This window comes from Haloprofundus halophilus, from assembly GCF_003439925.1.
Classification (GTDB): Archaea; Halobacteriota; Halobacteria; order Halobacteriales; family Haloferacaceae; genus Haloprofundus; species Haloprofundus halophilus.
Map to the genome: position 1 here is coordinate 335,640 of NZ_QQRR01000002.1, position 109,027 is coordinate 444,666.

Below are 109,027 nucleotides of genomic sequence, written 5' to 3' on the forward strand. Positions count from 1 at the left end.
CCACGGCGAGGAGAAGCCGACTGGGCGGACGGGCCACTCCGCGCCGGGGTTCGTCTGCTCGCGCGGGTAGACGTAGTCGGCCAGAAAATGTAGACCCATCCCGAGCGCGAGGAAGTGAATCGTCGTCGCCAGCGCGGGAAGCACAGACAGAAGGTCGAGGCGGAGCGCCGCCTGATACAGCAGCGTCGGGAACAGAAACGTGTGCACGAGCCACGAGCGATGCGTCTCCTCGCGGAGCGCGTCCAGTTCGGGCAGCAACACCCCGACGACCAGCGGCAGCGCGACGGCAGGGTGGTGGCCGACGGCGACGGCGAGAAACGCCACCGGGACGACGCTCACGAGGTGGAGTTCTCGGCTGGTCACACGAGTTCACCCCGGTACGCGAGGACGATTCGTTCGGCCCCCTCGCCCGTCGTCTCCTCGAAGGCGACGACCTCCAACAGCGCCAGCCACCCCGGTAACAGCAACACGACGGCGATGCCGAGCGAGACGCAGAGCCCCAACAGGAGCGCGGCGAAACAGGACTGCAGGACGCTGAACGAGGGCGTCTCCAGCAGGTGGTACGCCGCGTCGCGGAGTGCGGTGGTCGTAGACAGCTCCGTGCGAGGTTCTTCGGGCGCGCGAGCCACCAGCGAGGCGGCCCGAAAGAGGACGACGACGACGATGACGACGGCGTACAAGCCAGCGAGCGCGCCGAGGAGGAACGCGGGCTGGCGGACGGTGAGCGCGATAGTCGAGTAGGCGTAGGTCGTCGCGACGACGGCGATTGCGAGCAGACTGAGCGGGAGGCCACGTCGGAGATTCCGCCGAAACGACTCACGGAAGGCGGCGAGTCGCGCCCGTTCGCTCACCCTCCGTCCGGCGGCCTCGCCCTCGACGACATCGGTCATCGTCTCGACGAGCGCGAGAAGCGCCGCTCCGAGCGTGACGAGCGGGAGCGACGCGAGCGACGCGGCGACACTCAGCGCGACGACGGTTACGAGATCGGAGTACGTCGCCCGGCCGAACGCCGAGACGGCGGCTATCGGGTCGAGGCGTTGGGTCTCGTCGGTCGTCGCGCGCATCGCTCGTGTTGCCGCACGCCGGACGCAAAAGCACACCGGTAGCACACTACCGGAGTAGTGTCGTTTCGGCGACTGGATTATCCCACTCGCCGTCGAACGATACTCCGAGGGGTTCCATTGCACCATCTCGAATACATCTACACCGTCGGTATGGACCGAGCGGAGGTCGAAGCGACGCTCGAACAGCGGACCGACGGCGTGCTGTCGCTCGCGCGAGACAGCGAGGCGTACGCGATTCCGGTCGCGTACTACTTCGACGGCGACGCGCTGTACTTCCGTCTCGGCAGACACGACGAGAGCGACAAACTGGCGTTCGCGGACGAGACGGCCGAGGCGTGTTTCGTGCTGTACGACGCCCCGTCGCCGGACGAGTCGTGGAGCGTCATCGTCCGCGGGCCGTTCACCAGACTCTCGCGGGACGACCGACCCGACGACGCCGAAATCAACGAGGCGTACACCTCGCTGCGCGTCTTCGGCGAGACGGTCGAGGATATCGACCCGGTGTTCTACCGGCTGGACATCGAATCGGTCACCGGCCGTCGAACGTCGTAGGTCGAGTTTGGGAGGTCGCGCGGTAACTCACAGGAGAGCGTCGACACAGAACCGGGCTCCGCTCGAAGGAATTGTTCAATCAGAATTTGAGACGCACCTCATTACGTATCCAACAATTCTACCGGAGGGATTTTGGTGAAGGAGTCGAATGTAGGGACTATGAGTTCCGATATTTTCGGCACAGTAATCGTCCCAATCGCCGGTCCAGACGACGCAGCGAACACCGCCCGAATCGTCTACCACTATGCTCGTGAGGATTCACAGGTCATCGTCGTTCACGTCATCGAGAAGGGCGAAGGGGTACCCGACAAGGCATCCGTCGAACAGCGTCAAGCGTTCGCCGAAAAGGCGTATCAATCCTTTTTGGATGTGTTTCCCGACGACGGACCGACGCTTGAGTTCCGCACCTTATACGGGCGAAACGTCGGAGAAACGATTCGGGACGCCGCCGAAGAGGAAAACGCGACCTCGATTGCGTTCGTCCCGCGAGTTGGAAGCCGTTGGATCAAATTCCTCAGCGGAGATGTCACGACTGAGCTCTTCAAACGGAGTAAAATACCAGTGATTGCACTCCCGAAGGAACAGAAGAGGATAGTTTTCACCCACGATGCGTGACGAGACAGTACCCGAGTTACCCATCAGGACCAACTATGAAATGTGAGCGATGTGGGGACGATACGAGTGTGCAGGGATACGATGTAGATGGATTCACAGGATTTCTCTGTGAGAACTGTGTGGAAGAGTGGGACAGAATCCAAGAACAAAAATGACTCCACGATGGAAACAATGAACAGTCTCCTCGAAGCGCAACCGAACCGAAACGCCCACCCGTTCGTCGTTCGACCACCATAGATATTCGATGGCCCGCACACCGAGCGTCTATGTCGATTACAGAGTAAGCGTGGCCCTCGTCGGGACAGTTCTCAAATACATCGGCATTACGCCGCTGTTCCCGCTCGTCCTGGCGTTCTATTACGGTGAAAACCCGGTCCCATTCGTCGCCACTAGCGTGCTCATGGTTGGCGGTGGATTCCTCTTAGAGCGAGTCAACAACGATGGCGAACTCAGACAGCGAGAGGTGTTCCTCTTAGTAAGTCTTGCGTGGCTGGTCGTGCCGTTAGTGGGAACGGTTCCGTATCTCGTCGCCGGAACAGGCACTGTTGCCAGTCCAGTCAACGCTCTGTTCGAGAGCATGAGTGGATTCACGACGACCGGTGCGACTGTTCTCGGGGAGATCTCGGTTGAGCGCCATGGGTACGCGATGCTGATGTGGCGCCAGCTCACCCAATGGCTCGGTGGTATGGGCATTCTCGTGTTGATGGTCGCCATCCTGCCAGAGCTCTCGGTTGGTGGTGCCCAGATCATGAAGCAGGAAGCACCGGGAATATCGCTGGAGAAGATGACGCCGCGCCTTCAGCAGACTGCGCGTGGGCTATGGGGAATCTACGCCGGGTTCACCGTTCTCGCGATTGTCGTCTATTACGGGTTGCATCTGAGCGGATTAGCGCCGAACATGACCCTCTACAATGCGGTTGCGCACGCACTCACGACACTGCCTACCGGTGGATTCTCTCCGGAGGCACGGAGCGTGGAGGCGTTCACGCCTGCGGTCCAGTGGGCGGTAATGCCGTTCATGGTTGTCGCAGGGACGAACTTCGCTCTGTTCTGGTACGTCTTTCGGGGAGAGCCTCGCCGGTTAACCAACAATACAGAGTTCCGTGCGTATCTACTTGCCATCCTCGCTTTCGGGACAGTAATCTCGACAGTGCTCTTTCTCGGCGTTGGAATCGCCGAACCGCCGGCGAACCTCGACATCATTCCCGGAAATCTCGAAAATTCGCTCCGGCAGGGACTCTTTCAGGTGATCGCTATCGTGACGACGACTGGGTACGCGAGTATGGATTTCAACACCTGGGATGCCTCTGCACAGACGATACTGTTGTTTGCGTATTTTCTGGGCGGCTCTGCGGGGTCGGCAGCCGGTTCGATCAAGATTGTCCGGTGGGTTCTCGTCAAAAAGGCTATCTTCCGAACACTGTTCACGTCGGTCCATCCCGAGGCCGTTAAACCGCTACGACTCGACCGGAAAGTCGTCGACGAGCAGACTATTCGAGATGTACTCGTGTTCATACTGCTCTTTTTGGCGATATTCACCCTCTCGACGGTGCTTCTGTACCTCGATACTCTCCGAACGGCTGGCGTATCGTTGTCTGGTCTCGAGGCGATGAGCGTCGCCATTGCCACGCTGGGGAACATTGGTCCGGGCTTCGGTGTTGTTGGTCCGATGAACAGTTTCCTGCCGTTCTCGGATGCCGCAAAACTCTACATGGTCTTTCTGATGTGGATTGGTCGTTTGGAGGTGCTCTCGGTGCTGGTCATCCTCACACCGACGTTTTGGCGGCAGTGACGACCCTTAGTAGATGCACCGTTCTCAGAACATCCTTCCTTGTATACTCCCCCGTATCTCGCACGCTATTCCTATCCCGCTCCGGTGGGTTTCGACAGAGCCAGTGACGCCGTGCGACCGGGAGCCACCACCGGCAAGAACCCCCCACTCGCGTGGCTCTTTGAGGCCGATTTGCCAAGGGGTGGTATGGACGCCAGTGACCTCGACAGTTTCACCTCACGCCGGTCGACCGTGTACGGTCGTCGCGGCGTGGTCTCCACGAGCCAACCGCTCGCCGCGCAGGCGGGAATCACCACCCTCCAGGAGGGCGGCAACGCCTTCGACGCGGCCGTCGCCACCGCGGCGGCGCTGAACGTCGTCGAACCCACGTCGACGGGCCTCGGCGGCGACGTGTTCGCGCTCTACCGCACCGCCGACGGCGAGGTCGGCGCGATGCGCTCCTGCGGCGGTGCGCCCTCGGGAACGAGCATCGAGAAAGTGCGGGAGGCTATCGAAGACGCCGACGAGGAGACGCGCTCGTCGTGGTATCCGGCCTCTCGCGGCTACGCCGTCGACTCCGCGGAGGAGGCGGGGATGCCCTTCCTCGGTCCGCACGCCGTGACGGTTCCCGGAACCGCCCGCGGGTGGGAGACCACGGTGGAGGAACTCGGTCGGATGACGCTCGCCGAGGTGCTCCAACCGGCCATCGAGTACGCGAACAACGGCTACCCGGTCACCGAAGTCGTCTCCGCGCAGTGGCAGCACGGCGAGGAACTGTTCAAATCCGAGCACGCCCGCGACGCCTACCTCTTCGACGGCGAAGCGCCCGAGACGGGCGATATGGTGTCGCTGCCGAAACTCGGTGCGACGATGGAGCGCATCGCCGAAGAGGGTGCGGACATCGTCTACGAGGGCGACATCGCCGAAGCCATCGCGAGCGAAATCCAGGAACTCGGCGGCTTCATGACCGTCGACGACCTCGCCGACTTCGAACCGGAGTTCGTCGACCCGGTGTCGACGACGTACAACGGCGCCGAAATCTACGAACTGCCGCCGAACAATCAGGGACTCATCGCGCTCGAAGCGCTCAACATCGCAGAAGAACTCGGCGCGGCCGACCACCCCCTCGATTCGGCCGAGCGCGTCCACTACTTCGCGGAGGCGATGAAACTCGCGTTCCACGACGGCCACCGCTACATCACCGACCCCGAGTACGAGGAGATTCCGCCGCTGGCGTCGAAGGAGTGGGCGAGAAAGCGCGCCGAGGGAGTCGGCGAGACGGCCGACCACGACGTGAGCTTCGGGGTTCCGGACGCGCAGGCCGAAGACGCCGACACCGTGCTGCTCTGCGTCGCCGACGACGAGGGCAACGTCGTCTCCTACATCAACTCCCGATTCGCCGGCTTCGGCTCGGGCGTCGTTGCGGGCGATACGGGCATCGCGCTGCAGAACCGCGGCGCGTCGTTCTCGCTGGACCCCGACCACCCGAACCGCCTCGAAGCGGGTAAGCGACCGTTCCACACCCTCGTGCCCGCCGTCGCCAAACTCGGCGAGGACGACTGGGCGGCGTTCGGCGTGATGGGCGGGTACATGCAGCCGCAGGGCCACGCGCAGGTCATCTCGAACGTCGTCGACTACGATCTCTCGATTCAAGCCGCGTTGGACCGCCCGCGCTGGCGCTACCGCGAGGACGGACAGCTCGCGGTCGAGGAGTTCTCGGACTCCGGCGTGCCGACGGCGCTCACCCGGATGGGCCACGAGGTGCAGATTCTCGCGCCGCTGATGTTCGGCGGCGCGCAGTTCGTCCGCAACGAAGACGGCGTCCTCTCGGCGGCGACGGAACCCCGAAAAGACGGCAACGCGTTGGGGTACTGAGGCTCGCACTCGGCACTTCACAGTACCGATAACTCAGCCGCGCTGATTGCTATTTCTCACCCGGTGCAACCACCGTCGCGCGACGTTGCATCGCTCGTCGGAAACCGAGAACATATTTTCTTCCAGAGCCTGAATGAGGAGTCGTGACCTCTCTCCGCCCTCTTTACCCCCTCGTGTGTCGAACGAGTGGTGATACCTCGTGACACAGCCGATGGGTGATACCGACGACTCGAACGTCGTCTCCGAACTTCGGCAGTTCCGCCCGAGCGCCGTCGCGGGGCTGTTCTCCCGCGCGGACGCCCGCTACGTCTCGCCCGTACTCCTGGCGGGTGTCGCCGTCTACGCTCTGTATCTGACGGTCAACGCCTACCCGGGTTACGGTGCCGGCCTCTACAACCTGATGGGCGAACAGATCGCCGCTAACGGCTATCTCCCGCCCGAATCCATACCGTACTACACGGTCGACGGCGTCCCCTTCGCGTACCCGCCGCTGATGTTCTACGTCATCGCCGCGATACGCGACGTGACGGGCGTCGGGCCGTTCGCACTCGCGCGCTTCTTCCCCGGGCTCGTCACCATCGCGTATCTCGCGCCGACGTATCTGCTCGCGCGCGACGTGCTCGCCTCCCGTCCGGCGGCGTCGGCCGTCGGACTCCTCGTCGCGCTCAACCCGAAGGTGCTCCAGTGGCACATCACCGCCGGCGGGTTAGTCCGCGCACCCGCGTTCCTGTTCGCCGTCTGCGGCATCTACGCCGGGTACAGACTGTACACCGCCGTCGAGACGACGGGCTACGAACGCCGGTGGCTCGCCGTCTCCGCGCTCTGCTTCGGGCTGACGCTCCTGACGCACCCGACGTACACGCTGTTTTTCGTCGGCAGTTTCGTCATCCTGTGGCTCTCGCTCGACCGGTCGCTCGCGGGCTTTCTCCGCGGGGGCGTCGTCGCCGCCGGCGGGTTCGCGCTGGCGACGCCGTGGCTGCTCTGGAACGTCTCCACGCACGGTATCGAGGTGTTCACCGAGGCCTCCGGAACGCACGGCGGCATCGGCGGCGGACTCGGCGTCACCCCGTGGCTCGCGATACCGCTCCTGCTCGCAGCGGCGCTGTTTCTCGTCCGGCGACCGTTCCTCGGCGTCTGGACCGTCGCGGCGGCGCTGTTGTTCCAGCAGGCGCGATTCGTCGCGTTCGTCGGCACGTTCGCCGTCGTCGCGCTGGCGTTCGCGCCGGTCCGAACCGCGGTCGCCGAGCGAGTTCCCCGACCGAAGCGACGGACGCTCGCCGCCGTCGCCGTCGCCGTGACGCTGATCTGCGGTCTCGGCGTCGTCGGCTACTCGATGACCGTCGCCGAACCCTCCATCGCGCCCGCCTTCGTCGACGACGACGACGTGGCCGCGATGGAGTGGGCCGGCGACGAGACCCCCGATGACGCGACGTTCGTCGTCGTCGGCGACGCCGCCGAGTGGTTCCCCGACGTCAGCAAGCGGACAATGGTGGTCGGCCTGTGGGGCGTCGAATGGGAAGGGGCGGAGACGTACGCCGAGCAGAAAGAGCTGTACCGGACGGTGTCGACCTGTGACTCCGCCGACTGCATCTCCGAGACGTTGAACGCGGCGGACGTGACGCCCGACTACCTCTACGTCCCGAAGGGGACGTACATCGTCCGTGGGAAGCGAACTACCGGCGGCGGCGAACTCGCGGCGTCGTTGATGGCCGCCGAGGGTTACGAGGCGGCGTACGAGAACGACGGCGTCGTCGTCTTCCGCGTGGTGTCGACGGAGTCGTAGTTCGTTCCAGCTCTCTTTTCGGATCGTTCGGTGCCACGTCGACGGGAACCCTAAGTACGTGTACACGTAGACGTATACGTATGGGGACGAAGAGTCTCACAATCACCGACGAAGCGTACGAGCGTCTGAAGGCACACAAAAAAGAAGGGGAGAGTTTCACGGATACAATTCTCCGTCTCACGGGGAGTGAGCGGGATATCATGAAAGGATTCGGCTCGTGGAAGGGGACCGGCCTTCGCGAGGCCGTCGAAGAAACGGAAGACGAGTTCGACGACGACCTCGAGGAGCGTCGAAATGAACTGTTTTGACACGAGTGCGCTCATCGACTATCTCGAAGGCTCCGAGGAACTAAAGCAGGTACTCGAAACGCGCGAAAATCAGCCGTTTTTCGCCCCGACAGTAGTGCTGCACGAAGTATTCGTCGGCGCTGCTCGTCTTCGCGGGGAGGAGGGTGTCCGCGAAGTCCGTGAGGATCTAAACTGGATCGAGCCACTCGAACTGACCGTTGACGATGCGGCAGAGGCAGCGTACGTGAGCGCTGAGCTGTCCGATGCCGGAACTCCGATTGGGTCGATGGATACGCTCATCGCGGGTATCTGTCGCTCGTCGGGTTCGACGCTAATCACACGAGATGGCCACTTCGACCGCGTGGACGGTCTCGAGACGCTCACGTACTGACCTACTGTTGGAGACTGACAGTTCCCGTTTAATCGTTCGCACCCTCGCGCACCAGACGCGCGACGGCCGCCTCGTCGAGTCGGTCGAACTCGCCCGCCTGCACGCCCCACAGCGTCGCGTACAGCCCGCCGAGCGAGACGAGTTCGTCGTGCGTCCCGCGTTCGACGACGCGCCCGCCTTCGAGGACGAGAATCTGGTCGGCCCGCCGAATCGTCGAGAGGCGGTGTGCGATGACGAGCGTCGTTCGATTCTCGGTCAGCCGCGTCAGTGCCCGCTGGATGAGCAACTCGGTTTCGGTGTCGACGGCGGAGGTGGCCTCGTCCAACACGAGCACGTCCGGGTCCTGTAACATCGCGCGGGCGATGGAGAGCCGCTGGCGCTGCCCGCCCGAGAGTTTGATCCCCCGCTCGCCGATTCGAGTGTCGTACCCCTCGGGGAGTTCCGAGACGAACTCGTGGGCCTCGGCAGCCCTCGCGGCGGCGACCATCTCCGCCTCCGTCGCGTCGAACGCGCCGTAGACGAGGTTCTCTCTGACCGTGCCGTCGAACAGGTAGACGTCCTGGCTGACGTAGCCGACGGCGCGGCGGAGGCTGTCGAGCGTCGCGTCGCGCACGTCGACGCCGTCGAGGCGGACCGACCCGTCGGTTACGTCATAAAGGCGAAGCAGCAGTTTCGCGGCCGTCGACTTCCCCGCGCCCGTGGGACCGACGAGCGCGACGGTCTCGCCCGGTTCGGCGACGAAGCCCACCTCCGAGAGGACGGGACGGCCCTCCTCGTAGGCAAACGAAACAGAGTCGTACTCGATTCGACCCTCGACGCGGCCGAGGTCGACAGCGTTCTCGTCGTCGACGACGGCAACCGGGAGGTCGGTCAGCCCGAAGATGCGCTCACCGGAGGCGCGGGCGTTCTCGTAGGAGTTGACGATGCGGCCCGCGCCCGCCAGCGGGTCGACGAACCGCTGGGTCATGAACAGGAACGTGACGAACTCGCCGACCTGCAACCCCGGACCGCCCAGCGGACCGGTCGACCCGCTGACCAGCCAGTAGCCGCCGATGGCGAACGTCGCCGCGAACGCGACGTTGGCGGCGAGTTCCATCCCCGGTTGGTAGAAGTACTCCAGTTTGGCGACCGCCCACGTCTTCAGGTAGTAGTCCCACGAGGCGTCCTCGATGCGGCCGTCCTCGTACGTCTCGGTGTTGGAGGTCTTGATGACCTCGATGCCCGAGAGGTTGTTCTCCAGTCGGGTGTTGAGCGCGCCGACGCTCGCGCGAAGCGCGCGGTAGCGCGGTCGAATCGTCCGCATGAACGCGACGGTGAACACGACCAGAACGGGCATGGCGACGAGCGTAATCGCCGCCAACTGCGCGTTGAGCCAGAACAGCACCGCGCCGATACCGAGCGCGGAGACGACGAGTTGGACCGCGCCGCTGAGCGTCGTCCCGAGAAACTCCCGGAGGTTTCGGACGTCGCTGTTGAGGATGCTCATCACCTCGCCGGTCTGCTTGTCGTCGAAGAAGGCCGCGTCGAGGCGCTGCATCGTCGCGTACGTGTCGGTCCGGATGGCGTGCTGGACGCGATTCGAGTACAGCGACAGCGAGACGCCCTGCGTCCACGAGAGTCCGACCGAGAGAAGCGACGCGCCGACGATGAGGCCGAGTGAGAGCCACAGTTGGGCTTCGGGCGTCGACGGCAGCGACCCGTCGGGGACGACGGGGAGGCGGTACGCCGTCTCGGTGCCGGGGGTGAACAGCGCGTCGATGGCGATACCGAGCACCAGCGGGGGAACGAGCGCGACGAGTCGACTGAACAGGCTCGCGACGAGACCGACGACGAACAGCCAGCGGTCTTTCTGGCCGTAGTCCGAAAAGAGCCGAACCATCGGGTCCGTCTGTCGTCCGCGGCCGGCGCCGTTCGGATTCGTCTCACCTGTGGCTGGGGGAACTGCGTGTGACATGCGATGGCCGACGCCCGAAGACGCCCTTACCGAAGGTAACGGTGCCAACGGGCATGAACTGTGCGTCGGCGGGCGGAGTCGGACGCCACCGGCCGCGGTGCCTCGTCAGTACGTTTTTGGTGGGGGTGTCTGTAGCAGACGTTACGATGAGCGAGAGAGTAAATTTTGGCAACTGGTCACGGAGACAACTGGTCGGCGGGTTCGGTGCCGCCGCCGTCGGCGGGAGCGCGGTGGGCCTACTGGCCTTTCGGGAAGACCAGCGTGAACGGCCGGTCGAGACGATGGAACCCAACGGCGACGGTACGTCGTCCGCGGGCGAACTGCGCTGGTTGCTCGCGGACGCCGGTATCGACGTCCGAGAGATGGTCCGCCGCGGCGACGACCTCGTCGTCCGCTACACGTCGGGAGCGTCGTCGATAGACGAGCACAACCAGGAACTCGTCGAGGTGACGAGCCAGTTCGTGAGCCACGTCGACAACGGCGGGGGCGGCGCGCGCCTCGTCGCCGAGGTGGACGAGCGCTTCGACGACGTGGAGACGCAGTACCACGCCACCGCCAAGTGGGTCGACGCCTACCTGAACGAGGAGATGAGTTCGATGGAACTGGTCAACACCGTCGCGCGGACCGAACGGGAGCGGTAGGGGGGCGACTGTTCGATGGTCGCTTCCGAACTCAGTCTCACGCTCGTCTCTGCGGTCGGTGTCGTCAGCGCCGTCGCCGCGGTGCTCGTGCGGCGCGTCGGCTACCCGCCGGAGTACGAAACGAAGGCGAAGGAAGTACAAGCCGGGCGGCTCTCAGGCGGGTCGGCCGAACTCCGCCCGCTGACCGAACTCTCCTCGTTCGTCGCGCGACGGGGAACCGAACCGGACCGAAACACCGCCCGCGCCGCCGACGCGGGCGTCTCGCTCGCTCGCGCGCTCGAAGACCCCGACCGGTTGGATGGCCTCTCCTCGGAGCTCTCGTTTCTCCACGAACCCACGGAGGCACACGAACGCTGCGTCGCGAACCGGAAGAAGGCGGTGTTGCTGTTTCTCGCGGCGGTGATGGGCAACGCGGGCGTCGCCTACGGGCTCGTCTACGCCGAACAGACGATGTTCCTGGCGCTCGCCGAGACCGCGCTGTTCAGCGTGAGCGTCCTCGCGTTCGGCGGCGCGCTCTGGCGGACCGCGCAGTTGCTCGCCGGACGACGCGAACTCGACCGGATGGCGTAGCGTCGTCGGAAATCCCGGCGACAACGACCCGATACGGCGTTGACTCTCCTCGGTGTCGATTCCGTTGACGAGGACGACGACCGCACGCGGGTCACGTCGAGTCCCGAGCGAGACCTGAGCGAGGCCCGAGAGGCGGCCCGAGACGCGACGGCGTCGCTCGGCGGGAGAGTGTCGGAGTTCCTTCGAGAAGCGATGGAGTCGCGGCGGGTCGACCGCCGCCCGTTACTCCTCTCGCGTCGTTCGTTCTACCAGTTCTCGAAGCGTCGCGTCCGGGAGCGTCGCGTCGTCGTGGTTCGTAAACCACGTCGCCAACGACGCGAGCAGTTCCTCGGCGTCGTCGGCGACGAAACGCCGGTGGGAGACGCGGCCGTCGACCGATGCCGCGAGTTCGACCTCGAACTGCGGGCCGTCCTCGTCGGTGACGGACGTCTCGGTCCGGTTCGTTCCGTCGTCGCTTCTGACGACGAACGAGTGTTCGCCGCGCTTTCGGACGTGGTCATCCGCTTCGATGTCGAGGTCCGCGGGTTCGAGGACGCCGCGCGAGAGCGGCTCGCTTCGCCGCGAGTCCGACCGGCGTCGGTCGTCGTCTTCGGAGTCCACGGACCGTCGACTGTCGTCGGAGGGAAACATCGTTACGATTCGCTCCGGGAACTGGTCGCGGACGTGGAGACGTTCGCCTCGGCCGCGATGTGCAGTGCCAGTTCGTACAGCATCACTCCGGCGAACAGCGTCGCCGCGCCGAACACGACGGCGGCCGCGCCGACGTACAGGTCGCGGACGACGCTGCTGAACACGCCGAATGATGCCCCGATACTCGTGACGACGACCATGCGCCAGCCTTGCGAGAGGTTCGCGTAGCCGACGATGAGCGTCGGTTCGATACCGACCAGTCGACACCATACGACGTACAGTGCCGTGTCGAACTCGAACGCGAGGACTGAGAGTCCTACGAGTACCAGAAACGTCGAGTCAATCATTGCGATTCGGTGTGAGAAGTGTGTTCGCGGTTCGGGAGGTGTGTCGGTCCCGAACGCGAGAATCGAGGGGTGTGTCAGTCCTCGATGGTTGGTCGGCTTAGACTTCGACCGAAGCGCCAGTCGAACTGCTGAGCGATTCCGGCACGTTCACGATGTACGTGTACTGGCTGCCGGACTGCGTGACGAAGCGGACCGTCGCGGACTCGCCGCCTTCGAGGGCGCGAAGTTCGTTGGTCACCGTGTCGACATCATCACCAGAGGCGGGTTCCTCGAGAGCGATCTGGACTTCCATTCGGTCGTCCTTCGCGTTGAGAACCGGAATTGAGCTGTCTTCGTCCTTAAGCGCGCTCGTGCCGAATTCACCAGCGGTGGCGTCTGCCGTTCCGTCGGCATCGTGAGTAAGCGTCTTCTTGCCGTTCGGGCCGATGTACTCGATGGTCGCGTCGTTCATGTCGATCTCACCGGCACCCGGCGACTGCATGGTGGTGAACTTCAGCGTGTTAACCAGTTCGTCATCGCTGACTTCACCAACCGCGCTGGCCACGAGGACCTGGTTGGACACCTGCTCGGTGGAATCGTCACTGGTTGCGGATGCTTTGTTCTGCAGGAAGCCGGCGGTGTTGATGAGAACACCGGCGGCGACTGCCGCCACGAGAATCATGGCGATGAAGATGATCAGGGTCTCGATACCGACCTGACCTCGGTCGTTGTCTTTGTTGAACGGTAACATGGTTAGGTTAGGTTCTTGCTAACCGCGCCTTCGACGCGGCTTATTCACCCCGAGAATGTGATGTAACATAAACCTTTGCTCTCGAAAGACAGTCTAGTGCAAAATAATGTACGATTAGAATTAAATAATTTCAGACACATAACGCCGGATTAGGCGAGGCACAAGACCGCCAAGAACAGGCTCAGGGAGTGTTAGAAGGTGGCTAATATGGGCTCTAATGGGCGAAAACGCCGGTATGGGTGGTTCGGGTGGGAGGCGTCGAATCGGTGCATCTGACGTACCCTGAGCCGCTCGAAATACAAATTATCTGAACACTAATACCTATGGAAAGGTTTTATACGTACTAATTTTCAAGAACAGACATAGTATGGATATCGGAAACGTTCTGCGCTCGCTCGGACTCGAGGCGCTCGCTCCCGAGGCACGCGAGGGGCGAGCGGGCACCGACCGCCCCGACGACGACTCCGACGACCCCGACGAGTCCGCAGAATTAGAGGAGGAGGGAGGACCCCGCGAGGGTGACGCCGGCGACGCCGCCGCGACGGATGGTGACGCCATCGAGGACCTGCGCCACGAACTCGACCAGGTCGCCGCCGACCTGGAGACGACGCAGTCGAAACTGCGGGCCGTTCAGAGCGAACGCGACGAGATGGTCGAGCGACTGGACGGACTCGAAGACGACACCGCCCGGCTGCTCGGCGTGTACGACCGGCTGACCGCGGAGGTCAACCCGTTCGACGAGCAGTGGAGACAGTCCGCGGAGGGCCGAACCGGCGGCGACTCGCGGTACGGCGTCGTCTCCGTCGGCGAGGAGTCGTCGAACGGCTCGGTCGTCGAGACGAACGGACACGCGGACTCGCGCGCACGTGATGACGAACCGACCGAGGAGACGTTCGAGGCGACGCCGCCCGCGCCGCCCGTCGACGCGGAGTCGCTACCGCGGACACAGGGGTCTTCGGACGTGTACCTCCGGACGCTCGCCCCGTCGTTCGCCACCGAGGTGCTGTTGATGGAGTGGATGACGATGCTCATCGACAGCGCCGGTCCCGGCGGCGCGATGAAAGCCGTCGACTACTACGAGCGCATCAACTGGATCGACGAGTCGGTCAAAGACCACCTCGAAGACCTGCTCGGCGGCGTCGAGACCGCGCCGCTGACCGCCGACGGCGTCGTCGACGACCTCACGAGCGAGGAACACAGCCAGAGCTTCGCGTACATCATGAAGCTCGACGGCCTCCGAGCGACGAACGCGGCCTGACAGATGGGGTTCAGCACGAGCGCCGCCGCAACCATCATCTTCATCGGCGTTCTGCTGAGCTTCGGCTTTCTCTACCCGGTCGTCGAACAGAACCTCGAGGCCCACACCGAGGCGTTCGACGACCGGGACGACCGCTCGCTCACCCAGCGAAACACGGATATCGCCTTCGACAGCGCGACGTACTACCCAGACACGGAGACGCTCGTCGTCAGCGTGAACAACACCGGGACGACGACGCTCCGGGTCGACGAGACCGATCTCCTCGTGGACGGCGAAATCCGGACCGGGTACGACACCGAAGTCGACGACGGGCCCGACAGAACGCTGTGGGTCCCCGGCGAGACGCTCACGATGACCGTCGACGACGTCGCCGAACGACCGGACCGAGTCAACGTCGTCACCGGGTTGGGCGTCCGCATCTCGACGTCGGTCGAGGAGGGGACGGCCTGAATGTCCAGCGACGGCATCACCCAGCTCGTGCTGTTCATCGCGGCGCTGACCGTCGCCGCGGGCGTCGCAACCACGCTGACGACGAACGTCAGCGACATCAGCAGTTCGCTCGACACCCGCGGCGACAGTATCGTCGAGGGAATCGACACCGACGTCGAGATAATCAGCGATCCGGGAAGCCCCGACTCGATCTACGACAGCACCAACCAAGAGGTCACCCTGCTCGTCAAGAACACCGGCGAGCGGACGCTCTCGACGGACAGAGGTATCGACGTCCTCGTCGACGGGCAGTTCGTCGCCGTCTCGAACGTCGAAATCGTCAGCGGTGCTTCGGCGTGGCGTCCCGGCCAGACCGTGAGCATCACCGTGTCGAAGTCGCTCGCGGCCGGCGAACACCGCGCGGTCGTTCGCGTCGACGGCGACTCCGCGGAGTTGCTGTTCTACATCTGACAACCCACCAACGAACCATGAACGGATACTACTCACTCGGATTGACGGACCGCGACCGAATCGACGCCTCCTTCGGCGGCGGGTTGCCACGGGGCAGTCTCGTCCTCATCGAGGGGGGTCACGGCGCGGGCAAGAGCGCGCTCACACAACGGTTCTGTTTCGGGTTCTGCGAGACCGGTCACTCGGTGACGTACGTCTCGACGGAACTGGAAGCGGCCGGATTCGTCTCGCAGATGCGCTCGCTGTCGTACAGCGTCGTCAGCCACATGCTCGCAGAACAGATGCTGTTTCTGCACGCGGACGTGGACACCCGCGACCGAATGGACGGGCAGGAGGCGAGCCTCGACGGCCGCGAGATGCTGACGCGGCTGATGAACGCCGAGACGATGTGGCGAAGCGACGTCGTCATCGTCGACGGTTTCGACTCTATCTTGCTTCACGACCCGCGCTTCGAGGCCATCAGCGACGAGAACGACGAGGACGACCTGATGCAGAACCTCATCACGTTCTTCAGACAGGTCGTCACCGACGGAACGACCGTCGTGTTCACCGTCAACCCCGAGTCGCTCAGTCCGAACACGCTCCGCCCGCTGCGGACGGTCTCGGACGTCTACCTCGACATCCAGACCAAGAGCGTCGGCAGCGAGATACGCCGCAACGCGCTCGTCCGGAAGTTCGGCGGCATGGGCGAGCAGGTCGACGACAGTATCGGTTTCACCGTGCAGTCGGGCCGCGGCATCAGCATCGTGAGTCGGACGGTGGCCTAGGATGTCGGACCTCGGAACCACGAAGCTCTCCGGGGAACTGCGCACGCTCGCACAGCAGCACCCGCATCTGGACGAACACCTCCAGCGCTTCCGCGCCGAGTACAACGAGTTCCCGGTGTACACCGAGGAACTCGAGTCCGAACACGAGGTGCGTCGCCCGAACGTCGTCTACCCGACGGTGAAGAACGACCACCCCGTCTTCTGCCACGTCTTCGGCGACACCGGCGTGCCGACGAAGTACTACGCGGTCGAACCCTCGCTCGACGAATCCGACTCGGCGACCTACCGACGCATCCGACAGCGCATCCTCGACGAGAGCGTCTCTCGACCCGCGCCCGGCGACATCGAGCAGTTTCAGGCCCACCTCGACGAACTGCTGAACGAAGTCGTCAACGTCGGCACGCCGAGGACTCGTCTCGGGTCGCTACTCAGCGGGCGTATCACCGTCCGCGAGGAGACGTTCGACACGATTCGCTATCTCCTCCAGCGCGACATCGTCGGTCTCGGGCCGCTCGCGCCGCTGATGGGCGACCCCGAGAACGAGGACATCCACGTCATCGGCCCGCACGAGTGTTTCACCGACCACGGCACCTACGGGATGCTCCCGACGAGCATCGACTTCGGGTCGCCCGACGAGTTCGAAAACTGGCTCCGAAACCTCGGCGAACGGATGGACACGCCCATCAGCGACTCGAACCCCGTCATCGACTCGACGCTCCCGGACGGGTCGCGTATCAACATCATCTACTCCGACGACGTGAGTATCAAGGGCCCGTCGCTGACGATCCGACAGTTCAACGAGGTTCCGCTCTCCATCCTCCAGATCACGAAGTGGGGGACGCTCAGCCCCGAGATGTCGGCGTATCTGTGGCTCTGCTTGGAGAACGACCAGACCGTCTTCGTCGCCGGCGAGACGGCGTCGGGGAAGACGACGACGCTCAACGCCATCCTCTCGTTCATCCCGCGAGACGCCAAAATCTACACCGCGGAGGACACCGCGGAGGTGATGCCCCCGCACAGCACGTGGCAGCAACTGCTCACCCGCGAAGGACAGGGTAGCGACGACAGCACCGACGTGGACATGTTCGACCTCGTCGCGGCCGCGCTCCGGTCGCGTCCCGACTACATCATCGTCGGGGAGGTCCGCGGCGCGGAGGGGCGGATGGCCTTCCAGGCCGCCCAGACCGGTCACCCCGTGATGTTGACGTTCCACGCCAGCGACATCGTCTCGCTCATCCAGCGCTTCACCGGCGACCCCATCGCCGTCCCGGAGACGTTCATGGGTAACTGCGACCTCTGCGTGTTCCAGAACCGGGTCAAACTCGGCGACGACATGGTTCGGCGCGTCACCAGCATCCAGGAGATAGAGGGCTACTCGAAGCAGGAAGGCGGCGTCGTCACCCGGCAGGTGTTCACGTGGGACCCCATCGATGACGACATCATCTTCACCGGGATGAACAACTCCTACGTGTTAGAGGACCGCATCGCGCCGCTTCTCGGCTTCGAGGACTCACGCGCTATCTATGACGAACTGCTGCGTCGCGCCGAGATAATTCGACGGCTCATCGACTCGGACGTCCTCGAATACGCCGAAGTCAACCGAGCCATCGAGACGTTCCAGAACGACGGCGTCGAGGCGCTGTCGATAGATATCGCGGGACTCACCGAGGCCGGCGGGCGGTAACCCGTGGCGACGATGGACGGCGGTTCGGGCGGGAACGTCGGGCGCGAGGAGTCCGACGGCCAGTTCGATCTCCAGCAGATGCTGGAGTCGCTCGAACGCGGCTACTACACGATGGACATGCCGTACGAGCGGTATCTGTTCCTCGTGCTGTTGCCCGCGCTGCTGTTCGGGCAAGCGACGTTCATCGCCGTCCTCGCGTTAGAGCCGATGCTCGCCGTCAGCGCGCCGCTCGTCCTGCTGTCGTTTTTCGTGCCGGGCGTCGCGCTCGTCTACCCGCAGCTCGTCCACGACAGAAAGCGGAAGGACACCAGAGAGAAGTTCTACCTGTTCATCACCCACATCACCGTCCTCTCGACGACGAACATCGACCGCGTCGAAATTTTCCGGACACTCGCCCGCGAGGAGGAGTACGGCGCCATCGCCGAGGAGATGGGCCGCATCGTCGCGCTCGTCGACACGTGGAACCAGAGCCTCGACGACGCCTGTCGGATGCGCGCGAAGTTCGTCGCCAGTCCGTTGATGGAGGACTTCCTCGAACGACTGGCGTACTCTGTCGGCGCGGGCCAACACATCAGCGAGTTCCTCCTCAACGAGCAGGACTCAATCATCCAGAGTTACACGACCCGCTACGGCAGCCAACTCGACCGCCTCGGACTGGTCAAGGACGTCTACATGTCGGTGAACCTCTCCGTGACGTTCGGGTTGGTGTTCGCGATCGTTATCCCGTTTCTCATCGGTATCAACCCGACGATGGCGCTCGTCGCGGTCATCCTTGGGTCCATCTTCGTCCAGGTGATGTTCCTCTACGCGATGAACAGCATCGCACCGAAAGACCCCGTCTGGTTCCAAAGCGAGATGGCGCTCGACAGGAACGTCCGCATCCGAACGAGCCTCGTCGCCGGCGCGGGGTTGTCGCTGGCGCTCACCGCCGCCTGCTACGCCGCGCTCCGGGGGATGTTACCCATCGACGCCGGGAAGATTCCCCTCCCGCTGTACGTGGCGATACCGTTTACGCCGCTACTTCTCCCGGGCGTCGTGACGCAGCGAGAGGAGAAACGGGTGAAGAACCGCGACGAGGGGTTTCCCTCCTTCATCCGCGCGCTCGGGGCCGTCGAGAGCGTCAAACAGAGCTCGACCTCGTCGGTTCTGGCGAGCCTCAAAAAGAAGGACTTCGGCGCGCTCACCGCGAACATCTCGAACCTCTATCGGCGGTTGAACATGCGAATCGACTCGCAGCTCTCGTGGACGTACTTCTCCGCGGAGACGGGGTCGTACCTCATCCAGAAGTTCAGCGACATGTACGTCAAGGGACGGCGGATGGGCGGGGAGCCGAGACAGCTCGGGACGCTCATCAGCCGCAACATGACCGCCGTGTTGAACCTCCGTCGGAAGCGCTCACAGGAGGTCGGGACGGTGCTCGGGGTGCTCTACGGCGTCGTCCTCTCCAGTACGTTCGCCTACTACGTCGCCTTAGAGGTCGTCCGGGTGCTCAAGGAAATCTCGACGGAGATGGACGTCGACTCGAACATCGTCGGCTCGCTTCTGAACCCCTCGGTGTACACCATGCCCGAGATCGAGTTTCTGCTGCTCGTCGCGATCGTCGTCAACTCGTTTTTCGCGTCGATGATCATCCGCGTCATCGGCCGCGGCCACTCGATGACGTCGCTGCCGCACTTCGCGCTGCTCGTCTGGTCGAGTTCCATCGTCGCCGTCATCACGAGCGAGGTCGTCAGCACCCTCGTCGCGTTCTGACGTTGTTTTTCGGCTCCGAACGTTCGTTTCATCAACAACGTATCTTCGTCTACGAAACGTATTTAACGGGCCGCTCCAATCACTCGCGGGAGGACACTGACATGCCAAGAGACCGTTCGGCCGGCAGCGAGCAGACGAAACCGTATCTCGGCACCGTTCCCCGCGACGCCGCCGAGAACGTCACCGCGATGGAGTGGGCACGGTATCTCGGCCGCGAGTTCGGGCCGACGGGCGCGATAAACGCCTTGGCGTACTACCGGGACGTCGACTGGATAAGCGAGCGAGCGCGCCGGATGATGATTCGGCACGTCCGCGGCCTCTCGCTCGAGGAACTCGACAGAGTCAGCGACGACCCCGTCGAGATCGACAGCGCACTCGGGTCGCTCGAAGAGTCGCCGTTCGAGCGACACGCGAAATCCCTGGAGTACATCGCAAAGATGGCCGGAACGGACGTCGAGACGGATCTCGTCTCGCTTCGCCACCCCGACGAACACACGGTTCAGTAAACTTCGGCTACCACCCTTCGGACGACCACGAGCGCGGAGCGACTGCGCTCGGCGGCGGTAGAACGGAGTCGACCGGAGGCGGTATCTCGACGGATTAGTCCGGTTTCGAACGTTTCGCGTCAGAGGATGGCGAAGCGGTAGATGACGCTCAGGAACGCTCCGCAGGCGATGGCGAGACTGACGAACAGCGCGGCGAACAGCGGATGTCGGACGGCGTCGAGAACCGTTCCGTCGTCTTCCATCTCGGCGCTGATGATCATCGCGCGGACGACCGCGAACACGACGGCGGCGAACACGACGAGTCCGAGCGCGGCGACGCCGATGATGACGTCGTTGCGGTCGAACTGGAACGCGTACCCCATCACGCCGAGAAGAACGCCCGCGAGCAGGCCGCTCGCGGTGATAGCCGCTGCTTTCTGGTTCGCGCTGAGACCGTTCGAGACGCTGAGCGCTTTGGCTTGGAGGGAAGGACTGTCTTTCGTCGACATTGTTCTGTGACTGAATGTATGCTGAGAGTGATAGATGATAACTTCTCTGGTTGTCGGGTTGCCGCGGGTCGTCACCGCCGCGGCAGCGGGGAGAAGAGGACGCTGACCAGACGGCGCAGCGAGTAGAGCATCGCGACGAGCGTCGGTGCGCAGAGCGCGAGGTAGCCGACGACCCAGCCGTCTATCCGGAACTGGCCGACCGCCGAGAGACCGAACGTCTCTCCCGAGAGCGCCAGCGTCGTCCCCGACACGAGCATCCAGGCGAACACCACCGCGGGGAACGTCCAGAGGTAGTGCCAACTGCTCGGCGAGATGCGGTATCGTCGCCGGTACCGGTCGGCCGCCGTGAGCTCTCCCAGATAGTAGACCAAGAGGAGGTAACACGCCGGAACGGTGATGAGGGCGACGGCCGCCGAGAGTATCGTCATGTGGTCGGAGACGTAGACGCTCGCGAACGGAAACAGCGCCGCCGCCGGCACCAGACCGACGAACGAAAAGGAGGCGACGGTGACGAGTGCGCCGGCGGACCCGGAGTCTCGAACCCAGAGCTCGCCGGAGTCGGTGAGGTAGTCGCGTCGCCACTGGTAGAGCCGGAACGCCAGAAACCGCGCACAGAGGAGCGTCGCCAGCACGACGACCGGGTCGGACGCGGCGCTTGCGAGCGTCGTGCGAATCGAGACGCCGTACACGACGACGCCGATGAACGCCATCTCGGCGGAGAGCACGACCGAGAACGCGCCCGTAACGGCCCACAACCACGGCGACGCGACCCACGCGAGCGTCGGGCGGGCCGCTCGGCGCGGTCGGGGCGTGTCGCCTGCGCGTCCGGAGACGATCCGCTTTGAGCGCTCGTCGCTGAGCACCACGCTACAGACTGACCTCGGCGATGACGGTGAGGACGACGAGAATGAGCCCGAACAACAGCAACGGCGCGACGTTGAGCGGAACCTCTGCCCGGTCTGTCCGTCGTGTATCCGCGCGTGGTGTCGACGAGAGCAGCGCGCGGAGAGAACTGTCGTTCATGGGTCGAACAATTCCGGTCACGATATTAAACGCTTCTTTAACCGACGCCCGTTACAGAGTTAAACACACTCACGAACACTTATACGAGCGTTGCGAGTACGGTCGGACGAATCGAACGATGCAGCTACTCACCGGTCTGTTCGTCGGTCTGGGTCTCGTGACGGTCGGTCTCTCGTTTCTCCGACTCGTCCGGACGAACAGGACCGACGCGACGTATCTCCGCGTCATCGAGGGTTGTTTCGCCGCCGTCCTGGTCGTCTCGGGCTTCGGGCTGATGTTCGTCGCACTGTTGAGCTGAGCGACGCGATCGAGTGACGCGATCGAGCGACGCGAGCGCGAGTCGACAGAGCCATCTGCGCGACGCTCGATACGAACCGCTATGCCAGGGAAAGCGTCCGCCTCGTCGGACCGCGAGAGTCGGTACGGCTTCGACGAGGGCGGCAGGTCGCTCGCCGAGCGACTCGGCCAGTTCGTCCCGCAACCGTTGGCCCGGCGCGGGTTGACGATTCGGCTCGCCGTCGAGCGAACCCGCTACGAACGCGGCGAACCGGTCGACCTGACGATCACGATACGGAACCGACTCCCGGTTCCGGTGACGGTGACGACGCCGCAGCGACGGCTCTGGGGGTGGACCGTCGACGGACTGCTGGAGGGAAGCGACGAGTCGCGGTATCTGAGCGACAGTCCGGGGTCGTTCGCCTTCCGGGCCAAGGAGACGAAAGTCATCGAACGGACGTGGAGCGGTCGCCTCAAGCGAGTCGCCGACCGGACGACCTGGGAGCTCCCCGACCCGGGCGTTCACGAACTCGGCGCGTTCGTCGCGACCGGCGACGGTCGCCTGCACGACTCTGTAGAAATCGAACTCGGATAAACCGATTCGCCCCCGAGCGAGGCCGAAACGGAGTCGAATCAGAAGGAGAACGGACGACGGGCCAACGTTTCGTCTCAGTCGGCGTTGGCGGTGTTGTCGATTCCCTCGCGGTGGAGGTGACACGCCGCGTGGTGGACGCCCGTGCCGTACTCCGTCTCGACGGCGTAGTCGGGTTTCTCCTGCGCACAGATGCTCGGGTCGGCGAAGGACTCTTCGAGAAGCTCGTCGGCTTGCTCCCACTCGTCGCTGAGCAACAAGTCGATGGCCGTCTCGACGATGTCGCCGGCCTCGCCGCTGGGAACGCCCTGTTCGAAGAACTCGTCTCGCAACTGAGCCTCGTTCTCCACCTCGAACGTCCGTCGGGAGACCGCCCGCATGAAGCGGCGAGCGCCCGCCCACTCGGACTCGGTCATCTCGTACTGTTCGGGCGCGATGAGCTTCGGACAGCGCGTACGGAACCGACAGCCCGACGGCGGCTCGATGGGCGACGGAACGTCGCCTTCGAGGAGGCCGCGGCGGCCCTCCGCTCGGGGGTCCGGAACCGGAATCGACCCGAGCAGCGCCTGGGTGTACGGGTGTTGGGGGTTCTCGTACAGTTCCTCGGTCTCGGCGAGTTCGACCATCTGACCGAGGTACATCACGGCGACCCGGTCGGAGATGTGCCGGATGACCGAGAGGTCGTGCGCGATGAACAGGTACGTGAGGCCGAACTCGTCCTGCAGTTCCTGCATCGTGTTCAGCACCTGCGCCTGAATCGACACGTCGAGCGCCGACACCGGTTCGTCGCAGACGATGAAGTCGGGGTTGACCGCCAGCGCCCGCGCGAGGTTCACCCGTTGGCGCTGTCCGCCGGAGAACTGGTGCGGGTAGCGGTTGTAGTGCTGCGGGTCCAAGCCCACCTTCTCCAAGAGTTCGCGTGCGCGCTCCTCGCGCTCTCCTTCGTAGAGGTCGTGGGCGCGCATCGGTTCCTCGACGATGGTCCCGATCTTCATCCGGGGGTCGAGGCTGGACTGGGGGTCCTGGAAGATCATCTGCATGTCCTCGCGCTGCTGGCGCAGCTGTTCGCCCGAGAGGTCGGCGATGTTGCGCCCGTTGAAGTAGACGGCTCCGTCGGTCGGCTCGACGAGGTTGAGCACCGTCCGCGCGAGCGTCGACTTCCCGCAGCCGGACTCGCCGACGAGACCGAGCGTCTCGCCGCGTTCGATCTCGAAGGAGACGTCGTCGACGGCTTTCACCTTCGGTTTCGGCCAGATACTGCTGAACAGTCCCGACCCCTGCGAGTAGTGTTTCGTCAGTCCCTCGATGCGGAGTATCGTCTCCTGTTTCTCCCGCTCTTCGGACTTCGTCGTCGTGCTACTCATTGCTCTCACCTCGGGTCTCGACGAGCTCGCCGCCGAACGCGGCGGTCGCCTCCGTCTCCAGCGGTTCGGAGTCCTCGTAGCCGACGTCCTCGTACTTCACACAGGAGACGCGGTGGGTGTACCCCTCCGGCCCGCCGACGTCCTGGTAGACGGGTCGCGTCCGGCGACACACCTCGCGGGCGTCCGGACAGCGGGTGTGGAACCGACAGCCCGGCGGCGGGTTGATCGCCTCCGGCATCACGCCCTTTATCGGGTCGAGCTCTTCGACCGTCTCGTCGGGACGTGGCATCGAGTCGAGCAGCGCCTCCGTGTAGGGGTGTTTCGTCTCGTAGAACAGGTCGTCGACCTCCGCCTGCTCGATGATCTCGCCGAGATACATCACGTTGACGCGGTCGCAGATCTCGGCGACGACGCCCATGTCGTGGGTGACCCAGAGGAAACTCGTGCCGTATTTGTCCTGCAGTTCGTCGACGAGGTCGAGAATCTGGCCCTCGACGGTGACGTCGAGCGCCGTCGTCGGCTCGTCGGCGATGATGAGGCTCGGTTCGCACGACAGCGCCATGGCGATGAGGACGCGCTGGCGCATCCCGCCGGAGAACTGGTGCGGATAGCTGTCGTAGCGCTCTTCGGGTTCGGGGATGCCGACCTCGCGGAGCATGTCGACGGCTATCTCTTTGGCCTCCGTTCCGGAGACGTCTCGGTTGATCTCGATGAACTCCTTCAGTTGGCTGCCGATGGTGAAGACGGGGTTGAGCGCCTCCATCGGGTCCTGGAAGATGATGGCGATCTCGCTACCGCGAATCTCGTCGCGCATCTGCTTGTTCGACAGCATCTCGTCGGACGGGCGGCGCTCGCCGTCCGGACCTTCCTCGAAGTCGAGGATGACCTTGTCGCGGTACTTGACGGTACCGCCGACGACCTCGCCGGGTTCCTCGACGAGTCGCATGATGGAGCTCGTGGCGACGGATTTACCCGCGCCGGACTCGCCGACGAGGCCGACGAGCTCTCCTTCTTCCACCGTGAAGCTGATGCCGTCCACCGCGCGGACGACACCTTCCTCGGTGAAGAACTGTGTCTGCAAGTTTTCGACGGTGAGTAGTGGTTCTGCCATCAGTTGTTGATCCGTGGGTCGAGTGCGTCTCTCAGACCGTCACCGACGAGGTTGAAACCGACCACCGTGATGAGGATGGCGATGCCGGGCCAGATGCTGAACCACGGGTCCGGCAGCAGATACTGCCGAGAGGCCGAGAGCATCTGTCCCCACGAGGCCGTCGGGGGCTGTGCGCCGTAGCCGAGGAACGAGAGGCCGGCGATGATGAGGATGTTGATGCCGACCTGCAGCGTCGCCTGCACGAGCACCGGCGCGAAACTGTTCGGAACGATGTGTCTGAGGATGATGTTTCTGTCGCGTACCCCGGCGGCTCTCGCCGCCTCGATGTAATCTTCCTCGCGGACGCTCAGCACCCGCGAGCGGATGAGTCGCGCGAACGTCGGAATCGTCGCGATGCCGACGCCGACCATCGCGAACGTGAGGTTGCGCCCGAAGGCGGCCATGAACGCGATGACGAGCACGAGGAACGGGATGGCGAACAGCGTCTCGGCGGCGCGCATCAGCGCGTCGTCGATCCAGCCGCCGTAGTAGCCGGCGACCGCGCCGACGAGCGTCCCCAGCACCAGCGCGATGCCGGTGGAGACGATCCCGACCGTGATGGCGATTCGAGTGCCGTAGAACAGCCGGACGGCGATGTCACGGCCGCGGTGGTCGGTGCCGAGCGGGTGTTCGAGCGTCCCGGGCGTCATCGGGTAGATTTCGTTGGTCAGCCCGTACGGCGGGAGGAGAATCTCCGCCTGCGAGGGGTCGCGGTTAGGGTGATACCAGAACGTCTCCGCGAACCAGAAGTCGAGGAAGACGCCGTCGACGTACGCGAACAGCGCGATGGCGGTCATGACCGCGACGATTCCCAAGCCGGCTAACGCCGTCGGGTCGCGTTTGATCTGCGAGACGGTGTACCAGATGCCGACGCGGGCCTCGAACTCGTCGTCCTGCGGTTCGCCGGCCGCGCCGCCGTTCGGTCCGTCGGTGTTCTGGGGGGTAGATGTGTCGGGTGCCATTGTCAGTCACCTCCCTCGAAGGAGACTCTCGGGTCGACGTACGCGTACGACAGGTCGGTGATGATGACACCGACGACGAAGACGACACCGAACATCAGCGTCGTCCCCATCACCAAGAGGAAGTCCTGGTTCTGAATCGCCGTAATGACGAGCCGCCCCATTCCGTTGATGGAGAAGACGGTCTCGGTCAGGACGGCACCGCCCAGCGCCGTCGTCAACTGGAGGCCGACGATGGTGATGAGCGGGAGCTGTGCGTTGCGGAAGGCGTGCTTGCGGAGGATCTTCCCCTCGCTGACGCCGTACGCGCGGGCGAGTTTGACGTACTCCTCACCCAGCACTTCGAGCATCGACGAGCGCTCGATGCGGGTGAACGCCGCCATCTGGAGCGTGCCGAGCGTGATGGTCGGCAGTATCAGATGTTGGATGGCGGTGATGACGACGTCTATCTGGTTCGACGCGCCGCCGACCGTCGTGGGGTCGGCCCACGGCATCACGAGACTCGTCGCCGGAAGCACGTTGAAGTTGTACGAGAAGATGATGATGAGCATCAGGCCGATCCAGAACGACGGCGTGCTGACGCCCAGGAGGGCGACGACGCGCGAGATGTGGTCGGCGGGCTTGTTGCGACGTTTCGCCGAGATGATGCCCAGCGGCACCGCGGTAGCGAGCGCGAACGAGAAGCTCGACACCATCAGCAGCATCGTCACGGGAAGCCGCTCCATGATCTTCTGCGTCACCGGCACCCCGTAGTAGAGGCTCTCGCCGAGGTCGAGGCGGATAACGTCGAAGAGGTAGTTGAAGTAGCGAACGTACAGTGGTTGGTCGAGGCCGAACTTCGCACGGATGGCTTCGGCCTGCTGTGCACTCGGCGAGGGGCCGAGCATGATGCTCACCGGGTCGCCCGGAATCGCATCGGTCAGAAGGAACGTGATGGTCACGACTCCGAGCAGTACGGGTATCGCCTGCAGGAGTCGACCGATCGCATATCGGAGTCTACTCATTGCTGTCTGTCATCCCTGATTGCAGCCTACGGCAGTACGGTTGTGAATGTTTTCCACGGTAAGTATCGAAATACTGAACGGATAGACTCGGGCTGTGACGAGTCTACTTGTCGACCGAGACGTTGTTGTGGTTCGACGCGAGGTGGAAGCTGTCCACCGGGTGCTCCGCGAAGTCGTTCACGTAGTTCTTCACGCCGAAGCTGTTCTTGAGGTTGTACGCGGGCAGGTGTGCGCGGTCTTCGAGCACCGTCGTGATGCCCTCGGTGTAGAGCTGCTTGCGCTGCTCCTGGTCGTTGATCTCGCGAGCCTGGACGAACTTCTCGGTCGCGGTCTTCGCGCGTTCGCTGGAGTCGTGGTAGAACGTTCCGTCGGTGACGCCGAGAGTGTCCTCGGTCGCGCCGAACATGTAGTAGGTGAACGCGTCGGGGTCGGGCGAACCGGACCAACCGAGCGTGTACATGTTGTAGTCGTCCTCGCTACCGGAGACGTACTGTTCGAGGAACGCACCCCAGTCGAGCCGCTGGACTTCGACGTTGTTGAAGCCGGCTTCCTGCAGCCCGTTCGACACCGTCACGCCGATCTGTTCGCGCTTGTCGTCCGGCGGGACGATGATGCGCCACGAGTAGTCTTTGCTGACGCCGGCCTCGTCGAACAGTTTGTTCGCCTGTTCGATGTTTTTGCCGTGGGGAATCTCCTGCCACTGCTGGGCGTTGAAGCCCCAGTCGTCGATGATGGACTGCGGCAGCGGGCTGTACTGGCGGACACCGGTCGGCTCGACGTAGTTCTGGACCGCCTGGTCCATGTCGAAGCAGTAGTCGACCGCTTCGCGGACTTTGGGGTCCGTCGTCGGGCCTTCCGCGCAGTTGAACGCCATGTAGAAGTACCCGATACCGGGCACTTCCTGGATACCGGCGTCCTGAATCTGTTCGACCGAGGAGTAGAGCTTCGGCGGAATCTCCTCGATGACGTCGTTCTCGCCGTTGCGCAGCGTCGTCACGCGGGTCGTCGACTCCTCGACGGGGACGAACTCGACCGACTGGAGGTTCGGCGTCAGGTCGCCCCAGTAGTCGTCGTAGCGGCTGATGCGGGCGAACTGCCCTTCCTGCCACTCGTCGAACTGGAACGGACCGGAGCCGACCGGCTTGCTGTTGTTGAACGCGTCTTTGTCCTCCTCGCGGACGGATTTCGGGACGATGCTCCACGCGAGCGTCGTCTCGCCGAACGCGCCGTACGGGTACGAGAGGTTGAACCGGACCGTCTTCTCCTCCGGCGTGTCGATGGACTCGACCATGTTCACTTCGGAGGCGTTCTCGGTCTCCTCTTTGACCGGTGCCTCGAAGGAGTACTTCACGTCCTCGGAGGTGACGGGGTCGCCGTTCTGGAACGTCGCGTCCTCGGCGATCTGGACGGTGTACACGGTGCCGTCGTCGTTGACCTCCGGTTCGCCCTCTGCGAGCGCGGGAACGAGTCCGGTCGACTCGTCGTACTCGTAGAGGCCCTCGAAGATGTTCTGAGAGACCTGCTGGGACGGTACGTCGTTGAGGACGATGGGGTCGAACTCGAGGGGACTCTTGACGAGACCTATCTTGAGCTGACCGCCCTGGGAGGACTGTCCGTCACCGGAGCCGTCACCGCTCTGGTTGCCGCCACCGGAGCCGTTGCCGCTCTGGTTGTCGGTGTCGTCACCGCCACCGCCACCGCTCGAACAACCAGCTACGCTTGCGATACCTGCGACGCCGAGGCCCTGGAGCATTCGACGCCGATTGATCAGTTGGGAGTTGTTATCTTTCGTCATGCGCTGTCACATCACTCGCGAAGGATACCATTTCGTCTTTGCCGATTATATAAATACCTAACGCTCTTCAGACGTATCTCTCAACAGAATTTAACAATAAGGTCCAGTTTTGGACGACTGTGGAATATTGGAGACGTTGGTTGCCGGTTCATATTCTAAATGGTTCTACAGTTTGTCTATTTTCGACTCTCGTTCGGGTGTTTATCCGAGTTACCGGTATTGTAACCGTTGATTGAACCAGAGCAAGGCCAGATTCCGACCGAACGTAACTACACATCGGGTTGTGGTCTGGAAAATTCAACCACAGTTTTTTGTGCACCCATCGGTGCGAGCGGCCGAGCGAGAAAACGCCGACGATTTTCGCGCCGGGACCGGCGCGCGGCGAGTAGACAGACCCAAGGCGACTCCGCCGTCACCTCCGGTATGCGTCAGTTCGTCATCATCGGCCACGACGCCCCCACGACTTCGGCGTTCTCGCTGGACGACATCGCCGGCGGCGCGGGCCGCCTCGACGTGCTCTGTCGATGCGTCAACTCCGCGTTCTTTCTCTCGCACGCGATTCGTGAGGACGTGCGGACCCACCTCGTCCTCGGCGACGAGTACACGGTCCGATTCGAAGGGTCGGAGCTCCGGCGGCTGAACCCCGACGAGCGGAGTACCGCGGCGCTGATTCGGAAGGCGCTCGACGCGCGCGAGGAGGCCATCGGCCACATGCCCGCCGAGAGCAGTCCGGGGGTTTCGCTCTACCGCATGGGGTTCGAGGCGACGCTCGACGCCGTCGCCGCCGAGTCGACGGTGATGCAGCTCCACGAGGACGGTACCCCCGTCGTCGACGTCGACCCCCCCGAAAATCCGGCGTTCGTCCTCTCGGATCACCGCGACTTCTCCGACGAGGAGGCATCGCGTCTCGACGCCGTGGCCGACGAACGCGTGCGTCTCGGCTCCGAGACGCTGCACGCCGACCACGCTATCACCGTCGCGCACAACTACCTCGACACCGACGCCTACACTCGATACTGATGGCTCCGGAACGCGACGATGCCGAAGGACTCGGCTTCGACGCTCGATTCGACGTTCCCCTCCGCGGCGTCGGCGTCGACGCCGACACTCGGTGCGAGCACTACGACACCGAGCGGGACGTGATCGCGATCAAGTTCCCCTGCTGCGGCGTCTATTTCCCGTGTTTCGAGTGCCACGAGGCACTCGCCGACCACGAAGCGCAGCGGTGGCCCGCCGACCGGTTCGACGACCCGGCGGTGTTGTGCGGCGTCTGCGGTGAACGGCTCTCGGTCGCGGCGTACCTCGACTCGGACCACACCTGCCCGTCCTGCGGGGCGGCGTTCAATCCTGGGTGCGCCTCGCATGCGCACCGCTACTTCGACACGACGTGACGCAGTACCCCGCCTTTCGCAACCCTTAAACATCGTCCCGGGCAACTCAGTCGTGCGGGCCGGTGGGGTAGCTTGGTATCCTTCGGCCTTCGGGTGGCCGTAACCGCAGTTCGAATCTGCGCCGGCCCACTTCTCCCGCACTTTGCAACGACGAGCGCAGCAGGTCGCCCGTAGCGGTGTGAAAGGTTCGCCACGCGGATTCGGGCAGACCAGTCGCGCGCAGCGAAGCGAGCACGTCTGGGCGAGTTCGAATCTGCGCCGGCCCACTTCTCCCGCACTTCGCAACGACGAGCGCAGCGAGTCGCCCGTAGCGGCGCAGGCATCCGGTGCCCGGGAGTCGGTGACGCCGCGAAGCTGGCACCCGTCTCGGTCGTCCTAACGGACCGTTTTCTCCCGCCTCGAAGGGGCGAACACCTCCTAAATGGACAATAGACGGACACGAACGCGTCCCCGGCGGCGTCCCTCCAGTAGGACGCCCATACGTATCGAATGGGGTGCCTGTCGTCGGTGTGTCGATGGATTACGGGCGAAAAACGGTGGGTTACGAGCGAAAAACTCCGAATCTCGGGCGAATATCGGTGGGATCCAGGCGTTTGATGGATACCTGAGTTCGATTCTGAAAGACCGGAACAAAGCAGGCGTTTACGATCCAATAACTGCGTAACGTGGGGCGTAACGGGCTAAACTCAGCAGTGCATTAATGTCTTTCGAAATAGAATTGGTAAGTATGGCTAAAAACTGTGGGACGAGGGAATCGGTGTTGATTCCCACCGGACTCGGGCCGTCTCGGACGTACCCGACGATACGGTCGCTCGGACGGCGCGGAATCAACACCGTCGTCGCGTCGGAACACGACAACCCACCGGTGTTCGCCTCCCGGTACTGCGGGGAACGTCTCTCGGTGCCGGCCCCCGATGTCGACCTCGTCGGCTACAAGAACGCTCTCCTCGGCTTGGCGTCGCGTCCGGACGTTCGGACCGTCATCCCCGCGCGCGAAGAGGACGCGTACGTCTTCTCGCGCTACAGAGACGAGTTCGACGAAGTCGTCGACCTGGTCGCCCCGTCGTTCGAGGTGCTCCGGCGCTCGCAGGACAGGCTTCAGTTGGCCGCCGCCGCGGAGAAAGCGGGCGTTCCGGTGCCGGAGACGCGACTGCTCAGCGAAGTGGACGACTGGGAACCGGAACTCATCATCAAATCCCGGTACAACCTCCTCGCGGACGGGTACGTCGACGGCTACGCGCCCGGACAGTCCTCGAAAGTCAAGAGCGTCAAGCATCTCTCGCCGGGCGAACACCCCGACGTCGACGCCATCTTAGACGAGATGAAACACGACCCCATCGTTCAGGAGTACGTGGCGAGCTCCGACGAGTACATGTTTGCCGGACTGTACGACCACGGGGAACCGCTGGCGACGTTCCAGCACCGTCAGATTCGGGGCGACTCCTACGTCGGCGGCGGCGGCGTCTACCGGAAGTCCGTCTACATCGAGGAGCTCGAACAGGTAGCGAACGACCTGTTGAGCGAACTCGACTGGCACGGCCTCGCGTGCGTAGAGTACATGTGCGACGCCGAGACCGGCGAGTTCAAACTCACCGAGATAAACCCCCGGATGTGGCAGTCGCTCCCGGCGACCGTTCACGCGGGTGCGGACTTCCCGTACTACTACTGGCAGGCGGCGACCGATCAGATAGACCGCATCGACCCAAGGTACGAGATCGACAGCGGGAGCCACTCGCTCCGCGGCGAACTCGGTTACGTGCTCAGCCTCTTTCGAGACGAGTCCCCGCACGTCGAGCGACCGTCGCTCGGCGCGACGGCGAGAGAGCTACTCTCGTCGTTCTGCGAGGACCCCTACCTCGACTACACGCACGTCGACGACCTCGGGCTGTTCGTCAGCGGCGCGAACCGAATGCTCCGAAACCGGCTCCACGGCTCCAGTTGAGCGCGGGACTCGCTGAGAGACCGTGACGCCGACGTCTGCGAGGGACGCGGACTCTAACGCCGCTGCCCGAACGTTCATCGTGGTTCCCGCGACAGTTATCCGTACTTCGATGGTTTCGAAACGCACGAGTGCCGCCCTCGTTCTCGCGGGCGTCGCGCTTTTCGTCGGTATGGTCGTCGTCAGCGCCGCCACCGCGCCGACTATCGGCGCGACCCAGAGCCACGACCCCGACTCGAACGAGACGATGCGGACGCTCGTCGGCTCGCAGGGCGGCGGACCGGGACTCCACGACTACGGGAGCGTTTACCTGCTCGAAAACGACGAGGTCGCCTGGCAACTCGCCGACGCCGACAGCTACTTCGACGTGACGATGCTCGACAACGGGAGCGTCATGGCGGGCTTCATGGACAGCGGGTACACCGACTGCGGCCCCTACGAGTCGCCGTGTACCCACACCGGGTTCCGCGTCATCGAGCCCGGCGAGAACCCGGAGGTCGTCTCGGAGTTCAGTTTTACCGTGCGCACGCGCGCGAACAGCGAAGTGCACGACGTGGAACGACTCCCTTCCGGCGAGTTCCTCGTCAGCGACATGGAGCACGAGCGCATCATGACCGTCCGGGGCGGCGAGATAACGTGGCAGTGGAACGCCAGTAGCATCTACACGGACGGCCCCGACGACCCGACACGCGAGGACTGGCTCCACATCAACGACGTCGACCACCTCGGCGACGACCGCTACCTCGTCTCGGTTCGCAACGCCAACCAGTTGGTCATCGTCGAACGCGGCGAGGGCGTCGTCGAGATAATCAACGAGGACCCGAACCCCGAGGACGGACGCGTCGGCGACCCCTCGGTGCTGAACCGCCAGCACAACCCGCAGTGGCTCAACGAGGACACGATACTCGTCGCCGACTCCGAGAACGGTCGCGTCGTCGAACTCCAGCGGGGCGACGAAGGCAACTGGACCGTCGGATGGGAGCTCTCCGAAGCCGAGGGCGTCGCCTTCGCGTGGCCGCGAGACGCCGACCGCTTGCCCAACGGCAACACGCTCATCACCGACTCGGCGAACCAGCGTATCGTCGAGGTCAACGAATCCGGCGAGACCGTCTGGAGCGTCCGGACGCGTCACATCCCGTACGAAGCCGAACGTCTCCCCGAGGGCGAAACGGTCGGCGGACAGCCGCACAGCGACGGCGCGAGCAGGTTCACCGGTACCGCCTCCGGCGACGTCCCCGGTATCTCGTTCCTCCTACAGGTGCTCCGCACGAGCGTGCCGCTGCCGTTCTGGGTTGCCGAGATTCACCTCGTCGTCACGCTCGTCTCGCTGGGGCTCGTCTTCGCCGGCCTCGGGACGGCGGCCCGTTCGGCGTTCGCGGCGCGGCGACGCGGCTGAGCGTCCGCCCGTCGACCGGACGATTTTTCGACTCGCCGCCGAACCACGAGACGTGAACGACGACGCCGACGCCGACGCCGACGGCGGGACCGCCAACGACGGGAGCCGCCTCGACTGGGAGACGACGGACTCGCGAATCGACTACTCCTGTCCGGGGTTCGACGTCCGCATGGACGACGTCCGCCTGCCCGACGGCACGGAGACGGATTTCCACTACGTCGACGAGCCACCTGCCGTCGTGATTCTGCCGTTCACCCCCGACGGCGACGTGGTGCTCGTAGAGGAGTGGCGACAGGCCGTCGGCCACGTCAACCGCGGTCTTCCAGCGGGCGGCACCGAACCGGACGACGACGACTTCGCTGCCGCCGCTCACCGCGAACTCGCCGAGGAGACAGGGTACGAAGCCGAGTCGATGGAGAAGTTCTACGTCGCCGAACCCGCCAACGGCATCGCCAACTCGGTCCACCACTACTTCGTCGCCCGCGGCTGTGAGTCGACCGCCGAGCAGGAACTCGACTTCAACGAGAGCATCCGTCCGACGACGACGAGCTACGAGGACCTGTTGGCGTCCGTCGTCGACAACGAGATTCTGGATGGAAGGACGTCGCTCGGCGTGTTGCAGTACGAACTCGCGCGGCCGTAACTCGATTCCTCTGTTCAGTTCCCCGCACCACCGGAACGCAACCCTTACCGACGCGCCGCCGAAACGCGGCGGTGTATGCGCGACTGTTTCGAGCAGCGGCAGGGTGACACGGCCGGACGCATCGGCCAACTCACCGTGCCGCGCGCCGGGGTGACCGTCGAGACGCCGGCGCTTCTGCCCGTCGTCAACCCCAACGTCCAGACGATTTCGCCCGCCCGACTCCAGTCGGAGTTCGGCGCGGAGATTCTCATCACCAACTCCTACATCATCCGCAAGACCGCGGAACTCCGCGAACGGGCGCTCGACGTGGGTCTCCACGAGATGCTCGACTTCTCGGGCGCGATCATGACCGACTCGGGGTCGTTCCAGCTGGCCGAGTACGGCGACATCGACGTAACGACGACCGAGATTCTGCAGTTCCAGAGGGATATCGGCTCCGACATCGGCACCCCCGTCGACATCCCGACGCCGCCTGATGTCCCCCGCGAGCAGGCGGAAGAGGAACTCGAGATTACCGAGCGGGCGCTCGCCGACGCCGAAGCGTTCGACGCCGGCGAGATGCTCGTCAACGCCCCCGTGCAGGGATCTACGTACCCCGACCTCCGGGAACGCGCCGCCGGTCACGCCGACGCGACGAGCCTCGACGTGTTCCCCGTCGGGGCGGTCGTCCCCCTGATGAACGCCTACCGCTACGACGACATGGTCGACGCCGTCGCCGCCGCAAAGCGCGGCCTCGGCGCCGACTGTCCGGTCCACCTCTTCGGCGCGGGTCACCCGATGATGTTCGCGCTCGCCGTCGCCATGGGTTGCGACCTCTTCGACTCCGCCGCCTACGCGCTCTACGCCCGCGACGGGCGCTACCTCACCGTCCGCGGAACCGAACACCTCGAAGACCTCGACTACTTCCCGTGTTCCTGTCCGGTCTGTTCGTCGCACACGCCAGACGAGGTCAAAAGCGCCAGCGACGCCGACACCGAGCGCCTGCTGGCCGAGCACAACCTCCACGTGACGTTCGCCGAAATTCGCCGCATCAAGCAGGCCATCCGCGCGGGCAACCTCCTCGAACTCGTCGAGGTCCGCGCCCGCGGTCACCCTGCGATGCTCGACGGCTACCGCGCGCTGCTCGACCACGCCGACCAGCTAGAGGAGTCCGACCCCGCCGCCAAAGGCTCGTTCTTCCACGTCTCCCACGAGAGCGCGCGGCGACCCGAAGTTCGCCGACACCACCGTCGCTTGGCCCGACTGGACCTCGCGGAGTACGACGACGCGCTGCTGACCGAAGGAGGGACGCCCTCCGAGAGCGAGTACGACGCCGTCTGGAAGGTCGTCCCCCCGTTCGGTCCGTTCCCCGGCGCGCTCTCGGACACGTACCCGCTGAACGCGCAGGTTCCGGACCGACTCGACGACGCGGCCCGACGGGCGGCCGCCGAGGGCGTCGCGGCGCTCGTCGCCGACAACCCCGAGGTGTCGTTCACGCTCGCGCACGACGACTGGGGAGACGCGGCGCTCGAAGCGGTCCCCGACTCCGTCGCGCTCGAACCGCTGTCGACCGTCGCGTCCGAGTGACGGCGTCGGTGGACAAAGCAAGATAGTTCACCCTCCGCCGCAGAGAGCGACCATGACCGATTACTTCGAGGTGCACGCCCGCGACGGGGCCGCTCGCCTCGGCGAACTCCGCCTGTCGGAGTCGCGCACCACGCCCGCGCTCGTCGACGACGTCGTCGAGGACGCCGGAAGCCTCTGGGCGGCCGAACGCGACGCTCCCGAGGGCGACGAGAACCGCCTGACCGTCCTCCCGCACCGCGGTTTCCCGGCGGGGACCCGCGAGGAGGTCAAGGAGTCGTTCGCCGTCGACTACCCCGACACGGACTACCCGAGCGCGGCCGTCGTCGCCGCCGACGCCGCTCGCGACGTGGGTGCGGACGCGTACATTCTCTCGGACGCCCACAGCTTCGTCGGACACGCCGCCGCGTTCAAGGACTCAGTAATCGAGGCGCGCGAGTCGCTGCCGGCCGACACCGCGCTGTACCTCTCGGGAGTCGCGACGCCGACGAACGCCGCGACGCTCGCCTACGCCGGAATCGACCTCGTCGACGCCAAGCGCGCCCGGGTGAAAGGGTTCGAGGGGAAGTACCTCACGAGCGACGCCGAGTACTTCCTCGAAGACCTCGACGAACTCCCCTGCGCCTGCTCGGCCTGTCTCGGCGGCGTCGACGAGTTCACCCGCGAGGACTGCGCCGAACACAACGTCAACGCCTTGAAGGCGGAGTTGGCGACCGTCCGCCGCCGCATCCGCGACGGCCGACTCCGCGACTACGTCGAGGGACAAGCCCGTCACGACGTCTGGCTCACGGCGGCGTTCCGCGAGTTCGACCAGCAGTACGGCTACCTGGAGGAGCGAACGCCGGTCATCCGGGACTCGGAGCTCACGGCCGCGACCGAAGATTCGCTGCGCCGCGTCGAGATTCAGCGCTTCGCCGAGCGGGTGACGACCCGCTACCGAAACCGGTTCGACACTCCCCTGGTGCTCGTGCCGTGTTCGGCCCGAAAACCGTACAGCGAGTCGCAGAGCCACGGCCAGTACCACGACGCCGTCCAGTTCCGCGCCCACCAGGTGTCGATGACCTCGCCCATCGGCGTCGTCCCGCAGGAACTCGAACTCACCTACCCCGCCCAGCACTACGACTCCGTCGTGACCGGCCGGTGGTCCGAGGACGAAAAGGAGTTCGTCACCGAGGTGCTGCGGCGCTACCTCCAGCGCAACGAGTACCCGCGCGTCGTCGCGCACGTCCCGCCGGAGGGCTACCGCGACATCGTCGAACGCGTCGAGAGGGAGGTCGAGATGCCGTTCGAGTACACCGTCGAAGACCACCCGACGACGACGGAGTCGCTGGCGAATCTGGCGTCGACGCTGTCGAACGAACCCAAGTATCGAAAACGAGAGCGCGAGCACAACACCGTGAAAGCCATCGCCGACTACCAGTTCGGCGACGGCGCGGGCGACGCCCTGTTCGCGGACGCCGACATCAAGATGACGAGTCGCTACCCCAAACTGCAGGTCCGCGACGGCGACGGCGAGCAGTTGGCGACGATGGTGCCGCAGTACGGCGTGCTCTCCTTCACGCTCGCCGGGGCGCGACTGTGGGACGCCTCCGACGCACCGACGAAACGTATCGAGATAGACCGTTTCGTTCCGCACGGCAGCGTGCTCGCTCCCGGCGTCGTCGACGCCGACGAGGAGATCCGTCCCGGCGACGAGGTGGTCGTCGAGGGGCCGAAGGCGTTCGCCGTCGCCAGAGCGGAGATGTCGGGGCCGGAGATGGCCGAATCGACGCGCGGCGTCGCCGCCGAGGTGCGACACGTCGACGAGAAGTGACGACCGTTCACGACCGTTCACGCCGGAAATCGGGTGGCAAATTCGGAGGATAGAAGCCGCCTACGCGGCCTATTTCGACAGAAGTTGCGAAATGTGAGGTTTCTCGAAAACGGTCACGAACTCGTACCCGTTTTACGCCGACCGCGAATCAGCCCACCACGGCATCTCGACCGGACGAATCGACGCTCGCGGGTGGTTTCATCGGTGCATAAGAACGGCCAACTGTCTATTTATCAAGTGGACGGTTGTAGCTATTTATTCGATGTCGTGTGGTACGACGCTCCGTCGGATCACGGCCACCGGAACCGGGCCTCCGGACCGGGCCGACGCACGAGCCATGTCAAAGATCCAATACCACGGCAGCGATCTCCAAAGGCAGGGTACCGTCCCGGGTCGCCTCGCGGAGGCGACCGCGCCGACCGCACCGGTGCGCACTCACGGGGTGATCGAAGATGGTCGCTACGGCCACTGACATCGTCGTCCCGAACGGCTGGATGTGCGAGACGCTCTCGGACGACGAAGTGAAGTTTGTCCCCGAGCGGTGGCGACTCTCACTGCACGCCGTTCGGCTGCCGAACAGAGAGTGGGAGCTGTACTGTCGTGAGAGCGCGGGCGAGGCGACGAGCGTCACGACCATCGGATTCACGCAGACCCGTTCGTCCGCGGTCGCGGCGTTCGTCGAGGCGATGGAGTGGGTAAACACCGTCGCCGACCCGAAACGACGTGAGCACGAGGTGACCGAGATTCCGGTGCGCATCGCCGCACTGGCCGACCACCTCACCGCCCGCTCCGACGTCCTCGAATGCGAGACGTGGGGGCAGACGCGCGGACAGCCGTTCAACGTCGCGGGGAGCGACGACTCGGGCGGCTCCCGTCGTCACCTACCTCCGGCGGGCGGCGGCTCTCGATGCACCGCCGAAGACATCTGGGAGTCGCTGGCGGACCACCGATTCCGTCGAACTCGGCGCGGCGGCGGTCAGAACGCGCCGAACTCCTCGCTGGGGTGACGTCGCGCGAGCGACGACTTCGGGCACTCCGCCCGTAGCGCCCCGTTCGAGAACTGTTGGGGGGTCTCGGACGGGACGACCGACGAGCCAACTTTTTAGACGCGGCCGCGTGACTCCGAGCCATGGAACACGTTTCACTCGGCGTCCCGCGTCGCATCCTCGACTCACTGCCGGACGACAGCGACGCCGCCGCTCAGGACATGCAACGCGCGGTCGACGGTATCGAGTCGCGCATCAACCGCGCCATCGACCAGGCGGAGGGCGAGGCCGAGGCCGCCGAGTACGTCACGGACGCGCTCGAACGTCTGGAGTCGCAACTCGAACGCTACGACGAGTTCGTCCCCGAACTGCGCGCGTGGGGCCAGTCGCCCATCTACGCCATCGCGTGGCGGAATCTCCACGCCGACTTGATGCTCCAGCTGTACGAAGTCGACTGGCTGACCGAGCAGATCGACCGCGAGCGGAACCACCGCCTCGTCGAGGACGGCATCCGCTTCGGGAAACGGTAGCGGCCGATGCACCTCGCAGACGCACTCGCTGCACGCGAGAGGATGACCTGCGTCGCCGGCGCGGGCGGCAAGAAGACGACGATGTACGCGCTGGCCTCGCGCCTCGACCGGGCCGTCGTCACCGCGTCGGTCCGCATCCCGATTCCGTCGCTCGAAGAGAATGTAGAGACGGTCGTCGTCACCGACGACCCCATCGGTGCGCTCGGAGAAACGACAGCCGACGACTTTCCGCTCGGCCTCGTTCCCGGGAAGGCCGACGAGGTGCGGTATCACGGCTACGAGAACGAACTGCTCGATAGTCTCGCCGCAGCGCACGACGGGCCAGTCGTCGTCAAAGCCGACGGCGCGCGGATGCGCGATTTCAAGGCCCCGAGCGACAGGGAACCGCAGATTCCGAAGACGACCGACACGGTTCTGCCCATCGCCAGCGCGCACGTCGTCGGCGAACCGCTGGACGAGAATCTGGTCCACCGACCCGAGCGAGTAGCCGAAATCGCCGGAATCGGCACCGGAGACACGATTACGACGGAGACGGTCGCGGCCGTCCTCGCCAGCGACGACGGCGGGTTGAAGCGCGTTCCCGAGGGAGCGACGGCGATTCCGGTCGTGAACAAAGTCGACGACGCGGAACTTGCGGACGTAGGCCGCGACATCGCCTCGAAGGTGCTGGAGCGCGCGGGTGACCGCGTAGAGCGTGTGGTGCTCGCGCGGATGAACCGGGAGGATGCGGTAGTCAACGTGGTGGAACGCTGACTGCGTTTTGGCCCTACGACAACTCCGCGGCCGCCTCTTCGAACTCCTCGCGCGTGTTCAGGTTCTCGAACGTCCGCAACTCCCCGTGTTCCGCAATCTCGGTCTCGTCGACGACGACGTAGTCCAGCTCGAACAGCGGGTCGACGACCTTCCGCGCGCCCGCTTCGAGCGCCGCCTCGCAGGCATCGGCCATCGCGGTCGCTCGGTAGACGGCGTGCGTCGTCTGGAACCACTGGTCGTCTAACTGCGGTACAGCGGCGTCGTGACCCTCGGCGCGCTCGAACAGGTACGAGACGACGCCGGGGTCGACGAACGGCATGTCGCAGGCGACGACGACGGCGTACTCGCCCGAGGCGGCGCGGAGGCCGGTTCGAATCCCCGACACCGGCCCCTGGTCGGGCGTCTCGTCCTCGGCGACGGAGACCGGACGCGGGTAGCTCTCGAACGCGTCGAGAATCGCCGCGCGCTGGTCGGCGCGGCAGTTGACGACGAGTTCGTCGACGACGCCCGCCAGTCGGTCGCCGACGCGGCGAATCATCGGCGTTCCGGCGAGGTCGGCGGTCGCTTTGTCGGCGTCGCCGAAGCGGGTCGACCGGCCGCCGGCGACGATGACTCCCGTGCGCATGCGTGGCGGTTCGAGAGCGCGGGACATGCCTCTTGCGCCGGTCGGCGAACGCTCCTCGGACCGCCCTTCGTCGCCCGGACTGCCGCCCCGCCAACGTTTATTGCCGTGAAGAATCATTTATAAACCAGATGGCGACGCCCACGCGCGACGCGGTGCTGCGGGTGGACCTCTCGGCGGAGACCGTCGAGAGAGCGCGCGTCCCCGACGAGTGGCGACGCGGCTACCTCGGCGGGAAGGGGTTGGGCGCGCGTTACCTCTACGCGGAGCTCGCACCCGGCGTCGACCCGCTCGGTCCCGACAACCTCCTCTCGTTCGTGCTCGGCCCGCTATCGGGGTATCTCCCGGGTGAGACGCGCTACGCGGCGGTGACGAAGTCGCCGCTCACCGGCGGTTTTCTCGACTCCTACAGCGGCGGGTCGTTCCCCGAACGCCTCGCCGGGTCGCTCGACGACTGTCTCGGAGTCCTGGTCACCGGACGCGCCAGTCGGCCGGTGGCGCTCGTCGTCGACGGCGGCACGGCGACGATAGAACCCGCCGACGACTTGTGGGGCTGCGACACCGTCGAGACGGACGCGGCGTTTCCCGACGCCGCCGTCGCGTGCATCGGGCCGGCCGGCGAGTCCGAAGTCGCCTACGCGACCATCGCCTCCGACGGCGGCGACCACCACGCCGGACGCGGCGGCGCGGGCGCGGTGATGGGGTCGAAGCGACTGAAGGCCGTCGTCGCCCGCGGCGACGCGCCCGAGATACCGCCAGCGCTCGCGGAACTGCGCGACCGGTACGAACGTCGCTACGAAGACCACGACACGGGACGCTGGCAGGCCGCGGGCGAGACCTTGGAGAGCGTCGACTTCGCCAACGAGGTCGGCGTCCTCGCCACCGAGGGCTGGCAGCGCGGCCAGTTCGACGCGGCCGAGAACATCGGCATCGAGGCGGCGCGCGAGGCGGCGGTCGGCCGCGAACGCGACACGGAGACCGCACCCGGCGGCTTCCGCGTCCGAACCGGAGACGACGAGGGCGAGGGCGAGAGCGTCCCGCGCGGGGCGACGCCGATGACGCTCGGTGCCGGACTCGGCGTCGAGGAGTTCGACGCCGTCGCGTCGCTCGGCGAGACGTGCGACCGCCTCGGCGTCGACGTCATCAGCGCCGGCAACGCCGTCGCGTGGGCTATCCGCGCCGCCGACGCCGGCCTCGTCGAGACCGACGCCCGCTTCGGCGACGACGAGGCGGCCCGCCGACTGCTCGACGCAATCGCCGCACGCGACGGCGAACTGGCCGACGCGCTCGCCGAGGGCGTCGCCGACGCCGCGGCGCGCTACGGCGGCGACGACCTCGTCCCGACGGTCAAGTCGATGGAACTGCCGTCGTACGACCCTCGTGGCGCGATCGGGATGGCGCTGGCGTATGCGACGAGCGACCGAGGGGCCTGCCACCGCCGAGCCAGACCGGTCGAGCGCGAGGTGTTCGAGGCGTGGGACGACGCCGACGTGGTCGAGGCCGTCGCGGGCGCACAGACCGTCCGCTCCGTCCTCTGGAGCCTCGTCGCTGACGACTTCGTCGGCGAGACGATGTGGAACGACCTCGGCGCGGCGTGGCTCGACGCGGTCGGACTACCGCACGACGCCGACGAACTGAGCCGAACCGGCGAACGAATCTGGACGCTCGTCCGCCTGTTCAACGTCCGCGAGGGGTTCGACCGGAGCGACGACGCGCTCCCGGAGGCGCTTCGCCGACCGCTCTCGGAGGGCCCCGCCGCCGGACGCGCCGTCGACCCCGAGGCGTTCGAGCGACTGCTCGACGCCTACTACGCCGCCCGCGGGTGGGGCCCCGACGGTCGCCCGACCCGGGCGACGGTCGAGCGACTCGGCCTCGGCGGCATCGTCGACGAGGCGACGCCGCTGGCCGAGGAGGCGACGACGACGAACGCGGGGCGCGACACGACGACCGTCGCGGACCGCCGACACGACCGACACGACCGACACGACACAGATGACAGATAGCATCGACCTCGACGAACTGGACGTATCGACCGACAGCGACGCGGAGCGGCCCAAACGCGGCGACTGGTTCTGGAAGGGCGAAGGCGACCCCGACGACGAGACGGGGACCGACGGGTCGGGCGACGACGCGGTCGGGTCGTCGGACGCGGTCGGGTCGTCGGACGCGGTCGGGTCGTCGGACGCGGTCGTGTCGCCTAATTCGCCCGACTCACTCGACGGCGACGCCACCCTGACGGACTCGGGGGGCGATACCGGGACGGACCACCGCGCGATTCCGCGCGTGCCGCGAACCAACGACGACAGTCCGGTCGGCATCCCCATCGAGGGCGGGGGCGCGGGAGGCGCGGCGTCGGGGACCGTCGACGCCGACGACGCGGGCGGCGACGACGGCGAAGACGGTGAGGACGACGACGTGGAACCGGAGCCGACGGGACCGCACGGGAGCGGACCCTCCGAGATGACGATGGCGCTGACGTACGAAGCCGTGAAACGGCTGGAGAACCCGGCGGCCGCCTTCGCCGACGCGGAGGGGTGGACCGACTGGGTCGGCATCGTCGGCGACGTAGACGCCCACGTCATCACCAAGTTCCAGCGCGAGTCGGTCGTCGACGTCGACTTCTTCAACGGCACCGGCACCGGTCCGGCGGAACGACTCGCCGGTATCGACGGCCACTCGATGTTCTTCGCCGAGCGGATGGTCGTCGTCGGCGTCGCGGGCGTCGACGAGTACGTCGCCGAGGAGAGCGGGTGGGAGTTCGTCCCGCTGGAGACCGCCGCCGAGAAGGCCGGGTGGCCGCTCGTCGACCGAGACGGCGACGAACGCGAAGAACGCGACGGGGGGCGGTGAGGCCGACGCGGGTGACGAGGGCGACGCGGGTGGCAAGACTGACGCGGGTGGGGAGGCCGACGACGCAGCGAAATCCAGCGATACCTGACGGACGCACGTACATTTTTGTGATATCGACACGCATTAGCACGCAGCATGAGCCTCAGAAACGGTTTCCGCCAGTCGTGGGTGCTCACGTTCGGCATCGTCGCCGCGATGGCGTGGTTGACACTCACCGCGGTACGGGTGTTCTCGCTCGTCGAGTCGCCGCTCACGTGGGCGACGCCGACCGCCGGGACGGGCGCGATGGGCGGTCTCGTCGGTCTCGTCGTGATGGCCGTCTTCGTCGGCGTCCTGTTAGTGCTGTTCAGCGAACTCGGCGAGTCCGACCCCGCGCCGAGCACGTGGCCGCCGGAGAAGTGAGATGACGCAGTTCGAGTGCACCGAGTGCGGTCAACTCGGTCGGTTCGGCCGCTTCGACGAGTCGACGCTGACGATGCGCTGTCCGGTCTGCGAAAAGCAGACGGCCTGGACCGTCGCGTTCGCCGACGAGGGGGGTGTGTCGTTTTGACGCTCGCCGTCCCGCTCTCGGAGCGGTTCCGCGAGGCGGCCGAGGAGTGGGCCGACACGCGCCTCATGGACCCCGAGGACGCCTGCGAAGTGAAAGCCGAACAGGCGCTCTTGGAGGTCGAACACCTCGTCTCCGGCGCGCACGAGGTCGAGTTCGCGGTTGAGGACGGCGAACTTCGCTACGAACCCAGCGACGAACTGGCGGCGCTGCTCTCGTCGCACGCGGAGCGAACGGGCGTCGACGAGGCGACGGTGCTCGGTCTCCACGTCGACCTGTTCGCCCGCGTCTTCCTGGACGACGACGCGAAACGGCCCTCGAACGCCCCGCCGAAGTGAGCCGCGCGTCCCGTCGAACCCTCGACCGAGGCACGCTCCGCCACACGAACTATTAACACGACGCACTGCGAACCGTTCGCACATGGCGAAGAAGGACAGCGGGTGGCGACCGACGGCGGCGATGGACGAGTACAAAGGCCACGCCGTCTGGGAGTACGAGACCGGTCCACAGGAGATCAACCAGGGCGAAGTCGACGGCAAGCCGGTGTTCTCGCGGGAACTGAAATCGAAACTCGGTCTCCTCGACGACGACGTCGAGCCGACGGAGTGAGGCCGGCGGCGGCCGACGACCACTTTTCTGCGACGGCTCAAAGCAGCGGGAACGAGCGGTCGTTCCGCGCGGGGACGTAGAAGTTCGCCCGCGAAGTGACGCGGACGAAGTTGAGGATGCCGTTGTGTTCGCGGTCGGTTATCGCCGGACTGTCGTCGCGGACGTACCAGCCGTTCATCGCCTTGCGCGTCCGCCGGAAGTCGTCGAGTTTCCGCTGGAAGGCGACGAAGTGGACGCCGGGCTTCCCGCCGTCGACGGTGTTGAAGTCGCGCCGGAGCACCAGCGGTTCGTCGGTGTCGTCGCGGCGGACCTGCGCGACTTTCTCGTGGTGGCCGACGACGTCGTGGTCGCGGGCGTGTTCGCGGACCCGGTCGGAGAACGGGACGTCGTCGGTGAGGTTCGCCACGTCGTCTTCGGTGAACTCCGGCGAGAACATCCGCTGGATGCGCTCCCGCTCGGTCAACGCGCCGTACCAGTCGCGGAGGTTCACCGTCAGCCGACTGAGGTGCATCGTCGTCCCGTCGACGAACCGCCCCTCCGGGATGGCGACGCTCTCTTCACTCGGTTGGGTCCGCTTGCGCCCCGAGAAGAAGCCCATGAACATCTGCTCCTCGCCGGTCAGCGCGTCGCCGGGGACGCCCTCGGCGTCGGCGTGTTCGGCCGGGAGCCCCTCGCCGAGGAAGCCGGTCCGGCGGCCGCGGACGCGGAACACGTCGCCGAGGCGGTGGTCGACCGGTTCGCCTCCGATTCGGCTCCGGGAACCGAACAGCGCGTTCTCGGCGGCCGCGAGGTTCGACGGCAGGTCGCTCTCCAAGACGAGCGCGGCGTCGAACGACTGGAGGTTCGGTTCGTCCGTCCGCGACAGCACCTGCGGCGGCGAGACGGGGACGCGCGAGAGTTCGTCGATACGCTCGAAGTAGTTCGTCCCCCACGCCAGCGCGTGGAACAGTCCCTCGTGGTGCCAGTCGTACGCCGCTTCGAGCGTCCGCATCGCACGCTCGACGGTTCGTGCGTCTTCGACCGAGGGGTCTCGACGCAGGTCGAGGAGGAGCACGCGGCGGTACCGAGCCTGCAACTCGTTGCCCGAGTCGTCGGTCGGGAGGTACTCGCCCTGCGCGAACTGGCGGTCCGGGAGGCGGTCGCTCCGCGGGTTGGCGGCGAGTCCCTCGACGCCGGGGCCGGTCGCCGGGTCCAACAGACGGCTACACCCCGCGAAGCCGGCGGCTCCTGTCACGACTGCGAGGCGACTGAGCGCAGTGCGTCGGGAGACCACGGTATCTGTGTACTGCAGTGGCGGCGTTCGCAAAAAACTGTCTGTCGGTTCGGTACACTGTCACGTCTGCCGTTCGAAACTCCCATCGACCGTACATTTATTCGCTCGCTCGCACAACCTCCGTCAACGATGTTTCCGACACTCCTTCACGCCCGGGGCGTGACGGGTATCAACGGGCCGATCTCGCTGGAGGTCGCGCTCGTCTCGCTCGGGTTCGGAGCCGTCGTCCTCGGGTTCGTCGCGTACGACGCCTACCGCGCGTACGGGGAGTACGAGTCGTGAGCGGCGCGTCTCGGTCGTTCGCCGCCGCCGTTCCGAGCGCCGAGCGGACGCTCTACTACCTCCGGGCGACGGTGTACCTCCTCGCGTCGCTGCTGTGCTTTTCGCTGCTCGTCGTCGGAACCGTCGCGGTCATCGCCGAACTGAAAGGGACCTGGCACTGGGCGATACATCTCGAATCGACTATCAGTTACATGGGTCTGTTCGTCGCGGCGTTGATGGTGCCGCTCGTGCCGCTCACGGCGGCACTGTTCGTCTCTCGGTGGTGGTTCGATGCGTAGCCGCTCGGTCGCCGCGCTTCGCCGGTTCGCCGCGGTCTCCGTCGCCGGACTCGTCCTATCTGTGTTGGGTGTCGCCGTCGTCGCCATCGTCGCCGAGTCGTACGCGACCTGGGAGTGGTACTTTCGGATGGAACAGGCGATGAGCTTGCTGATGCCGGTGACGATGGCGTTCCTCGGCCTCTCCCTCGTTTCGGGGTTCGGCGTCGTCTACGCGGCCGACCGGCGCTGAGCGGTCCCGCGCGATGCGGCCGTCCGGCGGACAGTCCCAATCTGTTATGGAATCAGGTTTTCTATAGGTGAAAGCGTACACCGATTCGGTTGTCAGCACGTTCCGCTCTGCGGCCTGATGGGGGGCGGAGTCTCGGCAAGTCGTTCTTGTGCTCGGCTCGCTGGCTGACAATCGGTACTCGACACCCGCGAGCGACAGCCAGCGACGCGAGTCCCTACGAGACCATCTGCGCGACGAGTTCGTCTTCGAACTCGACGAGACCGTCGAAGACGAGCGCCGCCGCCCGGAACAGCGGTTCCTCCGTCTCGTCGAGCACGTCGTCGACGAACGCCTCGTGCCACGCGGACAGATGCTCGTCGAGGAAGACGCGTTCGTAGCCGAACGCCTCCTCGGCCCCGTGGTACTGTCGTTCGACGAGGTAGCGCAGGAACGCGAGTTCGACGGCGATGAAGTCGTTCTCCTCGCCGTACTCCTCGGGGGGTTTCCAACCGGCGGCGCCGTAACTGGCTTCGACTCTCGCGAGCCCCTCGCCGATGAAGTCGGTGTCCGCGCGGTAGTACGTCTCGTGCGCCAGGACGGGCGGACGCGGTCCGACGAACACCCGCGTGTACTCTCGCGCCAGGTCGTCGCGGACCGCCGCCGGGTCGCGGCCCTCGTTGTCGGCGACGAACTGTCGAAGCAGGTCGAACCCCTCGTCCAACGACTCGTTCACCTCCGCGTCCGGCAGCTGGAGGCCGTCGCCGAGCAGGTTCGAGAGGAGCGACTCGTCGGGGACGTCCCAGAACACCTCGACGACGAAGTCCAGCAGTTCGAGGCGGGCGTCGTAGACGGCGGCGTCGTCCATCACCGGCCACCTCCGTGTTCGAACAGCAGCCCGGCGCGACAGTCCCCGCAGTAGTCGAAGACGCTCGCGTCGGCGTTCGGCGCGACGCCTTCGACCACGTCGCCGACTTCGCCTTTCACCTTCTCGATGGAGCCCCGACTGGCGAACGGCTTCCCGCAGCGGACGCACTCGGCCATCTCGCCCTCGTACACCGTCTCCCAGCGCTCGCCGCCGTTGCGCTCGGGGAGTCGAGAGAGGTCCAACCCCGTCTCGATGGTGATGGCCGTCTCCGGACAGCCCTCCTCGCAGAGCCCGCAGTTGACGCAGTCCTCGTGGCTGAACTGTAGGTCGCCGTCGGCCGTCCGCCGGATGGCGTCGGTCGGACAGAGCGTCGAACAGGTCGGCGTGAGGTTGCACGCGTCGCTCACCGCCATCAGTCCGAACGTCTCCAGCCCCCGAATCACGTCCCGGTCGGGGTCGGCGCGGTCGACGATGGCTCGAACGCTCTCCAGCGCCCAGTCGTGGGTGTTGAACGCCGGGTTCGGCTTGTCGTCGCGGACGACGCCCGTCGCGCGGTGTTCGCCCGCCGGAACCGGCGTCTCCGAGAGGCCGTCGACGAACCCTTCGACCGCTTCGACGAACGACTCGTGGTCGTCGGGGCCGGGCGCGAAGAACCCGACGCGCTCGCCGAGGCCGAGGTCGGCCGTCGCGCGGTTCAGCCGCTCGACGAGTTCGGCTTTCGGGTCCGGCCCGGAGTGCAGACAACTGTCCCCGCAGCCGACGATGGCGACGCCGTCGGCCCCCGCAGCGAGCGCGTGCAGCACGTGCGCTTCGCCGACGGTGTCGGTGCAGTTCACGGAGACGGGCAGGATGGGCGGGTAGGTGAGGTCGGTACCGCTGGCGGCGCGGCGGCCGTAGGCGCGGAGCGCGTCGGCGGCGCGCTCCGAACAGACGAACGCGATAACCGGCGTCTCGATTCCCTTCTCACCCCGGCTGAACAGCCAACCGCCGCCCTGCTCCTCGACGTCGAGAAGGGCTTCGACCTCGCGGGCGAGGCGCTCGTTCGAGGGTTCGCGGAGCATCGTCGCGCCTGTCGGGCAGGCGCTCGTACACGCGCCGCAGTCCTGACACGCCACCTCGTCGAACTCGACGGAGTCGACGGTCGGTCGCCGGACGGCGTCGTGGGGGCAGGCGTCGGTACAGGCGGTACAGCCCCGCTGGCTCGACTCGCCCGCGGCGCAGACGTCCAGCTCCAAGTCGAGATACTTCGGTTTCGTGACGCCGCCGAGGAGACTCTCGACGGCCGCGACGGTTCCGGCGTCGACGGGGCCGGTGTAGAAGCCGAGTCGGCCGCCGCGGGCGACCGAGGGCGAGTCGGGGGAGACCACCTGGTCGGCGTCGATGGTTCGTTCGACGCCCGAGCGGTCGATGGCGTCGGTCGGACAGCACTCCTCCCACTCGCCGCCGGGAGCCTCGGGGTCGACGTCGACGGGGTAGCGCGTCAGCATCCCGCCGGGCCCCTCCTTCACGCACTTCATGCAGGAGACGCAGTCCTCCGTCACCTCCGCTCGGAGCGTCACCTCGAACTCGCCGAACTCGCCCTCGACGCCGACGACGCGGCCGCGTTCGACGGTCACGTCCGAGAGGTCGGCGTCGACGCCGTGGAAGTCGCGACCGTCGGCGACGAGCGTCACCTCGGCGGAGTCTGCGAGCGCGGCGGCCGTCTCGGCGTCGCCGACGACGACGACGGCGTCGCCGGCCTCGCCCGTGACGGTTCGGGTCGCCGCCTCGTGTTCGAGTCCGGCGCGGCGCGCGTTCAGCAGACGAGCGGTCTTGTCCGTGGCCGCGTCGCGCTCGTGAACCCACCCCGCGCCCGCGCGGTGGTCGACGAACGAGGTGGCCTCCGGGTGGAGGCCTTTCTCCTCCGCGAGCGCGCGGAAGCGCCGTTGGCAGCCCGAATCCGGGGCGGTGACGAGCAACTGGTCGAGTTCGTACTCGTCGACGAGTTGCGCCATCGCGGGGAGGCCGTCCTCGCACAGGAGCGTCGAACTGGCGACGACGTCCACGTCGCGGACGCCGTCTCGCGCGCGTTCCAGGTCGATGTCGCAGGTGTCGCCGCACGAGCAGACGAAAGCGCCGACGTTCATACCCACGACAACTCGTAGCACCCACGAAAGCCTTTGCGTGCCAACAATCCGCTACCATACGGTAATCTCGCCCGCGGAACGGGTTAATGGGACATTCCTCCCGTAATTTAATGGTCTTTGCTAGCAGATATCTTACCAACGCATGCGCCCACGACGAAAACGAGGCGAGTCGAATCGGGACGAGAGAACGACCGAACGAGACACTCAGGAATGAGCACAGAACCGGTTTCGCTGGACTTGGACAGGCGGTCCTTCCTCAAGGCGAGCGCGCTCGCGGGTGCCGTCGCTCTCGGCGGGGGCGGTGCCGGACAGGCGCTCGCCCAGAGCGAGGAGGGTGAGACGGACGGCACCGACACGGAGGGGGAACTGACGAAGACGATCTGCAACTTCTGCGCGGTCGGTTGCGGCTTCCGCGCCGAACGGAAGGGCAACGCGTTCGTCGGACAGGAGCCCTGGCACGAGAACCCCATCAACAACGGGTCGCTCTGCTCGAAAGGGGCGGCCATCTACGGGAGCGAACACTCGCCGAAGCGGCTGAAACATCCGCTGAAGAAGGTCGACGGCGAGTGGCGGAAGATCTCCTGGTCGCAGGCGTACGACGAGATCGCGAGCGAACTCGAGCGCATCCGCGAAGAGTACGGCCCGGACAGCACGATGTGGCTCGGCAGCGCGCACCACTCCAACGAGGAGGCGTACGCGTTCCGGAAACTCGCGTCGCTGTACGGGACGAACAACTGCGACCACCAGGCGCGCATCTGCCACTCGACGACGGTCGCCGGCCTCGCGAACACGTGGGGCTACGGCGCGATGACGAACACTATCAACGACTACCGCAACTTCGACCTCAACATCATCATCGGGCAGAACCCCGCCGAGGCGCACCCGATTGCGATGCAGCACATCCTCGAAGGCCAGCGTCGCGGCGGCACCATCGCCTCCGTCGACGCGCGCTTCACGAAGACGTCGGCGCACGCCGACCACTTCTACCGCATCCGCCCGGGGACGGACGTGGCGCTGATGATGGGGCTGATGTACTACCTGCGCGAACAGGACGAACTCGACCGGGAGATGCTGAACGGACGGGTGAACGGCTGGCCGGACATCGACCGCAACCTCGACCAGTACGACCTCGAAACCGTCGCCGACATCACGTGGATAAGCGAGGAACAGATACAGGAGTTGGGCGACCTCGTCATCGAGAACAAGCCGAACGTCCAGATAGAGTGGGCGATGGGCGGCACCCAGCACAACAACGGGACGCAGAACATCCGGTCGTACGCGCTGGCGAGTCTCGCCTCCGGCAGCGCCGCCCGCAGCGGCGGCGGCCTGCAGGTGATGCGCGGGCACGCGAACGTCCAGGGGGCGACCGACCTCGCGGTTGCGAGCCACATCCTGCCGGGCTACTACTCGGTGTCGTCGGCCGGGTCGTGGCAGTACTGGGCCGACGTCTGGTCGCAGAGTCCGTACACGAGCGGCAGTATCAGCTTCCGCGAACTGTACGACCGCTACGACCTGATGCCGAGCGATCAGTACGCCCGACAGGACGAGTACGTCAACTACGACAAGTCGTCGAACCCCGACGAATCCAGCGCCGCGGGCCCGAGCGACGACGAAATCGACGACTCGTTCCCGAGCGAGCGCTCGATGATGTTCCAGAACGGGCTGACCGTCGCCCGGTGGTTCGACGCCGCGCTCCCGCAGGAACAGCGACTCAACGAGACGCCAATCTACCAGCCGAACCCGGTGAAGGCGGCGTTCTTCTGGGGCCACTCGGCGAACTCCATCAGCGAGATGGAGCAGATGCGCGACGGGATGGACCTGCTCGACTTGCTGGTCGTCGTCGACGTGTTCCCCTCGCTGGCGTCGGTGATGGCCGACCGCTCCGACGGCGTCATCATCCTCCCGGCGGCGAGTCAGTACGAACACTACCGTTCGCTGACGAACTCCCACCGGTCGGTGCAGTGGAGCGACCCGGTTCGCAACCCCTCGCACAACACGAAACCCGACCTGCAGATAATGCAGGAACTCGCCGACCGACTCGGCTTCGGCGACCACTTCGACTGGGGAACCGGCCCCGAACTGTACAGCGGCAAAAGCACGTATCAGGACGTGCTCCGGGAGATCAACCTCGGCGTTCGAACCATCGGCTATCAGCAGGACCCCGAGCGACTGGAGAGCCAGCGCGAGTACGACTGGGCGTTCAGCACCGAGGACCTGAAGGCGACCCAGGGGCCGCACGAAGGCGAGTTCTGGCAACTCCCGTGGCCCTGTTGGGGCGAGGGCCACCCCGGCACGCCCATCATCTGGACCGACGACTTAGACCCCAACGAGGGCGGCCACGACTTCCGCGCCCGGTGGGGGACGACCGCGCCGAACCCGCAGGAGTGGAACGAGATGACGACGCCCTCGCAGGACTACCCGCTCCGAGCGACGTTCGACCAGCAGGGCGAGGAGGGGTTGAACCTGCTTCGCGACTCGTTCAACCCCGACTGGTGGAACGGGTCGGGGCCGATTCGCGGCGTCCCGCAGTATCCCGGCTTCACGACGACGCTGCCCGAAGATTTGGAGAACGCCGACGCGCCGAACCTCCCGACGCGGTACGCGCTCGACCCGACGAAGTCGGTGCTCGACGCCGCGCGTGACATGAACGAGCGCTTCGACTGGGCGGAGTTCGACCTCGACGACTACCGCCCCTACGACTTCAAACAGCCGGACCCGCCGACGGGTCGGGCGAAGGCTCGCGCGGTCGCGTGGAACTTCCTCGACCCGATTCCGGTCCACCGCGAACCCATCGAGAGTCCGCGACCGGACCTCGTCGAGCGGTGGCCGGCGAACGGCCAGCAGCGGAACTTCTACCGCCTCGACCAGGACAACGCGACGGTCCAGGAAGATGCGACGCGGAAAGCCGCCGAGAACGGCTTCGACGTCATCATGACGACGGGACGGCAGGTCGAACACCAGGGCGGCGGCTCCGAGAGCCGCTCGAACATCTTCCTGGCGGACCTGCAACCGCACATGTACGCCGAGATAACGCCGAACATGGCCGAGGAACTCGGCGTCGACGGCGGTGACCTGGTCGTCGTCTCGACGACCGACCGCGGATCGATTCTCGTGAAGGCGCGGGTGACGAACCGCCCGAACGACCGCGAGACGTTCCTCCCGTTCCACTGGGGCGGCGTCTGGCGCGGCAAGAGCTTAGAGGAGCGCTACCCCGACGGGACGGTACCGTTCGCGCTGGGCGACAGCGTGAACCTCATCACGTCGAAGGGGTACGACGTCGAGACGCAGATGCAGGAGACGAAGGCGGCGATGGTGAAGGTGCGGCCGGCGACGCAGGAACTCGTCGACGAACTCAACATGGGCGTCGACCTGTCGGCGCTGGAGTTCCCGCAGGACCGCGACAACGTCGGGACGCAGAAGGACTTCGACGTCCGCGACTCGAAAACCGTCCAATGAGGTGATACGATGGCCACAAACAACACGAACGAAACGAAGATGTCACAGGGTGTCATGAGCGTCGGCGAGGACGCGCGAATCTTCCCCGACGTGGAGGCGTGTATCGACTGCGGCGGCTGCGTCGTCGCCTGTAAACGGACGTGGGACGTCCCGCGGGACGAACAGCGAATCAGCATCTCGACGATGCTCGAAGGCGAGGAGGCGGCGGCGGGACTCAACGCCCACAGCGCGAAGGCGCTCAGGCAGGGCCAGAACCCCGGCGAGACGAGCGTGCCGATGCAGTGTTACCACTGCGAGAACGCACCGTGCGTCTCGGTCTGCCCGACCGACTCGCTGTTCAAGAAGGAGAACGGGTTCGTCGAGGTCCGCGACGACCTCTGCGTCGGCTGTCAGTACTGCCTGTCGGCGTGTCCGTTCGGCGCGCCGCAGTTCCCCGACGCCGACGAGGGCGCGGCGAAACTGTTCGGCACCGGCGGCACGATGGACAAGTGTACGATGTGCGAGGAACGCCAGGACGTCGGCAAGGGTCCGGCCTGCGCCGAGGAGTGCGCCACCGACGCGCTCCTCGTCGGCACCGCCGGTCAGATAGCCGAGGAACTCGACAAGCGCGGTAGCGCGTCGTTCTTCAACTCGGAGGCGATGGAGATCATCTTCGGCGAAGACGCGGAGGCGTTCTGATGAGCCGCTCGCTGCCGGAGACGCGCGACTACAGCGGGCTGGCCATCGCCGTCAACGCCCTCGTCGCGATCGCGGTCACCGCCGTCGTCGTCTGGTGGGCGTCGGGGTTCGCGTACAACGCCGAGACGCTGTTCCGCGTGGCTCCGACCGTCGAAGCCGGCGGTATCGGCGCCGACTGGCGCGCCGGGAACACGATTCCGGCGCTCGACTTCCTCATCGCGTTCATCCACGCCGCCGACGTGTTGATGGGACTCGGCATCCTCGTCATGTTGTTCGTCCACTGGGGCGCGTTCCGCCGCCTCGCCTCGCGGATGCGACAACCCGGCGAGACGGCGCGCTACGACTCGGACGCGGACGCCGTCGCCGACGGTGGTCGGACGGCGGCCGACGCGACCGCGGCCGCCGACGGGTCCGTCGACACCGATGGTTCCCCCGGTGACCGAGGGGGTGACGGCCGATGACGAACTTGGACCACGGGAAGTTCACCCGGATGACGACGACGTTCCACACGCTCTTGGCGCTGGACGTGTTCATCCTGTTCTTCTCGGGCTACGGCCTGATGTTCAACGACGAACTCTGGTGGCTCGTCACGCTGATGGGCGGTAGCACCGGCGTGACGGCGGTCCACCGCATCGCGGGACTGGCCCTCGTCGCGCTCATCGTCTTCTGGGTGCTGATGATGCTGACGACGAGCACCGGCCGCGGCAACTTCCGCGAGATTCTGATGGGTCCCGACGACGTCGCGGCGGCGATTCAGGACTTCAAGTTCGTCCTCGGGATGGCCGACGAGCGCCACCCGAACGCCCGGCAGTTCGCGGGCTACAAGTCCGACGACGTGCCGCTACTGTCGTACATCGGCAAGGGCGTCATCTACATCTTCTCCATCGAACTGACGCTGCTCACCATCTCCGGACTGCTCATCTGGAGCAAGACCGGCGTGATGCAGTACTTCGCCACGAAGACGGCGGCGATGGCGTTCGTCGTCTTCCACGGCCTGCTCGGCGTCATCATGCTGATGGGCGTGATGTTCCACATCTTCGAGCACGGTTTCCACCCGGCGTTCTACCCGGTGGAGGTGAAGGCGTTCATCCCCCGGAAGCTGATTCCGGAGGAGCACGCCGACACCGACCACGACTCGACGGGTATCAGCCAACTCACCCTCGCGCCGTCGTGGGGGTGGGCGACGAACGTCATGGGCGTACTCACCGTCATCGGTATCGTCAGCGTGCTCGTCGGGAGCATCTTCGACGAGGGCTACCCCGTGCCGCGCGAACTCGTCGTCGGCGGGGGTCCGACGGACCTGCTCTTGACCGTCGGCATCAACGTCGGCATCCTCGTGCTGTTCATCGGCATGGCGCTGCAGATGTACGGCAACCTGCTTCGCGTCCGCTGGCAGAAGCAGCTGGAGCAGGAGGCGCGCGCGACGGCGACGACGGACGGTGGACAGGTGAATCAGCCGAACGACGACTAGCGACCTTTTACCCTGCGCTCGGGCAACTACGTTGCCCTCGCTCGGTAAAAGCTCGACCAAAAGCACTCGTCACTTACTTCAGCCGCTTCGCGGCTTCCGTTCGCTCCTCGGCCGAGAATCGCGGAGCGATTCTCGTACAACAAGAACAGGACCCGGTTGCTCGGCAACCGACCTACGTACTGTCGAGGGCTACTACCGTTTGAGAGCAGTCACTCCTCGTGACCCGTCGTCGGAGACAGCCGCCGAAACACGGGAACGAACGGCTTCAGCAGGAGAGCCGCGGCGACGAGAAAGACCAGAAGCGCCCCGCTATCGGACACACCGAACTCCATCGCCCCGAGCGCGACGGCTCCCGCAACGACGAGATACACCCAGAACGCGACGACGACGGGGACGTACCCGTGCGTCGGAGCGGGTGTTTGGTACATATCTACGAGTTCGTCCACCCTCGGATAAGTTTTCTGTCCGAACTGTTCGGATAATTCACTCGGTACGCGGTGTGTCTACGCTTACGCCGAGAGCAACTCCGCGCCCTCGGTGGAGAGTTCGACGGTCACGTCCTGTCTGGTGTGCTGGCTGATCTGGTCGATGTTGCGCGTCAGCACTTCGAGGACGTCCTTCGGTTCGGGGTAGACGAGCATGTTGCCGTCGTCGTCCTCCATGACGAGTTGGGTGTCCGAGAGCGAAATCTGGTCGTTCTCGATGCGGGCGACGATGGCGCGCAGTTCTTCGGCGCCGCCGGGGTCGCCCTCCTCGACCATCGTCACGTACAGCGAGTCGAGACCGATGAGGTCCTTGTACTCGCGGACGCGGCGGGCGCAGCGCACCATATCCTTCGTGACGGCCGTCTTCTGCGGGTTGCCGTGTTCGCCCTCGAAACAGTGCTTGCACACCCGGAGTTCCATCCGCATAGTTCACCTCTACCATCGACTCCGATATATGTTGGCACGTCGGCGACTCGCGGGAGTCGCGCCGAGTCGCCGCGTCGCTCCCGCGACTCGTCGCCTCCGGGTCGCCGTACCGTTTTTGTGTCCAGCATGCGAACTATTCGCATATGGCCGGAATCCTCAACACGGTGTACGTGGTGGCGGTACTGCTCGTCGCGATCGGCGGCGTCGGCGGCGTGATGTGGCTGACGCGAGACTCCAACCCGGACCCGCGTACGTCGTCGACGCGGCTCCGAAACGCCTCGAACGCGCTCATCGTCGCCGCTATCGGTATTTTCCTGATTGCGATGGCGGCGAACCTCCTGCTGTGACGCCGGCCAGTGTAACGCTCGGCGGCGCGAACCGCCTCTCCGCACACCTTTTTACCGATTCCACGCCTTCTGCGACTATGCAACTCGAACTGCGGTTCTTCGCGACGTTCCGCGAGGCCGTCGGACAGAAGACTATCGAGCGCGAGTACGACGGGGACCGCACCGTCGGTGACGTTCTCTCGGCGCTCGAAGCGGAGTTCGGCGGACTCGAGGGCCAGTTGCTCGAAGACGGCGACCTCAGACCGCAGATAAACGTCCTGAAGAACGGGCGCGAGGTGCTCCACATGGAGGGAATCGAGACGACCATGGAGGACGGCGACACGCTGAGCGTCTTCCCGCCGGTCGCCGGAGGGTGAGATGAGCGACGCCACCAACGAGACGAAAACCGTCGAGAAGTCGTTTCGGGGCATCTCCGAGCGCCTCGCCGCCCACTACCTGACGAACCTCGGCGGCGAACGCGTCGAGGACGACCGCGTCGTCGGCGACGACTGGGAGGCGACGCTCTCCTCGGAGAAAGTCGACATCGGGCCGACCCTCGACATCACCGAGGTGACGCTCGTCTTCGAGGGCGACGCCGAGACGCTCGACCCGCTGATAGAGCGGTTCTCGCAGAAAGCGATGCGCGCCGGCGGGTAACCGTGTCCGAAGACCACGGGAACGGCGAAAGAGACGCGGGCGCACCCCCAGACGACGCCGAACCGACCGTCGTCGATATCGAAGACGTCCCCATCGAAGGGCAGGTTATGCTCGTCGCGGGCGCGAAGGCGAGCATCCCGCCGGAGCGGCTTCCGGCGCTTCTCACACGAACGCAGGCGGACCTCGGCGGCCGGATAGACGACTATCGTCAGCGGTACGAACTCGTCGACGAGACCGACGAGTACGCCGCGTTCTTCGTTCCCGACGACCACTGGGCGGGCGTCGGCGAGCGGCTCGGACTCGACCACCGAGAGACGGACGCGATTCGCCGAACCCACGAGGAGCAGTTGCGTCGAATCGGGCGCTCCGACGGTCGGCGAGAGGAGTTCGACTCGGCGCTCGAAATCAGACAAGTCGCGGTTATCGGCCTGTAACCGCCGAGACTCGACGCTCGGAGTCGGCGGTCGAGATAGCCGCCGACGGAGTACGTCCGGACTCGGTGTCGGAGCGGTAGACGTTCATCGGTTCGTTCTGGTCGCTCCCGTACAGCAGCTACCGCCGTCTTCGCTCACGTCTTCGAGAATCACCTGGCCGTCGACTTCGACACCGGACCGACCGATTGCATCCCTCGCCGGCGTGTTTTCCGAATCGCAGTTCATTCGACTCGCTGAGAGAAGAAGGTGACGCCGTTGCCGGATAGACAGGGGTTTCCTATCGGGTGTTCCGAGAGTGTACATGAACGTTCCTACGGAACTTCGGACCGGCGTCCGGGACGTGTTGCCGTTGTTTCTCGGCATCGTTCCGTTCGCCGTCGTCTTCGGCGTCGCCGCCGTCGACGCCGGGCTCTCGGCGGCGCAGGCCGTCGGCCTCTCGGTGTTCGTCTTCGCCGGTGCGTCGCAGTTGGCGACGCTCGACCTGCTCGCCCGCGACGCCGCCGTACCGGTCGTCGTACTCACCGCCGTCGTCATCAACCTCCGCATGCTGATGTACTCGGCGTCTCTCGCGCCGTACTTCCGGTCGCTCGCCGGTCGGTCGAAGGCGGTGCTGGCGTACTTTCTCACCGACCAAGCGTACGCGCTCTCGGTCGCGCACTACGGACCGCTCGGAGAGGCGGAACCGTCGGGCGTCTCCGACCGCCGCTGGTATTACCTCGGCGTCGCGGTGAGCCTCTGGGTCGTCTGGCAGTTGGGGACGGTCGCCGGACTCGTCCTCGGCACCGGCGTCCCCGACGGTTGGGGCCTCGACTTCACCGTTCCGCTGGTCTTTCTGGCGCTTCTCGTGCCGGCGATGAAAGACGTGCCGACGACGGTGGCGGGCGTCTGCGGCGGAGTCGTCGCCGTCGTCGCCGCCGGACTCCCGCTGAACCTCGGGTTGCTCGTCGGGGCGACGGTGGGTATCGTCGCCGGACTCCTCGCGGAGCGTGGTCCTCGATGACGACGTCGTATCCGACGACGACGGTGTGGGCCGTCGTCCTCGCCATCGGCGTGCTGACGTTCGCCATCCGCTTTTCGTTTCTCGCCCTGTTCGGGTCCGGGTCCGCGGGTGGTCGAAGCGGGGCCGGAGAGACCGTCTCGCCGCGAATCCGCGCGGTGCTTCGGTACGTCCCGCCGGCAGTGTTGGCGGCGCTGGTCTTCCCGGCCATCGTGACGATAGAGCCGACAGTCATCGAGACGCTCTCGAACGACCGACTGCTCGCCGGTGCAATAGCGGCAGCCGTCGCCTGGCGCACCGAGAGCGTCATCGCGACCATCACCGTCGGGATGGGCGCGCTGTGGGCGCTACAGTTTTTGCTCTAGGTGGCTAGCGAAAAGGAGTCGGCGACCCGAGTCGAGAAGAGAGCTCCGCCGTTCACGGCGTCGACGAGACGCTCCGCGTCTCGTTCGCAGATCAAAGTTAGAACGCTTCGCGCTCCGAGGACGGGTGTGAATCCGACGGCTGCTCGGACGGCGAGGCGACCAACTCGGTGAGTATCCCGAGATACCGGTGACTGACGCCGTCGACTCGGAGCCCCGCCTCTATCACGACCTGTTCGGGCGTCTGGTTCCACCGACAGCCCATCTGCTCGAAGTGCCACGGCGCGAAGCGGTCCTGCAGCCGCGCCAGCGGTTCGACGCGGCTTCGGCCGTGTTCGAGCAGGAGAATCTGTCCGTCGGGCTCGCAAACCCGGGCCATCTCTTCGAGCGCCGCGACCGGGTCGGGGAACGTACACGTCGACAGCGACGAGACAACCGTGTCGAAACTGTCGTCGCCGAACGGAAGCGCCTGCGCGTCGGCCTCTCGGAGGTCGGCGTCGATGCCGAGTTCGTCGGCCCGCTTCCGCGCTCGCTCCAGCATCTCCGGACTGAGGTCGACGCCGACGACCGAGACGCCCGCGGGGAGGTACGGGAAGTTGGCTCCGGTGCCGCAGGCGACGTCGAGTACGCGACCGCTGGCCCGCGAGAAGAGGCGGTGACGGCTCCGTCCGAGGAACAGCCGGTCGAACGGCTCTGCGCGGTCGAACTGCGACGCGGCGTCGCCGTAGATGCGCCGGAGCTCGTCGACGGACTTTCCGGGTCGCTCCGAGTTCTCTGCGCTCACAGTACGTGATGAGCTACCGAGTACCAAAAATCGTACTGTTGCAGAGATTCGCGGAACAAGCCCACGACTTCGGTCGCGTGATTTCACGGCCGTTCTTCGGACGGCGACTCGCGCTCGCGGACGGCGGCGAACCGCTGTGCGGCGTCGGCGATTCGCTCGAACGCGAGGACGAAGCGGTAGAGCAGGTAGAGCGGTAAAACGGCGACGGCGAGCCAGATGACGAAAAACAGTTGTTGAGCAATGAGTATCGAGTACAGCGCGAGGAAGAAAAACAGGACGAGCGCGACGATTCCCGCGTTCGTCCGTGCCAGTTCGCGGAGGGTCGGAGGGCTTCGGGACATACTCCTTCTGCGGTAGACTCGCTGAAAAAGTTTGCTCGAACAACACTCTCTGTGGCTGTCCGTTTGAGCGAGTCGGCGTGGTCGAATCGAAGCCGACCGCGAGACGCGGATACGACGTAGCGGTCGCTCGAGAACTGGAAAAAGAAAAATCTGGCTCTGTTGAAATCCTCAGAGAGTTACACGTCCACCCGGTAGTTTGATCGGATGCAGACCCTCCCGAAGTCGCGGTTACTCCAGTTTGTTGAGCAGGCATTCCACTTGGCTCAACGAGCTGTCGCCCGCTACTCCTCGAAGTTCTCAAAACGACGCTATACACTCCACCAGCACATCGTCCTCCTCTGTCTCAAAGTTCGGAAGAATACGACATACCGGACGCTTCTCGACGAACTCATCGAGATGCCCCGCATTCGGAGAGCCATCAATCTGGACGAACTCCCGTCACCCTCAACATTGTGTAAAGCGTTCAACCGCCTTGACATGGCCGTCTGGCGGGTTCTTCTCAATCTCTCAGTCACGCTTCTCCCGACCAACGGTGTCGTTGGGATTGATGCATCTAGATTCGACCGCAGTCGCGCCTCAATACACTACACAAAGCGAACGAAGCTGACGATTCAGCAGTTGAAAGTTACACTTCTCGTGGACACGAGAGAGAGTGCGATCCTCGATTTGCACGTGACGACGACGAGAAAACACGACTCGCAGATTGCGCCGTCGCTCATCAAGCGAAATGCTGAGAAAATAGCGACTCTTCTCGGAGATAAGGGATACGACGACCAGAAAATTCGTGCGTTAGCCCGTGATTTGGATGTTCGTCCACTCATCAAACACCGTGAGTTCTCCTCACTTCAGAAAGCGTGGAATGCTCGGCTGGACTCCGACCTCTACGGCCAACGGAGCCAGAGCGAAACTGTGAACTCTCGACTCAAGCGAAAATACGGTGTATTCGTTCGTTCACGACGTTGGTGGAAGCAGTTTCGTGAACTTGCTCTTGCGTGTCTCGTCCACAATCTCGACTGAGCCCTCTAACAATCAGTATAGAGAATACAGTCAGCAAAGCGATGTTCATTCGACGGCGACTCAGAGCATCGCAGCGAGGAAGCTGATTAAATCGATCTAATCCTTCAACACGACTCTGACAGTCAATTGCTGTTGAATGTTTCTGCAGGAATCAGCCCGACAACCAGACCCGAAATGCAAAATAGAAGTCCGAGATGAATCGCTGGATTGAGTTCTATGCTATCAAATATAACTTCAAAAGAATACCCGTAGAACATCAGGGCTATTCCGAACAGTTCTACAAGTATCGACCTGTGAATGTGCATCTTGTTATTTCATCTTGTCGTGAATTCAAACACATTACGGTATCAGCATCGGTTCGAGTGTTAGTGATCGACTTAAAGCGCGAGTTCAACACAGCTGTTGAAACCTGTCATTGACGGAGGGTTTCAACAAAGCCAAAAATCTTCGATTTGGACGGTCGCTCAGTCGTCGGCGGGGGCGGCGGAGTCGCTGCCGCTGCTGACGCCCGTGCCGGGACCGATATCGATTTCGAGTTCGTCGAGTTTCTCGTCGGGGACGACGCCGTCGACCCAGCCGCGGTGGCTGTAGTACTCGTCTTTCATCTCGTCGAGTTCGCAGAACTCGCCCTCGGAGGCGCCCTGTCCGGGGACGCCGCCCTCGCCGTCGAGGAACCGCGCCGGCAGCGAGTCGTCCGAACCGTCGAAGCCCGCGAGGTTGTTGTAGTAGCGTTCGAGATTGTAGACGCGCTCGCCCGCCTCGATGAGTTCGTCCTCGGTCACGTCGAGGCCGGTCATGCCGTTGTACTGCAGGACGTACTCCTCGATGCCCTCCGCGAAGGCGTTGAACTTGCAGATGTCGAAGCTGTCGGAGATGGCGTGGAGGTCCTGGAACGTCGCGGTGAGTTCGCCCTTGCCCTCCCACGCATACGGGTCGACCTTCTCGGGGACGCCGAGAATCTCGGCGGCCGGGGTGTAGGCGCGCAGGTGGCACGCCCCGCGATTCGAGGTGGCGTAGGCGATTCCCATGCCCTTCATGCAGCGCGGGTCGTACGCCGGAATCGTCTGGCCCTTGACGGCCAGCGAGTTCTCCTCTGCGTCTTTCTTCTCGGCGATGCGCCGCGCGCCCTCGGCGAGCAGGTCCGGGAGGCCCTCCTCGCGGTGCGAAATCCGCTCGATGAGGTCGACCATCGTCTCGGAGTCGCCCCAGTCGAGCGTCCCGACGTCGTCGAGTTTGCCCTCCTCGGACATCTCCATCGCCATCGCCATCATGTTGCCAACCTCGATGGTGTCGACGCCCATGTCGTTGCAGCGGTCGATCATGAGCGCGATGTCGTCGCGCTCGGTGTGGCCGGAGTTCGGGCCGAGCGCGTACGCCGACTCGTACTCGTACGACTCCATCCGGACGTTCATCTCCTCGCCCTTGTGCATCGTCGTCACCTCGACTTCCTTCTTACAGGCGACGGGGCAGGAGTGACACGTCGGCTCGTCGACGAGGATGTTCTCGCGGACGTTCTCGCCGGAGACCTCCTCGGCGTCGATGGTCGTCCCCTCGCTCTCGGAGAAGCTCCGCGTCGAGGTGTACTTGCCGTTCTTCACCGGGAGGCCGTCCATCTCCTCGGTGATGTTCATGAGGACGTTCGTCCCGTACATCGAGAGGCCGCCCTCGTTCGGCGCGGTGACGTCGGACTCCTGAATCGCCTGCATCCCCTGCTGGTAGCCCTTCTGGAACGTCTCGGGGTCCGCCGGCTTCGGCATCCGGGTGCCGGACTTGACGACGACCGCCTTGAGGTTCTTCGAGCCCATCACGCAGCCGGTGCCGCCGCGGCCCGAGGCTCGGTCGTCCTCGTTGACGATGCAGGCGTAGCGCACGCCGTTCTCGCCGCCGGGACCGATGGCCATCACGGAGACGTTCTTGCCGACGCTGCCGTCGACCTCCTCGCCGATGGTCTCGATGGTCTCGTGGACGCCCTTCCCCCACAGGTGAGAGGCGTCGCGGAGTTCGACCTCTCCGTCTTCGACGTACGCGTACACCGGCTCTTCGGCCTTGCCGTCGAAGACGAGGCCGTCGAAGCCGGACCACTTCAGCCGCGCGCCGGACCAGCCGCCGTGGTGGGAGTCGGTGACGGTGCCGGTGAGCGGCGATTTCGTGACGACGGCGATGCGGCCGCTCATCACCGTCTGGGTGCCCGTCAACGGACCGTTCATGAACGCGAGCCGGTTCTCCGGGCCGTCCGGGTCGACGTCCGGTCCGGCGTCGAAGACGTACTTCACGCCGAGGCCGCGCGCGCCGATGTACTTGCGCGCGTCCTCGTCGTCGATGCCTCGGTAGGCCACCTCGCCCGATGTGAGGTCGACCTCCCCTACGTGGTCCTGAAATCCGCCGAGTTCGGTCATTGTAAGGTACTATGATTATAATGGGGCCCCACTTCGTTAGCTGTTGTCGCGCCGATGTAACCACATTTAGTTACTCACGTCGCGGTCCCCGTCTCTCCGAGGCGGCGTCAGGCGTCTCGACACGTCGGCGGCGGAGCGGGAGTCTTATTCGAGCGGCGAGACCACTCCGAAGCGATGTCTTCGGCACCGCCGAGAACCGTAGCACGCTCCACGTTCCTCTCACCCCGTCTCCGCTGGGCGGCCGTCCTCGTCGTCGCCGGCGGCGTCTTCGCCGCCTCCGTCGTCACGCCGCCGGGCGACGGCGTCCCGACGCTCGGACCGTTCGGACTCGTCGGTGCGGACAAGTGGTTACACGCCGCGGCGTACGCCGCCGTCGCCGGGACGCTCTCGCACGCGCTCGCACCGCGGTTCCGGCGCGCGGCCCTCGGCGGCTTCCTCGGTGGGTCGGCCTACGGATTCTGCGTCGAGCTCGTCCAGGCGTTCGTCCCCGCCCGACAGTTCGACCTCCTCGACGCGGCCGCGAACGGCGTCGGTGCGGCACTCGGTGTAGGGCTCTGGTTGCTCTTCGCGTTCGCTCTCGCGTCGGCCGTCGGACGCGACTGACCGCGGCGAGTCGTCGGTGACTCGCCGCCGTCGAGTCGACGACAGCGGCCGCGATGCGGTGACGCCGCCGTCGGCCGAGGGGGAGACGAAGCGGCTTTACGCGCCCGTCGCCGAGTCGCACCAATGAGCGAGCCGAGTCCCGACGTGTACGAGCGGGGACGCGGAATGGACGCGCACAACAAGGTGATGCGCGAGATTCGCGGCCTCAAGGAGAAACACTACGACCCGCACGAACCGACCCGCGTCTGGATAGATGAGGACAACACGCCGAGCGGCGTCTACCAGTCTCTGACTATCATCCTCAACACCGGCGGCTGTCGGTGGGCGCGCGCCGGCGGCTGTACGATGTGCGGCTACGTCGCCGAGTCCGTCGAAGGCGGGACGGTCGAACACGAGGCGCTGATGGACCAGATACAGGTCTGTCTCGACCACGAGGCGGAGAACGCCGAAGAGAAGTCGCCGCTCATCAAAATCTACACCTCCGGGTCGTTCCTCGACGAGCGCGAGGTACCGGCGGAGACGCGGGACGCCATCGCGGAGACGTTCTCGGACCGAGAGCGCATCGTCGTCGAGTCGCTGCCCGACTTCGTCGACCGCGAGAAACTCGACGACTTCGTCTCGCGGGGGCTCGACACCGACGTGGCCGTCGGCCTCGAAACGGCGACCGACCGCGTCCGCCGCGACTGCGTGAACAAGTACTTCGCGTTCGACGATTTCGTCGCTGCGAGCGAGGAAGCCGACGCCGCGGGTGCGGGCATCAAAGCCTACCTCCTGATGAAGCCGCCGTTCCTCTCGGAGTCGGAGGCCATCGAGGACATGAAATCCTCCGTCCGTCGCTGCGCGGAGTACGCTCACACCGTCTCGATGAACCCCTGCAACGTCCAGCGCTACACGATGGTCGACGAGCTCCACTTCCGCGGCGGCTACCGGCCGCCGTGGCTCTGGTCGGTCGCCGAGGTGCTTCGCGACACCGCCGACGCCGACGCCATCGTCGTCTCCGACCCGGTTGGACACGGCTCCGACCGCGGCCCGCACAACTGCGGTGAGTGCGACGACCTCGTCCAGAAAGCCATCAAGGACTTCGACCTCCGACAGGACCCCTCCGTGTTCGAGCAGGTCGACTGCGACTGCAAGGCGACGTGGCGCGCCGTCGTCGAGGAGGAGACGAGCTACGCGATGCCGTTAGCGAACTGAGAAGACGGCTGGCGAAGCCAGAAGCGCAGACGGCGTCGGCGTACGTTCTCTTTTGGCCGGGTCCGGTAGTCGGCCGACACATCGCTGTAAGCGACCGTTTACGCCCGCGTAGGCCGCTCATAGTGATACCCGATGCCGTGCAGCGTCCAAGTAGGAGTCGAGCGGCCACCCGGCGGGAAGCGCCGCCCAGTCGCCGCCTCGACCAGTTCGACCATGAAACAGACGCAAGGAAGCTACAAGGCGATCTACTGCTCCGACGGCTGGCTGGAGATACGCGAAGACCAGAACGTCGAAGGCTGGATATCCACCGACTCGCCGGTGCCGGTCACGACGTAGGCGCTCGACCCGTTCCACTCCGTCTCTCGACGGAGCCACAGCGCTGCCGCAGTCGCCTCCTGACTGGCCCCTCCACCTGTTTTCTCGCCGCTCGGACGGTCGCCGGTCGACTGTTCAGGCGAACCCGCGGAGGATTCCCGCGCCGTCGGTCCCTCCCACGTCGGCGAGCGTCGCCCGTTCGGGGTGCGGCATCAACACCGCGACGCTCGCTCTCTCGCCGAGAATTCCGGCGACGTTGCCCGTAGAGCCGTTGGGGTTCGCCTCGTCGGTGACGTTGCCGTCTGCGTCGCAGTACCGGAACAGCACGCGGTCGGCCGCGTCGAGCGTCTCGTACTTCTCGGAGGAGATCTCGAACCGGCCCTCGCCGTGGGCGATGGGCACCTCGATGACTTCGCCCTCGTCGTAGGCGGCGGTCCACGGCGTCTCGGCGTTCTCGACCCGCAGGTGGACCCGTTCGCACTGGAACCGCGCGCTCCGGTTCGTCGTGAACGCGCCGTCGGTCAGTCCGGACTCGCAGCCGACCTGCGCGCCGTTGCAGACGCCCAAGACGGGAACGCCGCGCTCGGCCATGTCGCGGATCTCGTTCATGATGGGCGACTGGGCGGCCATCGCCCCCGCGCGGAGGTAGTCGCCGTAGGAGAACCCGCCCGGTAGCATCACGCCAGTCGCGTCCCCGGGCAGGCCGTCTTCGTGCCAGACGCGTTCGGCGTCGATACCGAGGTGGGTGAGCGCCGCGACGGCGTCGCGGTCGCAGTTCGACCCGCCGAACTGCACGACTGCGACCGTCACCGGAACCGCCTCCCGTGGGGGTAGACGACGGTCGGAATCGTGGAGACGGCGACGCTCATTCGGCTTCCTCGACCACCACGTCGTAGTCGTGGATGGTCGGATTTGCGAGCAGTCGCTCGGCCATCTCGTCGGCGCGTTCCTCGGCGTCCGACGCGGAGTCGGCGTCGACGTCCACCTCGAAGCGGTCCGCCGAGCGGAGCCCCCGCAGTTCGAAGCCGAGCCGTTCGAGCGCACGCTTTGTCGTCTCCGCCTCGGGGTCCAACACGCCGCGCTTCAGTCTGACGGTCACCGTCGCGGTGTACGCGGTCATCGTCCGACTCTGCGCGGTCGTGGGTAAAATGGCTTTTGGATACTCGTCGATAACCAAGTTCGTGTATATCGCGGCGTCTGTGGTGGGTCGACGTCCCGCCGCGTCCGCGTGTTCGTCGACGCCAGGTAGCTCACGACCGTTGATTCGAAAATCTCCGCTCTCGCCGAATTCGGTCAGTACGAGCCGTCTGGGGTGGCGGTAACGGGTCACTGCCTCTCGCGTTGTTGCCACGAACGGAAGACGTATCCTCAGTTATGCTCCACATTACCACGTGTTCACTCCCGGCTTCTTGGTGATGAGAGTATGACCCGTGAGTTGACCGAAATCACCGTCATCGGCGAGGACAAGACGGGCCTCGTCGCGCGTATCACGTCGCTTCTATTCGACCGCGGCATCAACATCGAAGATATCGACCAGGCCGTCCGCGAGGGAATTTTCCGGATGACGCTGCACGCCGACACCGGCGAGATGGTGTGCACGTCCGAGACGCTCCGCTCGACGCTCGACGACCTCGCGACCGAGCTCGGCGTCGAGATCCAAGTCCGGTTTCCGTCCGACCGCGAGACGAAGCGCCTCGCCGTGCTCGTGACGAAGGAGTCGCACTGTCTGGAGGCGCTGTTCGAGGCGTGGGCCAACGACGAACTCGACGCCGAGATCGGCGTCGTCATCGGCAACCACGACGACCTCCAGCCGCTGGCGGACCACTACAACGTGCCGTTCCACGACATCGGCGACAAGAAAGGCGGAGCCGACGAAGGCGAACTGCTCGAACTGCTCGACGAGTACGACGTGGACCTCATCGTTCTCGCGCGCTATATGCGCATCCTCTCGCCGAACGTCGTCTTCCGCTACGAGGACCGCATCATCAATATCCATCCGAGCCTCCTTCCCTCGTTTCCCGGCGCGGCCGCCTACCGCCAGGCGAAGGAAGGCGGCGTCAGAATCGCGGGCGTCACCGCCCACTACGTGACCACCGACCTCGACCAGGGGCCCATCATCACCCAGCGCGCGTTCGACGTACCCGACGACGCGTCGGTCGACGAAATCAAAGCGCGCGGGCAACCGCTGGAAGCCGACGCGCTCCTCGAAGCGGTGAAGCTACATCTCGGCGACGCGCTGAGCGTCCACCGGGGCCAGACGAGTCTCCGCGATGACGAGGATATCGACTACCAACTCGGCCTCTCGAAGGAAGCGCAGGCGGCGAACCCCGACCGCCCCGTCGACGGGAAACTGCCGCAGTCGCTGCAGAGACCGGCCGAGCCGAACGAACCGAGCGACGACTGACGTCGTCTCTTCTCTCCGCCTCGTCACAGATTCCGCACCGCGTCGATCGCTTCGTCGAGTTCCGGCGCGTCGAACCAGTCGAAGTTCGTGTACGCGTTCGTCCCGGCGGCGTACATCTCCGAGACAGTTTCGACGACCGAATCCGGCAGCACCGGCGGCTCGGCGTCGCACAACGCGCGCCAGTCGGGGTCGTCGCGGCGGTCCGCTTCGGTTTTCGCGTCGCCGACGGCGTCGACCCACTCGGGGTGCTCGCGCTTGTAGTACTGGCGGACGACCTCCTTCGACATCTCCTGGCCGTCGTAGCTGAACCGATTCTCGTCGAACGTCCCGACGACGTCGGCGACTTTGATGGCTCCGTCGTGGTAGAGACACTCGATTTTGCCGTCCTCGTGGACCAGCCCCGTCTGCTCGGCGCGGTCGGTGAGGATGTGGTTCACCGCGAGCGCCAACTCTTCGAGGCGGTCGATATCGGCCGGTCCCGAGATATCGTCGGCCTCGTCCCGCGAGAGGTAGCGGTCGCGCTCTTCGAACTTGGTGGAGAACTCGACGACCGGCCGCGGGAGGTCGACGACTTCGTCGGGCCACCCGTCGTAGTCGAGGCCGTAGTCGGCGGGGTCGCCGCGCGAGCGGAGGCTCGACCCGACGGGAACCGTGTTCCGGAAGACGATTTCGAGCGGAATCAGGTAGTTGTCCCCGACGGCGTCGTAGAACCCGTCGTAGTCGTAGCCGTCGTCGTATCGGAGGTTCGGCACCTGCACGAGGTCGATAGCCATCTCGCGGGGCGGCTCGGTGGTCTCGCCGAGTTCGACCTCCTCGCCGCCTTCGACCACGCCACGGTAGTGCGTCGGGATGTGGTTGACGTCGAGTAACTCGAAGTTGTACGCGCCCATCGTACAGAGGCTCGCTCCCTTCCCCGGTATCTCGTCGGGCATCTTCCCCCAGTCGAAGACGGAGTAGTCGTCGGTGAAGACGAAGCTCCCCCGTCCGAGCGAGTCGGCCGTCGGTTCCTCGGCCACGCGGAACTCCTTGACGCTCGTCATAGCTGAACACGCGGCGGCGCACGGTAAGTAACTTTCACTTCTGTGCTGATTCGAGAGGAAGTGGAGTCCGAAATGCGCACGTTTGTGTGTTGTCTCGACGTGTGCTCGAAAACGTGCTGTGACAACACGCGTCGCTATCGCTGTGTCGATTGCGAACAGGCGACCCGTCTCCGTCCGCGAGCGGTGCGTCGCACACCAGCCTCGACCGACTCGCGGTAGTTCGTTAACTCACGAGCGGTCTGGCCCCGTCATCGGTGATAAACGTCGGGAGTGTGTGAGACGCTACCGGCACCCGAGAGTATTAGCCTCGGGACCGCACGCTTACCGTATGAGCGACGGCTACTCCGGCGCGGACCTCTTCGTCGACGCGCTCGAACAGTACGGTGTCACGCATCTCTTCGGTAACCCCGGGACGACCGAACTACCGGTGATGCGGGCGCTGGAGGACAGCGACCTCGACTACGTACTCGGTCTCCACGAGGACGTCGCCGTCGGGGCGGCCGCCGGATACGCCAGCACCCGACGGTACCACGGTCACCGCGATCCCGACGTGTTACCGGTCGGCGTCGTCAACCTCCACGTCGCTCCCGGACTCGCTCACGGCCTCGGCAACCTCTACGGTGCGAGCGTCGCGGGGGCACCGCTCGTCGTCACGGCGGGCAACCACAGCACCGATTTCCGCCACGAGGAGCCCATCCTCTCGGGCGACCTCCGCGAACTGACCGACCAGTTCTGCAAGTGGTCCGACGAGGTGCTGGACGTGGCCGCGCTCCCGACGATGCTCCGTCGGGCGTTCCGCGTCGCGCTCACGCCGCCGACCGGCCCGGTGTTCCTCGCGCTGCCGCTCGACGTGATGATGACCGAGACGGACGCAGACCCCGAGCGACTGGGACCGATCCCGACCGCGGGCCGCGGCGACTCCGCCGAGATAGAACGCGCCGCCGACCTGCTCGCCGGGGCCGACGACCCCGTGCTCGTCGTCGGCGACGAGGTCGCTCGCGCCGGGACCGATGCCGTCGACGCGGTCGTCGAACTCGCGGAGGCGGCGGGCGCCCGCGTCCACGGCGAGATTCTCTCCTGCGAGGTGAACTTCCCCGGCGACCACCCGCAGTGGGTGTCTCACGTCCCGCCGGACGAGGGACTCGCGTCGACGCTGATGGAGACGGACACGCTCGTCTTCGCGGGCGTCTCGACGCACACGACGCTGACGCGTCACGAGGAACCGCTCGTGCCCGACGACGCGACGTGCATCCACCTCGGGCCCGACGCGTGGGAACTCGGGAAGAATCAGCCCGCGGACGCGGCCGTGGTGGGCGACGTCGGCTCCGTCTGTTCGGACCTCGCGGGGCGCGTCGGAGAGCGGGTCGACGACGGCGAACGCGAGGCGCGACTCGACCTCGTCGACGCGACGAAACGGGCGGTCGAACATCGGACGCGCTCGCTCGGAACGGGCGACGCCGACGACCCACGGGCCTCGAAAGCCGAGCTGGTCGACGCAATTCGGGCCGCCGCCCCCGACGCGTACGTCGTCGACGAGGGTATCACCTCGAAGTACGTGATGCTCACGCGGTGGCCGTTCGCGCCCGAACAGTACGTCTCGAACAAGGGCGGCGGGCTGGGTTACGGGCTCCCGGCGGCGGTCGGTGCCGCCGTCGCCGAGAGCCAGCGCGACGACCCCCGGACGGTTCTCGGATTCATCGGCGACGGCTCGTACCTCTACTACCCGCAGACGCTGTACACGGCGGCGCGGTACGACCTCGACCTCACCGTCGTCGTCTCCGACAATCGAAACTACCGCATCCTGAAGGACAACGCGCTCGGCCTGTTCGGCGGCGACGAAGGCGATTACGAGTTCGTCGGGATGGACTTCGACCCGCCGGTCGACATCCCGAAAAACGCCGAGAGTCACGGCGCTCGCGGGCAGTTGGTCGACTCGCGGGAAGAGATCGAAGACGCGGTTCGGGAGGCGGTCTCTCGGAGTGGACCGGACGTGCTGGACGTGCTCGTCCACGACTGAGGGCGGTCGCCGCCCCGAACGTGGGCATCGCGCTCCCCGCCCGAGTTGCCGACGACCACCTGACTTTTACTGGTCGCGCCGGTGGGTCTGCGTATGAGCGACGCGCCAGCGCCGGACGCCGGACGCGGTCCGACCGGACCGACGGCGTTCGACTTCGAACACGTGCCGGAGACCGACCAGTCGTTCGAGAACGCGCTGGCGAAAGCCCGCGACGGGGAGCGACTCACCGTCGACGACGGCGTCGAACTGCTGACGACCGGCACCGACTCGGAGGGTATCGACCCGGCGCGAAAGGAACTCGTCCTGGAGGCCGCCGACCGCCGCCGCGCAGAGGTCGTCGGCGAGGACGTGACGTTCGTCGCCAACCTCAACAACAACGTGACGACGGCGTGCAACACCGGCTGTCTGTTCTGTAACTTCAAGAACAGCTCGCACGCGTTCGAGACCGACTCCGACGCCGACCACGGCGGATTCACGAAGACGCCCGCTGAATCGAGAGCCGTCGTCGAGGACGCGCTCGATATGGGCATCTACGAGGTCACCTCCGTCTCCGGACTCCACCCGGCGTTCGCGCTCGACGAGGAGCACCACGAGATTCTCCGCGGCTACGACGACGCCGCGCGGACGGTGAACTACAAGCCGCCCGAACGGTACGAGACGGACCCCGGAACGTATCTCGAACAGATGGAGGCGATGAGCGTCGGCGGCGTCCACCTCCACTCGATGACGCCCGAGGAGGCGTATCACGCCCGCCGCGGCACCGACTGGTCCTACGAGTCGGTGTACCGCAAACTCCGCGACGCCGGTCTCGACTCCGCACCCGGAACGGCGGCCGAGATTCTCGTCGACGAGGTGCGCGACGTCATCTGCCCCGGCAAAATCGACTCGCAGGGGTGGGTCGACGCGATAGAGGGCGCGATTTCGGTCGGGTTGGACGCGACGGCGACCATCATGTACGGCCACGTCGAAAACGAGATGCACCGCGTGATGCACCTGAAGCGCGTCCGCGACCTCCAGGACAGAACCGGCGGAATCACCGAGTTCGTCCCGCTCTCGTTCGTCCACCAGCAGACGCCGCTGTACGAGCGCGGCGTCGTCACCGGCGGGGCCTCCGACGACGAGGACGAACTGCTCGTCGCCGTCTCTCGCCTCTTTTTGGACAACGTCGACAACGTCCAGTCGTCGTGGGTGAAGTACGGCGACGCGAAGGGGCTCAAACTGCTCAACTGCGGCGCGAACGACTTCATGGGGACGATTCTCTCCGAGGAGATCACCAAACGCGCTGGCGGCGAGTACGGCGAGTTCCGCTCGTTCGACGACTACGTCGAGATGCTGTCGGCCATCGGTCGCCCGCCGGTCGAACGCTCGACGGATTACCGGGAGCGTCGTCGCATCGACCCCGACTCCGGGCCGCACGGCCCGATGCTCGGCCCGCGCGCCGACGGAACGCCGATGCTGGACCGACAGCGGTCGCGGGAGTCGAGGCAGTGAGCGGAGGCCTCGAACGATGATGAGTCCGACCCACGTCGCCACCGGCGTCGTCATCGCCGCGCCGTTCACGGTTCTCGCGCCGGAACTCGCGACGCTCGTCGCGCTCGCGGCGATGGTCGGCGGCGTCTTTCCGGATCTCGACCTGTTCGTCGGCGTCCACCGGAAGACGCTGCACTTTCCGGTCTACTACTGGGCCGTCGTGATTCCGACCGCCGCGCTCGCCGCGGTCGTCCCGTCGGCGGCGACGATAGCCGCGTTCTTCTTCTTCCTCTCGGCGGCGGTCCACTCCGTCGCCGACTGGTTCTGCGGCGGTAACGAACTCCGGCCCTGGGAGATGACCTCCGAGCACGCGGTGTTCGTCCACCCGCTCGGCCGGTGGCTCCCGCCGAAGCGACTCGTCAGATGGGACGGGTCGCCCGAGGACCTGCTGCTGACGGTTCTGCTCTCGCTTCCGGGTCTCTTCCTGTTCGAGGGGCCGGTCCGACTGCTCACGGTGGCGGTGCTCGTCGTCGCCGTCGTCTACGCCGCGGTCAGAAAACGAGTGCCCGACCTCGCGCCGTGGTTGGCCGAGTGAGTGGTCGAAGTGGGGGGTTCCGCTCCGACGCTCAGTCGTCGGCGGGCGTCTGTGCGTCCTGCGTCGTCACGCTGCCGTCGACGTCGACGCTGCCGGTCAGCTGACGGTACGGGTACGGCATGTCGATTCCCTCGGCGTCGAGGCGCTCTTTGACGTTCTGGACGACGTCGGACTGGATGCGGACGAAGTCCGAGCGGTTCGGTTCGTCGACCCAGAAGCGCGTGTTGAGGCCGACGTAGGAGTCGGCCAGTTCGGTCACGCGGACGTCGGGTGCGGGGTCGTCGAGCACTTCGGGCACTCGGTTGACTTCGTCGAGAATCGCTTCCTTCGCGTGGTCGATGTCGTCCCCGTAGCCGATGCCGAAGACGAACTGCTGCCGGAGGCGGTCGTAGGCGACGGGGTTCTTCAGCGGGTTGTTGGCGAGTTCACCGTTCGGAACCGTAATACGCTCGTTGTCGAACGTCCGGACGCGCGTCACTCTGAGGTCGATATCCTCGACGCGGCCGGTGATGTCGCCGACTTCGATCCAGTCGCCGACTTCGAACGGCTTGTCCTTGAGGATGAAAACTCCGGCGACGAAGTTGCCGATCAGGTCTTGGGCGGCGAACCCGACGGCGAGCGCGAGCGCACCGCCGAACACGCCGAGCGCGGCGATGACGGTGCCGAAGCCGGCCAGCATGAGGCCGACGGCGAGCGCCAGTACCCAGACGACCGCGGCCATGACACTGTCTGCGAGCGTACGGACCGTCTCGTCGTGGCCCTGTTGTCTGAGAACGCGGTCGACCAGCGGGACGAGCACGGCCCGGCCGAGAATCAGCGTAACGACGACGCCGAGGACGAACAGTATCACCGGGACGAGATACTGCTGGACGATTTCACCGAGTGTGATCCCTTCTATCGGAATCGTTCCCTGCAAGACGACCGAGGCGACTGACTGAAACGACATAGTTCACGGTCACTTTCGCGGTCTCGCGTCATTACTCCTTGGGGGTGAATCTCGCGTTGGAACCGGTTTCGCCCCCTCCTGTACGTCGGTCGCGGCTGACGGTCCGGGTTCGGTCACTGGGAGCAGAGCGCCCGGTACCGCCGCCCGGCGTCGTCGTCTGCGCACATCGCATCCAGTATACGAGCCGAGAGCCACTCGGTTCCCGTCGGGTCCAACCGCCCCGGTTCGTCGTCGACGCTCGACGAGCGAAGCGTCGACGGCAGAAACCGCTCGTACACCGGTAGTCGCTCCCGGAGCGGAACGCCGCCGTGGTCGGCGACGTCTCGAAGTTCCCGGAGCGCCGGCCACTCGTAGTCGGGGTTGATGTAGTCGTCCGTCACCGGGGAGACGCCGCCGAGGTCGTCGACGCCGCAGTCGAGCAGGTCGCGGGCGGGCGAGAGGTTCGGCGGAATCTGCACCGACACCACCTCGGGGAGCGCGACCCGCGCCATGGCGACAACGCGGCGCATCGCCTCGACGCTCGGCGTCTCGTAGTCCGAGCGCTCGTTCGGGACGACGTTCTGGACGATGACCTCCTGGACGTGCCCGTGGCGCTCGTGGAGCTCGCGGATGGCGAGCAGGCTCTCGGCGCGGTCGCGCCACGTCTCGCCGATGCCGACGAGGAGGCCGGTGGTGAACGGGACGTTCGCGCGACCCGCGGCTCGGATGGTGTTCAGGCGCTGGCCGGGCGTCTTTCGGCGCGTTCCGGAGTGCGCGGCCACGTCGGCGGTCGTCTCCAGCATCACACCCATCGAGGCGTTGACCTCGCGTAGCCGCTCGAACTCCGACTCGGTGAGGTCGCCCGGGTTCGAGTGCGGCAGCAGGCCCTCCTCGAGCGCGATCTCGCAGGCGCGGTAGAGGTAGTCGAGAATCGAGTCGTAGCCCCACTCGTCGAGTTGGTCGTGGATGGCTTCGTAGCGGGCGTCGGGTTTGTCGCCGAAGGTGAACAGCGCCTCCGTACACCCGGCGTCGGCACCCATCCGGAGCGTCTCTCGAATCTCCTCGGGCGACATGAGCGTCGCCTGCCCCGGGACGTCGTAGTACGTGCAGTAGGTGCAGGTGTAGCGACAGGCGGTCGTCAGCGGTAGGAAGACGTTCCGCGCGTAGGTGAGCGCCGGCGCCGGTTCCGCGTCGTCGGGCGTCACCGACAGCAGGCGCGCTACCTCGTCCTCGTCGACGGCGATGTCCACGTCGTACTCGTCGGCCGCGGGGAACACGTTGAGGCGTGGTACGTCGGCGGACAAAAACGTATCACTCCCCGGCAACCCGCGGCCGACGCGGCGTCGAAGGCTCGGCGCGGGACGGAGCCACGGCGCGAAGATGGCGAACAGGCGGCGAGCCTCGGTCGTTCTCGGTACCGCGAGGGGTTCGCCGCACGACCGCCTCGACTCCCTCGCGACCGGTTTCAGGTCACGCGGGGAGGTGGTCGCGCGCTCGTATTTCAACGTTCGCGTCGCACGCCGACGCGACCGTCGTGCGCGTCGACCTCGAACCCGGCGTCGAGGAGCCAGTCGCGCGCCCGGCCGTCGGTGTGGAGCAACACCTCGACGAGGTCGGCCGGTTCGTCGATATCGGTCGACAGTCGCATCGAGTCGAACTCGCGGACGCTCGCGCCGACGTCGCGGGCGACGCGGAGGTGGTCGAGGTACGAGGTCCCGTGGTAGTCGACGCGGAACGCGGGGTGGCGGACGACGAGCGCGTTCGTCCCGCCGCCGCGTCCGGGGGCGACGACGACGTCGCCGCCGGCGTCGAGAAGTCGGGAGAGCACGCGCGGCGTGGCGAGCGCGAGGTCGCTCATGACGACGGCCGTGGGTTCCTCCGCCCCGGCGAGGCGGTCGTTGACCGCCCTCGAGAGCGGTCGGTCGTCGACGACGACGGACGCTCGGGCGTCGAGTTCGACCGACTCGGTCGCCACTACCGTCGGTTCGACGCCGGCGTCGACGACCGCGTCGACGACGTCCGCGAGCATCGCCCGCGAGAACGACTCCCGCTCGGCCGGGTCGAGCGCGTCGGCGAGGCGCGTCTTCGGACGCGCTGCTGCGTAGGGAACGAGAACGATCATAGGAGAAGAGAGGGGGTTATCCCAGTTTATCGTAGGTGGTCTGGTTCGAACGGTACCAGAAGAAACCACCCGCGACGACGAGCAGGACGACGAGTCCGCCGACGGCGTACATCGCCATCTGCATCGTCTGACTCGACTGCTGGGCGGAGCCGGCCTGCTGTTCTGCCTCGTTCGCCAGTTCGGTGGCGAGGTCGAAGTCGGGGTTATCGCCGTCGAACGCGCGGATCGCCTGCGTCAGCGACTGTTCGGCCTGCTGGGTGTCCGCGCCGCCGGCGCTCTCGATGGCCGCCTCGGCGTTCTCGATGGCCGCGCGCGCGTCGGCGCTCTCGGTCGTGTAGTGGTGCGTCTCCCACGACTGAATCGCGTTGCTCGCGCCGCCGTTGCGCGACTGCGAGAGGCCCATGAGGAGGAACGACTGTTCCTCTTCGTACTGGTACTCGGTCACTTCCGGCACCGTACCGGTGACCTTCACGTCGACCTCGCTGACGCCGTCGTCGGAGGAGACGGTCGCGCCCGAGAAGTTCTGGCCGTCGAACTCGTCGCTGCCGACCTTCGACCCGGTCTGGTCGTAGTAGGTCACGGTCCACGTCACGTCGGTGAGATTCGTCTGCCCGGTGACCGACCACGTGTTCCACTGCGGGTTCTTGTACAGCTCGTCGAGCGTCACCGTCGCGCTCACTTGCTCGCCGACCTCACCCTCCGCCGGCGCGTCCTCCTCGGCGACCGAGACGGCGGCCGCCGGGGCGGCGAACGCCGACAGGAGGAGCGAACAGGCGACGAGCGCGAGGAGTTTAGAAGAGCGATTCAAGTTCGTCCTCGTCATCGTTGACCAGGTTCTGGAGGTTGGTATCGCTCTCGCGGTTGATTTCGTCGATGTTGTCCTGCGCCTCGATGGCGACCTGCTGGAGCTCCTTGATTCGGGGGACGTTCGTCACGCCCGAAAGCAGGATGACGCCCGCGACGAAGCCGCTGCCGGTGACGGGGTAGTCGCCGCCGCGGACTTCCATGCTCCCGGTCTGCTCCTCGAGCCACTTGCGGCCGCGCTCTATTCCTTTCCGGTTGAGGTGCCGCGGCGGACCCGCCATAACCAACAGCGCGCGCTCGGTGCCTTCGATCTCACACGGGAGCGTCAGCCGTCCGAGCGCCGCCTTGCGGACGAGGCTCGTGATGCGGTTCGTCGTGTGCGCGGTGTCGAGCGTGTCGTCGCCGCCACCGCCGCCGGTCAGCCGCGAGAGGAGTCCGCCGGACTGCTCCTCCTCGACCGACTCGGAGGCGTAGCCGACCGTGGAGACGCCGCCGCCGGAGAGCGTGTTGATGATTTCGGAGGAGTCGACGACGCTCTCCGCGACTTCCTGCCCCGCCTTGACCTCGCCCGCGCCGAAGAGGATGCCGAAGCGCCGGACGATCTCGTCGTTGATCTCGTCGTAGCCGCCCTGCACCGACTCGCCGGTTTTCCGCCACGCGTCGTTGTCGAAGACGAGCAGATTGTCGACTTCGCGGACGAACGTCTGGAACGAGCGCGCGGCGTTGAGCGTGTAGATGCCGCCCTCGTCGCTGCCCGGGAGGATGCCGAGACCGTAGACGGGTTCGGTGTAGATGCGCTTGAGGTGTTTGGCGAGAACCGGTGCGCCGCCGCTGCCGGTGCCGCCGCCGAGACCGGAGACGACGAGGAAGGCATCCACCTCGTGGACCGGAATCCCGTCGATGGCTCCCTGTACCTCGTCGATGTCCTCCTCGGCGACTTCCGCGCCGAGTTCGTTGTCCGCGCCGACGCCGTGACCCTTGACGCGCGACTGTCCGATGAGCACGCGCTGTTCCTTCGGGATGTTCGTCAGACCCATCAGGTCGGCTTTCGCGGAGTTGACCGCCACCGCCGCCCGGACGATATCGCTGCCGTGTCGTTGGTCGTACTCGACGAACTTGTCGACGATTTTCCCGCCGGCTTGCCCGAAGCCGATCATTGCCAGTTTCATGATTTCGCTCCCCTCGTCATTGTGTAAAAGCCAATACGAAATCCGATATAAGCCTTATGATGGTAGAAAGTCAGTTCACTGTGATATTCAGGTTTGATAATCGGTGACAACGTGTCGGCGGTAACGAGTGCTTACAGCGGACGAATCGGCCGAAATCGGGCGAAGGAGACGATTAAAGGGATCAGTTAGGGACGAGTGTCAATCACCAGACAGCCGTCATCTCGCCGACCCAGAAGGAGTAAGATATCGAAAGTAAGCCGCCGTTACCGGGGTTTACCGCGACGAATCGCGGAGATACGCGTCGAGCGTCTTCAGGTCGGACGCGCGCTTGCCGAACGCGTCGATGTCGTTGTCGTCGGTCGTGTTGTCGAACTGCAGCGACCGGTACTGGTCGCTCCCCATCGGGAACCCGGGTATCTTCCCGCCGATGCCGAGGCCGATGCCGGCCAATCCCATCGGCACTGGTACGACGTTCACGGATCGACCCTCCGCACCGTGGGCTTTCCTCGCTACCTCCGCGAGCGTCAGCTTCTCCGGCCCGCCGATCTCGTACACCTGTCCCACGTGGTCGTCGTCCTCCGCGGCGTCGGCGAGCATCGACGCGATATCGCCGACCCAGATCGGCTGGAACCCGGTTTTCCCGCCGCCCGGAAGCGGGGTGAGGTACGGCGGCGCGAGCTTCTTCGTGAAGGGGACGAACTCGCCGCCGTCGCCGAAGATGACCGAGGGTCGGAAGACGACCCAGTCGAGCTCGGAGCTCCTCACGACGTCCTCGGCTTCGCCCTTCGACCGGATGTACGCCGTCGGGCCGTTCGGGTCCGCCCCGAGCGCGCTCATCTGGACGAGCTTCGAAACGCCGTGCTCCTCGGCGGCTTTCACGACGTTCTCGGTGCCGCCGAGGTGGACCTCGAAGTGTTTCTCGTCGCCGCCGCTGGGTTTGAAAAGCGGCGACAGCGCGACGAGGTTGACGGCGACGTCCTTCCCTTCGAACGCCCCCTCGATGGAGTCGTAGGCGGTCACGTCGCCGCGGGCGGTTTCGACGCCCGGCGGCAGGTCGTCGCTTTCGGGACTTCTCGACAGCACCGTCACCTCGTGACCGCGGTCGAGCAGTTCCGCTGCGAGGTGCGTTCCGACGAACCCAGTTCCGCCGACGACGAGCACTTTCATGCGCGTACTGTCGGACGGACTGAACGTAAAGCTACCGCGCTATTTGCTCCCAGTTGGCCGTCTTTCCGGTCGAATCGACCGTTTTTGCGCCCCGCCGCGTCCGACGCGGAGAGCTATCAACGCTTAAGCGCGGCCACCGACACCACCCGGACATGCTCATCACGCTGGAGGGTCTCGACGGCAGCGGCAAGACGACGGTGTGGGAGGCGTTGCACGACTCGCACCCCGACGCCGTCTTCACCCGCGAACCGACGAACTCCTGGTACGGCGACGCGGTCGACCGCGCCATCCGCGACGACGACGCCGACCCGCTGGCCTCGCTGTTTCTCTTCACGGCCGACCACGCCGACCACCTCTCGCGGGTGATTCGACCCGCGCTGGCCGACGGCGAACTCGTCATCTCCGACCGCTACTCGGACTCGCGGTACGCGTATCAGGCCGTCGAACTCCAGCAGTCCGAGATAAACCGTCCCCTGGAGTACATCCGCGGCATCCACGCCGCTTTCACCCGTCCGCCGGACGCGACCATCTACTTCGACGTCGACCCGGAGACGGCGGCGGCGCGAAGCGGCGCGACCAACAAGTTCGAGCAGGCGGAGTATCTCGCCTCGGTCCGCGCGAACTACGAGCGCCTCATCGACGCGGAACGGCACCGCTTCGTCCGCGTCGACGCGACGAAATCGCCCGAGGAGGTCATCGACCGGGTCGAAGAGGCCGTCGACCGGTTGGTCGACGCCCGCGGCGACTGAACGAACCGAGTCGACGCGGAACCCGGCGTCGCGTCTCGCGTGCGGCAGGTCGGTGTGTTCCGCCTCGGACGTCTGCGGCGATACCCTCCGCTCGCTTCACTCGCGGTGGTCTTTCTCCTCCTCCTTCTGTCGGGATGCAGCGACTACCTCGGCGAGCGGGTGGTCGAGCGGTCGAGTCTGAGACCGCTACGGCGTCTCGGGCAGGTCGTACTCGTCGGGCGAGGGCATGTAGAGCACGTCGATGGTGAATCCGAGCGCCAGCGGCATCCCGACCAGCAGGCCGAGCGTTCCCATCTGTCCGAGTTCGACCGAGACGAGCTGTCCGGTGACGAGCGTCAGCGCCACCAGTGCGGCCGGAACGAGGACGACGGCGTACAGTACCATCCCCCACTGCGTGTCCAACCGCAGGCGGAGAAATCGCGTTATGACCGCTGCGACGAACGTGTGGGCGACGAACGCGACCCCGAGCACGACCAGTCCGAGGACCGAGACCATGGTCCGCCTACGGGCCGCTCGCTCTTTGGGCTGTCGGAACCGGGGCGAGCGCCGAAACGACGACGACGCCGATTCGCTCCGACTGTCGCCGTGCTAAACCGACCCACTTTATCACGAACAATCACCGACTGCACAGTCATGCATCGACTCATCGACGACCGGTCGCTCTCGGAGTCGTCGCTCTCGGCCGACGACGCCCGGGCGGCGTACGTCGACATGGTCCGAACGCGGCGATTCGACGAGCGCGCGCTCGCGCTACAGCGGCGCGGGTGGATGAGCGGGTATCCCCCGTTTCTCGGACAAGAGGCGTCGCAGGTCGGCGCGGCCCACGCGATGGCCGACGACGACTGGCTCTTCCCGACCTACCGTTCGAACGCGCTCCAGATCGCCCGCGGCGTCCCGATGAGCGACATCCTCCGCTTCCGGCGCGGCTACCCCGAGTACCACTCCGACCACGACGTGCCGGTGTTCCCGCAGGCGGTTCCCATCGCCAGCCAGATTCCGCACGCCGCCGGCGCGGGGATGGCGCGCAACTACCGGGGAAACGACGAGGCGATGTTGGTCTGCTTCGGCGACGGCGCGACGAGCGAGGGCGACTTCCACGAGGGGCTGAACTTCGCGGGCGTGTTCGACGCGCCGGTCGTCTTCTTCTGTGAGAACAACGACTGGGCCATCTCACTGCCGCGCGAGCGACAGACCGCCAGCGAGTCTATCGCCGTCAAAGCCGAGGCGTACGGTCTCGAGGGGATCCAGGTCGACGGCAACGACCCGCTCGCGGTCCGCGAGGCGGTCGAGCAGGGGCTCGAAGCCGCTCGAAACGGTTCGCCCGTGCTGGTCGAGAGCCTCACCTACCGCCGCGGCGCGCACACGACCGCCGACGACCCCTCCGTCTACCGCGACGACGACCCCGACCTCCCCGAGTGGCGCACCCGCGACCCGCTCGAACGGTTCGAGGAGTTCCTCCGCGCGGAGGGCCTCGTCGACGACGAGTTCGTCGAGAGCGCGTACGACGACGCCAACGAGGAGCTGTCCGAGGCGGTCGAAGTCGCCGAATCCGGTCCCCGCGCCGACCCCGACGAACTGTTCGACTTCGTCTACGAGTCGCTGCCGCCGGAGCTCGAAGCCCAGCGCGAGCGGATGCACCGCTCGATCGAAACCCACGACCCCCAGGAACTGGACCGATAGCGCTCGCGTCGGTTCGAGAGCGGTCGACTCACCGAATCGGAATCGACCGCGCCGCCGCGTCCCGCTCCTCGGCGCTCTCGACTAACCGTTCGATACGCGCTTCCAGCGGTGGGTGCGTCGACAGCAATCGGCCGAGTCGCGTCTCGTCTTCGGGCCCCGGCGTCGGCGGGGCCGGGAGGCCGAAAAAGCGGCTCAACGGCGACTCCGTCGCCTGCTGGAGTCGCTCGAGTGCGCGAGCGAGCGACAGCGGCCGCCCCGTCACCTCGACGGCTCTGTCGTCGGCGGCGAACTCCCGCCGCCGCGAGTACGCCCGGACGAACAGCGTCAACCCGACCGCGACGAGCGTGACGACGCCGCCGACGCCGTACCCGCCGTTCGACAGCGGCGTCGCCGTCGGCGTGCCGCGGAGCCACGCCGTCGCCCGGGCGACGCCCTCGAGGAACAGCGCGACGGGTAACAGCGCGACGGCGAGCACGCTGACGACGGTTCGGAGCGCGCTGAAAGCGAACGTCTGCACCAACCCGTCGTACCCCTCCAGGTGCGCGAGTTCGTGCGCCAACAGCGCCTCGAACTCGTCGCCCGAGAGCATCCGAAACAGCGAGCGGTCGACGACGACGATGCCGTCTCTCGGTCCGCCGAGGGCGAACGCGTTCGGCGCGGCGAGTCGGGCGACGTACACCGTCGGCGTCGCGATCTCCATGCGCTCGGACAGCGCGTCGAGGCGGCGGTAGAGCCCCGGCGCGCGCTCGGGCAGGAGTCGACTCGCTTCGACGCTCGCCAACAGTCTCGACGTGCCGAAGCGGTAGTTGGCCCACGCCGTCAGGAGGACGACGCCGCCGACGAGGGCGACGCTCGTTGCGGGGTCGGGCCGGACCGACCAGAGGAGGACGAGAAACCGGTACGTCAGGACGGCCAAGACGGCGTAGAACGCCAGAAGCGACAGTCCCACCACGGCCGCGAACGTGCGGAAGAGGAGTCGCATAGGTGAGGTACGCCGGGTCGGTTCAAACAGTTGTTGTCGGTGGCTCCCGCAGCCTCTCACTCGCCGAGCGAGATGTACGTCTTCGTATCGGTGACGCCCTGGAGCCCCTGAATCCCCGACGAGGAGGTTTTGAGCACGTCGTACACCTCCTCCGCGTCGACTTCCACGATGAGGTCGTACGCGCCCGCCACGATGTGCGCCTCGGTCACCCGTTCGAGGTCTCGGATCGGCGCGACTAACTGCTCTGACTCTCCGGCTCCCGTTTTCACCATGATGAACGCGTGAACCATCGTGGTGTGTTACTCCGTAACGTGGCAAAAGCCTTCCCCCGGGGCGGACCGCGACCGGGGCAAGGTTATTCTCCCCCGCCGACGTACGCCGTCCCATGCGGTTTGTTATCATTGGCGCCGGTCGTGTCGGGCTCCGAACCGCCCGCGTCCTCCGCGAGGAGGGTCACGACGTGACGCTCATCGAACGGGACGGCGACCAAGCCGAACGCGCCCGTGCCAGCGGGTTCGAGGTCGTCGACGGAGACGGCTCCCGCGAACCGATACTGGAGTCCGCGGGCGTCGACGAGGCCGACGCGCTCGGCGCGCTCACGAGCGACCTGAACGCCAACTTCGCGGCCTGCATGATCGGTAAGCACCACGGCTGTCGAACGGTGATGCGCATCGACGAGGACTACCGCGAGGAGATCTACCAGAAGTACGCCCAGGAGGTCGACGAGATCGTCTACCCGGAGCGACTCGGCGCTATCGGCGCGAAGAACGCGCTACTCGGCGGGTCGATTCGCGCCATCGCCGACGTCGCCCAGAGCCTCCAGGTGCTTCTCATCACGGTCACCGACGAGTCGCCGATGAACGGCTACACGATAAGCGAGGTCGCGCTCCCGTCGGAGTCGCGCATCCTCGCGTTCGGCAAGGACGGCGACCCGATGGGGATACCCCTCCCCGACGACTCGGTGGAGACGGGCGACCGCGTGGCCGTGCTCGCGGACTTCTCGGTGCTCGACGAGGTGCGTCAACTGCTCGTCGGCGACAGTTCGATGGCCGCCGCCGTGGGGGGTGACTGAGCGTGGTCACCGCCTACGTGATGGTGAAAGCGAACACCGGCGAAGCCGAACGACTGCGCAGCGAGATATCGTCGCTCGACGGCGTCGTCGACGCCCACATCGTCGCCGGAGACGTCGACATCATCGCCAAGGTGACCGTCGACACGCCCGCGGAGGTCAAGAACATCTCCGCGACGCAGATTCAGGGCATCGACGGCGTCGAGGACACGCAGACGTACATCTCGATGGACTGAACGCGGCGACCGGCCTCCGCGTTCGCCCGTCTCGTTTCTACTCGACGGAGTCGCCTACTCGACGGGGTCGCTCCCGCCGGCCTGATACGCCTGCGAGAGCATCGACGACACCGGCTCGGTGTAGTCGTAGCCGGGGATGATGCCCTGCGCGTACGTCCCCTCGACGAAGTCGACGAGCGCGCCCGCGTCGTCGACGCCGCGACGCTCGTTGATGTCCTCGAACGCCATTTCGACGGTCGCGTGGCGGCCCGTCTCCGACACCGCGGGGTCGAGGTCGCGTTCGACGGCGGTGACGCCGCCCACGTCGACGACGCGGAGTTCGAACGTCTCGTACCAACCCTCCTCGACGACGTCGGCGACCTCGTCGTCGGTCACCTCGTCGAGCATCGGCACGCGGACGGTCACGTCGTAGGCGATTTTGCCGTCTTCGCCCGGCGACACCTCGACGACGCCCTCGAAGGGGCTCTTCACGGATTCGTACGTCGTCTCGTCCACTCTCTCGAACGACGCGTGGTCGCGGAAGGCGCGGTGCACGCGGTCGGGAACGTCGGTCATCGGTGGGAGAAGGCGCTCGCGGGAGAAAAGCGACTCGCGTCTGCGACGTCGTCGCCGCGGTGACGACAACCTATTTACACGTCGTCCGGGATTCTCGGTCGACAGATGTTCGAGTGGCTCTTCCCGGGGTGGTCGAACCCCCTCGGCCTGACGGCGTTCGTCGGTCTTCGAATCCTCCTCAACGTCGCGTTGACCGTGCTTGCCGCGAGGGCCGTCGGTCGGCGCGCGGCGACGACTGTGGCGATGACGGCCGGGACCGCGCTCTCCGCGGCGATGGTGGTTCTCCTGCTCCGGCCGGGCGTGCTCGGGTACACCGCCTCGTTCGTCGAACTCGGCGTGCAACTCGCGATAGTCGTCCTCGGCGGGTACGTCGCCTACGTCGACCGCTCCGCGAAGCGGCGAGTGGTCACCACGACCGCTCTCGTCGCTGCGCTCGCGCTCCTGCTCTTCACGATTCCGCTCTACGGCGAGGCGTTCGTTGCGCCGTAGCGACGAGCGACCCAGATATCGGTCCCGCTGTCCGCTATTGACGGGCTTTTATCGGTCGCACCGAAACGACCGGCCATGGCAGACCGGTTTCTCGAAACGGACGACTTGCTGGAGGCCGTCACCGAGGCGGAGTTCGACCGGCCACCGGCCGTCGTCGCCAACGCGCACATCACGGGACTGAGCGTCGCGCGGGCGCTCGACGCCCACGACGTTCCGGTCGTCGCTCTCGACCGCTCCGGCGACGGCGTCGCGCCGCCCTCGGACGCCGTCGACTTCGCCGGGCGCGTCACCTACCCGCTGGACGACCGCGAGGGGTTCAGGAGAGACCTCGAAGCGCTCGCCGACGCCGCGGGCACCGACCTCGTCGCTTTCGGCTGTATGGACGAGTGGGTCCACGCGTTCGCGGGAACCGAGCCCGAGGGCGTCAGACTCCCGTTCTCGGAGAAGAAGGGAATCGACGCCGTGCTGGACAAGTCGTCGCTCTACCGCCTCGCCGAGGAACTGGAGGTCCCGTACCCCGAGACGTACTGGCTCGACGAAGACGACCCCGACGCCGCCGCGGAGGCGCTTGGCTTCCCGTTCGTGCTCAAACCCGCGCTGAAGCGCGAGGGCGAGGAGGCGCTCGGGACGAACGTCGTGGAGGTCGACGACCGCGAGGAGCTGTACGAGACGCTCGAAGCCGCCGAAGCGGCCGACGTCGAACTCCTGGCGCAGGAGAAAGTGAACATCGCGCAGGGCCGCGACGCGTCGCTCGCCTCCTACATCTCGCCCGACGGGGAGACGCTGTCGGTCGTCGGCAACGCCCGCGTCCGCTACCCGCAGGCGTTCGGCACGTCGTGCGTCGTCGAGACGACAGACCGGCCCGAAATCCGCGAGCGCGCGCTGGCGGTCTTGGAGCGGACGGGCTACCACGGCATCAGCGAGTCCGAGTTCGTCTACGACGCCGACCGCGGTGAGTACGTCCTCCTCGACATCAACACGCGCCCGTGGAAGTGGATCTCCATGCCCGTCGCCGCCGGGGCGAACCTGCCGTTGGCCGCGTACTCGGCGGTCGTCGACGACGTACAGTACGACGTTGCGGGCGCGGCCGAGTCGGTCGGCGACGCCCGCTGGGTGTACCTCCGCGACTATCTGACGCTGCTCTCGACGGACGACTCGTTCCGCGACGTGCTGTCGGACGGCGACTGGGCGGCGCTGGTTGCCGGGTCGTTCGAATCGTCGGGGACGCTGACGACGGGCGTCTACCGGCCGTCGGACCCGACCCCGACGGCCAAACTCCTCGGAACCGAGTTCGGCCGACGCGACTACTACTGCTCCTGCTGAGACGCGCCCGCCTTCGCGTGTCGCGGACGCGCGGCGTCGGGGAACCGGCGGAGTCGGCGAATGTGTCCCGTTCACGTGATTTTCCGGCGGCAACACACAAGTCATTTCAACTCAGTACGCTGTCTGTTCGATGTATGGCTGAGACTGAGGCTCAAAACAACGTCGACCGACTCGTCGAACTACTCGACGGTCGGCTGAAGAAGTCCGAATGGGAGATTCTCGTCGCGCTCGCCGAGGCGGACGAACCGCTCACCGAAGACGAGCTCGCCGAAGCGACCGGCTACACCGAGCGCACCGTCTCCAAACGCGTCGACACGCTCGAAGAGCAGGTCCACGGCGGCACCCTAATTCAGCGCGACGACGACGGCAATCCGTATCTCCACCCGCAGTTCGCCGCCGCGATTCGACAGTACGAGTCGTAATCGGTTCTCGCCCTCCGTCACCGCTACCCCACGTGAGCCGCCGGTATCGCCCACCTATTACTCCCTCCCTCCCCTGCGTCCGCCAATGACCGAGCGGATGCATCTCAACCTCTTCACGATGAACTCGGTGGAGCACGTCTCGCCGGGGCGGTGGACCTACCCGGGCGACCAGTCGCACCGCTACACCGACCGCGACTACTGGACCGAAGTCGCCAGAACCGCCGAGCGAGGCGGCTTCGACGCCGTCTTCTTCGCCGACGTGCGCGGCATCTACGACGTGTACGGCGGCGACCGCGATTCGGCGATTCGCAACGCCATCCAGACGCCGGCGAACGACCCGCAGGCGCTCGTCCCCGCGATGGCCGAGGTGACGGACCATCTCGGATTCGCCGTCACGCGCTCGACGACGTACACCCACCCGTACCAACTCGCCCGCGAACTCTCGACGCTCGACCACCTCACCGACGGCCGCATCGCGTTCAACGTCGTCACCTCCTACCTCGAAAGCGCCGCCGAGAACCTCGGCCTCGACGAGCGGATGGACCGAGGGACGCGCTACGACCGCGCCGACGAGTTCATGCAGGTGTGCTACGCGCTCTGGGAGGACAGTTGGGAGGAGGACGCCGTGATTCAGGACCGCGAGCGCGGGATGTACGCCGACCCCGAGAAGGTCCACGCCATCGACTTCGAGGGCGAGTTCTTCTCGGTGCCCGGTCCGCACAGTTGCGAACCGTCGCCGCAGCGGACGCCGGTGCTGTATCAGGCCGGGTCGTCGGACCGCGGGCGCGAGTTCGCCGCCGACAACGCCGAAGCCGTGTTCGTGAGCCAACCCACCGAGACCGGAACACGGAGCTACATCGAGGACATGCGCGAACGCGCCGCCGACCGCGGCCGCGACCCCGACTCCTTGCTCTTCTTCCCCGGAATCGTCCCCATCGTCGGCGAAACCGAGAAACTGGCCCGCGAGAAACACGAGAGCTTCAGCGAGCACGTCAGCACCGAGGGAACGCTCACGATGCTCTCGGGCTTTCTGGACATGGACCTCTCGCAGTTAGACCCCGACCAGAAGGTCGAACACATCGAGACGGACGCGATTCAGGGCGCGATGAACGCCTTCACGAAGAACGACCCCGACCGCGAGTGGACCGTCCGCGAGGTGGCGGAGTTCTCGGGACTCGGCTCGACCTCGCCCGTCGTCGTCGGCACGCCCGAACAGGTCGCCGACGACCTCCAGTACTGGTTCGAGGAGGTCGGCGTCCACGGCTTCAACGTCAAGGAGATCTCGCGTCCGGGCACGCTGAACGACTTCGTGAACCTCGTCGTGCCCGTGCTCCGCGAGCGCGGACTGCTACGCGAGGAGTACAAGGGCGGGACGCTGCGCGAGAACGTGTTGGGGGCGGGGCAGAGTCGGCTTCGAGACGACCATCCGGCGAAGCAGTAGAAAACCCGACCTCTCACGCCGGTTGCGATGGGATTTTGTCGTCTGCGTGACCCGTAGCGTGTAGTGACCGACGCAAACACGTCATTTCAGGCCCTCGCCGACCGGGTCGAGCGCCCGATACAGCGGGTGTTCGCCGAGTACGGTGTGCCGGAGTTGCGGTGGCTGACCCTCGGCGTCCTGACGAGTTTTCTCTCTCGCGCGGCGAACCTCGTTCCGCCGCTGCTGCTCGGCGTCACCCTCAACGCCGTCGACCAGGGTCCAAGCGCGTACAGCCTCCCCCTCGTCCCCGGGGCGTGGCTCCCGGAGACGGTTCCCGAACAGTTGACGCTCTCTATCGCGCTCATCGCGGGGTCGTTCGTCGTCGCCGCGGTGGCGTCGTGGGGGCGGACGGTGACGCTGAACCTGTTCGCGCACCGTATCGAACATTTCCTCCGAGTCGACACCTACGAGCGGATGCAGGCGCTCGACATGGCCTTCTTCGACGACAAGCAGACCGGCGAGATAATGTCGGTGCTGAACAACGACGTGAACAATCTGGAGGTGTTCTTCGACAACGCCCTGGAGAGCACCATCCGCCTGTTCGTGATGGTGCTCGGCATCGCGGGCGTGTTGTTCTACCTCAACTGGCAACTCGCCGTCGTCACGCTCGTGTTCGTCCCCGTGCTCGCGGGTTTCACCTACTGGTTCATGACGCGCGTCGAACCCGTCTACGCGGCCGTCCGGTCGAGCATCGGTGGGATGAACACCCGACTGGAGAACAACCTTTCTGGCATCGACCTCATCAAGACGACGGCGACCGAGCGCTACGAGGCCGAACGCGTCCGCGACGCCTCGAAGGAGTACTTCGACCAGATAATGACCGTCATCAAACTCTCCGGAATCTACCAACCGGGGATGCAGTTCATCGGCGGGATGACGTTTCTGGCGACGTTCGCCGTCGGGGGCTACTGGCTAGTCGTCGGCCCGCCGCCGTACGCCAGCGGCGCGCTTCGAATCGGGACGTTCGTCACGTTCGTCACACTCGCACAGCAACTCGTCGCGCCGGTCAGCGAGTCGGGCCGCATCGTCGAGTGGTACGAGAACGCGCTCGCGTCGACGCGGCGTATCTACGCGCTCCGCGACATGCCAGCGAGCATCGACGACCCCGACGACCCCGTTTCGCTCGACGCCGTCTCGGGTCGCGTCGAGTACGACTCGGTCTCGTTCTCGTACGACGAGAGCGAGCAGGTGCTCTCGGACGTGAGCTTCGCCGTCGAACCGGGCGAGACGCTGGCGCTCGTCGGACCGACGGGTGCCGGAAAGTCGACGATTCTAAAACTGCTCCCCCGCTTGTACGACGTGAGTGACGGTTCCGTCCGCGTCGACGGCGTCGACGTGCGCGAGACCTCGCTCACCGAGTTGCGCGGCGCCGTCGGCTACGTCGGCCAAGAGACGTTCCTCTTCGACGGCAGCGTCGCCGAGAACCTCCGCTACGGGGCGTTCGACGCGACGGAGGAGGAGATGGTCGAGGCCGCCAAAATCGCGGAGGCCCACGAGTTCATCGAGGGGCTTCCGGAGGGGTACGACACGCGAATCGGCGAGCGCGGCGTGAAGCTCTCCGGCGGTCAGCGGCAACGGCTCTCCATCGCGCGGACGGCGCTCGCGGACGCCCCGATTCTCGTGCTCGACGAGGCGACGTCGGCGGTCGACACCGAGACCGAACGGCGCATCCAGCGCGGGCTGGAACGGCTCACGGAGGACCGGACGACGCTCGTCATCGCCCACCGCCTCTCGACGGTGACGAACGCCGACGAGATTCTCGTGCTCGACGACGGCCGAATCGCGGAGCGCGGGTCCCACAGTCAACTCCACGCCACCGGCGGCGAGTACGCCTCGCTGTGGGCCGCGCAGGCAGCGGTCTCGACCGAGTCGGGGGACGACTGACCTCGCGGACCCGGGGCCGTACGCCGTCGCGCGGGCGCTCACGCTCCGACGACTCTCTAACTGACCGACCAGTCATCCCCCGCCCTCTGCCGTCTGCGCCACGCTTAAGTAGGCGGGGAGTCTGTGTTCAGGTGACGCTTCGCTTTGGAGGGCCGAAGCGTCAGCGGGGACCAATTCAGGGCGGCAAACGCTGCACCCTTGCTTTTCTCACGGGTGCGGCGTTTACCCCTTTCGCTGAAACAACGACCGACGAGCGATAGCCACCGATAGATACGAGCGTGTACTCGAACGAGCGTGTTCGACGAGCGACGACGCCGGTCGGCGTTCGATGTCGCAGTATTCGACCGCCGAGGCAACCCGCTGCAGCACTCGACCGCCGACGCGACCCACAGCAGCACTCGACCGCTACGACTCGGTCGGCGGGTTCCGAGCGAGTCCCTCGAACATCGCCGCCCCCGCGACGGCCGTCCCGGCACCGCCGGCCAGAGAGAACGGAACGACCGTCAGCGCTCCGAGCGCCCCGCCGCCGAACAGCGCGACACCCATCACGAACAGTATCAGGTCGAAGCGCGTCGGGGCGGTCGAGGCGAGGTCGGTCATGGCTCTAATTAGATGTCATTAGCCATCCTTGAGTAAGTTCGGTTCTGTTAGCTGGCTACGATTTCGACTCGGTCGGCGTCGCCATCGCTACAGCGTCGTCGCGTCCTCCGGCGAGAAATCGATGCGAGGGACGAGATTTGAACTCGCGAATCCCTACGGAAGCGGGTCTTAAGCCCGCCGCTTTTGGCCTGGCTCAGCCACCCTCGCGCACACTGTCGTACCGGCGTCCCCCGCAAGTCGGTTTCGGTACGCGGTCGTGCGCCGAACTCCGGTCGCCCGTCTTCGGCCGACGCTCACCAGTCGACGCTCAGCGTCCCGTCGCCGTGGGGGTTCGGTGCGATCTCCTCGTCCGTGCGACGGTCGATGACGTGGATGACCCCGTCGCCCTTCTTCGCCGGACAGACCTCGGCGGCGCGGACGTTCTCGTCGAGTTCGTCCTCGCCGATGTAGTACGACCTCGCCTTCGCCAGGCCGGAGGCGAGGTCCATCTCCCAGTTGTCGGCCACTTCCGCGCAGCGCCCCGCCCCGAAGCACTTGTTGGCCTCGAAGATTATCTTGTACGGCTTCTCCGCTACGGGGGGACCCTCGCCGCCGAACTCGCTCGGCTTCTTGACGCCGTCGTCGCTCATCGGGAACAGATAGCGACAGGTCGACCTTTCCTCTGTCGGTCCCGCGCCGAGCGCCGACCCCGGACTACAGCGACTTCTCCATCTCGATGTGCGGGATTCCCGCCTCCTCGAACACGTCGCTCGTCGTCTCGTAGCCGAGGTCGCGGTAGAACGTCTCGACGTGGGTCTGGGCGTGCAGTCGAAGTTCTCCGAACCCCTCCTCGCGGGCGGTGCGCTCTGCGGCCGCGACGAGTCGCTTGCCCCACCCGTCGCCGCGTCTCGGTTCGAGCACCGCCACGCGTTCGAGTTTGCCGACGGCCGCAGTGTCGCCGTCGGCGACACCGCCGCGTTCGTTCTCACCGACGCGGCGGAGGCGCGCGACGCCAACGGCGGCCTCGCCGTCGTAGGCGACGAAGTGCAGCGCCCCGTCGTCGTACTCGTCCCACTCCAGTCTCTCGGGGACGTCCTGCTCGTCGACGAACACCGCCTCGCGGACGGCGAAGGCGTCCGCGCGTTCCGTCTCGGTCTCGACCAGTTTCACGCGCTCGTCGGCGCCCGTCACCGGTCGTCACCCACCAGTTCGTCGTACTGCGCGCCCGTCTGCTTCAGCGTCTCCGTCGAGTAGAGTCGCTCGTGGTCGAACGGGAGGTGTTCGGCGGCCAGTTCGTCTATCTTCTCGTCGACGACGTCGGCCTCGCGGCCGTGAATCATCGTGAAGAGGTTGTACGGCCACCCCTGCTCGGGTCGTCGCGGACGGTGGTAGCAGAGGGTCACGTACGGCAGCGACCCGACGCGCTCGCCGCGGACGTCGAGTTCGTCGTCGGGGATGTCCCAGACCACCATGCAGTTGTTCCGGAAGCCGGTGACGACGTGGTTGACGACGCAGCCGATGCGCTTGATACAGCCGTCGTCGAGCAGTCGTCGAACCGCAGCGAGCACGTCGTCGACGTCGGCGTCGACGGCGTCCGCAACGTCCCCGTACGGCGTCGCCGACAGCGGGAAACCGTCCTGGATTTCGAGGAGGAGAGCCGCTTCCAGCGCCGAGAGGCCGCCCGTCGCTTCCTCGCTGATGCGCGTCGCGCTCACGGTGGTCTCCGCGGAGTTCTCCCGCGTTCGCGGGTCCTCCGCCCGCGGGTCCTCCGCCCGCGCTTCCGGAGACGGAACCGTCTCTCTCGCGAACCGGTCGTCGTTGACGACGGGGAACTCCAGGTCGATGTAGTAGTCGGTGAGCATCGGGAGGTTCAACACCGCACAGTCGGTTCGCTCCTCGATTTCGCCGAGGATTCGGTCGCGCGTCTCCCGCGACCCCGCCGTGACGACGAACCACATGTTCCACTCGTGGTCGCGGCGGTAGTTGTGGTTCACCTGGCGGTAGCCGTTGATGATCTCTGCGACCTCGTCGAAGCGCTCTTCGGGCGCGCTCACCGCCGCGAGCGTCGAACTCCCGATGACCGGCGGGTTGAGCACCGCGCCGAACCGTCGAAAGACGCCCCGCTCGCGGAGTCGTTCGACCCGCGAGAGCGCTTCGTCTTCGGAGACGCCGAGCTCCTCGCCGACGACGCGGAACGGTCGTTCGACGACGGGGAACTCGCTTTGGTACTCGTCGACGAGTGCGGCGTCGACGGCGTCGAGGTCGGCACGCCAGTCGGCGTCTACGGGACCCATCGCTCGGTGTTAGGAGGCGTCGAACGTACCAGTTTCGGACTGGCGCCGGTTTCTCTCGGGAGGCTCCGCGAGGCTCCCGACCCGTTCGCTCAGTCGCCGCCGGACCGTCGCCTGTCGCTCGGGGACCCCGACGGCCCCCCCGTGCCGACGGTTTCGGCCAGCGGTCTCGCGTCCTCCTCCGAGAGTTCTCGGCCCATCACGACCATCGGGTTAGTGCCGTTCAACTCGAAGGAGTCGTGGATAGTCCGCCAGCCGTTCCGTTCGTACAGCCTCCGAGCGGGTTCGTTCTCGACGCCGGTCGTGAGGACGCTCGTCTCGTGAGCGAGGCCGTCGAGGACAGTGTCGTGGAGGTTGGTCCCGAGGCCCTGCCGACGGGCGTCGTCGGCGACGGCGAGTTCGACGAACTCGAAGCAGTCTCCGAGCCACTCGCTGGTCCGGTCGGGTCCGAGCGTGGCAGCGAGTTGGTCGTGGTAGAACTGGCCCGGCGCGGACGTGTAGCCGTAGACGAAGCCGAGCACCTCGTCCGCTTCGACGGCCGCGAATCCCCGGTACCCCGGATACTCCGCGTGTCGTTCGAACTGCGTCGCGGCCTCGACCCGACTCCCCCATCCGCGCTCGGCGTCGCCGTACAGTTCCCAGTACAGCGAGACGGCGGCATCGAGGGCTGGGCTTCGTCGGGAGAGCGGGATGAGGTCTGGCATGTGCTCTCGTTCGGCGGCCTCACACATCAGTCCCTTTTATGCAACGCCTAGAATTACACGAACGTTTACTAGTTTTTCCTCGACGGCTCCGGCGGCTTCGAGGGCGAGAACGGGACGTTTTTGCTCCGCCCGTCCCAAGCCGCGCACATGGCGAACGCGACAGCAGAATTCGGCGAGTGGCCGCTGAAACGGCTGATGACGGAGGTGTGCGGCTCCGGGCACAAGTCGGCCGACGACCTCACCCGCGAGCAGGCCAGCGAGGCGATGCAGCGCATCTTCGCGAGCGAACCGGACCCTACGACGCTCGGAGCGTTCTGGCTCGCGAACCGCTGGAAACGCAACAACCCCGAGGAGCTCGCCGCCTACACCGACGAGATGTGCGCCCGCGTCGAGTACGCCGAACCCGACGCCGACCCCGTCGACTGCGGCGCGAACTACGACGGAAAGGGTCGGACCGCGATTCTCGGCGTCGCCGCCGGCGTCGTCGCCGCCGCCGCGGGGACGCCCGTCGTCGCTCACTCCGGCGACCGGGTGCCGACGCAGAAACAGGACGCCTACAAGCACGTCCTCGACGAACTCGGCGTGCGGACGGAACTCGAACCACAGGAATCGGCCGACATGGTCGACGAGACCGGCTTCGGTTTCTACTACCAACCCGCGTTCAACCCGGCGGTCGACGACCTCTTCGACCGCCGCGACATGATGGGCGTCCGGACGTTCGTCAACACCATCGAGACGCTGGCGAACCCGGCGAACGCCGACTACCACCTCGGGTCGTTCTACCACCTCGCGTTCGCCAAGAAGGTGACCGACACGTTCGAGAGGAGCGAACACCACGACCTCCACCGGGTCATCATGTTCCAGGGGATGGAGGGGTACGACGACATCCGTCCCGGCTACACGAAGGTCGCCGAGTGGACCGACGGAGAGTTCGAGGATTACGAGATAGAGACGGAAAACTACGGCATGGAGTTCGACGCCGATGACCTCGAAGTCGACGACGTCGCGGGCGACTCCGCGCGGATAACCGAAGCGGTCGTCGCCGGCGACCGCGACGACGAGTTCGCCGACGCCGTCGCGGTGAACGCGGCGTTCCGCATCTTCGCCCGCGAGGACGCCGAGGACCTCGAAACCGGACTGGAGATGGCGCGGGAGGCCATCGCCGACGGCAGCGCCGAGGCGGTGCTCGAAGAGCTTCGGGCGTTCTGAAACCGACGGCGCGCGAACTGCCTCGCGCTTTCTCTCTCGTGACTTCGACTCGTTCTGTCCACGTCGGCTGATGGGACACGTCCCCGATTCGGCGAGTGGCGCGGAAAACCCCCGTCGACCGCCGAGAACACGACGTTTTTGCCACTCTGTGACAGCGGTCAGGCATGGCGCAACTCACCGACCGCTCGCTCACCGAGATTCGACGCGACCTGCACACCTACCCTGAAGCCGGCTGGAAGGAGTTCCGAACGACCGCACTCGTCGCCGAGGAACTCGACGAACGCGACTTCGACCTCCGGCTCGGGCCGGAAGCGGTGAACGCCGACGGTCGACTGGGCGTCCCCGGCGACGACGAACTCTCCGCGGCCGAGGAGCGCGCCCGCGACCTCGGCGCACCCGAGCGGTATCTCGACCGACTGGAAGGCGTCTCGGGTCTCGTCGCCACCAAACAGTACGGCGACGGCACCGGACCGACGGTCGGCGTCCGCGTCGACATGGACGCCCTAAAGCGACAGGAGGCGACCGACGACGACCACCGCCCCGCCCGCGAGGGGTTCGGCTCGAAACACCCCGGCGAGATGCACGCCTGCGGCCACGACGGCCACACCGCCATCGGCGTCGGTATCGCCCGCGAGCTGGACGCCAACGGGGGCTTCGACGGCACGCTCAAACTGTTCTTCCAACCCGCCGAGGAGGGCGGTCGCGGCGGGAAACCGATGAGCGAAGCCGACCACTTCTCGGACATCGACCACATGCTCGCGCTGCATCTCGGACTCGGCGAGGCGACGGGGACCGTCGTCGCGGGCTACGACAACCCGCTCTCCAACGCGAAACTCGACGTGACGTTCCTCGGCGAACCGGCCCACGCCGGCGGCGCGCCGAACGAGGGGAGAAACGCGATGCAGGCGCTCGCAGCAGCGGTCCAGAATCTCTACGCCATCCCCCGGCACGCCGACGGCGCGACCCGCATCAACGTCGGGCAGGTCCACTCGCCGAACGCGCAGAACGTCATCAGCGAGGAGGCGCGCCTCCGCGTCGAAGTGCGCGGCGAAACTGCCGAACTGAACGAGTACATGCTCGAAAAGGCGCGCCGAGTGGTCGAACACGCCGCCGCGATGCACGACTGCGAGTTCGAGACGAGCCTCTACGGGAAGACGACGACGTTCGAGAACGACGCCGAGATGGTCGACGCGGTGAAAGCCGCCGCCGCAGGTGTCGATTCCGTCGACGAAATCAAAGACAGAAAACCGTTCGGCGGCAGCGAAGACGCCTCGTACCTCATCCGCGAGGTCCAGCGAAACGGCGGGACGGCGTCGTACGTCGGCGTCGGCGCGTCGAACCCGGCGGGCCACCACACGGCGTACTTCGACATCGACGAGGACGCGCTCGACATCGGCGTCGACGTCACCTGCGAGACGATTCGCGGGCTCTAGGCGGCCCGTCTCCGTTACTCCACGTCCAGCAGTGCGACGCCGACGAGCGTCTGCCCGGCGGTCACCGTCGACTCCAGCGCCACCGAGTAGAGGATGCCGTCGCGGTCGGCTTCGACCTCTTGGAGGACGTCGTACGTCGTCGGGTCGAACAGACGACCCAGATGGTCGCCCGAAGCGACCGACTGGCCGAGTTCGACGCCGTCGTCGACGAGGAACAGCCCCGAGTCGGCGGCTTTCACGCGGCCGAGGTGGTTGCGTGCGACGGTGCCGTCCCACTCGGTCTCTCTCGTGCCGTCGTGTTCGCCGTCGAGCATCCCCATGTGTTCGAGCACGCCGAACATTCCCTCCACCCCTGTTTCGATGGCGGGTTCCACGAGCTGCTTGTTGTGCGCGAGTTCGGGTGTGATGGAGGGAATACCCTCGCACGTGGCGGCGACGCGGAACTTCCCGCCGAAGTTACGTTCGGACCACTCGGTGTCGGCGTCGTCGCCGGCGGCTTCGGCGAGGAGCAGGTCAGTCCCGAACGCTTCGGCGAGCGCACGGCACTCCTCGTCGCCCTTCAGGTAGACCGTGTGGGTGAGCATGTCGGGACTACCGGTGTGCAGGTCGACGATGGCGTCGGCGTCGCCGGCGTACTCCCAGAGGCGGGCCGCGATGCGCTGGTGGAGCGACCCCTCTGCGTCGCCGGGCCAGACGCGGTTCAGGTTCGGGTTGACCGAGTCGATGACCTCGGGTGTCGTGTAGGAGACGTGGTCGAACGTGAGCGGGTCGGCGACGGGGACGGCGATTACTTTCCCCCGTAGTTCGTCGTGGTCGAGTCGCTCGTGGAGCCGGCGCAGGACTTCGGTGCCGTTGATTTCGCGGCCGTGTTGGGCGGCCTGGACGTACAGCGTCGGACCGTCGTCGTCGCCCTCGTACGTGTGTACCGTCGTCTCGACGGGGACGCCGGAGGGGAGTCGCGTGAGCGTGAGTCGCTCTGCGGTGTGCATGATTTTCACTCGGCGTGAGGGGTGATGTATCTGCGGGTGACGGCACGAGTTCGGAGGCGGAAACCGACGGCGGGAGAGTTCGCGGCGAGAGCGACCGAACCGTCGACGCTGTCGGTGTCGACGCGTTCGCGCCGCGCAGTCGGACGGTTTCCCGACCGAGGGCCCGCCTTACCACAGCCGGCGGATGTGTGTCGACCCCCTCTTTTCCGGCGTCTCCGTGTTGCGGCCGGCCTCTGTCCCGACAAGCGTCTCTCCTGCTCTCTCGATCGGTAGTCCCCGGCGACACCGAACGACTTTCCTCCCCTCGGGGGACCGCTTCTCCATGAGCCGATCCGCGACCCGCCGCGACGCCCTCCGAACGACAGCCCTCGCGCTCGGTGCCGCGCTCGCCGGCTGTACCGGCCGGGACGACGGGGACTCCGGCGATGCCGCCGACCTCGACGACGACTCCGCCGACGAGGCCACGTCAACGGGCTTTTTCACCCCCGGAGCCGACGACTCGGGTATGGCCGACCAGGAGAATCCCGACAACCCGACAGCGGTACTCAAGACGAACCACGGCGACATCACCGTCGAACTCTTCGAGGAGCGCGTCCCGCGCACCGTCGACAACTTCGTCGGCCTCGCGACGGGTCAGAAGGAGTGGACCGACCCCGAGACGGGCGAGACGAAAGACGGCGAACCGCTCTACCAGGACGTGCTGTTCCACCGCATCATCGAGGGCTTCATGATTCAGGGCGGCGACCCGACGGGAACCGGCCGCGGCGGCCCCGGCTACCAGTTCGACGACGAGTTCCACGACGAACTCGGCCACGACGGCCCCGGCGTGCTCTCGATGGCGAACTCCGGCCCGAACACGAACGGCTCGCAGTTCTTCATCACGCTCGATGCCCAACCGCACCTCGACGGCCGCCACTCGGTGTTCGGCAAGGTCATCGACGGGATGGACGTCGTCCGCGAGATCGGCTCGGTGCCGACCGGTCGCAACGACAAACCCACCGAAGACGTCGTTCTCGAATCGGTCGCCATCTACCGATAGGTCGGCTCCGACACCCGCTTCTCACGTTTTTAAGAATCGGTACGGTACGGTTGCGCGTCTACATATACTCTCGTGGCAATTCTTATATACGAGAGTGGTAGACACTCACACGCACAGATGTTCGAACGATTCTCCAGCGGCTACTACCTCGGTGAACTGTACGTCGAACCGCACGACTGCGACCGCCCCGTGATTCACCGAGCGGACCACGAGCGGATGAACGAGCAACTGTACCTCACCGGTGACGGCGTCGAACGACTCGACGCACCGCTCGTCATGAAACTCCACACGACCCACTTCCCCGTCCTCGGCGACGACGACGTACCGACGGGAACGCTCGCCCTCCCCGAGTCGATGGCGACCGACGACCTGCCGGACTCCCGCGAGGTGTTCCTCGCGGCCGCCGACCGCGCAACCGAACTGCTCCGGTACGCGGGGTACGAGGCCCCGACCGGCACCTGAGCCGTCGACTGGCACCTGAGCCGCCAACCGACGCGGTTCGTCGTCGGTGTCGCCGGCCGTCGACCCCCGCAGTTGAAGTTCCCGGACCGCCCCTCTCGGGGTATGCTCGACGAGTTGCTCGGCCGCGCCGAGTTGAAGCGGCGCATCGAGGAACTGGAGGAGGAAAACCACCACCTCGAACGCCGCGCCGCCGCCGAGGAGGAACGCAGAGCCGACGCCGTCACCGCCCGACAGGAGGCCGAAGAGCGCGTCAACCGCCTCGAAGACCGTATCGCCGAACTCGACGACCGGGTCGAGCGCCTGCAGGACGAGGAGGATGCGGACCTCGAGTTCCGCGGGACGGAGACGCTCCGCGACGCTCGTCTCGACGAGGTACTCGACCGGTTGGGCTCCGTCCGGACCGGCCCCGAGGGCGCGCTCACCGCGATGGTCGACGGCGAGTCGGTGCCCGCCGAGGTCGAAGACGGCTTCGGAGAACACGCCTCGCTCGTCCGTCGCGTCGCGCCGTGTCTCGTCTACACCGACGACGCCGGGCTCGTGAGCGCGGCGCTGTCGCCGCCGCGTCCGCCCGAGGCGTTCTGCGAGTGGGACGGCTCGTTTCGAGTCGAGGAGTCGTGGTTCCGGCCGACCGGCCGGTTCGCGTTCGCCGTCGCTCGCGCGGACCTCTTCGCGCTCGGCGAGTACGACGGCCGCGAGCGACTCCAAGAACGGGGGTTCGAGAGCGACGTGAAGGAGAAACACTCGAAGGGCGGGTTCTCGCAGTCGCGGTTCGAGCGCATCCGAGACGGCCAAATCGCCGAGCACGTCGAGAAATGTCGCGAGGCCATCGAGGAGAGCGGAACCGGGACGACGATTCTCGTCGGCGACCGAGAGGTCGTCCGCGAGTTACGCGACGCGGTGGACGTGACCGCGACGAGCGACGCGAACGGGGCGCCAGAGGAGGCGCTGGACGAGGGATTCCGCGACTTCTGGGCGACCGAACTGTACCGACTCTGACCCGACTCTGACTCCGCCGAGTCGGTGTCGCGCCGGTTGCGGCACGTCGGACCGCTGGCAACCGATTTATCACATCTTGCCGCGTGCTCCCCGATATGACCGATATTGGGACCGAGAGTCGCCGTATCGTCGTTCTCGCACACGAGAAGTTCCCCGGTCGCGCGAAGACCGCGACCGGCGTAATGCGCTACGGAAACGACGAAATCGTCGCCGTGCTCGACCGAGACCGCGCCGGGACGCGCGTTCGCGACCACCGAGCGGACCTCCCCGACGCCCCCGTCGTCGCCTCGTTCGAGGACGTGCCGGACGCCGAGTCTGTCGACGCGCTGCTGGTCGGTATCGCGCCCATCGGCGGCGGCTTCGACGAGACGTGGCGACCCGACGTCCGCGCCGCTATCGAGTCCGGCTGCGACGTCGTCGCCGGACTCCACTACTTCCTCGAAGACGACGAGGAGTTCGCGGCGCTCGCGGCCGAACACGGCGTCGACCTCGTCGACGTGCGCAAACCCGACCCCGACCTCTCCGTCGCACAGGGGGTCGCCGACCAGGTGTCGGCCGACATCGTGCTCACCGTCGGCACCGACTGTTCGGTCGGGAAGATGACCGCGACGCTCGAACTCGTCGAGGCCGCCCGGGAGGCGGGCGTCGACGCGGCGTTCGTCCCGACGGGACAGACTGGAATCATGATTTCGGGGTGGGGCAACCCCATCGACCGGGTGGTGAGCGACTTCACCGCCGGGGCCGTCGAGGAGATGATTCTCGAGATCGGCGACGACCACGAGATGCTGTTCGTCGAAGGACAGGGTAGCATCGTCCACCCGGCCTACTCGGCGGTCACCTGCGGCATCCTCCACGGCTCGATGGCCGACAAACTCGTGCTCTGTCACGAGGCGGGTCGTGAGGCGATTCACGGCTACGAGTCGTTCTCGCTCCCGCCGCTCTCCGAGTACGTCGACCTCTACGAGTCGCTGGGGTCGGCGGTCCACGAGACCGAGGTCGTCGCCGGCGCGCTCAACACGTCGGCGCTGTCCGACGCCGAGGCCGAGGACGCCGTCGAGGCGTACGCGGACGAACTCGGCGTCCCCGCCAGCGACCCCGTTCGGTTCGCGAGCGACGACGTGCTGGAGGCGCTCCGGTGATTCTCACCTCGGAGTTCGAGCGGGTCGAACTCCCGCTCGAACACCCCTTCACCATCTCCCGCAGCACGCAGGAGACCGCCGAGAACGTCGTCGTGAAGCTCACCGACGGCGGCGGGATGACCGGCGTGGGTGCGGCCGCGCCCTCCAGACACTACGGCGAGACGGCCGACACCGTCGAGGCGGTGCTTCCGGAGCTCCTCGACGTTGTCGAGCGCGTCGGAGACCCTCACGCGTTCGACCGCATCGAGCGCCGGATGCGAGAGCGCGTCGAGCGAAATCCGGCCGCCCGCTGCGCGGTCAGCATCGCGCTCCACGACCTCGCGGCCAAACGGCTCGGCGTCCCGCTCTACCGGATGTGGGGACTCGACGCCGACGACTGCCCGACCTCCTCCTTCACCATCGGTCTCGACACGACCGAGCGCGTCGGCGAGAAAACCGAAGAGGCGGTCGACGCCGGGTACAGCGTGCTGAAGATAAAGCTCGGGACCGACCGCGACGAGGAGCTCGTCGAGGCCGTCCGCGACGCCGCGCCCGACGCGACGCTCCGCGTCGACGCGAACGAGGCGTGGACGCCGCGCGAGGCCGTCGAGAAGAGCGAGATGCTCGCCGGCTACGACGTGGAGTTCGTCGAACAGCCGGTCCCGGCGTCGGACCCCGAGGGACTGAAGTACGTCTACGAGCGCAGCGCGCTCCCCGTCGCCGCCGACGAGTCCTGTATCACGCTCCCCGACGTGCCGCGGATAGCCGACCGCGCGGACATCGCGAACATCAAACTGATGAAATGCGGCGGTCTCCGCGAGGCGACGCGGATGATTCACACCGCCCGCGCGCACGGGATGGAGGTGATGCTCGGCTGCATGGTCGAGACGAACGCTGCCATCGCCGCCGCCTGTCACCTCGCGCCGCTTCTCGACTACGCGGACCTCGACGGCTCGCTACTGCTCGAATCCGACCCGTACGCCGGTATCGACCTCTCGGAGGGGACGATTCGCCTCGGCGAGTCCGGCCACACCGGCACCGGCGCGCGACTCACCCGGTAGGCTGCCCGTCGGTCACTCCCAGTCCAACTCCTCGCTCCGGTTGACGCTCCGGAGGATGAACGGACCGATAGAGAGCGTCCGCTTCGCGACGGTCGCGATGCGCAGCACGTACGAGAGCAGTACCATGAAGGGGACCAGCGCGACGGTCACCGCCCCCGAGACGACCCAGACGAGGTTGTCGACGCCGAAGGTGAATCCCTGAATCGACCCGGGGTTGTCGACGTACAGAATCATCGCCGTGGCGACGACGAGCGCCGGAACCGACGTGTACAGCATCGTCCGCGAGAGGTTGATGAGCTCCCACTGGAAGTAGAGCGTCTTGAAGTGTTCGCGGGTGGGGCCGAAGAACTGCAGCGTCTCCAGCAGTTCGTCGAGTTCCTCGCGCGTTCGCTCCGAGAGCGAGTCGGCGTACTCGTTTCGGAGACGCCGTCCCTCGTATATCTTCCACGAGTAGTTGAAGTCCAACGCGGCGAACAGCACGTCGAACGTCCCGAACTGTTCGTCTTCGAGCTGGTCCGAAACCTCGCTCGCGTTGTCGACGAGCCCCTCGACGTACTCGCGGACGACGCCCTCGGCTTCGGTGGTGCTCTCGCCGTTCGTCTCGTCCGTCGTCTCGCTCAACCCCTCGGCACGTTCGCGTATCCCCTCGGTGAACGCGCGGAGAAACGCCGACGGCTCCGGGGGGACCGCCGAGACGCCGAGAACCTCCTCCACGTCCTCTCGGAACTCCATCGCGCCGGCCATCCGGTCGCGCTGGTCGCCGAGCGGCCCGAGCTCCTGCGAGAGCACGAGCTGGTTGATGGTGACGACGAGCGTCACGCCGGTGATGATGGCGGTGAGAAAGCCCTGAAACGCCGTCTCGATGGGGTCTTTCGCGTTCCACGAGCCGCGAATCGGCGCCGGGTCGACGACCCCGAGAACGACCAGCGTCACGAACACCAGCGCCAGCGTGCCCCCCGTGACGAACCAGCGGTCCGCGTCCATCAACAGCCAGAGTTTGACGCGACTGCCGCCGATTCGCTCGCGCATCGTGTTGCTCGGTTTGTCGCCGTCGCTCATGTTCGCATTACGGTCACGTCGTACAAAGTGTTCGCGTCGGCGGCGACCGCGGCGCGGAAACCGCTGCGGGGTCCGGTACCCGGCGGATTACCACGTCACTCCGCGCGCGACTCCTCTTCGTTCTCCAGCTCTTCGAGGTCGGCTTCGGTCTCCTCGTCCGTCTCCGAGGACTGCAGGTCTTCGAGTTGGGCGTCTATCTCCTCGTCGCTCGCGGTGTCGCTCTCGGTCTCGCCGGAGGACTTGCCCATCTCGGCTTTCAGCGTCTCCAGTTCGCTGTCGACCTCGCCACCGCTCCGCATCGAGTCGAGTTCGCGGTCGATGGAGTCCTTGTCCGACAGCGCGTCGTCGAACGCGCCCGTCTCCTGCAGTTCGTCCATCGCCGCCGAGCGCGCCTCCATCTCGTCGGTTTGCTCCTCGGCGCGCTCGATGGCGCGACCGACGTCCTCCATCTCGTCGCCGACGCCGGTCATCGCCTCGGAGACGCGACTGGACGCTTCCGCCGCTTCGTAGCGCGCCTTCATCGTCTCCTTCTTCGTGCGGAACTCCTCGATGCGGCTCTCCAACTGGTTCTTCTTCTCGACCAGTTCGTCCTGAGTGTTCTGCAGTTGCGCGACCTGCCCCTCGAGCTCCTCGATCTGTGTCATCTTCGACTGCTTCTTTTCGAGGGCTTTCCGCGCGAGGTCCTCGCGGTCCTGTCGCACCGCTTCGCGGGCCTGTTCGTTGTGTTTCTCGACGTTCTCTTCGAGACGGCGTTTCTGTATCTCGAGGCGCTTCTTCTGGGTCGTCAGGTCCGCGATACCCTGCTTGACGTCCTGGAGTTCGTCGCGCATCTGCTCGTAGGAGTAGTCGAGCGTCTCGTTCGGGTCCTCCGCGCGGTTGAGGAGGGCGTTGATCTTCGACCGCACGACGTACGACATCCGCGAGAGTATTCCCATACCTCCTCCTTGTGTACGCTGGCCTTAAAACCTCATGCGGCCAAGAGTTCGTGTGACAGATTCGAAGACCGTGTTGATTCCGGGCGGGAGAGACGTTCGCGCGACGCTCGACGCGAGCGACGCGTCGACCGAAAACGTCGTCGTCGCCTGCCCGCCGCACCCCCAGCACCGCGGTCACCGAGGCGACGAACGGCTCGTGGCCGTCGCCGACGCGCTCACCGAGAGAGAAGTCGACTGCTTGCGCTTCGACTACGGCGACTGGGACGAGGGCCGCGGCGAGCGAACCGACGCGCTGAACGCCCTCGACTGGGCCGCCGAGCGCTACGACTCCGTCGCCCTGTTCGGCTTCAGTTTCGGCGGCGCAATCGCGCTGCTCGCCGCGGCCGAGGCCCGCGACACGGTGGACCCGGCGGCCCTCAGTGCGTTGGCTCCGGCCGCACAGATCGGCGAGAAACACGGCCTCGACGCGGTGGGTGCGCTGTACGAGATTCGCGCCCCGGTGCAGGTGGTGTACGGAACGCGCGACACGACCGCCGACTGGGAACCCGTCGTCGACAGGGCGCGGGAACTGGGATGTGAACTTGTCGAGATGGAAGCCGACCACTTCTTCGTCGGCCAGTCCGCGAAGGTGGCGGAGGCGGTGAGCGAGTTTCTGGTGTCGAAACTTAGGTGAGGTGGCTCCTGACAAGTGGAAACTCGACAGTAGGTAGCTGGCACAATACCTGTTATTCAAGATAAATTTGTATTTCTATAACTCCAATTAACACTCATGTCAGACTTAGTGAAGTACATTAGCGGGGGACTTCTGATAGCCGCGATGCTGGGTGCCCTTCGTAGTGCTTCGTCTGCATTGAACGGAAACCTTGAGCAAGCATTCACGCCTGGATGGATAGATTTTGCAGTTGCTTATCCTACTCTGACAGCTCTTGTATTGGTAGGCGGTACGATACTGTTTGGTGGCTCCTTCATCGCTGCAGTTGAGAACCTTTGACTGAAGTTCAGTTGTACTCCCGCCACCGGTAGCCGCACTCCTTACACTTGAAGAATCGCGTCGGCGGTTCGTCGGCCGACGCCGTCTGCTTGATGGTGTACCACGCCTCGCCGTGGCCGCATTTGTCGCAGGTCACGTCGTTGGCGGTCGGTTTCCCCTCGAAGTCCGCGCCCTCTTCGGTCTCGATGACCTCGCTGTCGGCCTGCGATTCGGTGGAGACGAACTCGGCGGCGCGCTCCTCGTCGCGGTCGGCGCTCGCGCCGCAGTTCGTACAGACCATCGCGCCGTCCTGGTTCATCATCATCGAACCGCAGTCGTCGCAGAACTGCATATCCCCGTCTACTCGTTCCGCCCTGAAAGGTCAGTCGGAGCCGTCTTCGCTCTCCGCGTCGCGGCGAGCGCGGCCGCCGTCGGGCGCGTCGGCGACGGCGTGGGCCGCCCGCCGACTGCTTCCGGCACCGCCGTCGTCGTCGACCATCGGGCAGTCCCGCACGCGGAACCGCTCGAACCCGACCGTCTCGACGATGTCGGTCCCCTCGTGGCCGCAGCCGAACCCCGGCGGCGACTCGAAGTGCGGGCAGGTCTGACAGTAGTGGCGCTTCGAGACGACGTACGTCTCGCCGTCGTCGGCCTCGACGGGTGTGTCGTCGCCCTCCGGCGCGTCGAGGGGGGTCTCGCCGACGGCGACACCGTCGGTCCATCCCCGGCGGCCTGTCCGGCTCTCTTCGACGACGGCGTCGGCCCACTCGTCGACGGCGGAGAAGTCGAAATCGGCGACATCGGCGTCTGCGCTCCCGGAGTCGAACCTCCCGGCGTCGACGCCGTCGCCGCCGGCCGTCGGCTTGAGGTCGGCCCACGGGTCCGATACGTCGGTGTCGCCGCCGGCCGACAACCGCTCGAACGGGTCGGTGTCGCCGACGTTGTAGGTGTCGTCGGTGTCGGCAGTGTTGTCGGTGTCGTGAGTATTGGTGATGTCGTCGGTGTCGTGAGTGGCGGCGGTGTCGGCAGTGTCGTCGGTGTCGTCGGAATCTGCGTCGTCACCGTTACGCCTCGCCGACCCGCCGTCGGGATACTCCTCAGACATCGAAGTTTGTCAGACCGGTGGGGTCGTCGTCCTCGGCGGTGCTCGCGGCGTCGGTCGTCAGCGTCGCCGACCCGAACGGCCAACCCGGCGGAGTGACGCCGTCGAACCGTGCGCCGCAGTGTGGGCACGTCGGCGACGAGAGCAGTCCGAGGTGGACCGTCTCGCCGCAGTCCGCGCAGACGCCTCCGCTCACGCCGTTTCTGTGCGCCGATTCGAGAAACTCGTCGAGTTCGCGGTCGGCGGCTATCGCCGCCTCCGCTCGCTGCACCCGGTCTCGAAGGTCGACCGTCACCCGGGCGAGCGTCGTCAACCGTTCTTCGGCCGTCTCAACCCGCTCGGCGAGTTCCGAGTCGAGGTCCGCCGAGAGCGACTCGACTCGACGTTCCAGCGCCTCCACGTCGGCGCTCGCCTCCGCCACCGCCTGCCGAATCTCGGGGTGCTCGTGGTCGAGCGGCGCTTTCGCGTCCGTCTCGCGTTTGACCTGGACGACGCGGTCGCGGACGTCGCCGATCTTCTCGTCGACGTCGGACTGGACGCCGTCGACCCGCTCGTCGAGGCCGTCGAGTCGCGTCGTCAGCGCGTCGAGCGTCGATTCGGCGGTCGCGTCGCCGTCCGCCGACTGCGGGCGGTCCTCGGAGCGGTCGGCGAACGGCTCCGCGTCCGACGTGTCGGGACTCTCTCCGGTGTCGTCGGTCTCGGCGCTCGACCCGACCGGCGCTGTCGACTTCCACGCCGACTCGTCGCTCGGTTCTGCCCGGTCGTCAGCCATCTGAAATAGCTCTATGCGTCTCGCGTCTTAAATGTTCGCTCAACGTATCTTTCTGACGTCGCTCACGTCGAGTCCCGACTCCGCTATCTCGACCTCGAAGCGGACGATGTTCTCGCCCTCGATGCGCGAGAGGACGCCGCGGAACTCCTCGACGACCATCGTCCGGGCGCGCTTGGACCCGCCCGACTCCCACCGGAAGCGGAGCGTCCCGCCGGCGGCGTCGGTCAGCAGTCCCAACTCTTTGGGACCCAACGTCTCCTCGTTGACGAGCAGGATGATGAGTCCGCCCCAGTGGTGGGCGGCCTTCCGGAGCCCCTTCATCACCATCGCGATGTCGGACCACGCCATCTCGTCGGAGACGGCCCCGACGAGGTCGGTGATGGAGTCGACGAGAACCAGGTTACCGGCCGCGTGCTCGCCGAGGTACTCGCCGAGGGCACCCATCACGTCCTCGCGGTTGTGTCGCGCGCCCAAATCGCGAATCGTCGACGTCTCGCCGACGTACCACTCTCTCGGGACCGGACTCAGTTGGAAGTACTCCGGCGAGAAGTCCCGGAACCGAATCTCCGAGAGCGCCGCGTCGACGATGTCGTCGGCCAGCGTGTACGCCAACTCCCGTCCGATGTACTCCTCGTCGGTCGTAAACGAGAGGTAGTGAACTTCGTCGGGCAACCGCGTGTTCTCGCCGAGCGAGCCGTAGTACAGCTCGAACAAGTCGCTGTCGGCGTGCGCCAGCGCGTTCATCGCCGCGCTCGTCTGCAGGAACTCCCGCGCACCCGCCCCGGACTCGCCCGACAGGAGGACGACGTTGCCCGGCGGTGCGCCGCCGCCGATGACGGAGTCGAAGCGCGAGATGCCGAAGGGGAGGTTCTCCATGGCCGCCCGTCGAAGGCCGCCGGGATAGTCGTTACGCCGGACAGTCTGGTTGCCCGACACGACACGACTCGTCAGATGCGGGTGGTCCGACGCATCACTCGACTCGCGCGCCGACGTTCCGCGGTGCGGAGACGAACACGTCGCCGTCGATACCGGCCGCCGCCAGCGCTTTCTCGCCCGCCTCCCGAGCGGCGTCGGCGCGCGCGGCGTCGGTGACGCCGTAGACGGCCGGCCCCCACGACGACTGCCCGGCGCCGTACACCGCGGGCGCGTCGTCGAGCGACGCGACGAGTCCGCCGACCGGCGGGCGGTAGACGCCGCCCTGCTCGTCGGCGTACCACGCGCCGTTGAGGCGGCCGATTTCGGCCACAGCCTCGCCGAACCGCTCGGGCGCGTCGCCGGCGACGGCGGGGAGCACCCGACGGACGACGATGCCGGAGATGCGGTCGGCGATGGTCGGGTCGGCGCGCTCGACGGCGGCGCGCATGCTCGCGTCCTCGTCGGCGTCGCTCTTTCCGGGCGCGGCGTCGGGCAGCACGACGAGAAACCGCCAGTCGTCGGGGATTCGGTGGCGCGCGGCTACCGACGGGACGGCCCACTCGCCGTCTTCGGGTCTGTCGGCGGTGAAGCGCGCCGTCGGGTGGCCCGCGTCGAGAACGAATCCCCCCGATTCGAAGGCGGCGACGCCGACGCCGGAACGACCGCCGCGGCCAAGCGCCGGTGCCCGCTCGCGCACGTCCGGCGCGTAGTCGTACGCGCCGGCGACGCCCGCGAAGACCGAGAGCGCCAGTTGCGTTCCGCTCCCGAGACCCACGTGCCGCGGCAGCGACGACTCGACGCGGACGCGTGCGCCGGGGACGCCGAGCAGTCTGGTCGCCCGACCGGCGTACTCGTGAATCGTCTCGGCCCGTGCGTCGACGCGCTCCGCGAGGTCGACGGTCACCGCGTCGTCGGGCGTCACGTCGACGGCGAGTTCGGGCCCGTCGAGCGCCGCGCCCAGCGCGCCGTACAACCGCTCGTGGGCGAGGCTCAGATTACAGAAGCCGAAGTGGAGTCGCCCGGCGGCGGTGACGCGCGTCATGCAACGTCGTTGGGAACCTCGCCGTATCGGGATTTCGACGGTGGCAACGCTGGACGGTGTTTTCGCCCCGTCCGCTCACGACGGGAGCGGGCAGAGACTCGCGGTGAGGACGGCCGTCTCGTCGGTGTCGTTGCGCGCGCCGTGGACGACGCCGCGCTCGTGGAGGACGACGCCCGGCGCGTCGACCGCTTCCTCGTCGTCGCCCTGAACCACCGTCACCGTGCCGCGAAGCACGTGGAAGACGTTCGTGCTGTCGGCGTGTTCGTGCGGCGAGAGTTCCGCGCCGGGACCGAGCGCGAACGCCTTCACGAGCACGTCGTCGGTGACGACGAGTTCCGCCGTCTCGAGTTCTCCGTCCGCGGGGTCGAGGTCTTCGAGTCGGTCGAGTGTCATGGCCGTGACGACGGCGGCGTGGCGAATAAGCG

General features: G+C 66.0%; 123 protein-coding genes and 2 tRNA genes (1 of these 125 running past the window's edge). 74 read left to right on the forward strand and 51 right to left on the reverse strand.

Features of this window, described 5'->3' with window-relative positions; all coding sequences use genetic code 11:
- Both DV709_RS11230 and DV709_RS11235 read right to left on the reverse strand, forming a co-directional pair.
- Positions 1-363: the 5' portion of a hypothetical protein gene (locus DV709_RS11230; RefSeq protein WP_117594528.1), read on the reverse strand. 87 nt of this gene lie to the left of the window's left edge; 363 of the gene's 450 nt are visible here — the first part of the coding sequence; it begins with the start codon at positions 361-363; its stop codon lies off the left edge, out of view.
- Positions 360-1,064 (reverse strand): hypothetical protein, encoded by a 705-nt coding sequence (locus DV709_RS11235; RefSeq protein WP_117594529.1) that lies wholly within the window; start codon positions 1,062-1,064, stop codon positions 360-362. Before DV709_RS11235 ends, DV709_RS11230 begins: the two co-directional genes overlap by 4 nt.
- A 117-nt stretch (positions 1,065-1,181) precedes the next feature.
- Here DV709_RS11235 and DV709_RS11240 point away from each other — a divergent pair, with 117 nt between their 5' ends.
- The 7 genes from DV709_RS11240 to DV709_RS11270 all read left to right on the forward strand — a co-directional run bounded on the left by DV709_RS11240 (position 1,182) and on the right by DV709_RS11270 (position 8,338).
- Positions 1,182-1,616: a pyridoxamine 5'-phosphate oxidase family protein gene (locus DV709_RS11240; protein ID WP_117594530.1), complete on the forward strand. Its 435-nt coding sequence runs from the start codon at positions 1,182-1,184 to the stop codon at positions 1,614-1,616.
- 159 nt (positions 1,617-1,775) lie between these two features.
- Positions 1,776-2,231, forward strand: a complete 456-nt coding sequence (locus DV709_RS11245) for a universal stress protein (protein ID WP_117594531.1) — start codon at positions 1,776-1,778, stop codon at positions 2,229-2,231.
- Between the two features lie 244 nt (positions 2,232-2,475).
- On the forward strand, positions 2,476-4,023 hold the full coding sequence (locus tag DV709_RS11250; RefSeq protein ID WP_117594532.1) for a TrkH family potassium uptake protein: 1,548 nt from the start codon (positions 2,476-2,478) through the stop codon (positions 4,021-4,023).
- A 186-nt stretch (positions 4,024-4,209) separates the two neighbouring features.
- Positions 4,210-5,877 carry a gamma-glutamyltransferase family protein gene (locus DV709_RS11255; protein ID WP_117594533.1) on the forward strand — a complete coding sequence of 556 codons (1,668 nt, stop codon included), beginning with the start codon at positions 4,210-4,212 and terminating at the stop codon, positions 5,875-5,877.
- 211 nt (positions 5,878-6,088) lie between these two features.
- Positions 6,089-7,660 (forward strand): ArnT family glycosyltransferase, encoded by a 1,572-nt coding sequence (locus tag DV709_RS11260; RefSeq protein WP_117594534.1) that lies wholly within the window; start codon positions 6,089-6,091, stop codon positions 7,658-7,660.
- A gap of 80 nt (positions 7,661-7,740) precedes the next feature.
- On the forward strand, positions 7,741-7,968 hold the full coding sequence (locus DV709_RS11265) for an antitoxin VapB family protein (protein ID WP_117594535.1): 228 nt from the start codon (positions 7,741-7,743) through the stop codon (positions 7,966-7,968).
- Complete coding sequence (locus DV709_RS11270) at positions 7,955-8,338, forward strand: type II toxin-antitoxin system VapC family toxin (RefSeq protein ID WP_117594536.1); 384 nt, start codon at positions 7,955-7,957, stop codon at positions 8,336-8,338. The genes DV709_RS11265 and DV709_RS11270 overlap by 14 nt, the downstream gene beginning before the upstream one ends.
- A 28-nt stretch (positions 8,339-8,366) precedes the next feature.
- Here DV709_RS11270 and DV709_RS11275 read toward each other — a convergent pair whose 3' ends face one another.
- Positions 8,367-10,217, reverse strand: coding sequence for an ABC transporter ATP-binding protein (locus DV709_RS11275; protein WP_117594537.1), 1,851 nt, complete (start codon positions 10,215-10,217; stop codon positions 8,367-8,369).
- A gap of 221 nt (positions 10,218-10,438) precedes the next feature.
- Between DV709_RS11275 and DV709_RS11280 the strand changes: the two genes are divergently transcribed.
- Together DV709_RS11280 and DV709_RS11285 are read left to right on the forward strand one after the other, a co-directional pair.
- Entirely contained in the window at positions 10,439-10,933 is a 495-nt protein-coding gene (locus DV709_RS11280) for a hypothetical protein (RefSeq protein WP_117594538.1), read from the forward strand.
- A gap of 15 nt (positions 10,934-10,948) precedes the next feature.
- On the forward strand, positions 10,949-11,503 hold the full coding sequence (locus DV709_RS11285; protein ID WP_117594539.1) for a hypothetical protein: 555 nt from the start codon (positions 10,949-10,951) through the stop codon (positions 11,501-11,503).
- A gap of 222 nt (positions 11,504-11,725) precedes the next feature.
- On the opposite strand, the gene DV709_RS11290 is transcribed toward DV709_RS11285, so the two are convergent.
- The 3 genes from DV709_RS11290 to DV709_RS11300 all read right to left on the reverse strand — a co-directional run bounded on the left by DV709_RS11290 (position 11,726) and on the right by DV709_RS11300 (position 13,210).
- Positions 11,726-12,103 carry a hypothetical protein gene (locus DV709_RS11290; RefSeq protein ID WP_157972721.1) on the reverse strand — a complete coding sequence of 126 codons (378 nt, stop codon included), beginning with the start codon at positions 12,101-12,103 and terminating at the stop codon, positions 11,726-11,728.
- 32 nt (positions 12,104-12,135) lie between these two features.
- Entirely contained in the window at positions 12,136-12,480 is a 345-nt protein-coding gene (locus DV709_RS11295) for a hypothetical protein (RefSeq protein WP_117594541.1), read from the reverse strand.
- Positions 12,481-12,577: 97 nt separating this feature from the next.
- Positions 12,578-13,210 carry an archaellin/type IV pilin N-terminal domain-containing protein gene (locus tag DV709_RS11300; RefSeq protein ID WP_117594542.1) on the reverse strand — a complete coding sequence of 211 codons (633 nt, stop codon included), beginning with the start codon at positions 13,208-13,210 and terminating at the stop codon, positions 12,578-12,580.
- A gap of 367 nt (positions 13,211-13,577) precedes the next feature.
- Here DV709_RS11300 and DV709_RS11305 point away from each other — a divergent pair, with 367 nt between their 5' ends.
- The 7 genes from DV709_RS11305 to DV709_RS11335 all read left to right on the forward strand — a co-directional run bounded on the left by DV709_RS11305 (position 13,578) and on the right by DV709_RS11335 (position 20,077).
- Positions 13,578-14,468 carry a FlaD/FlaE family flagellar protein gene (locus DV709_RS11305; RefSeq protein ID WP_117594543.1) on the forward strand — a complete coding sequence of 297 codons (891 nt, stop codon included), beginning with the start codon at positions 13,578-13,580 and terminating at the stop codon, positions 14,466-14,468.
- Between the two features lie 3 nt (positions 14,469-14,471).
- The gene (locus DV709_RS11310) at positions 14,472-14,918 is read left to right on the forward strand and encodes a flagellin (RefSeq protein ID WP_117594544.1); all 447 of its coding nucleotides are present in this window, start codon (positions 14,472-14,474) and stop codon (positions 14,916-14,918) included.
- The gene (locus DV709_RS11315; protein WP_117594545.1) at positions 14,919-15,368 is read left to right on the forward strand and encodes a CARDB domain-containing protein; all 450 of its coding nucleotides are present in this window, start codon (positions 14,919-14,921) and stop codon (positions 15,366-15,368) included. It begins immediately after the preceding gene.
- 17 nt (positions 15,369-15,385) lie between these two features.
- Positions 15,386-16,135 (forward strand): ATPase domain-containing protein, encoded by a 750-nt coding sequence (locus tag DV709_RS11320; protein WP_117594546.1) that lies wholly within the window; start codon positions 15,386-15,388, stop codon positions 16,133-16,135.
- A 1-nt stretch (position 16,136) separates the two neighbouring features.
- Positions 16,137-17,819 (forward strand): type II/IV secretion system ATPase subunit, encoded by a 1,683-nt coding sequence (locus tag DV709_RS11325; protein ID WP_117594547.1) that lies wholly within the window; start codon positions 16,137-16,139, stop codon positions 17,817-17,819.
- A gap of 12 nt (positions 17,820-17,831) precedes the next feature.
- A complete protein-coding gene (gene flaJ, locus DV709_RS11330) occupies positions 17,832-19,571 on the forward strand; it encodes an archaellar assembly protein FlaJ (RefSeq protein WP_117595293.1) in 1,740 nt (579 codons plus the stop codon).
- A gap of 101 nt (positions 19,572-19,672) precedes the next feature.
- Positions 19,673-20,077, forward strand: coding sequence for a FlaD/FlaE family flagellar protein (locus DV709_RS11335; RefSeq protein ID WP_117594548.1), 405 nt, complete (start codon positions 19,673-19,675; stop codon positions 20,075-20,077).
- Positions 20,078-20,196: 119 nt separating this feature from the next.
- On the opposite strand, the gene DV709_RS11340 is transcribed toward DV709_RS11335, so the two are convergent.
- The 3 genes from DV709_RS11340 to DV709_RS17765 all read right to left on the reverse strand — a co-directional run bounded on the left by DV709_RS11340 (position 20,197) and on the right by DV709_RS17765 (position 21,588).
- Entirely contained in the window at positions 20,197-20,565 is a 369-nt protein-coding gene (locus DV709_RS11340; protein ID WP_117594549.1) for a hypothetical protein, read from the reverse strand.
- A 71-nt stretch (positions 20,566-20,636) separates the two neighbouring features.
- Positions 20,637-21,431: a hypothetical protein gene (locus tag DV709_RS11345; RefSeq protein WP_117594550.1), complete on the reverse strand. Its 795-nt coding sequence runs from the start codon at positions 21,429-21,431 to the stop codon at positions 20,637-20,639.
- Between the two features lies 1 nt (position 21,432).
- Entirely contained in the window at positions 21,433-21,588 is a 156-nt protein-coding gene (locus DV709_RS17765) for a hypothetical protein (protein ID WP_157972722.1), read from the reverse strand.
- Positions 21,589-21,706: 118 nt separating this feature from the next.
- Here DV709_RS17765 and DV709_RS11350 point away from each other — a divergent pair, with 118 nt between their 5' ends.
- Complete coding sequence (locus DV709_RS11350; protein ID WP_117594551.1) at positions 21,707-21,886, forward strand: hypothetical protein; 180 nt, start codon at positions 21,707-21,709, stop codon at positions 21,884-21,886.
- Positions 21,887-21,967: 81 nt separating this feature from the next.
- The gene (locus tag DV709_RS11355; RefSeq protein ID WP_117594552.1) at positions 21,968-22,459 is read left to right on the forward strand and encodes a hypothetical protein; all 492 of its coding nucleotides are present in this window, start codon (positions 21,968-21,970) and stop codon (positions 22,457-22,459) included.
- A 74-nt stretch (positions 22,460-22,533) separates the two neighbouring features.
- Here DV709_RS11355 and DV709_RS11360 read toward each other — a convergent pair whose 3' ends face one another.
- The 5 genes from DV709_RS11360 to DV709_RS11380 all read right to left on the reverse strand — a co-directional run bounded on the left by DV709_RS11360 (position 22,534) and on the right by DV709_RS11380 (position 28,728).
- The gene (locus DV709_RS11360) at positions 22,534-23,820 is read right to left on the reverse strand and encodes an ABC transporter ATP-binding protein (protein ID WP_117594553.1); all 1,287 of its coding nucleotides are present in this window, start codon (positions 23,818-23,820) and stop codon (positions 22,534-22,536) included.
- Complete coding sequence (locus DV709_RS11365; RefSeq protein ID WP_117594554.1) at positions 23,813-24,931, reverse strand: ABC transporter ATP-binding protein; 1,119 nt, start codon at positions 24,929-24,931, stop codon at positions 23,813-23,815. The genes DV709_RS11360 and DV709_RS11365 overlap by 8 nt, the downstream gene beginning before the upstream one ends.
- Positions 24,931-25,932, reverse strand: coding sequence for an ABC transporter permease (locus DV709_RS11370; RefSeq protein WP_117594555.1), 1,002 nt, complete (start codon positions 25,930-25,932; stop codon positions 24,931-24,933). Before DV709_RS11370 ends, DV709_RS11365 begins: the two co-directional genes overlap by 1 nt.
- Positions 25,933-25,934: 2 nt before the next feature.
- The gene (locus DV709_RS11375) at positions 25,935-26,933 is read right to left on the reverse strand and encodes an ABC transporter permease (protein WP_117594556.1); all 999 of its coding nucleotides are present in this window, start codon (positions 26,931-26,933) and stop codon (positions 25,935-25,937) included.
- Between the two features lie 103 nt (positions 26,934-27,036).
- On the reverse strand, positions 27,037-28,728 hold the full coding sequence (locus DV709_RS11380) for an ABC transporter substrate-binding protein (RefSeq protein ID WP_117594557.1): 1,692 nt from the start codon (positions 28,726-28,728) through the stop codon (positions 27,037-27,039).
- 423 nt (positions 28,729-29,151) lie between these two features.
- Here DV709_RS11380 and trmY point away from each other — a divergent pair, with 423 nt between their 5' ends.
- The 11 genes from trmY to yqeC all read left to right on the forward strand — a co-directional run bounded on the left by trmY (position 29,152) and on the right by yqeC (position 39,742).
- Positions 29,152-29,748 (forward strand): tRNA (pseudouridine(54)-N(1))-methyltransferase TrmY, encoded by a 597-nt coding sequence (trmY, locus tag DV709_RS11385; RefSeq protein WP_117594558.1) that lies wholly within the window; start codon positions 29,152-29,154, stop codon positions 29,746-29,748.
- Positions 29,748-30,119: a CHY zinc finger protein gene (locus DV709_RS11390; RefSeq protein ID WP_117594559.1), complete on the forward strand. Its 372-nt coding sequence runs from the start codon at positions 29,748-29,750 to the stop codon at positions 30,117-30,119. Before trmY ends, DV709_RS11390 begins: the two co-directional genes overlap by 1 nt.
- 56 nt (positions 30,120-30,175) lie before the next feature.
- Positions 30,176-30,248 (forward strand) — tRNA-Pro (locus DV709_RS11395).
- A 598-nt stretch (positions 30,249-30,846) separates the two neighbouring features.
- On the forward strand, positions 30,847-32,061 hold the full coding sequence (locus DV709_RS11400) for a carboxylate--amine ligase (RefSeq protein WP_157972723.1): 1,215 nt from the start codon (positions 30,847-30,849) through the stop codon (positions 32,059-32,061).
- A 109-nt stretch (positions 32,062-32,170) separates the two neighbouring features.
- On the forward strand, positions 32,171-33,454 hold the full coding sequence (locus tag DV709_RS11405; protein WP_117594561.1) for an arylsulfotransferase family protein: 1,284 nt from the start codon (positions 32,171-32,173) through the stop codon (positions 33,452-33,454).
- Between the two features lie 52 nt (positions 33,455-33,506).
- Positions 33,507-34,097: an NUDIX hydrolase gene (locus tag DV709_RS11410; RefSeq protein WP_394338689.1), complete on the forward strand. Its 591-nt coding sequence runs from the start codon at positions 33,507-33,509 to the stop codon at positions 34,095-34,097.
- A 75-nt stretch (positions 34,098-34,172) separates the two neighbouring features.
- Positions 34,173-35,663, forward strand: a complete 1,491-nt coding sequence (tgtA, locus tag DV709_RS11415) for a tRNA guanosine(15) transglycosylase TgtA (protein WP_117594562.1) — start codon at positions 34,173-34,175, stop codon at positions 35,661-35,663.
- 52 nt (positions 35,664-35,715) lie between these two features.
- On the forward strand, positions 35,716-37,473 hold the full coding sequence (gene arcS / locus DV709_RS11420; RefSeq protein WP_117594563.1) for an archaeosine synthase subunit alpha: 1,758 nt from the start codon (positions 35,716-35,718) through the stop codon (positions 37,471-37,473).
- 452 nt (positions 37,474-37,925) lie between these two features.
- Positions 37,926-38,480, forward strand: coding sequence for a hypothetical protein (locus DV709_RS11425; protein WP_117594564.1), 555 nt, complete (start codon positions 37,926-37,928; stop codon positions 38,478-38,480).
- Positions 38,481-38,602: 122 nt separating this feature from the next.
- Positions 38,603-38,989: a hypothetical protein gene (locus DV709_RS11430; RefSeq protein WP_117594565.1), complete on the forward strand. Its 387-nt coding sequence runs from the start codon at positions 38,603-38,605 to the stop codon at positions 38,987-38,989.
- Positions 38,990-38,995: 6 nt separating this feature from the next.
- Positions 38,996-39,742, forward strand: coding sequence for a selenium cofactor biosynthesis protein YqeC (gene yqeC, locus DV709_RS11435; RefSeq protein WP_117594566.1), 747 nt, complete (start codon positions 38,996-38,998; stop codon positions 39,740-39,742).
- 13 nt (positions 39,743-39,755) lie between these two features.
- Here the strand turns inward: yqeC and DV709_RS11440 are convergent, their stop codons facing one another.
- On the reverse strand, positions 39,756-40,367 hold the full coding sequence (locus DV709_RS11440; protein ID WP_117594567.1) for a molybdenum cofactor guanylyltransferase: 612 nt from the start codon (positions 40,365-40,367) through the stop codon (positions 39,756-39,758).
- A 128-nt stretch (positions 40,368-40,495) separates the two neighbouring features.
- On the opposite strand from DV709_RS11440, the gene DV709_RS11445 reads away from it, so the two are divergent.
- The 6 genes from DV709_RS11445 to DV709_RS11465 all read left to right on the forward strand — a co-directional run bounded on the left by DV709_RS11445 (position 40,496) and on the right by DV709_RS11465 (position 44,370).
- A complete protein-coding gene (locus tag DV709_RS11445; protein ID WP_117594568.1) occupies positions 40,496-42,367 on the forward strand; it encodes an aldehyde ferredoxin oxidoreductase family protein in 1,872 nt (623 codons plus the stop codon).
- A complete protein-coding gene (locus DV709_RS17770; RefSeq protein WP_157972724.1) occupies positions 42,357-43,214 on the forward strand; it encodes a DUF7124 domain-containing protein in 858 nt (285 codons plus the stop codon). Before DV709_RS11445 ends, DV709_RS17770 begins: the two co-directional genes overlap by 11 nt.
- Before the next feature lie 135 nt (positions 43,215-43,349).
- Complete coding sequence (locus DV709_RS11455; protein WP_117594569.1) at positions 43,350-43,616, forward strand: hypothetical protein; 267 nt, start codon at positions 43,350-43,352, stop codon at positions 43,614-43,616.
- Between the two features lies 1 nt (position 43,617).
- Complete coding sequence (locus DV709_RS17775) at positions 43,618-43,764, forward strand: hypothetical protein (protein ID WP_157972725.1); 147 nt, start codon at positions 43,618-43,620, stop codon at positions 43,762-43,764.
- Positions 43,761-44,099 (forward strand): hypothetical protein, encoded by a 339-nt coding sequence (locus tag DV709_RS11460; RefSeq protein WP_117594570.1) that lies wholly within the window; start codon positions 43,761-43,763, stop codon positions 44,097-44,099. Before DV709_RS17775 ends, DV709_RS11460 begins: the two co-directional genes overlap by 4 nt.
- Before the next feature lie 82 nt (positions 44,100-44,181).
- Positions 44,182-44,370, forward strand: coding sequence for a hypothetical protein (locus DV709_RS11465; protein WP_117594571.1), 189 nt, complete (start codon positions 44,182-44,184; stop codon positions 44,368-44,370).
- Positions 44,371-44,407: 37 nt separating this feature from the next.
- Here DV709_RS11465 and DV709_RS11470 read toward each other — a convergent pair whose 3' ends face one another.
- Positions 44,408-45,565, reverse strand: coding sequence for a DUF7405 family protein (locus DV709_RS11470; RefSeq protein ID WP_198665708.1), 1,158 nt, complete (start codon positions 45,563-45,565; stop codon positions 44,408-44,410).
- Positions 45,566-45,772: 207 nt separating this feature from the next.
- Here DV709_RS11470 and DV709_RS17780 point away from each other — a divergent pair, with 207 nt between their 5' ends.
- From DV709_RS17780 to DV709_RS11480, 3 genes are read left to right on the forward strand one after another with little or no spacing between them, the layout of a single operon-like run.
- Complete coding sequence (locus DV709_RS17780) at positions 45,773-45,925, forward strand: hypothetical protein (protein ID WP_157972726.1); 153 nt, start codon at positions 45,773-45,775, stop codon at positions 45,923-45,925.
- Entirely contained in the window at positions 45,922-46,203 is a 282-nt protein-coding gene (locus tag DV709_RS11475) for a hypothetical protein (RefSeq protein WP_117594573.1), read from the forward strand. The genes DV709_RS17780 and DV709_RS11475 overlap by 4 nt, the downstream gene beginning before the upstream one ends.
- Positions 46,196-46,432: a hypothetical protein gene (locus tag DV709_RS11480; protein WP_117594574.1), complete on the forward strand. Its 237-nt coding sequence runs from the start codon at positions 46,196-46,198 to the stop codon at positions 46,430-46,432. Before DV709_RS11475 ends, DV709_RS11480 begins: the two co-directional genes overlap by 8 nt.
- Positions 46,433-46,646: 214 nt before the next feature.
- On the opposite strand, the gene DV709_RS11485 is transcribed toward DV709_RS11480, so the two are convergent.
- Together DV709_RS11485 and DV709_RS11490 are read right to left on the reverse strand one after the other, a co-directional pair.
- On the reverse strand, positions 46,647-47,276 hold the full coding sequence (locus DV709_RS11485) for a TorD/DmsD family molecular chaperone (protein ID WP_117594575.1): 630 nt from the start codon (positions 47,274-47,276) through the stop codon (positions 46,647-46,649).
- The gene (locus DV709_RS11490; protein WP_117594576.1) at positions 47,276-49,402 is read right to left on the reverse strand and encodes a hydrogenase iron-sulfur subunit; all 2,127 of its coding nucleotides are present in this window, start codon (positions 49,400-49,402) and stop codon (positions 47,276-47,278) included. Before DV709_RS11490 ends, DV709_RS11485 begins: the two co-directional genes overlap by 1 nt.
- 210 nt (positions 49,403-49,612) lie before the next feature.
- Here DV709_RS11490 and DV709_RS11495 point away from each other — a divergent pair, with 210 nt between their 5' ends.
- Genes DV709_RS11495 through DV709_RS11510 form a run of 4 tightly spaced genes read left to right on the forward strand, consistent with a single transcriptional unit; the run spans position 49,613 to position 55,007 of the window.
- Positions 49,613-52,858, forward strand: coding sequence for a formate dehydrogenase subunit alpha (locus DV709_RS11495; RefSeq protein WP_117594577.1), 3,246 nt, complete (start codon positions 49,613-49,615; stop codon positions 52,856-52,858).
- 39 nt (positions 52,859-52,897) lie between these two features.
- Complete coding sequence (locus DV709_RS11500) at positions 52,898-53,536, forward strand: 4Fe-4S dicluster domain-containing protein (RefSeq protein WP_117595295.1); 639 nt, start codon at positions 52,898-52,900, stop codon at positions 53,534-53,536.
- Positions 53,536-53,997: a hypothetical protein gene (locus tag DV709_RS11505; RefSeq protein WP_198665711.1), complete on the forward strand. Its 462-nt coding sequence runs from the start codon at positions 53,536-53,538 to the stop codon at positions 53,995-53,997. The genes DV709_RS11500 and DV709_RS11505 overlap by 1 nt, the downstream gene beginning before the upstream one ends.
- On the forward strand, positions 53,994-55,007 hold the full coding sequence (locus DV709_RS11510) for a cytochrome b/b6 domain-containing protein (RefSeq protein WP_117594578.1): 1,014 nt from the start codon (positions 53,994-53,996) through the stop codon (positions 55,005-55,007). The genes DV709_RS11505 and DV709_RS11510 overlap by 4 nt, the downstream gene beginning before the upstream one ends.
- 209 nt (positions 55,008-55,216) lie before the next feature.
- Here the strand turns inward: DV709_RS11510 and DV709_RS11515 are convergent, their stop codons facing one another.
- Both DV709_RS11515 and DV709_RS11520 read right to left on the reverse strand, forming a co-directional pair.
- Positions 55,217-55,435 (reverse strand): hypothetical protein, encoded by a 219-nt coding sequence (locus DV709_RS11515; protein ID WP_117594579.1) that lies wholly within the window; start codon positions 55,433-55,435, stop codon positions 55,217-55,219.
- 81 nt (positions 55,436-55,516) lie between these two features.
- Positions 55,517-55,918: a hypothetical protein gene (locus DV709_RS11520; RefSeq protein ID WP_117594580.1), complete on the reverse strand. Its 402-nt coding sequence runs from the start codon at positions 55,916-55,918 to the stop codon at positions 55,517-55,519.
- Between the two features lie 143 nt (positions 55,919-56,061).
- Here DV709_RS11520 and DV709_RS11525 point away from each other — a divergent pair, with 143 nt between their 5' ends.
- The 6 genes from DV709_RS11525 to DV709_RS11550 all read left to right on the forward strand — a co-directional run bounded on the left by DV709_RS11525 (position 56,062) and on the right by DV709_RS11550 (position 58,697).
- Positions 56,062-56,265: a hypothetical protein gene (locus DV709_RS11525; RefSeq protein ID WP_117594581.1), complete on the forward strand. Its 204-nt coding sequence runs from the start codon at positions 56,062-56,064 to the stop codon at positions 56,263-56,265.
- A gap of 77 nt (positions 56,266-56,342) precedes the next feature.
- Positions 56,343-56,621 (forward strand): ubiquitin-like small modifier protein 1, encoded by a 279-nt coding sequence (locus DV709_RS11530; RefSeq protein WP_117594582.1) that lies wholly within the window; start codon positions 56,343-56,345, stop codon positions 56,619-56,621.
- Position 56,622: 1 nt separating this feature from the next.
- A complete protein-coding gene (locus DV709_RS11535; RefSeq protein WP_117594583.1) occupies positions 56,623-56,901 on the forward strand; it encodes a hypothetical protein in 279 nt (92 codons plus the stop codon).
- A 2-nt stretch (positions 56,902-56,903) separates the two neighbouring features.
- Positions 56,904-57,335 (forward strand): hypothetical protein, encoded by a 432-nt coding sequence (locus tag DV709_RS11540; RefSeq protein WP_232819735.1) that lies wholly within the window; start codon positions 56,904-56,906, stop codon positions 57,333-57,335.
- Positions 57,336-57,636: 301 nt separating this feature from the next.
- Positions 57,637-58,335, forward strand: a complete 699-nt coding sequence (locus tag DV709_RS11545; RefSeq protein WP_117594584.1) for an AzlC family ABC transporter permease — start codon at positions 57,637-57,639, stop codon at positions 58,333-58,335.
- Positions 58,332-58,697 (forward strand): AzlD domain-containing protein, encoded by a 366-nt coding sequence (locus tag DV709_RS11550; protein WP_117594585.1) that lies wholly within the window; start codon positions 58,332-58,334, stop codon positions 58,695-58,697. Before DV709_RS11545 ends, DV709_RS11550 begins: the two co-directional genes overlap by 4 nt.
- Positions 58,698-58,794: 97 nt before the next feature.
- On the opposite strand, the gene DV709_RS11555 is transcribed toward DV709_RS11550, so the two are convergent.
- Positions 58,795-59,478, reverse strand: a complete 684-nt coding sequence (locus DV709_RS11555) for a class I SAM-dependent methyltransferase (protein WP_117594586.1) — start codon at positions 59,476-59,478, stop codon at positions 58,795-58,797.
- Between the two features lie 83 nt (positions 59,479-59,561).
- On the reverse strand, positions 59,562-59,819 hold the full coding sequence (locus tag DV709_RS11560) for a glycerol ABC transporter substrate-binding protein (RefSeq protein ID WP_117594587.1): 258 nt from the start codon (positions 59,817-59,819) through the stop codon (positions 59,562-59,564).
- A 204-nt stretch (positions 59,820-60,023) separates the two neighbouring features.
- On the opposite strand from DV709_RS11560, the gene DV709_RS11565 reads away from it, so the two are divergent.
- A complete protein-coding gene (locus tag DV709_RS11565; RefSeq protein WP_117594588.1) occupies positions 60,024-60,836 on the forward strand; it encodes an IS5 family transposase in 813 nt (270 codons plus the stop codon).
- 464 nt (positions 60,837-61,300) lie between these two features.
- Here DV709_RS11565 and DV709_RS11570 read toward each other — a convergent pair whose 3' ends face one another.
- Positions 61,301-63,232: an aldehyde ferredoxin oxidoreductase family protein gene (locus DV709_RS11570; protein ID WP_117594589.1), complete on the reverse strand. Its 1,932-nt coding sequence runs from the start codon at positions 63,230-63,232 to the stop codon at positions 61,301-61,303.
- Positions 63,233-63,406: 174 nt separating this feature from the next.
- Between DV709_RS11570 and DV709_RS11575 the strand changes: the two genes are divergently transcribed.
- From DV709_RS11575 to DV709_RS18315, 3 genes are all read left to right on the forward strand, one after another.
- On the forward strand, positions 63,407-63,835 hold the full coding sequence (locus tag DV709_RS11575; RefSeq protein WP_117594590.1) for a VanZ family protein: 429 nt from the start codon (positions 63,407-63,409) through the stop codon (positions 63,833-63,835).
- A 123-nt stretch (positions 63,836-63,958) separates the two neighbouring features.
- Positions 63,959-65,029, forward strand: coding sequence for an archaeosine biosynthesis radical SAM protein RaSEA (locus DV709_RS11580; protein ID WP_117594591.1), 1,071 nt, complete (start codon positions 63,959-63,961; stop codon positions 65,027-65,029).
- A gap of 213 nt (positions 65,030-65,242) precedes the next feature.
- Entirely contained in the window at positions 65,243-65,365 is a 123-nt protein-coding gene (locus tag DV709_RS18315; protein WP_256360028.1) for a hypothetical protein, read from the forward strand.
- Positions 65,366-65,479: 114 nt separating this feature from the next.
- On the opposite strand, the gene purQ is transcribed toward DV709_RS18315, so the two are convergent.
- Entirely contained in the window at positions 65,480-66,154 is a 675-nt protein-coding gene (gene purQ / locus DV709_RS11585) for a phosphoribosylformylglycinamidine synthase I (protein WP_117594592.1), read from the reverse strand.
- Positions 66,155-66,209: 55 nt separating this feature from the next.
- A complete protein-coding gene (gene purS / locus DV709_RS11590) occupies positions 66,210-66,464 on the reverse strand; it encodes a phosphoribosylformylglycinamidine synthase subunit PurS (protein WP_117594593.1) in 255 nt (84 codons plus the stop codon).
- A 303-nt stretch (positions 66,465-66,767) separates the two neighbouring features.
- Between purS and DV709_RS11595 the strand changes: the two genes are divergently transcribed.
- On the forward strand, positions 66,768-67,748 hold the full coding sequence (locus tag DV709_RS11595; protein WP_117594594.1) for a formyltetrahydrofolate deformylase: 981 nt from the start codon (positions 66,768-66,770) through the stop codon (positions 67,746-67,748).
- 23 nt (positions 67,749-67,771) lie between these two features.
- Here DV709_RS11595 and DV709_RS11600 read toward each other — a convergent pair whose 3' ends face one another.
- Positions 67,772-68,788: a phosphoribosylaminoimidazolesuccinocarboxamide synthase gene (locus tag DV709_RS11600; RefSeq protein WP_117594595.1), complete on the reverse strand. Its 1,017-nt coding sequence runs from the start codon at positions 68,786-68,788 to the stop codon at positions 67,772-67,774.
- Positions 68,789-69,116: 328 nt separating this feature from the next.
- On the opposite strand from DV709_RS11600, the gene DV709_RS11605 reads away from it, so the two are divergent.
- The 3 genes from DV709_RS11605 to DV709_RS11615 all read left to right on the forward strand — a co-directional run bounded on the left by DV709_RS11605 (position 69,117) and on the right by DV709_RS11615 (position 72,870).
- Positions 69,117-70,805 (forward strand): thiamine pyrophosphate-binding protein, encoded by a 1,689-nt coding sequence (locus DV709_RS11605; protein WP_117594596.1) that lies wholly within the window; start codon positions 69,117-69,119, stop codon positions 70,803-70,805.
- A gap of 93 nt (positions 70,806-70,898) precedes the next feature.
- Positions 70,899-72,296 carry a 7,8-didemethyl-8-hydroxy-5-deazariboflavin synthase subunit CofH gene (gene cofH, locus DV709_RS11610; RefSeq protein WP_117594597.1) on the forward strand — a complete coding sequence of 466 codons (1,398 nt, stop codon included), beginning with the start codon at positions 70,899-70,901 and terminating at the stop codon, positions 72,294-72,296.
- A gap of 16 nt (positions 72,297-72,312) precedes the next feature.
- On the forward strand, positions 72,313-72,870 hold the full coding sequence (locus DV709_RS11615; RefSeq protein WP_117594598.1) for a metal-dependent hydrolase: 558 nt from the start codon (positions 72,313-72,315) through the stop codon (positions 72,868-72,870).
- Positions 72,871-72,901: 31 nt separating this feature from the next.
- Here the strand turns inward: DV709_RS11615 and DV709_RS11620 are convergent, their stop codons facing one another.
- The 6 genes from DV709_RS11620 to DV709_RS11645 all read right to left on the reverse strand — a co-directional run bounded on the left by DV709_RS11620 (position 72,902) and on the right by DV709_RS11645 (position 79,057).
- Positions 72,902-73,816: a mechanosensitive ion channel family protein gene (locus DV709_RS11620; RefSeq protein WP_117594599.1), complete on the reverse strand. Its 915-nt coding sequence runs from the start codon at positions 73,814-73,816 to the stop codon at positions 72,902-72,904.
- Between the two features lie 113 nt (positions 73,817-73,929).
- Positions 73,930-75,072, reverse strand: coding sequence for a 7,8-didemethyl-8-hydroxy-5-deazariboflavin synthase subunit CofG (cofG, locus tag DV709_RS11625; protein ID WP_117594600.1), 1,143 nt, complete (start codon positions 75,070-75,072; stop codon positions 73,930-73,932).
- 224 nt (positions 75,073-75,296) lie between these two features.
- Positions 75,297-75,917, reverse strand: coding sequence for a 2-phospho-L-lactate guanylyltransferase (gene cofC, locus DV709_RS11630; RefSeq protein ID WP_117594601.1), 621 nt, complete (start codon positions 75,915-75,917; stop codon positions 75,297-75,299).
- A 16-nt stretch (positions 75,918-75,933) separates the two neighbouring features.
- Positions 75,934-76,740 (reverse strand): hypothetical protein, encoded by an 807-nt coding sequence (locus DV709_RS11635; protein WP_117594602.1) that lies wholly within the window; start codon positions 76,738-76,740, stop codon positions 75,934-75,936.
- Complete coding sequence (locus tag DV709_RS11640) at positions 76,709-77,890, reverse strand: tubulin/FtsZ family protein (RefSeq protein ID WP_174786364.1); 1,182 nt, start codon at positions 77,888-77,890, stop codon at positions 76,709-76,711. The genes DV709_RS11635 and DV709_RS11640 overlap by 32 nt, the downstream gene beginning before the upstream one ends.
- 273 nt (positions 77,891-78,163) lie before the next feature.
- Positions 78,164-79,057, reverse strand: coding sequence for a complex I NDUFA9 subunit family protein (locus DV709_RS11645; RefSeq protein WP_117594603.1), 894 nt, complete (start codon positions 79,055-79,057; stop codon positions 78,164-78,166).
- A gap of 152 nt (positions 79,058-79,209) precedes the next feature.
- Here DV709_RS11645 and tmk point away from each other — a divergent pair, with 152 nt between their 5' ends.
- The gene (gene tmk, locus DV709_RS11650; RefSeq protein WP_117594604.1) at positions 79,210-79,806 is read left to right on the forward strand and encodes a dTMP kinase; all 597 of its coding nucleotides are present in this window, start codon (positions 79,210-79,212) and stop codon (positions 79,804-79,806) included.
- Between the two features lie 186 nt (positions 79,807-79,992).
- Here tmk and DV709_RS11655 read toward each other — a convergent pair whose 3' ends face one another.
- Positions 79,993-80,301 carry a hypothetical protein gene (locus DV709_RS11655; protein WP_117594605.1) on the reverse strand — a complete coding sequence of 103 codons (309 nt, stop codon included), beginning with the start codon at positions 80,299-80,301 and terminating at the stop codon, positions 79,993-79,995.
- Between the two features lie 138 nt (positions 80,302-80,439).
- Between DV709_RS11655 and DV709_RS11660 the strand changes: the two genes are divergently transcribed.
- Positions 80,440-81,486, forward strand: coding sequence for a thiamine pyrophosphate-dependent dehydrogenase E1 component subunit alpha (locus DV709_RS11660; protein WP_117594606.1), 1,047 nt, complete (start codon positions 80,440-80,442; stop codon positions 81,484-81,486).
- 28 nt (positions 81,487-81,514) lie between these two features.
- On the opposite strand, the gene DV709_RS11665 is transcribed toward DV709_RS11660, so the two are convergent.
- Positions 81,515-82,468: a M48 family metallopeptidase gene (locus DV709_RS11665; protein ID WP_117594607.1), complete on the reverse strand. Its 954-nt coding sequence runs from the start codon at positions 82,466-82,468 to the stop codon at positions 81,515-81,517.
- Between the two features lie 56 nt (positions 82,469-82,524).
- Entirely contained in the window at positions 82,525-82,758 is a 234-nt protein-coding gene (locus DV709_RS11670; protein ID WP_117594608.1) for an Lrp/AsnC ligand binding domain-containing protein, read from the reverse strand.
- A gap of 95 nt (positions 82,759-82,853) precedes the next feature.
- On the opposite strand from DV709_RS11670, the gene DV709_RS11675 reads away from it, so the two are divergent.
- Together DV709_RS11675 and DV709_RS11680 are read left to right on the forward strand one after the other, a co-directional pair.
- A complete protein-coding gene (locus DV709_RS11675; protein ID WP_117594609.1) occupies positions 82,854-83,540 on the forward strand; it encodes a potassium channel family protein in 687 nt (228 codons plus the stop codon).
- A gap of 2 nt (positions 83,541-83,542) precedes the next feature.
- A complete protein-coding gene (locus DV709_RS11680; RefSeq protein WP_117594610.1) occupies positions 83,543-83,773 on the forward strand; it encodes an Lrp/AsnC family transcriptional regulator in 231 nt (76 codons plus the stop codon).
- Positions 83,774-83,827: 54 nt separating this feature from the next.
- Here the strand turns inward: DV709_RS11680 and DV709_RS11685 are convergent, their stop codons facing one another.
- Positions 83,828-84,328, reverse strand: coding sequence for a DUF5813 family protein (locus DV709_RS11685; protein WP_117594611.1), 501 nt, complete (start codon positions 84,326-84,328; stop codon positions 83,828-83,830).
- Between the two features lie 105 nt (positions 84,329-84,433).
- Here DV709_RS11685 and DV709_RS11690 point away from each other — a divergent pair, with 105 nt between their 5' ends.
- The 5 genes from DV709_RS11690 (at position 84,434) to DV709_RS11710 (ending at position 89,926) form a co-directional block, all read left to right on the forward strand.
- Positions 84,434-84,817, forward strand: coding sequence for a hypothetical protein (locus tag DV709_RS11690; protein ID WP_117594612.1), 384 nt, complete (start codon positions 84,434-84,436; stop codon positions 84,815-84,817).
- Between the two features lie 75 nt (positions 84,818-84,892).
- A complete protein-coding gene (locus tag DV709_RS11695) occupies positions 84,893-86,140 on the forward strand; it encodes a carboxylate--amine ligase (RefSeq protein ID WP_117594613.1) in 1,248 nt (415 codons plus the stop codon).
- 134 nt (positions 86,141-86,274) lie between these two features.
- Positions 86,275-86,562 (forward strand): winged helix-turn-helix transcriptional regulator, encoded by a 288-nt coding sequence (locus tag DV709_RS11700; protein WP_117594614.1) that lies wholly within the window; start codon positions 86,275-86,277, stop codon positions 86,560-86,562.
- A gap of 85 nt (positions 86,563-86,647) precedes the next feature.
- Positions 86,648-88,003 (forward strand): LLM class flavin-dependent oxidoreductase, encoded by a 1,356-nt coding sequence (locus DV709_RS11705; protein WP_117594615.1) that lies wholly within the window; start codon positions 86,648-86,650, stop codon positions 88,001-88,003.
- 63 nt (positions 88,004-88,066) lie between these two features.
- Positions 88,067-89,926, forward strand: coding sequence for an ABC transporter ATP-binding protein (locus tag DV709_RS11710; protein ID WP_117594616.1), 1,860 nt, complete (start codon positions 88,067-88,069; stop codon positions 89,924-89,926).
- Between the two features lie 405 nt (positions 89,927-90,331).
- On the opposite strand, the gene DV709_RS11715 is transcribed toward DV709_RS11710, so the two are convergent.
- The 6 genes from DV709_RS11715 to DV709_RS11740 form a co-directional block, all read right to left on the reverse strand.
- Positions 90,332-90,526 (reverse strand): hypothetical protein, encoded by a 195-nt coding sequence (locus DV709_RS11715; RefSeq protein WP_117594617.1) that lies wholly within the window; start codon positions 90,524-90,526, stop codon positions 90,332-90,334.
- 122 nt (positions 90,527-90,648) lie between these two features.
- Positions 90,649-90,733, reverse strand: a tRNA-Leu gene (locus tag DV709_RS11720).
- Between the two features lie 86 nt (positions 90,734-90,819).
- On the reverse strand, positions 90,820-91,155 hold the full coding sequence (locus tag DV709_RS11725; protein ID WP_117594618.1) for a ferredoxin: 336 nt from the start codon (positions 91,153-91,155) through the stop codon (positions 90,820-90,822).
- Between the two features lie 64 nt (positions 91,156-91,219).
- A complete protein-coding gene (locus tag DV709_RS11730) occupies positions 91,220-91,696 on the reverse strand; it encodes a GNAT family N-acetyltransferase (RefSeq protein ID WP_117594619.1) in 477 nt (158 codons plus the stop codon).
- Positions 91,693-92,799 (reverse strand): siroheme decarboxylase subunit beta, encoded by a 1,107-nt coding sequence (gene ahbB / locus DV709_RS11735; RefSeq protein ID WP_117594620.1) that lies wholly within the window; start codon positions 92,797-92,799, stop codon positions 91,693-91,695. Before ahbB ends, DV709_RS11730 begins: the two co-directional genes overlap by 4 nt.
- Positions 92,800-92,888: 89 nt before the next feature.
- Positions 92,889-93,500 carry a GNAT family N-acetyltransferase gene (locus tag DV709_RS11740; protein ID WP_157972728.1) on the reverse strand — a complete coding sequence of 204 codons (612 nt, stop codon included), beginning with the start codon at positions 93,498-93,500 and terminating at the stop codon, positions 92,889-92,891.
- A 147-nt stretch (positions 93,501-93,647) separates the two neighbouring features.
- On the opposite strand from DV709_RS11740, the gene DV709_RS11745 reads away from it, so the two are divergent.
- Complete coding sequence (locus DV709_RS11745) at positions 93,648-94,709, forward strand: anthranilate phosphoribosyltransferase (RefSeq protein WP_117594622.1); 1,062 nt, start codon at positions 93,648-93,650, stop codon at positions 94,707-94,709.
- 164 nt (positions 94,710-94,873) lie between these two features.
- A complete protein-coding gene (locus DV709_RS11750; RefSeq protein ID WP_117594623.1) occupies positions 94,874-96,142 on the forward strand; it encodes an amidohydrolase in 1,269 nt (422 codons plus the stop codon).
- A gap of 14 nt (positions 96,143-96,156) precedes the next feature.
- Here the strand turns inward: DV709_RS11750 and DV709_RS11755 are convergent, their stop codons facing one another.
- A complete protein-coding gene (locus tag DV709_RS11755) occupies positions 96,157-97,131 on the reverse strand; it encodes a succinylglutamate desuccinylase/aspartoacylase family protein (protein ID WP_117594624.1) in 975 nt (324 codons plus the stop codon).
- 505 nt (positions 97,132-97,636) lie between these two features.
- On the opposite strand from DV709_RS11755, the gene DV709_RS11760 reads away from it, so the two are divergent.
- From DV709_RS11760 to DV709_RS11780, 5 genes are all read left to right on the forward strand, one after another.
- On the forward strand, positions 97,637-98,170 hold the full coding sequence (locus DV709_RS11760; protein ID WP_117595298.1) for a peptidylprolyl isomerase: 534 nt from the start codon (positions 97,637-97,639) through the stop codon (positions 98,168-98,170).
- Positions 98,171-98,287: 117 nt separating this feature from the next.
- Positions 98,288-98,632 carry a DUF5802 family protein gene (locus DV709_RS11765; protein WP_117594625.1) on the forward strand — a complete coding sequence of 115 codons (345 nt, stop codon included), beginning with the start codon at positions 98,288-98,290 and terminating at the stop codon, positions 98,630-98,632.
- 102 nt (positions 98,633-98,734) lie between these two features.
- Positions 98,735-99,628, forward strand: coding sequence for a Vms1/Ankzf1 family peptidyl-tRNA hydrolase (locus tag DV709_RS11770; RefSeq protein WP_117594626.1), 894 nt, complete (start codon positions 98,735-98,737; stop codon positions 99,626-99,628).
- A gap of 95 nt (positions 99,629-99,723) precedes the next feature.
- Positions 99,724-100,767, forward strand: a complete 1,044-nt coding sequence (locus DV709_RS11775) for a DUF1611 domain-containing protein (protein WP_117594627.1) — start codon at positions 99,724-99,726, stop codon at positions 100,765-100,767.
- On the forward strand, positions 100,764-101,807 hold the full coding sequence (locus DV709_RS11780; RefSeq protein WP_117594628.1) for a dipeptide epimerase: 1,044 nt from the start codon (positions 100,764-100,766) through the stop codon (positions 101,805-101,807). The genes DV709_RS11775 and DV709_RS11780 overlap by 4 nt, the downstream gene beginning before the upstream one ends.
- Before the next feature lie 12 nt (positions 101,808-101,819).
- Here the strand turns inward: DV709_RS11780 and DV709_RS11785 are convergent, their stop codons facing one another.
- On the reverse strand, positions 101,820-102,866 hold the full coding sequence (locus tag DV709_RS11785) for a hypothetical protein (RefSeq protein ID WP_117594629.1): 1,047 nt from the start codon (positions 102,864-102,866) through the stop codon (positions 101,820-101,822).
- A gap of 95 nt (positions 102,867-102,961) precedes the next feature.
- Positions 102,962-103,801, reverse strand: a complete 840-nt coding sequence (locus DV709_RS11790) for a PspA/IM30 family protein (RefSeq protein WP_117594630.1) — start codon at positions 103,799-103,801, stop codon at positions 102,962-102,964.
- Between the two features lie 76 nt (positions 103,802-103,877).
- Here DV709_RS11790 and DV709_RS11795 point away from each other — a divergent pair, with 76 nt between their 5' ends.
- On the forward strand, positions 103,878-104,474 hold the full coding sequence (locus tag DV709_RS11795) for an alpha/beta hydrolase (protein WP_394338695.1): 597 nt from the start codon (positions 103,878-103,880) through the stop codon (positions 104,472-104,474).
- 96 nt (positions 104,475-104,570) lie between these two features.
- Positions 104,571-104,792, forward strand: coding sequence for a hypothetical protein (locus tag DV709_RS17790; protein ID WP_157972729.1), 222 nt, complete (start codon positions 104,571-104,573; stop codon positions 104,790-104,792).
- 7 nt (positions 104,793-104,799) lie between these two features.
- Here DV709_RS17790 and DV709_RS11800 read toward each other — a convergent pair whose 3' ends face one another.
- The 6 genes from DV709_RS11800 to DV709_RS11825 all read right to left on the reverse strand — a co-directional run bounded on the left by DV709_RS11800 (position 104,800) and on the right by DV709_RS11825 (position 108,995).
- Positions 104,800-105,123, reverse strand: coding sequence for a transcription factor S (locus DV709_RS11800; RefSeq protein ID WP_117594632.1), 324 nt, complete (start codon positions 105,121-105,123; stop codon positions 104,800-104,802).
- 30 nt (positions 105,124-105,153) lie between these two features.
- Positions 105,154-105,876 carry a hypothetical protein gene (locus DV709_RS11805; protein WP_117594633.1) on the reverse strand — a complete coding sequence of 241 codons (723 nt, stop codon included), beginning with the start codon at positions 105,874-105,876 and terminating at the stop codon, positions 105,154-105,156.
- The gene (locus DV709_RS11810) at positions 105,869-106,645 is read right to left on the reverse strand and encodes a hypothetical protein (protein WP_117594634.1); all 777 of its coding nucleotides are present in this window, start codon (positions 106,643-106,645) and stop codon (positions 105,869-105,871) included. The genes DV709_RS11805 and DV709_RS11810 overlap by 8 nt, the downstream gene beginning before the upstream one ends.
- A 39-nt stretch (positions 106,646-106,684) precedes the next feature.
- Complete coding sequence (locus DV709_RS11815; protein ID WP_117594635.1) at positions 106,685-107,521, reverse strand: RAD55 family ATPase; 837 nt, start codon at positions 107,519-107,521, stop codon at positions 106,685-106,687.
- A 94-nt stretch (positions 107,522-107,615) separates the two neighbouring features.
- Positions 107,616-108,602, reverse strand: a complete 987-nt coding sequence (locus DV709_RS11820) for a beta-ribofuranosylaminobenzene 5'-phosphate synthase family protein (RefSeq protein ID WP_117594636.1) — start codon at positions 108,600-108,602, stop codon at positions 107,616-107,618.
- 75 nt (positions 108,603-108,677) lie between these two features.
- Positions 108,678-108,995, reverse strand: coding sequence for a cupin domain-containing protein (locus DV709_RS11825; RefSeq protein ID WP_117594637.1), 318 nt, complete (start codon positions 108,993-108,995; stop codon positions 108,678-108,680).
- Positions 108,996-109,027 lie beyond the last annotated feature (32 nt).

What these genes read in the sequence shown, in the direction of transcription:
- DV709_RS11235 (WP_117594529.1), bottom strand. Translation starts at nt 1,064, where the DNA reads ATGCGCGCGACGACCGACGAGACCCAACGCCTCGACCCGATAGCCGCC.
- DV709_RS11245 (WP_117594531.1), top strand. Translation starts at nt 1,776, where the DNA reads ATGAGTTCCGATATTTTCGGCACAGTAATCGTCCCAATCGCCGGTCCA.
- DV709_RS11250 (WP_117594532.1), top strand. Translation starts at nt 2,476, where the DNA reads ATGGCCCGCACACCGAGCGTCTATGTCGATTACAGAGTAAGCGTGGCC.
- DV709_RS11255 (WP_117594533.1), top strand. Translation starts at nt 4,210, where the DNA reads ATGGACGCCAGTGACCTCGACAGTTTCACCTCACGCCGGTCGACCGTG.
- DV709_RS11260 (WP_117594534.1), top strand. Translation starts at nt 6,089, where the DNA reads ATGGGTGATACCGACGACTCGAACGTCGTCTCCGAACTTCGGCAGTTC.
- DV709_RS11265 (WP_117594535.1), top strand. Translation starts at nt 7,741, where the DNA reads ATGGGGACGAAGAGTCTCACAATCACCGACGAAGCGTACGAGCGTCTG.
- DV709_RS11270 (WP_117594536.1), top strand. Translation starts at nt 7,955, where the DNA reads ATGAACTGTTTTGACACGAGTGCGCTCATCGACTATCTCGAAGGCTCC.
- DV709_RS11275 (WP_117594537.1), bottom strand. Translation starts at nt 10,217, where the DNA reads ATGGTTCGGCTCTTTTCGGACTACGGCCAGAAAGACCGCTGGCTGTTC.
- DV709_RS11280 (WP_117594538.1), top strand. Translation starts at nt 10,439, where the DNA reads ATGAGCGAGAGAGTAAATTTTGGCAACTGGTCACGGAGACAACTGGTC.
- DV709_RS11285 (WP_117594539.1), top strand. Translation starts at nt 10,949, where the DNA reads ATGGTCGCTTCCGAACTCAGTCTCACGCTCGTCTCTGCGGTCGGTGTC.
- DV709_RS11295 (WP_117594541.1), bottom strand. Translation starts at nt 12,480, where the DNA reads ATGATTGACTCGACGTTTCTGGTACTCGTAGGACTCTCAGTCCTCGCG.
- DV709_RS11300 (WP_117594542.1), bottom strand. Translation starts at nt 13,210, where the DNA reads ATGTTACCGTTCAACAAAGACAACGACCGAGGTCAGGTCGGTATCGAG.
- DV709_RS11305 (WP_117594543.1), top strand. Translation starts at nt 13,578, where the DNA reads ATGGATATCGGAAACGTTCTGCGCTCGCTCGGACTCGAGGCGCTCGCT.
- DV709_RS11310 (WP_117594544.1), top strand. Translation starts at nt 14,472, where the DNA reads ATGGGGTTCAGCACGAGCGCCGCCGCAACCATCATCTTCATCGGCGTT.
- DV709_RS11315 (WP_117594545.1), top strand. Translation starts at nt 14,919, where the DNA reads ATGTCCAGCGACGGCATCACCCAGCTCGTGCTGTTCATCGCGGCGCTG.
- DV709_RS11320 (WP_117594546.1), top strand. Translation starts at nt 15,386, where the DNA reads ATGAACGGATACTACTCACTCGGATTGACGGACCGCGACCGAATCGAC.
- DV709_RS11325 (WP_117594547.1), top strand. Translation starts at nt 16,137, where the DNA reads ATGTCGGACCTCGGAACCACGAAGCTCTCCGGGGAACTGCGCACGCTC.
- flaJ (WP_117595293.1), top strand. Translation starts at nt 17,832, where the DNA reads ATGGACGGCGGTTCGGGCGGGAACGTCGGGCGCGAGGAGTCCGACGGC.
- DV709_RS11335 (WP_117594548.1), top strand. Translation starts at nt 19,673, where the DNA reads ATGCCAAGAGACCGTTCGGCCGGCAGCGAGCAGACGAAACCGTATCTC.
- DV709_RS11340 (WP_117594549.1), bottom strand. Translation starts at nt 20,565, where the DNA reads ATGTCGACGAAAGACAGTCCTTCCCTCCAAGCCAAAGCGCTCAGCGTC.
- DV709_RS17765 (WP_157972722.1), bottom strand. Translation starts at nt 21,588, where the DNA reads ATGAACGACAGTTCTCTCCGCGCGCTGCTCTCGTCGACACCACGCGCG.
- DV709_RS11350 (WP_117594551.1), top strand. Translation starts at nt 21,707, where the DNA reads ATGCAGCTACTCACCGGTCTGTTCGTCGGTCTGGGTCTCGTGACGGTC.
- DV709_RS11355 (WP_117594552.1), top strand. Translation starts at nt 21,968, where the DNA reads ATGCCAGGGAAAGCGTCCGCCTCGTCGGACCGCGAGAGTCGGTACGGC.
- DV709_RS11360 (WP_117594553.1), bottom strand. Translation starts at nt 23,820, where the DNA reads ATGAGTAGCACGACGACGAAGTCCGAAGAGCGGGAGAAACAGGAGACG.
- DV709_RS11365 (WP_117594554.1), bottom strand. Translation starts at nt 24,931, where the DNA reads ATGGCAGAACCACTACTCACCGTCGAAAACTTGCAGACACAGTTCTTC.
- DV709_RS11370 (WP_117594555.1), bottom strand. Translation starts at nt 25,932, where the DNA reads ATGGCACCCGACACATCTACCCCCCAGAACACCGACGGACCGAACGGC.
- DV709_RS11375 (WP_117594556.1), bottom strand. Translation starts at nt 26,933, where the DNA reads ATGAGTAGACTCCGATATGCGATCGGTCGACTCCTGCAGGCGATACCC.
- DV709_RS11380 (WP_117594557.1), bottom strand. Translation starts at nt 28,728, where the DNA reads ATGACGAAAGATAACAACTCCCAACTGATCAATCGGCGTCGAATGCTC.
- trmY (WP_117594558.1), top strand. Translation starts at nt 29,152, where the DNA reads ATGCGTCAGTTCGTCATCATCGGCCACGACGCCCCCACGACTTCGGCG.
- DV709_RS11390 (WP_117594559.1), top strand. Translation starts at nt 29,748, where the DNA reads ATGGCTCCGGAACGCGACGATGCCGAAGGACTCGGCTTCGACGCTCGA.
- DV709_RS11400 (WP_157972723.1), top strand. Translation starts at nt 30,847, where the DNA reads ATGGCTAAAAACTGTGGGACGAGGGAATCGGTGTTGATTCCCACCGGA.
- DV709_RS11405 (WP_117594561.1), top strand. Translation starts at nt 32,171, where the DNA reads ATGGTTTCGAAACGCACGAGTGCCGCCCTCGTTCTCGCGGGCGTCGCG.
- tgtA (WP_117594562.1), top strand. Translation starts at nt 34,173, where the DNA reads ATGCGCGACTGTTTCGAGCAGCGGCAGGGTGACACGGCCGGACGCATC.
- arcS (WP_117594563.1), top strand. Translation starts at nt 35,716, where the DNA reads ATGACCGATTACTTCGAGGTGCACGCCCGCGACGGGGCCGCTCGCCTC.
- DV709_RS11425 (WP_117594564.1), top strand. Translation starts at nt 37,926, where the DNA reads ATGGTCGCTACGGCCACTGACATCGTCGTCCCGAACGGCTGGATGTGC.
- DV709_RS11430 (WP_117594565.1), top strand. Translation starts at nt 38,603, where the DNA reads ATGGAACACGTTTCACTCGGCGTCCCGCGTCGCATCCTCGACTCACTG.
- yqeC (WP_117594566.1), top strand. Translation starts at nt 38,996, where the DNA reads ATGCACCTCGCAGACGCACTCGCTGCACGCGAGAGGATGACCTGCGTC.
- DV709_RS11440 (WP_117594567.1), bottom strand. Translation starts at nt 40,367, where the DNA reads ATGCGCACGGGAGTCATCGTCGCCGGCGGCCGGTCGACCCGCTTCGGC.
- DV709_RS11445 (WP_117594568.1), top strand. Translation starts at nt 40,496, where the DNA reads ATGGCGACGCCCACGCGCGACGCGGTGCTGCGGGTGGACCTCTCGGCG.
- DV709_RS17770 (WP_157972724.1), top strand. Translation starts at nt 42,357, where the DNA reads ATGACAGATAGCATCGACCTCGACGAACTGGACGTATCGACCGACAGC.
- DV709_RS11455 (WP_117594569.1), top strand. Translation starts at nt 43,350, where the DNA reads ATGAGCCTCAGAAACGGTTTCCGCCAGTCGTGGGTGCTCACGTTCGGC.
- DV709_RS17775 (WP_157972725.1), top strand. Translation starts at nt 43,618, where the DNA reads ATGACGCAGTTCGAGTGCACCGAGTGCGGTCAACTCGGTCGGTTCGGC.
- DV709_RS11465 (WP_117594571.1), top strand. Translation starts at nt 44,182, where the DNA reads ATGGCGAAGAAGGACAGCGGGTGGCGACCGACGGCGGCGATGGACGAG.
- DV709_RS17780 (WP_157972726.1), top strand. Translation starts at nt 45,773, where the DNA reads ATGTTTCCGACACTCCTTCACGCCCGGGGCGTGACGGGTATCAACGGG.
- DV709_RS11480 (WP_117594574.1), top strand. Translation starts at nt 46,196, where the DNA reads ATGCGTAGCCGCTCGGTCGCCGCGCTTCGCCGGTTCGCCGCGGTCTCC.
- DV709_RS11485 (WP_117594575.1), bottom strand. Translation starts at nt 47,276, where the DNA reads ATGGACGACGCCGCCGTCTACGACGCCCGCCTCGAACTGCTGGACTTC.
- DV709_RS11490 (WP_117594576.1), bottom strand. Translation starts at nt 49,402, where the DNA reads ATGAACGTCGGCGCTTTCGTCTGCTCGTGCGGCGACACCTGCGACATC.
- DV709_RS11495 (WP_117594577.1), top strand. Translation starts at nt 49,613, where the DNA reads ATGAGCACAGAACCGGTTTCGCTGGACTTGGACAGGCGGTCCTTCCTC.
- DV709_RS11500 (WP_117595295.1), top strand. Translation starts at nt 52,898, where the DNA reads ATGTCACAGGGTGTCATGAGCGTCGGCGAGGACGCGCGAATCTTCCCC.
- DV709_RS11505 (WP_198665711.1), top strand. Translation starts at nt 53,536, where the DNA reads ATGAGCCGCTCGCTGCCGGAGACGCGCGACTACAGCGGGCTGGCCATC.
- DV709_RS11510 (WP_117594578.1), top strand. Translation starts at nt 53,994, where the DNA reads ATGACGAACTTGGACCACGGGAAGTTCACCCGGATGACGACGACGTTC.
- DV709_RS11515 (WP_117594579.1), bottom strand. Translation starts at nt 55,435, where the DNA reads ATGTACCAAACACCCGCTCCGACGCACGGGTACGTCCCCGTCGTCGTC.
- DV709_RS11520 (WP_117594580.1), bottom strand. Translation starts at nt 55,918, where the DNA reads ATGCGGATGGAACTCCGGGTGTGCAAGCACTGTTTCGAGGGCGAACAC.
- DV709_RS11525 (WP_117594581.1), top strand. Translation starts at nt 56,062, where the DNA reads ATGGCCGGAATCCTCAACACGGTGTACGTGGTGGCGGTACTGCTCGTC.
- DV709_RS11530 (WP_117594582.1), top strand. Translation starts at nt 56,343, where the DNA reads ATGCAACTCGAACTGCGGTTCTTCGCGACGTTCCGCGAGGCCGTCGGA.
- DV709_RS11535 (WP_117594583.1), top strand. Translation starts at nt 56,623, where the DNA reads ATGAGCGACGCCACCAACGAGACGAAAACCGTCGAGAAGTCGTTTCGG.
- DV709_RS11545 (WP_117594584.1), top strand. Translation starts at nt 57,637, where the DNA reads ATGAACGTTCCTACGGAACTTCGGACCGGCGTCCGGGACGTGTTGCCG.
- DV709_RS11550 (WP_117594585.1), top strand. Translation starts at nt 58,332, where the DNA reads ATGACGACGTCGTATCCGACGACGACGGTGTGGGCCGTCGTCCTCGCC.
- DV709_RS11560 (WP_117594587.1), bottom strand. Translation starts at nt 59,819, where the DNA reads ATGTCCCGAAGCCCTCCGACCCTCCGCGAACTGGCACGGACGAACGCG.
- DV709_RS11565 (WP_117594588.1), top strand. Translation starts at nt 60,024, where the DNA reads ATGCAGACCCTCCCGAAGTCGCGGTTACTCCAGTTTGTTGAGCAGGCA.
- DV709_RS11570 (WP_117594589.1), bottom strand. Translation starts at nt 63,232, where the DNA reads ATGACCGAACTCGGCGGATTTCAGGACCACGTAGGGGAGGTCGACCTC.
- DV709_RS11575 (WP_117594590.1), top strand. Translation starts at nt 63,407, where the DNA reads ATGTCTTCGGCACCGCCGAGAACCGTAGCACGCTCCACGTTCCTCTCA.
- DV709_RS11580 (WP_117594591.1), top strand. Translation starts at nt 63,959, where the DNA reads ATGAGCGAGCCGAGTCCCGACGTGTACGAGCGGGGACGCGGAATGGAC.
- DV709_RS18315 (WP_256360028.1), top strand. Translation starts at nt 65,243, where the DNA reads ATGAAACAGACGCAAGGAAGCTACAAGGCGATCTACTGCTCCGACGGC.
- purS (WP_117594593.1), bottom strand. Translation starts at nt 66,464, where the DNA reads ATGACCGCGTACACCGCGACGGTGACCGTCAGACTGAAGCGCGGCGTG.
- DV709_RS11595 (WP_117594594.1), top strand. Translation starts at nt 66,768, where the DNA reads ATGACCCGTGAGTTGACCGAAATCACCGTCATCGGCGAGGACAAGACG.
- DV709_RS11600 (WP_117594595.1), bottom strand. Translation starts at nt 68,788, where the DNA reads ATGACGAGCGTCAAGGAGTTCCGCGTGGCCGAGGAACCGACGGCCGAC.
- DV709_RS11605 (WP_117594596.1), top strand. Translation starts at nt 69,117, where the DNA reads ATGAGCGACGGCTACTCCGGCGCGGACCTCTTCGTCGACGCGCTCGAA.
- cofH (WP_117594597.1), top strand. Translation starts at nt 70,899, where the DNA reads ATGAGCGACGCGCCAGCGCCGGACGCCGGACGCGGTCCGACCGGACCG.
- DV709_RS11615 (WP_117594598.1), top strand. Translation starts at nt 72,313, where the DNA reads ATGATGAGTCCGACCCACGTCGCCACCGGCGTCGTCATCGCCGCGCCG.
- DV709_RS11620 (WP_117594599.1), bottom strand. Translation starts at nt 73,816, where the DNA reads ATGTCGTTTCAGTCAGTCGCCTCGGTCGTCTTGCAGGGAACGATTCCG.
- cofC (WP_117594601.1), bottom strand. Translation starts at nt 75,917, where the DNA reads ATGATCGTTCTCGTTCCCTACGCAGCAGCGCGTCCGAAGACGCGCCTC.
- DV709_RS11635 (WP_117594602.1), bottom strand. Translation starts at nt 76,740, where the DNA reads ATGACGAGGACGAACTTGAATCGCTCTTCTAAACTCCTCGCGCTCGTC.
- DV709_RS11640 (WP_174786364.1), bottom strand. Translation starts at nt 77,890, where the DNA reads ATGAAACTGGCAATGATCGGCTTCGGGCAAGCCGGCGGGAAAATCGTC.
- DV709_RS11645 (WP_117594603.1), bottom strand. Translation starts at nt 79,057, where the DNA reads ATGAAAGTGCTCGTCGTCGGCGGAACTGGGTTCGTCGGAACGCACCTC.
- tmk (WP_117594604.1), top strand. Translation starts at nt 79,210, where the DNA reads ATGCTCATCACGCTGGAGGGTCTCGACGGCAGCGGCAAGACGACGGTG.
- DV709_RS11655 (WP_117594605.1), bottom strand. Translation starts at nt 80,301, where the DNA reads ATGGTCTCGGTCCTCGGACTGGTCGTGCTCGGGGTCGCGTTCGTCGCC.
- DV709_RS11660 (WP_117594606.1), top strand. Translation starts at nt 80,440, where the DNA reads ATGCATCGACTCATCGACGACCGGTCGCTCTCGGAGTCGTCGCTCTCG.
- DV709_RS11665 (WP_117594607.1), bottom strand. Translation starts at nt 82,468, where the DNA reads ATGCGACTCCTCTTCCGCACGTTCGCGGCCGTGGTGGGACTGTCGCTT.
- DV709_RS11670 (WP_117594608.1), bottom strand. Translation starts at nt 82,758, where the DNA reads ATGGTTCACGCGTTCATCATGGTGAAAACGGGAGCCGGAGAGTCAGAG.
- DV709_RS11675 (WP_117594609.1), top strand. Translation starts at nt 82,854, where the DNA reads ATGCGGTTTGTTATCATTGGCGCCGGTCGTGTCGGGCTCCGAACCGCC.
- DV709_RS11685 (WP_117594611.1), bottom strand. Translation starts at nt 84,328, where the DNA reads ATGACCGACGTTCCCGACCGCGTGCACCGCGCCTTCCGCGACCACGCG.
- DV709_RS11690 (WP_117594612.1), top strand. Translation starts at nt 84,434, where the DNA reads ATGTTCGAGTGGCTCTTCCCGGGGTGGTCGAACCCCCTCGGCCTGACG.
- DV709_RS11695 (WP_117594613.1), top strand. Translation starts at nt 84,893, where the DNA reads ATGGCAGACCGGTTTCTCGAAACGGACGACTTGCTGGAGGCCGTCACC.
- DV709_RS11700 (WP_117594614.1), top strand. Translation starts at nt 86,275, where the DNA reads ATGGCTGAGACTGAGGCTCAAAACAACGTCGACCGACTCGTCGAACTA.
- DV709_RS11705 (WP_117594615.1), top strand. Translation starts at nt 86,648, where the DNA reads ATGACCGAGCGGATGCATCTCAACCTCTTCACGATGAACTCGGTGGAG.
- DV709_RS11715 (WP_117594617.1), bottom strand. Translation starts at nt 90,526, where the DNA reads ATGACCGACCTCGCCTCGACCGCCCCGACGCGCTTCGACCTGATACTG.
- DV709_RS11725 (WP_117594618.1), bottom strand. Translation starts at nt 91,155, where the DNA reads ATGAGCGACGACGGCGTCAAGAAGCCGAGCGAGTTCGGCGGCGAGGGT.
- ahbB (WP_117594620.1), bottom strand. Translation starts at nt 92,799, where the DNA reads ATGGGTCCCGTAGACGCCGACTGGCGTGCCGACCTCGACGCCGTCGAC.
- DV709_RS11740 (WP_157972728.1), bottom strand. Translation starts at nt 93,500, where the DNA reads ATGCCAGACCTCATCCCGCTCTCCCGACGAAGCCCAGCCCTCGATGCC.
- DV709_RS11745 (WP_117594622.1), top strand. Translation starts at nt 93,648, where the DNA reads ATGGCGAACGCGACAGCAGAATTCGGCGAGTGGCCGCTGAAACGGCTG.
- DV709_RS11750 (WP_117594623.1), top strand. Translation starts at nt 94,874, where the DNA reads ATGGCGCAACTCACCGACCGCTCGCTCACCGAGATTCGACGCGACCTG.
- DV709_RS11755 (WP_117594624.1), bottom strand. Translation starts at nt 97,131, where the DNA reads ATGCACACCGCAGAGCGACTCACGCTCACGCGACTCCCCTCCGGCGTC.
- DV709_RS11760 (WP_117595298.1), top strand. Translation starts at nt 97,637, where the DNA reads ATGGCCGACCAGGAGAATCCCGACAACCCGACAGCGGTACTCAAGACG.
- DV709_RS11765 (WP_117594625.1), top strand. Translation starts at nt 98,288, where the DNA reads ATGTTCGAACGATTCTCCAGCGGCTACTACCTCGGTGAACTGTACGTC.
- DV709_RS11770 (WP_117594626.1), top strand. Translation starts at nt 98,735, where the DNA reads ATGCTCGACGAGTTGCTCGGCCGCGCCGAGTTGAAGCGGCGCATCGAG.
- DV709_RS11775 (WP_117594627.1), top strand. Translation starts at nt 99,724, where the DNA reads ATGACCGATATTGGGACCGAGAGTCGCCGTATCGTCGTTCTCGCACAC.
- DV709_RS11785 (WP_117594629.1), bottom strand. Translation starts at nt 102,866, where the DNA reads ATGAGCGACGGCGACAAACCGAGCAACACGATGCGCGAGCGAATCGGC.
- DV709_RS11790 (WP_117594630.1), bottom strand. Translation starts at nt 103,801, where the DNA reads ATGGGAATACTCTCGCGGATGTCGTACGTCGTGCGGTCGAAGATCAAC.
- DV709_RS17790 (WP_157972729.1), top strand. Translation starts at nt 104,571, where the DNA reads ATGTCAGACTTAGTGAAGTACATTAGCGGGGGACTTCTGATAGCCGCG.
- DV709_RS11800 (WP_117594632.1), bottom strand. Translation starts at nt 105,123, where the DNA reads ATGCAGTTCTGCGACGACTGCGGTTCGATGATGATGAACCAGGACGGC.
- DV709_RS11805 (WP_117594633.1), bottom strand. Translation starts at nt 105,876, where the DNA reads ATGTCTGAGGAGTATCCCGACGGCGGGTCGGCGAGGCGTAACGGTGAC.
- DV709_RS11810 (WP_117594634.1), bottom strand. Translation starts at nt 106,645, where the DNA reads ATGGCTGACGACCGGGCAGAACCGAGCGACGAGTCGGCGTGGAAGTCG.
- DV709_RS11815 (WP_117594635.1), bottom strand. Translation starts at nt 107,521, where the DNA reads ATGGAGAACCTCCCCTTCGGCATCTCGCGCTTCGACTCCGTCATCGGC.
- DV709_RS11820 (WP_117594636.1), bottom strand. Translation starts at nt 108,602, where the DNA reads ATGACGCGCGTCACCGCCGCCGGGCGACTCCACTTCGGCTTCTGTAAT.
- DV709_RS11825 (WP_117594637.1), bottom strand. Translation starts at nt 108,995, where the DNA reads ATGACACTCGACCGACTCGAAGACCTCGACCCCGCGGACGGAGAACTC.